Here is a 115343-nt window from a genome sequence, read left to right as displayed (position 1 = left end):
TCCCGCTCCAGCGGGCCCCACGCGGGGGCCGGGGCGGGCGGCTCGAAGCCGTGGCCGGTCAGCAGCACGGTGTCGGAGAGGAACCGGCCCAGCTGCTCCAGGTTGGCGGGCCCGCCGTGCGCGAGGTAGGCGTGCGCCTCGGCGGCTATGCCGATCGGCACGGTGGATGCGGCCATCAGCTGCGCGTCCGGAGCCTGCTCACCGGTCAGCACGACGACCGGCCGCCCGGTGGCCAGCACGGCGTCGAGGCCTTCCTGCCACGCGCGTACGCCGCCGAGGAGACGTACGACGACGAGGTCGGCGCCGTCCAGCAGCTCGGGGAGTGCGTCGAGGTCGACGCGGGAGGGGTTGGCGTACCGGTAGCTGACCGGTCCCTCGGATGCTCGGGCGCTCAGGAGGTCGGTGTCGGACGTCGACAGGAGCAGGATCATGCTGCGTCAGGCCTTCCTCGGGGTGTCCACGCCCCGGGCGGTGTCGGAGGGGTCTCCCCGCGCCTGGCTCCACGGGCCGGGCGCCGCACCCGGCTCGGAAACCGGGCGCTCGGGGAAGGGAGTTCCTGACTCGCCCGGCCGGTGGCGGCGGCCGTGCTCACAGTGGCGGGACCGCGCCGGAATCTCACCGGGCTTCCTCCCCTGTCGCCGTCTGGCGATGGCGGCCTGAACGGACCACCGCCTGCATCCTAAGCGGCGGGGGTGGGGGCGGGGCAGGGGGCGGGGGTGCGGTGGTGATCACTGTTCGCCCCCTCCGCCGCAGGCGGGACGGGGGGCTGTCGGACCGGTGTGTGGCCCGCGCGCCGGAGCCCTGTCCCGCAGGTCACAGGTGTGAGCCCACCGCCGGGCCGGACCCGGTCGGTATGCTCGCCGCCATGCCCGATTCCGCCCCCTCGCCCCTTTCCGCGGGCGGCGTCCCCGCCCGCGCCGGTGGCGACGCCTGCCCGGGAACGCTGCGGCTGCACCGGGCGGACGACGGTGCGCTGGCCCGCGTACGCATCCCCGGCGGCGTGCTGAGCGCGGACCAGGCGGAGGCGCTGCTGACGGCGGCGGCCCGGTTCGGGGACGGTGAGCTGCATCTCACCTCGCGGGGCAACGTACAGCTGCGCGGCCTCGGTACGGAGTGCGGCGGGGAGCTGGCCGCCCTGCTCACGGAGGCGGGCCTCCTGCCCTCCGCCGCCCACGAGCGGGCCCGCAACATCGTGGCCTCGCCCCTGGCCGGGCTGGACGGTTCGCCGTCGCTGGGGCGGTGGCTGGCCGGGCTGGACCGCCTGGTGTGCGGTTCCACGGCCGCCGCCTCGCTCTCCGGCCGCTTCCTCTTCGCGCTGGACGACGGCCGCGGTGACGTGGACGCGCTGGGGGCGGACGTGACGCTGATCGCGGAGGGCTCCTCGGACACCGCGCTGCTGCGGATCGGGGCGGCGGACGAGGTCTTCCGGGTGCCGGCCGCCGATGGGCCCCGCGCGGCGCTGCGGGCCGCCGAGGAGTTCCTGCGCGCGGCGGCGGACCCGGGCGCGTGGCGGGTGAAGGACCTGCCCGACGACGTACGGGCGGAGCTGGTCCGCACCATCGGTTCGGCTGCGGGCCCGGCGGTGCACCGCCCCCGCCCCCGTACGGCAACGCCTCCCACCCCCGGACCTCACGGCTTCGCGATCACCGCCGGTGTCCCCCTGGGCAGGCTCACCCCCACCCAGTGGCGGCTGCTCACCGGGACAGCGAGGCGGTACGGCGGCGAGCTGCGGCTCACCCCGTGGCGCGGGATCGTCATCCCCGGGCCGGTCCCTCGGCCTGCGGCGGCGGACGCGCTCCGCGCCCTGTCCGGGTCCGGCCTGATCACCGCCCCCGACTCCCCCTGGGCCGGCGTGGGCGCCTGCATCGGCCACCCCGGCTGCGCGAAGTCGCTCTCCGACGTCCGGGCCGAAGCGGGGGCCGCCGTCGGACCGCCCGGGCGGCTACCTGTGTACTGGTCCGGGTGCGAACGCCGCTGCGGCCACCCCCACGGGGAGTGGATCGACGTGGTCGTCACGCCGGACGGCCACCGGATCTCCCACGTACGGGGAGAGCGCCGGGACGCCCCGACGACGACCCTACGGAACGACCCGGCGGCACTGGCGGCAGCGGTGGCCGCGGCCCGCGCCTGATCCCTCTGATCCATCAGCTGAAGAAAGCGACAGCACTGTGCACCAGTACGAGAAGGACGGACCGGCGATATACCGCCAGTCCTTCGCCACCATCCGCGCGGAGGCGGATCTGGCCGGGCTGCCCGCCGACGTCAGCCAGGTCGCCGTCCGCATGATCCACGCCTGCGGCATGGTCGACCTCGTGACGGACCTCGCCTTCTCGCCGAACGCCGTGGCCGACGCCCGCGCGGCCCTGCGCTCCGGCGCCCCGATCCTCTGCGACGTGGCGATGGTGGCCAGTGGCGTCACGCGCAAGCGGCTGCCCGCGGACAACGACGTGGTGTGCACGCTCTCCGACCCGTCCGTGCCCGGGCTGGCAGCGGAGATGGGGACGACGCGCAGCGCGGCGGCCCTGGAGCTGTGGCGGGAGCGGATGGAGGGGGCGGTGGTGGCGGTGGGCAACGCCCCGACGGCCCTGTTCCGGCTGCTGGAGATGATCGAGGAGGGCGCCCCGCGCCCGGCCGCCGTCATCGGCGTCCCGGTCGGCTTCGTCGGCGCGATGGAGTCCAAGGAGGCCCTGGCCCAGCACGCGTCGGGCCTGGAGCACCTGATCGTGCGGGGCAGGCGCGGCGGTAGCGCGATAGCGGCGGCGGCCATCAACGCCATAGCCAGCGAGGAAGAGTAGTGAGCACCCCAGTGACGGACATCAGCGGTGGCGGCGGCAGGCTGTACGGCGTCGGGCTGGGCCCCGGCGACCCGAACCTGATGACGCTCCGGGCCGTCCAGGCCATCGGCGAGGCCGACGTGATCGCGTACCACAGCGCCCGCCACGGCCGGTCGATCGCCCGGTCCATCGCGGCGGCGCACCTGCGCCCGGACCACATCGAGGAGCCGCTGGTCTACCCGGTCACGACGGAGACCACGGACCACCCGGGCGGCTACCGGGGCGCGCTGGAGGAGTTCTACGAGAAGGCAGCGGCCCGTCTCGCGGCGCACCTGGACGCGGGCCGGACGGTGGCGGTCCTCGCCGAGGGCGACCCGATGTTCTACGGCTCGTACATGCACATGCACAAGCGCCTGGCCGACCGGTACGCCACCGAGGTCATCCCGGGCGTGACGTCGGTCAGCGCGGCGGCGGCCCGCCTCGGCACCCCCCTGGTCGAGGGCGAGGAGATCCTCACGATCCTCCCCGGCACGCTCCCGGAGGAGGAGCTGACGGCCCGTCTCGCGGCGACGGACACGGCGGTGGTGATGAAGCTGGGCCGTACGTTCCCGGCGGTGCGCGGCGCGTTCGAGGCGTCGGGGCGGCTGGCGGAGGCGCGGTACGTGGAGCGCGCGACGATGGCCGGGGAGCGCACGGGCGAGCTGGCGGACATCGACCCGGCGTCGGTCCCGTACTTCTCGGTGGCGGTGCTGCCGAGCCGGGTGGACGCGCCGCGCCCCGCGCCTTCCGCCTCCGGCGAGGTGGCCGTGGTCGGCACCGGCCCGGCGGGCCCGCTGTGGCTGACGCCGGAGACGCGCGGCGCGCTGACGGCGGCGGACGCGCTGGTCGGCTACACGACCTACCTGGACCGGGTCCCGGTCCGCCCCGGCCAGGCGCGGCACGGCTCGGACAACAAGGTGGAGTCGGAGCGGGCGGAGTTCGCGCTGGACCTGGCCCGGCGGGGCCACCGCGTCGCGGTGGTCTCGGGCGGCGACCCCGGGGTCTTCGCGATGGCGACGGCGGTGCTGGAGGTGGCCGCGCAGGAGGAGTACGCGGAGATTCCCGTACGGGTCCTGCCCGGGGTCACCGCGGCCAACGCGGCGGCGGCGCGCGCCGGCGCACCGCTGGGCCACGACTACGCCACGATCTCCCTCTCGGACCGCCTCAAGCCGTGGGAGGTCATCGCGGAACGGCTGACCGCGGCGGCCTCGGCGGACCTGGTGCTCGCGCTCTACAACCCGGGCTCCGCGTCCCGTACGTGGCAGGTCGCCAAGGCCCGCGACCTGCTCCTGGAGCACCGCTCCCCGGACACCCCGGTCGTCTTGGCACGGGACGTCGGCGGCCCGACGGAGGACGTACGTACGGTACGGCTGGCGGATGTCGACCCGGCGGAGGTGGACATGCGGACGCTGCTGATCGTGGGCTCGTCGCAGACGCGCTGGGTACGGAAGGGCGATGCGGGCCGGTCCATCGTGTGGACCCCACGCCGCTATCCGGAGGCGTAGAGGCCTCGTACCCACTCCCCGGCCTCGTCGGGCGTGGCGGCCACCGGCACCCCTTCCGGAACCGGCGGCCGCCGCACCACGACGACGGGAATCCCGGCCTCACGGGCGGCGGTGAGCTTGGGCGCGGTGGCATCGCCTCCGCTGTCCTTGGTGACCAGGACATCGAGGCGATGGCGGAGGATGAGCTCCCGCTCCCCTCCGAGGCTGAACGGCCCCCGGTCGAGCAGGACTTCCATCCTCCGGGGGTGGGGCGGCTCCGGCGCATCGACGGACCGTACGAGGAACCACATCGCATCGAGGCCGGCTCCGGCAAAAGCGGCGAGCCCCATCCGCCCGGTGGTGAGGAAGACCCGCTCACCGAGTGCTGGCAGCAGCTCGGCCGCCTCGGCGAGGGAGGCGACGGAGTGCCAGCGGTCACCGTCCTGGGCCACCCAGCCCGGCCGGCGGAGGGCGAGAAGAGGAACATGGGCCTGCGCGGCGGCCAGGGCCGCGTTCCGGCTCATGGTGGCGGCGAAGGGGTGGGTGGCATCGATCAGGGCGTCGACGCGGTGCTCACGTACCCACTCCGCGAGCCCGTCGGGCCCGCCGAACCCGCCGACGCGCACGTCACCGGGCGGCAGCCGGGGAGCGGCCACGCGCCCGGCGAGGGAGGTGGTGACGCGCACACGCGGTTCACCGGCGAGACGCTCGGCGAGCCGACGGGCCTCGGTGGTCCCTCCCAGAACAAGAACATGCTGCACGTGCATCATCGGAACGGACTCTTCTCATGGACGACGCTCATGACCGCTGAGGCGCGGGGCGGTCGCGGTGCCCAACTCAAACACACCGGTCTGCGCCCCGGCTGGACGACCGGTGCGTGCGCGACGGCGGCGGTGACGGCCGCGTACACGGCTCTGCTGACCGGCGACTTCCCGGACCCGGTGAGCATCACGCTGCCGAAGGGCCAGACACCGGCGTTCGCGCTGGCGGTGGAGGAGCTGGGCGGCGGGCGGGCGAGCGCCGGGGTGGTGAAGGACGCGGGGGACGACCCGGACGTGACGCACGGGGCGCTGGTGAGGGCGACGGTACGACGGCTGCCGCCGGGCTCCGGGGTGGTGTTCCGGGCGGGCTCCGGCGTCGGTACGGTCACCCTCCCGGGCCTGCCGCTGGACGTCGGGGAGCCCGCGGTGAACCCGGTGCCGCGCCGGCTGATGCGTGAGCATGTGGAGCGGGTGGCGGCGGAGTACGGGGAGCCGGGGGACGTGGAGGTGACGGTCTCGGTGGACCACGGCGAGGAGATCGCCCGCTCCACGTGGAACGGCCGGCTCGGCATCCTGGGCGGCCTGTCGATCCTGGGCACGACGGGGGTGGTCGTCCCGTACTCCTGCTCGGCCTGGATCGACTCGATCCGCCGGGGCGTGGACGTGGCGAGGGCGGCGGGCCTGGAGCACGTGGCGGGCTGCACGGGCTCAACGTCGGAGAAGACGGTCACTGCCGAGTACAACCTGCCGGACATAGCCCTCCTGGACATGGGCGACTTCGCGGGCGCGGTCCTGAAATACGTACGCCGCCATCCCATCCCCCGCCTCACGATCTGCGGCGGCTTCGCGAAGCTCTCCAAGCTGGCGGCCGGCCACCTGGACCTGCACTCGGCCCGCTCCCAGGTGGACAGGCCGTTCCTGGCGGACCTGGCCCGCCGGGGCGGCGCGACGGAGGAGCTGGCGTCCCGGATCGCCACAGCCAACACGGGCCTGGAGGCACTGCGGCTCTGCGAGGCGGCGGGGGTGCGCCTGGGCGACCTGGTGGCGGCGCGGGCCCGGGACGAGGCACTGTCGGTCCTGCGGGGCGCCCCGGTGGAGGTGGACGTGATCTGCGTCGACCGGGCGGGGGTGGTGGTGGGGCGGGGGTAGCCGCACTCCCCCTCGTACGGAGCGCGCGTGCGTCCAGGGCACCCGCACCGACCCGGACGTCACAGCCTGAGACCACCGCCGCACCCCGCGCCTACTGCCCACCGCCGCCTCCCGCTGAGGCGGCAGCGGCGGCGAGCCGTGACCGCCACCCGTCCGGGTCCCGCCCGGCCTCCACGGCCTTGGCGGCGTCCTCGGCGAGATCGACCCCCGGATCGGTGGCGCGCCGCTCGGCCCACCGCGCCCAGGCGGCGGCCTGTTGGCGGTCGGGGCACAAGGCCGCCCCGTCATAGGCCCGCAACACATGCTCGTTGCCGGGCCCCACACAGGTCACGAGAGGCGCAACGCGGGGAGGAACGGGAGGCGGCACGTCAGGCAGGGCGGGAGGCATCACCACCTCCGCCACCGCCACCCACGACCTCTGGCACGAGATCAGTAACTGGGCAAAGTGTGATGAAGCGGACATGGGCGTAGCGTTTACAGGGCGAAAAAGCGCGAACGCACCAAGCCGGGGCGCTTCGACACCACGGCCTGTCCACTTCGCCGTCCGGTCCCGTCGAGCACACCCCGCAGTTGTCGGAAGGATTCGTGATGGGCACGATCACCACCGCTGACGGCACGACCATCTTCTACAAGGACTGGGGTCCGCGTGACGGTCGTCCGATCGTCTTCCACCACGGCTGGCCGCTGAGCGCGGACGACTGGGACGCGCAGATGCTGTTCTTCCTCGCCGAGGGGTACCGCGTCATCGCGCACGACCGGCGGGGGCACGGGCGCTCCGACCAGAGCGCGGACGGCCACGAGATGGACACCTACGCGGCGGACGTCGCAGCGCTGACGGACGCCCTCGACCTCCAGGGCGCCGTCCACATCGGGCACTCCACGGGCGGCGGTGAGGTCGCCCGCTACGTGGCCCGGGCCACGCCGGGACGGGTCTCCAAGGCGGTGCTGGTCGGCGCGGTCCCGCCGGTCATGGTGAAGAAGGAATCCAACCCCGGCGGCACTCCCCTGGAGGTCTTCGACGGATTCCGCACCGCGCTGGCCGCGAATCGGGCGCAGTTCTACATCGAGGTGGCCTCCGGGCCCTTCTACGGCTTCAACCGTCCGGGAGCCGAGGTGTCCCAGGGCCTCATCGACCGGTGGTGCTGGCAGGGCATGACGGGCGCAGCGAACGCCCACTACGAGTGCATCAAGGCGTTCTCGGAAACCGACTTCACCGAGGACCTCAAGAAGATCGACATCCCCGTCCTCGTGGCTCACGGCGACGACGACCAGGTCGTCCCCTTCGACGACTCGGCGCCGCTGTCGGCGGAGCTCCTGCCGAACAGCACGCTCAAGGTCTACGAGGGGTACCCGCACGGGATGCTCTCGACGCACCCCGAGGTCCTCAACCCGGACATCCTCGCCTTCCTGAAGGCCTGACGCGGAGCTGGAAAGGCGGCCCCTGGGAGGTGCCCCTGGAGGAGGGCCCGGCCCGTCAGCACCCGCCCCGCTCCCGCCCCACCGCGTACAGATGGCTGTCCCGGAACTGCTCCGCCCCCAGCGTCCGCCCCACCATGATGACCGCCGTCCTGATCACGCCCGCCGCCTTCACCTGCTCCGCGATCGAGTCCAGGGGCCCCCGCAACACGATCTCGTCCGGGCGGGACGCCATCGCGACCACCGCCGTCGGGCAGTCCGGGCCGTAGTGCGGGAGCAGCTCCTCCACCACCCGGTCCACGTAGCGGGCCGCCAGGTGGAGGACGATCAGGGCGCCGCTACGGCCCAGGGTGGCCAGGTCCTCGCCCTCCGGCATGGCCGTGGCGCGCTGGGCGATACGGGTCAGGATCACCGTCTGGCCCACCGTCGGGACCGTCAGCTCGCGCTTCAGGGACGCGGCCGCCGCGGCGAAGGCCGGGACGCCGGGGACCACCTCGTACGGGATGTCCGCCTCGTCCAGGCGCTTCATCTGCTCGTTCACCGCGCTGAACACCGACGGGTCGCCCGAGTGCAGCCGCGCCACGTCGTGGCCGTCCGCGTGGGCCCGTACGAGCTCCGCGGTGATCTGGTCGATGTCCAGGTTCGCCGTGTCGATCAGACGGGCGTCCCGCGGGCACTCCGCCAGCAGCTCCACCGGGACCAGGCTGCCCGCGTACAGACAGACCGGGCTGGCGGCGAGCAGCCGCGCGCCGCGCACCGTGATCAGATCGGCCGCGCCCGGGCCCGCGCCGATGAAGTACACCGTCATGTTCGATCTCCTGAGACTGGGCCTGGGGCTGGGGATGGGCCTGGGGCTGGGCCTGGGGCTGGGCCTGGGGATGGGGATGGGGCTGGGACAGCGGCTGCGACTGAGGGTTTGCGTACGGACCACTGCGTCACCGGCATCGCCTGGCGCCAGCCCGTGAATCCGCCCACCGGGACCGCGTGCGCCACCGCGAGCCGGGTCAACTCACCGCCGTACGACCGGTATCGCTCACCCAGCAGCGCCTCCGACTCCAGCGTCACCGTGTTCGCCACCAGCCGGCCCCCCGGCCGCAGCGCTTCCCAGCACGCGTCCAGCAGGCCCGGTGCCGTCAGGCCGCCGCCGATGAACACCGCGTCCGGAACGTCCAGGCCGGACAGGGACGAGGGGGCCGGACCCGTGACGACCCGCAGGCCTGGGACTCCCAGGCGGGCCGCGTTCCTCGCGATCCGCTCCGCCCTCGCCGGGTCCCTCTCCACGCTCACCGCCCGGCAGGAGACGTGCGTACGCATCCACTCGATCGCGATCGAGCCCGAGCCGCCACCCACGTCCCACAGCAGCTCCCCGGGCGCGGGCGCCAGCGCCCCGAGCGTCGCCGCCCTGATGTGGCGCTTGGTGAGCTGGCCGTCGTGTTCGTACGCCTCGTCGGGCAGGCCCGGTACGGCGCCGAGCCGCAGCGCGTCCGGCGACGCCCGGCAGTCGACGGCGATGACGTTCAGGCGGTCCCCGGGCGCGTGCGCCCAGCTCTCCGCGACGCCCTCGACGTACGCCTCCGCCTCGCTGCCCAGCTGTTCCAGGACGCGCATCCGGCTCGGGCCGAAGCCGTGCGTCGTGAGCAGGGCCGCGACCGTGGCCGGTGTGCTCGCGTCCGCGCTCAGGGCCAGCAGCCTCCGGCCCTCGTGCAGGGATACCGCCAGACGGGACACCGGACGGCCCACCAGCGTCACCACCTCCGTGTCCTCCAGCGGCCAGCCGAGCCGCGCGCAGGCGTACGAGACCGAGGACGGGTGCGGGAGCACGTGCAGCGACTCCGGGCCCAGCTCCTCCGCCAGCGCGCGCCCGATCCCGTAGAACATCGGGTCCCCGCTCGCCAGCACCGCGATCCGGCGCTCCCGGTGCTCGGCCAGCAGCCGGGGTACCGCGGGGCGCAGCGGTGACGGCCAGGCGACCCGTACGCCCGCGCACTCCGGCGGGAGCAGGTCCAGCTGGCGCGCCCCGCCGATCACCACCTCAGCCTCCCGCAGCGCCTCCCGCGCCGCACCCGACAGCCCGGGCCAGCCGTCCGCGCCGATCCCCACGACCGAGACGGGAGGGGGCGGAACGACCACGGGAGGGGCGGCAGACACGGTCGGAGGACCCCGTTCGAGGGAGGTGGTGGGCAGGCAGGCGCAGCGTTGCCGAACTTTACTGAACGTCCCGTTCCGCCCCCTCCAGCGGGTGAATCCCGGAAAGAACCGCGCGTCGTGTCGAGAACCCCGGCCCGGCCCCGACGTCCCCGGTGTAAGCGGAGAAGAGGAGAACGAAGAGAACGAAGAGAACGCTCCAGGAGGCGACGGTCATGAAGTACCTGGTGATGGTCCAGGGCAGCCAGGCGGACTACGACGCACAGGCCGGCAAGGTGACGGCGGACAGCCCGGCCTGGGACGAGAAGGCCATGCGGGAGATGTTCGCCCACATGGGCAGCATCAACGACGACCTCGCCGAGTCGGGCGAGCTGGTGAGCTGGTGAGCGCGTACGGGCTCACGGAGCCAGCGCAGGGGCGGGCCGTGAGCGTCGACGCCGAGGGGCGGCCGGTGGTGTCGGACGGGCCGTACAGCGAGACGAAGGAGCTGCTCGCCGGGTTCTGGGTGCTCGAATGCGAGAGCCTGGAGCGGGTGACCGAGATCGCCGCCCGCGTGGCACGCTGTCCGCAGCCGGCCGGGGCGCCCGAGCACCCGGTGCTCATCCGGGCCATCGGTGGCGGGATCGACTGAGACACCCCCTGGGAGCGACCGCTGAAGGCGGACCGTACGGACGACGACCACATCGAGGACCTGCTGCGCCGCCACGCGCCGCAGGTCCTCGGCGCGCTCGTCCGCCGCTACGGGCACTTCGACCCGGCCGAGGACGCCGTCGCTCCTTCCGCACGAGGGGCGCGTGACCGCACGCCTGGCGCTCATGGTCCTCACCGAGGCGCGCACTTTGGCGCGCACCGGGCCCGACGGCGAGCTGATCCCCCTCGACGAGCAGGACCGGGCCCTCTGGGACCGTACGGCCATCGCCGAAGGCACCGCCCTGGCCGAGGAGGCGCTCGCCCAGGGGCCCGCCGGGGACTACCAGCTCCAGGCCGCCATCGCCGCCCTGCACGACGAGGCCGAGCGGGCCGAGGACACCGACTGGCCGCAGGTCCTCGCCCTGTACGAGCTCCTCGTGCACCGCACCCCCGGGCCGCCTATCGCGCGGCCGCCGACGGCACCCTCAGTGAGCCCGGGGCCCGCTACCTGCGCATGCGGGCGGACCGGCTGGTTCCGTAGCGCAACCCGCCCCCGACGACGTACGGGGACGTCACGAGCACGCGCGCGTACCCCCTTCAGCCGAAGCCCGCGGGGCCATCGGCGCGACTGGAGTCGCCGTCGGCGCCCGCCCTCGCGATCATCGGACGTATGACCAAGAGTGAGAGCGGCAAGGACATCACCCTGCGGATCGCCCAGCAGCCGGCGGCGGACGAGCTCCTCGCCCGCAGCCCCCTCGCCGCCCTCGTCGGCATGCTGCTGGACCAACAGGTCCCGATGGAGTGGGCGTTCACAGGCCCGTACACGCTGGCGGAGCGGATGGGCTCGGACGACCTCGACGCGGCGGAGATCGCCGCGTACGACCCCGAGGCCTTCGCCTCCCTCTTCACCACCAAACCGGCCCTCCACCGCTACCCGGGCTCCATGGCCCAGCGGGTCCAGCAGCTGTGCCAGTACCTGGTGGCGGAGTACGAGGGGGAGGCGAGCGCGGTGTGGCGGGACGCGGGCACCGGGGAGGAGCTGCTGCGGCGGCTCAAAGACCTGCCGGGGTTCGGGACCCAGAAGGCCCAGATCTTCCTGGCGCTCCTCGGCAAGCAGTTCGGCGTGCGTCCGCCGGGGTGGCGGGCGGCGGCGGGGGCGTACGGGGAGGACGGGTCGCGGCGGTCGGTGGCCGACATCACCGGGCCGGAGTCGCTGACGGAGGTACGCGCGTACAAGCAGGAGGCCAAGGCGGCGGCCAAGGCGGCGGCCAAGACGGCGAAGGCGAAGAAGCAGACGTCCAAGGCGGCGAAATCGGCCAAGGGCTCGTCCCAAGGGTGACCGGAATGCACAGTCCAGCACGCAGTCGGACAGAACACCCGGCGGAAACGATCAAAACCACCCAGAGCTGTTCCCAGGGGCCACCCCACTCGCTAGCTTTCGCAACAGCTTTCGCAGCACGTTCGTCCGTACGTCCGTCATGTCTCGACCGGAAGGACACCTGTGCACGCAACACGTCGCAGAGCCATGGCAGTTGTGGCCGCCACCGCTCTGGCCACACCGCTCCTCCTGGGCGCAGCCCCGAACCACGGGCATGGGCACGGGCCAGGCCATTCGAACGGCCCCTCGAAGGAGGCGGTCAAGCTGTCCCAGGAGCTGGTGAAGAAGGCATCCGCGCGTGACGCCTACCGCCACCTCCAGCAGTTCCAGGCGATAGCCGACTCGGCCGGCGGTCACCGCGCGGCGGGATCGCTCGGCCACGATGCCTCGGCGGCGTACGTCTACCGGCAGCTGCAGCGCGCCGGGTACCAGGTCTCCTACGAGACCTTCCGCTTCCCCTACACGCAGACGCTGGCCGAAAAGCTCGCCGTGGTGTCGCCGGCGCCCCGCGAGGTGTCGATCAAGGCGATGACGTACACCCCGTCGACCAGGGTGGGCGGTCTGACGGCCGGGCTCGTCAACGTCCCCGTCGACGACACCACCGGCTGCGAGCCATCCGACTACGCCTCCGCCGACTTCACCGGCAAGATCGCGCTGATCAAGCGGGGCGGCTGCGCCTTCGCCGAGAAGCAGGCGGCGGCAGCGGGCGCCGGAGCGGCCGGAGCGGTCATCTACAACAACACCGAGGGCCTGCTCTCCGGCACGCTCGGCGACGCCGCGGCGGGCCGCATCCCGACCGGCGGCGTCACCCAGGAGGAGGGCGAGAAGCTCGTCGCCGACCTGGCCGCCGGCGAGGTCACGGTCTCCTTCGAGGTCCGCCAGCTCCAGGAGGAGCGCACCACCCGCAACGTCATCGCGGAGACGCGCAGCGGCAGGGCCGCGAACACCGTGATGCTCGGCGCCCACCTCGACTCCGTCATCGAGGGCCCCGGCATCAACGACAACGGCTCCGGCTCCGCCGGCCTCCTCGATGTCGCCCTGAAACTGGCCCAGTCGAAGAGCAAGCCCGCCAACAAGGTCCGGTTCGCCTGGTGGTCGGCGGAGGAGAACGGCCTGCTCGGCTCGGAGGCGTACGTCGCCGGGCTCTCCGAGAAGCAGCGCCTCCAGCTCAAGCTCTACCTGAACTTCGACATGATCGCCTCGCCCAACGGCGTCCAGTTCGTCTATGACGGCGACGACTCCGACGGCGTCGGCGCGGGCCCCGGCCCGGAGGGCTCCGCCCAGCTGGAGCGGGACATCAACACGTTCCTCGACAGCAAGGGCAAGAAGCACGAGGGCACGGACTTCACCGGCCGCTCGGACTACGGGCCGTTCATCGAGGTGGGCATCCCCTCCGGCGGTACGTTCACGGGCGCCGAGGGCATCAAGACAGCGGCTCAGGCCCGTGTTTACGGCGGAGAGGCGGGCGTCGCCTACGACGCGTGCTACCACGCGGCCTGCGACAACCTCAGCAACATCGACATGCGGCACTTCGACGTCAACATCGACGTGATCGCCAACGCGGTCGGCACGTACGCCCACGACCTGCGCTCGCTGACCCGTCCGGTCACCCCGGCTCCCAGCACCGGCACGCCGGGCAGCGGCGGCGGCCTGCACGACGGCCACGGCCACGAGGTCACCGAGTAGGACCACGTTCGTTACGTCATGGGGCCCAGGTCATCGGCCCGATGAGGGCGACACAGCGCGGCCCCGCGGGAGGGATCTCCTGCGGGGCCGTCGTACGCCGGGAACGGGACCTCAGTCGGTGAGGGCGTCCTTGACCTTCTCCTTGGCCTGTCGGGCGTCGCCCTTGACCTGGTCCGCCCGGCCCTCGGCCGTCAGGCGCTCATTGCCCACGGCCCGTCCGGCAGCTTCCTTGACCTTGCCCTTGGCCTGCTCGGTCTTGGCCTTGGTCTCCTCATCAGCAGCCATGTCACTCACACCCTGACCTCTCGACAATGTCTCTCCCCCACCGACTGACCCGCTCCGCCCCGTTCAAACGCGCGGAAGCCCGCTCCTGCATCGGAGAGCGACGGACCGACAGGCCGGAGCGCCACACCGACGCGACGAACGACAGCCCGGTCGGCGCGTCCCGACGCGGGGGGACTCGGTGGACACGTCTCCCTGCCGGGGGGGCGGGCGACGCGTCCCCCGGCGCGGGGGACCCAGGCGGCGCGCCCCCCGGCGCGGGACTCACAGACCGGTGATGTCCCGCGCTCTCTTCAGCGCGGAGCCGAGCGAGTCCACAGCGGCGCTGCGCCGCTTCGCCCGCGCCGCGACGTCCGGCGGCACCAGCCGCTCGGCGGTCCGTACGGCATGGGCGTCCGGGTCTCCGTAAACGGTCTGCGGGCTCTCCCCCCGGTCCGCGCAGTGCGTCGTCACTTCCTTGACCGCCTGGAGCACCACGGCCCGGTCCACGCCCGGCTGCATGGCCAGCCGCACCTGGAACCGCGCCATCCACTTCTCGCGGGCCTTCTCGCTCGCCGTGTCCGCTGTCGGGTCCTTGCTTGCCACGCGCCCTCCCGGGTGGTCGACGGCCGTCCGATACCAGGTCAGACGCGTGAGCGACGGAAAGGGTTCACAGGCCCGGGGGAAGGAAGCTTCGGGCACGAACCTTGGGGGACGAACCTCTGGGTACGTAGGGTTCCCTGGCTGCGCCCGGCGCCCCTTGCCCGGTAGGCTTTCCGTGTGATCTTCAAGCGCATCGGAAATGGGAAGCCATACCCCGACCACGGCCGGGAAAGCACCCGACAGTGGGCGGATGTCGCGCCGCGTCCGGTTCGCCTGGACCAGCTCGTGACCACCAAGGGCCAGCTTGACCTGGAGACCCTCCTCGCCGAGGACTCCACGTTCTACGGGGACCTCTTCGCCCATGTCGTGAAGTGGCAGGGCGATCTGTACCTGGAGGACGGGCTGCACCGGGCGGTCCGCGCCGCGCTCCAGCAGCGCCAGGTGCTGCACGCCCGCGTGCTCGACCTGGGCTGACACCGCCGCGTCCCTCGCGCACCCGTGCGTATCACCCTCATAACGGCCGCTCCAGCGGTCGTACGCCAATTCGGGCCTTTCGGGTGCTTTCGCGCTCATCCGGGTGCCATACGTTGATCATTTAGTACGCGGCATCACCGGGTCGCACTACGCTGCCCCCATGAGCATGCTCACTCCCCCCGGCATGGGCGGAAAGTACCGCATCACGGGCGACACCTACCCCCGTATGCGCCGCCCCCGGAACCGCCGCAGGATCGTCCTCGCGGGCGTCTCGGCCGTGGTGGCCCTCGGCCTGGCCGGCTGGGGAACGCTGCAGCTCATCGACGTCTTCACCGGCGGCGACCAGAGCGCCAGCGCCGCCGGCCACCAGCGCGACTGCCCCACGCCGAAGCCCGTGGCCCCCGCCAAGGCGCTGCCGAAGCCGGCCGGGATCAAGGTCAACGTCTACAACGCGACGACCCGCAGCGGTCTCGCCAAGTCCGCGGCCGACGAGCTGAAGAAGCGTGGGTTCACCATCGGCGAGGTGGGAAACGCCCCGGAGGCGTACGACAAGAAGGTCCCCGGCCCCGGATTGCTGCTCGGCGCCCCGACCGCGGCGGACGGCAGCTTCACCGTGCTGGGCACGCAGCTGCCGGGCACGGTGCGGAAGACCGACAACCGCAAGACGGCGGAGGTCGACCTGATCCTCGGCGCGAAGTTCAAGGCGTTCAGCACCCCGGCCGAGGCGACCGCCGCCATGACGGCCCTCACGAAGCCGTCCCCGGCTCCGTCCGGCTCCTGCGCGGCGACTCCGACGACGAAGAGCGGCTGAGCGACCCGGCCCGGACCGACGCGCTCCGGACGCACCGGTGCCCCTCCCGCGACGTACTGACGCTGACGCGGGAGGGGCACCGTCCTGTTCTGCGGCGGTCGGACCGACCGGGCCGGCCTGCTCGGCGATCTGACGTGCGCGCCTGGCCGGCGGTCGGGCCGCCCGGCCTGTCGGCGACCAGGCGTCCGGTCGTCCGGTCGCCCGGGAGGCTACTCCGCCGTCCCGTACATCCGGTCCCCGGCGTCGCCGAGGCCCGGCACGATGTAGCCGTGCTCGTTGAGCCGCTCGTCGACGGAGGCGGTGACGACGGTGACGGGGGTGCCCGCCAGCTCGCGCTCCATCACCTCGACGCCCTCGGGCGCCGCGAGGAGAACGACCGCGGTGACGTCGTCGGCGCCGCGCTTGATCAGCTCGCGGATGGCCGCGACGAGCGTGCCGCCGGTGGCCAGCATCGGGTCGAGGACGTAGACCTGACGACCGGAGAGGTCCTCGGGCATCCGGGTCGCGTACGTCTCCGCCTGGAGCGTCTCCTCGTTGCGGATCATGCCGAGGAAGCCCACTTCGGCGGTGGGCAGCAGCCGCACCATGCCGTCCAGCATGCCGAGACCGGCGCGCAGGATCGGGACGACGAGGGGCCGGGGGTGCGAGAGCTTGACGCCCGTCGTGGGGGTCACCGGGGTCTCGATGTCGACCTGCTCGGTACGCACATCCCGGGTGGCCTCGTAGGCGAGAAGGGTGACCAGCTCGTCGGCGAGACGCCGGAAGGTCGGTGAGTCGGTGCGCTTGTCGCGCAGCGTGGTCAGTTTGTGCGCCACCAGCGGGTGGTCGACGACGTGGATCCGCATGCGTCAACAGTAACCGCGCCCTCCGGCACTCTGCGCTGGCATCAACCACCTGTTCGGGGGGAAGGTGGGGGCATACGGACCCAGCATTGGGGTGGTGTGTCGTGTCGATGGCGGACAGGGAACAGTCGCGGAACCCGGGTTCACGCGGAGTGAGCGATGTGCGCGACACGGCGGTCGGCGCGCGCGACGCGCGCGATCCGCAGGGCACGACGGGTGAGGGGACCGACGCGGAGGAGAGTGACGCGGCCCGTCGCCGGCGGCGCGCCCAGTTCCTCCGTGAGCTCCATGAGGCCAAGCAGCTACGGGACCGGGTACAGCCGCGCCGGGCCCGTGCGGCCCGCATGCGCCAACAGATGCGGATGCGCACGTTCCGCTGGTGAAGCCGTCCCGTACCACCGGCGCACTCCCCCGCTGATCGGGTCCCCCGCCGGTCGCGTCAGAGGGAGGGCCGACCAGGCACTCCTGGAACTGATGGCCGACGCAACGGCCGAAGAGGTCTCGCTCGGCGCTTGTTTCTGCCACGATGCCGATTGGGCGGGGCTCAGAGCAGACGGATTTGCCCGTCTGCCCTCCCGTCGGACCGATTCACCTATGACCAGTGGGAGAGTCACGGTGTACTTCGCCGCACTGCTCGCGCGCACCGAAGACGGGTGGGAAGCGAGCGATACAGAGCTCGACGATGTGGAGACCCTGTCCGACCTGACGGATCTGGCCCAGGAGGCCTCGGTGGACGAGGACACGGTCCTGGTCTACATCGAGCAGGAGGACGCCTGGTTCGGCATCCTCCGGGTGGACGGTGAGGAGGACCCCCGTATCTACGTCTCGGACGCGTCCGCCGCCGCCCGCTCCTCGTACGGGGAGATCCTGCTCACCGACGAACTGCTCGGCCGCGAACCAGGGGCCGAGGACGAGATCGCCGCGCTGGAAGAGCTCGTCGACCTCGACGGCACGGAGGAGGAGGACGGCGAACCGGCCCCGTCGTCCCGCCCCGCCACCGCCACCCCCCTGACCGACGACACGGGCTCCGGCCCGGCCCCCGACCCCGATTTCGATTCCGACGCGATCCCGGCGGGCCCGATCGGCGAGCTGGGCATCCTCGCCGACTTCGGAGTCTCCGAGAAGGACCTGCTGACGCTGCGAACCGACGCGCTGACGGAGATCGCCGACGCGCTGGGAGCGGCCGAGGTCCTGGAGGCGGTCCGCTAGGGGGTGTCCGGCGTCCGCCGCCGGACACCCTTCCGGGCATCCGGCCTCCCCATGGGCCGGGGGGTCCGCCCTGATCGGAGGGCACCCTCCCGGCTTCCAGGGGCCGGGGGTCAGGCCTGAACGGAAGGCACCCCTCCCGGGCTCCCGGAGGCCGGGGGTCAGGCCTGATCGAGGGAGCCCTTCCTGGCTTCCGGGACCGGGCCACGCATCCTCCGGCCCCCACCCCGGCCGTATCCGTCCCGTCCCCTCCCTACCCGTCCGTTAGGGTCCGCGGGTGACCGCAAGCCCGCCGAACCCTTCCCCTCCCTCCTCCCGGCCCGCCCCGGATCCCGTACGCGCACCTGAGCCCGACCCCGTACGCGATCCGTGGCAGGCCCCGATGCGCCGCGCCCTGGCCGAGGCCGAGCGGGCGGCGTCGGCCGGTGACGTACCGGTCGGCGCCGTCGTCCTCGGCCCCGACGGCACCGAACTGGCCGCCGCCCACAACGAACGCGAGGCCACCGGCGACCCGACCGCCCACGCCGAGATCCTGGCCCTGCGCCGGGCGGCCGAGGCGGTCGGCGAGTGGCGCCTGACCGGCTGCACGCTGGTGGTCACCCTGGAGCCCTGCACGATGTGCGCGGGCGCCTTGGTGCAGTCCCGGGTGGCCCGGGTCGTCTACGGCGCCCGCGACGAGAAGGCGGGCGCGGCCGGCTCCCTCTGGGACGTCATCCGCGACCGCCGCCTGAACCACCGCCCCGAGGTCATCACGGGCGTGCTGGAGGCCGACTGCGCGACCCGGCTGACGGCGTTCTTCCGCACGCTCTGACGGCGTCCGACCCCGCCCCCGAGAACCGATTTCTGTGCACGCCCCGGGATGGTCTAAGCTCTCTCTCGGTAGCGTGTCCGAGCGGCCGAAGGAGCTCGCCTCGAAAGCGAGTGTGGCGTAACCCGTCACCGTGGGTTCAAATCCCACCGCTACCGCTGGTGAACGAAGGGCCCGGCTCGATGAGCCGGGCCCTTCGTCGTCGCTGTAGGAGCTGGGCGGCCGGACCCTGCCGAAGGCACCGGGCCCGCTGACTCGGGGTCGGATCGGAACGCGGGTGGGGGTCTCGTGGGTGTTGCACGCAGATCGGGGTGAGCCGCTTCGGGCGCGACAGCATGTTCGTCGCTGCTGGGTTCGTGCTGGTGTGGGCTGTCGCCGACGTGACCGGCTTCTTGCATTGGCTGGGCATCGGGTGAGGCCGGGCCTCGGCGCTCAGCCGGCGGAGGCGTTGAGCCGACGGCCGGTGAGGCGATCCTCCCTCCGGTACGCGTCGATGTCGTGGTCCAACCTGCCGACTCGATATTAGGGCTGCTCGTGACCTGCGGAGTTGCTAGTCTGCGACCGGATCCGGCCCCGCTTGACGGGCCGAAAAGGGAGGGGAAACACCATGGCGCGCAAGAAGAGACTCGCTACGGCAGCGCTCGCAGCATGTGCGGTGCTTGTCGTCGCTCAGCCCGCGCAGGCGAGCGATACCGTCAATTGGAAGACAGTAAATACCAACGCGAATTGGCACTGCACCAATTACCTGTATCACCCCACCTCGGGACTCAACTTGAAGACGTGCATCGTCCTCAACCGCAACAACGATGCGCAGGGTGTCCTGGTCGCGCAGAACCCCACGTCGAGCGCGAAGACCATCAGCGGCAGGGTCGTGTTCGAATCGCAGCGCGGAGGAGACGTGTGGTGCGCCACCTCGAACTTCGCGGCCGGCGCGACCGCGGGCTGCTTCGCGCCAACGGTGCGCATACCCGCGTGCAAGAGCACGACCGATGCCAAGGGAACGTTGAACGTCGCAGGCTACGACCTCGTCTACACAGCAGTGAAGAACGGTATCTCGAGCTTCTGCTAGCGACCACGGGCCGGTCCGTGGGGAAGCGGAGCATGGTTACGCTGCTGTCGCCTTCGCTCCCGGTTCGGCTGAGCCGTCCGGCCGTCTCAGTTTCCGTCTCGTGCACGCTCGTCCACAGCCACTCATTGTGGTTCGCCCTACGGGCGCACGGACGGGGATGAGCCGCGCTGAACGGATACGGACCGCAGCCTGACCTTCGGGGACGGGACTCGAGAGCGAGTGTGGCGTAATCCGTCACCGTGGGTTCACATCCCACCGCTATCGCTCACAGCTGAAGGGGCCGGCCCAAGTGGGCCGGCCCCTTCATCGCGCTCCACCGGTATTGCGGCGCCCAACACCTTCTGAGGGCGCCGAAGCCGCCGCACGGGGTGACGCCGATGAGCACCTGCTCGACTCTCGCCAACCTCGGCTTCGGTGCCATGGTCGGGCTCCTGGGAGGCAAGGTTGTGCAGTAGAACGCGCATGAGGAAGCACGTCCCTCAGCCGGAAGGCTCCTGGCTGAGGGGGTGGGCTCCGCTTCCGGACCCGCAGCACGGGTCGCGTGGCGCCGGAGCGCGTCCCGCGCCTGGCACACGGCGGCGAACTCCACCGGGTCCCCGCTGAGGATGATGCCGAGATCAGGTCGGGGGAAGCGGCGTCGGGGGGACAGGCCGCTTCCCCCGGTGGGAACAGGGCCTTCCGGTCGGCCGCCGCGGTCAGGGGGGAAGTCGCGCGGCGGTGAACCCATGGTGAGGCCTGTTCCGGGCCCTCCGGTTTCCTGCCAGGGCCGGAGGGCCCGGGGTCCATCCTGCCGGGGCGCAGAAGCCGTAACGGCGGGCAAAAGGCCTCGATGGGCAGGGCCTAGGTCCTAAAGGGCGCATCAGTGATCGAGAGCAGCCCCTGGATACGGCCATACGTGCGGATACAATCTGCCGATCGCACGCGAGGTCCAGCGGGGTCTACGGGGAGGCAAGGGCAGTGGCGCAAGCGAGGAAGATCGCGCTCTACATAGTGGTGGTCTTCGTGCTCTACTCGATCATCACCTCACCCAAACGGTCCGCCGAGCTCGTGGGGGTGGGGTTCGAAGGCGTCTCCAGCGCTGCTCAGAGCGTCGGCGACTTCATGACCGAACTGGTGAAGTAGCGAAGCAGTAGGGGTATCGATGATCCGCCACCTTGTACTTTTCAAGCTCAACGAGGGCGTCGAGAGGGACGATCCGCGGGTCGTCGCCGGGGACCGCGCCTTCCGGGAGCTGGAGGGGCAGGTCCCGGAGCTGGAGTTCTGGGAGTGCGCCTGGAACATCACCGACCGGCCGATCGCGTACGACTACGCCATCAACTCCGCCGTCGCCGACGAGGCCGCCCTCAAGCGCTACATCGAGCACCCGGCCCACCAGGCCGCCGCGGGCCAGTGGCGTGAATTCGCCACTTGGGTGATCGCGGACTATCCCTTCTGATCCGCTCCGATCCCTTCCGCTCGCGGATGCAGGACCCGTCACGGGCGACCCCTTGCCGTTCAAGCGAGGGGTTTCTCTGTTTCTTTTAAACATTTATGACCTCAACACGGCACTTTGCGGTGCTTGCACACAGTGGACATGTCTTGTGATGCTATGACCGCTTTTGACGGATGAGTTGACCGAAGTTGACCGCGAAGGGGTGGCGTCACCGTGCCGGCCAGTACAGCGCCTCAAGTGCCTCCCCAGTCCGTCCAGCCGCCCCCGGCCGACGAGATCCAGACCGAGACCCCTGACCCCACCACCCCGCCCGCCAGAACCCGCGGGGCGGACACCAGAGCCCTCACCCAGGTCCTCTTCGGGCAGCTCAAGAACCTGGCGCCCGGCACCCCGGAACACGGCCGCGTCCGGGCCGCCCTCATCGAGGCGAACCTGCCCCTCGTCCGGTACGCCGCCGCCCGCTTCCGGAGCCGTAACGAACCGATGGAGGACGTCGTCCAGGTCGGCACCATCGGCCTGATCAACGCGATCGACCGCTTCGACCCGGAACGCGGCGTCCAGTTCCCCACCTTCGCGATGCCCACCGTCGTCGGCGAGATCAAGCGCTACTTCCGCGACAACGTCCGCACCGTCCACGTCCCCCGCCGGCTGCACGAGCTCTGGGTCCAGGTCACCGGCGCCACCGAGGACCTGACGACGGCTCACGGGCGCTCCCCCACCACCGCCGAGATCGCCGAGCGGCTGAAGATCTCCGAGGACGAGGTGCTCGCCTGCATCGAGGCGGGGCGCTCGTACCACGCCACCTCCCTGGAGGCGGCCCAGGAGGGCGACGGGCTGCCCGGCCTCCTCGACCGGCTCGGTTACGAGGACCCCGCGCTGGCCGGCGTCGAACACCGCGACCTCGTACGCCACCTCCTCGTCCAGCTCCCCGAGCGCGAGCAGCGCATCCTCCTCCTGCGCTACTACAGCAACTTGACCCAGTCTCAGATCAGCGCCGAACTGGGCGTCTCCCAGATGCATGTGTCAAGGCTTCTGGCCAGAAGTTTCGCCCGACTGAGGTCCGCAAACAGGATCGAGGCGTAACCGGAACGGGTAGACCCTTCAGGGAGCAGTTCTGACGGCATAAAAGCCCTACACCCCCTGTTTCCAGGGCGGATTCGTCGCTGACTTGTCGACATGTCACTACAGCGTGTTGCCGACATGTGACATTCTGCTCGAAGCGCGTTTGCCGCAGCCCCGCCTCCGGTATTCAGGTGGAGGCTGCGTTCCTCCGATGGTCGCGGCCACCGCGACCGTCCGCGACCTCAAGGGGGTGGCATGTCCGCAGAACAGGGCAGCTCGAAGGTGCTCACGCTCACGAAGAGCGTGCCGGCACCCGCCGTGCTCACCAGCTCGCCGGAAGCCATCGACACCCGCACTCTGTCCCGCTCCCTGTTCCTGCGGCTCGCCGCGCTCGGCCCCGCTTCGGGGCCCGAGGGAACGGACAGTCCGGAGCGGACCTATGTGCGGGACACACTCATCGAGCTCAACCTCCCGCTGGTGCGTTACGCCGCGGCGCGGTTCCGGAGCCGTAACGAACCGATGGAGGACATCGTCCAGGTCGGCACGATCGGCCTGATCAAGGCGATCGACCGGTTCGACTGCGAACGCGGCGTGGAGTTCCCCACGTTCGCGATGCCGACCGTCGTCGGGGAGATCAAACGCTTCTTCCGCGACACCTCCTGGTCCGTACGGGTGCCCCGGCGCCTCCAGGAGCTGCGGCTGGCGCTGACGAAGACCAGCGACGAGCTCGCGCAGAAGCTGGACCGCTCCCCGACCGTGCCGGAGCTCGCCAAGGCGCTGGGGGTCTCCGAGGAGGACGTGGTCGACGGCCTCGCCGTCGGCAACGCGTACACCGCCTCCTCGCTGGACTCCCCCTCGCCCGAGGACGACGGCGGCGAGGGCTCCCTCGCCGACCGCCTCGGCTACGAGGACACGGCGCTGGAGGGCGTGGAGTACCGCGAGTCGCTGAAGCCGCTGCTGGCCAAGCTCGCCCCGCGCGAGCGCCAGATCATCATGCTGCGGTTCTTCGCCAACATGACCCAGTCGCAGATCGGCGAGGAGGTCGGCATCTCCCAGATGCACGTCTCCCGGCTGCTCACCCGCACCCTCGCCCAGCTCAGGGAAGGGCTCATCTCCGACTGAGATCCGGCTCAGATCCGACTGAGCCGTCAGTCGCGGGACGTGTGGTCCACCCACGGGGGTTCTGATTTGACGGGTCGTCAGTGACACTGGCGCGATGCGACGTCAGATGCGTCAGACAGCTCAGGCCCGTCGCTCATCCGGGCCGTACGGCCGCCGCCGGGGCACCGCGATCGTCGCCTCGGCGGCCGCGCTGTGTCTGGGCGGTGGCCTCCTGACCGGGTGCGGGGGCGGCCCGGGCAACGACGGTTACGTGGCGGTGGGCGCGGCCGGCAGCGGGCCCGCGCGGTCCGGGAGCACCGGGCCCTCGGGGAAGGTGACCCTGGTCCCGCTGGACGGCGGTGGCGGTACGGAGGACGACGGGGGCGGTGGGGCCGCAGGTGACGGCCCGGGCCCCGGAAGCCCCCCGTCGTCGGCCCACGCCCCTGACACCGCTGATGGGCTCACGGGGCGCCCTGCGGCGCGGCCCGAAGGTTCCGGGCCGACGGGCGCCGGAAGCGGGAGCAGGGCGCGCACGGAGGCGCCCGGCGCGTCCGGGACAGGCATCACGCCCGGCGGCGCCCCGGCGGCCACCCGGCCCGCCGAGTCCTCCAAGCCGTCGAAGCCCGGCAGTGGGTCCACGCCCTCGACCCCGGGCAGCCCCAAGCCCGGCGGCGGAGGCGGTACGACCAGCCCTCCCCCACCCACTGAACCCGCACCGCCCCCGACCCCCGCCGCCCTCCAGCTCAGCGCTCCGCAGCGTGCACCGGCGGACAAGCGGTGGTGCGAGAAGGTGACCGTGGAGTTCCGCAACACCGGCGGCTCCCCCGCCCGTTCGGGGACCATCGCCTTCGCCACGCACATCATCGGGGCCCTGGGCGTCGACTGGGCCACCATCCGGTCCAGCCAGTCGCTGCCGACGCCCATCGCGGGCGGTGCGACGCGCTCGGAGACGTACACCGTGTGTGTCGAGTCCTGGCGCGTGCCCCTGGGGATGCGCGTCGAGACCCAGGACGTCTCCGCCGTGTGGGAGTGAGCCCTCGACGGAGTGCGCCCGCCCGTACGGACGCCGAACGCCCGTGGGGCGAGCGGCGGGCGCGCAGGTGCGGTTCCGCCGTCCGCCCCACGGGCGTTCAGGCCGTCGTACGACGGGGAGGCCGTGGTACGTCGTTCAGTGGTCGGTGCGTCAGCCCAGTGCCAGCCACGCCACCGCGCCGAGGACGACGACGACCGCGACGACCGCCGCGATCACCCCGACTCTCGGCCCGGACGAGGTCGCGGCCGGCTGCGCCCGGCGCTGCGGCTCGCCATCGTCGACGAAGGCGCGGAACATCTGCGTGCTGCCCGCCGGATCAGGGGTGCCCTCGGGCCCGGCTGAGGGGCGTGGGGTTGTGTGCCATGGGGCAGGACCCTAGCGAACTCGGGCCTTCCGCCCAACCCCGGGCCGCCCCGCACCCCGCCCGACCAGCGGCGGAGTGCGCGGAAACCGGGCTTGACCGGGACCCTACGGAGGCTTTTGCGTTCCTTTACTTCTGCAAGCCCGTTTTCGTTTGCCTGTAGCAACCAACGGCTTCTATGGTTGCCCTAAGCAACAACATAGGCATCAGTGCGTTGGGGTTCCGGTGGCCGCACGGAGTCGGTACGAGGAACTGGCCCGGCAGCTCAGCGCCGTCGGCGCCGTCAAGCGGGGACTCGCCCGCGCACTGCCCCCGAGTGTCCCGGTGGCTCCGCCGCCGTGCTGACACTCCTGGACCGGCACGGCGAGATGCGGATCAGCAGGCTCGCCGAGCTGATGGCCGTGGACCTCTCGGTGACCAGTCGCCACGTGGCCCATGTGGCCGAGCACGGCTGGATCGAACGGTCCCCCGACCCGGCGGACAAGCGGTCCCGCATCCTGCGGCTGACCCCCGGCGGCCACGCGCAACTCGACGAGCTGACGCGGCGGACCACCGAGATGTTCGCCCGCAATCTCGCCGACTGGTCCGACGAGGACGTCGGCCGGCTCAACGCGCTGCTGTCCCGGCTCCGCGACAGCTTCGCCTGTCGCGGACCCGGTGGCTGCGCCCCCGGAAGTCACTCCGGCGAGTGCCGGAACGGGCTAGGCAACGACACGCACACCCGTACACCTGTGTAACAGAAGCAAATACGCACGGATAAGGAACTCAATGGCTACGACCACACCGACCGGTGTGCGGGGCGGCCACGCCAAGCACGGAGGTCATGGAGGCCACAGCGGCTCCGGCGCCTCCGACGGCACGCCGATGACACACCGGCAGATCATGGAGGCGCTGACCGGGCTGCTGCTCGGCATGTTCGTCGCGATCCTGTCGTCGACGGTCGTCTCCAACGCCCTCCCCGAGATCATCTCCGACCTCGGTGGCGGGCAGAGCGCCTACACCTGGGTCGTCACGGCCTCGCTGCTGGCCATGACCGCCACCACCCCGCTCTGGGGCAAGCTCTCCGACCTGTTCAGCAAGAAGCTGCTGGTCCAGATAGCCCTGGTCATCTACGTCCTGGGATCGGTCGTCGCTGGTCTGTCGACCAGCAGCGGCATGCTCATCGCCTGCCGCGTCGTCCAGGGCATCGGCGTCGGCGGTCTCTCCGCTCTCGCGCAGATCGTGATGGCCGCGATGATCGCCCCGCGCGAGCGCGGCCGCTACAGCGGCTACCTGGGCGCCGTCTTCGCCGTCGCCACCGTCGGCGGCCCGCTGCTCGGCGGTGTCATCACCGACACCAGCTGGATGGGCTGGCGCTGGTGCTTCTACGTGGGTGTGCCGTTCGCGATCGTCGCCCTCATCGTGCTCCAGAAGACCCTGAAGCTCCCGGTGGTCAAGCGTGAGGGCGTCAAGGTCGACTGGTCCGGCGCGTTCTTCATCAGCGCCGCCGTCTCGCTGCTGCTGGTCTGGGTCACCTTCGCCGGTGACAAGTACGACTGGCTGTCGTGGCAGACGTACGTGATGGTCGCGGGCTCGGTCCTGCTCGGCCTGGTCTTCGTCCTGATCGAGTCGCGGGCCAAGGAACCGATCATTCCGCTGCGCCTCTTCCGCAACCGCACCATCACGCTGGCGTCGATCGCCTCGCTGTTCGTCGGTATCGCGATGTTCGCGGGCACGGTCTTCTTCAGCCAGTACTTCCAGCTGGCGCGCGGCAAGTCGCCGACGATGTCCGGCGTCATGACCATCCCGATGATCGCGGGCCTCTTCCTCTCCTCGACCATCTCCGGCCAGGTCATCACCAAGACGGGCCGCTGGAAGGCGTGGCTGGTCAGCGGCGGCTTCCTGGTCACGGCCGGGCTGGGGCTGCTGGGCACGATCCGGTACGACACCCCGTACTGGCACGTCGCGGTCTTCATGTTCGTCATGGGCCTCGGCATCGGCATGATGATGCAGAACCTGGTCCTCGCGACGCAGAACCAGGTGGCTCCCGAGGACCTCGGTTCAGCGAGCTCCGTCGTCACCTTCTTCCGGTCCCTCGGTGGCGCGATCGGCGTCTCGGCGCTCGGTGCCGTCCTGGGCAACCGCGTCACCCACTACGTGAAGGACGGCCTCACCGCGCTCGGTCCCGAGGGCGCCAAGTTCGGCCACGGCGGTACGGGCGGCGGGGCATCCCCGACCTGGACAAGCTGCCCGAGCCCTTCCGTCTGGTCATGGAGGCCGCGTACGGGCACGGCGTCGGCGACGTCTTCCTGTACGCCGCCCCGTGCGCGCTGGTCGCCTTCATCGTGACGCTCTTCATCAAGGAGGTCGCTCTGAAGACCAGCGCCGGCAACGACAGCCCCCAGAGCGACGGCTCGCAGAACGACAGCCCACAGACGGGGACCGCCTCGGTGGGGACCGCGCCGGTGGAGACCGCCTCGGTCGCAGCCGAGGTGCCCGCCGCCGTCGGTGCCGCCGGGCTCGTCTCCGAGGGGGCGGCCGGGGTCACCTCGGTCGACACGGCACAGGACGCCTACGACACCGCCGGCTCCCCGGAGTCCTTCCAGGGCACGCCCGTACAGGGTGTCGTGCGCGGCGCAGAAGGGGCTCCGGTCGCCCGTGCGGCCGTCACCCTGATCTCGCTGGGCGGCCGTCAGCTGGGGCGTTCCGTCGCCCGCGCCGACGGCGGCTACACCCTGGACGCGCCGGGCTCCGGAAGCTACGTCCTGATCGCCTCCGCCGACGGCTTCCAGCCGCAGGCGTCCACGGTGGTCGTCGGCGAGGAGCCGCTGGCCTTCGACATCCTGCTCTCCGGTACGAGCGGACTGGCCGGCACCGTCAGGGCCGCCGAGTCCGGTACGCCGGTGGACGGCGCGATGGTCATCGTGACCGACGTACGCGGCGACGTACTGGCGACCGGCGCGTCCGGCCCGGCCGGTGAGTTCGCGTTCGGCGAGCTGATCCCGGGCTCCGTGACCGTCGCGGTCAACGCGGCCGGGTTCCGCCCGCTGGCACTGCCGGTGGAGATCGGCGGCCAGGGCGTCACCCGCGTCGAGGCCGCGCTGCGGGCCGGTGCGCTGGTCCAGGGCACCGTGCGGGCCGGGTCCGCCCGGGGGCCGCTGGCCGACGCCCGGGTCACGCTGATCGACGCGGCCGGCAACGTGGTGGCCACCGCGACGACCGGCGAGGACGGCGCGTACGCCTTCACCGATCTGGACGCGGGCGAGTACACGGTCATCGCGACCGGCTACCCGCCGGTGGCGGGTGCCGTGACGGTGAGCGGTACGGGAGTCGACGGACACGACATCGAACTCGCCCACCCGGGTGAGTGATCGGTCCGCCACGCATTGATCCCTTCAGTACGTGCGCGAGTGCACCTATGGGGACACGCGCGAGCAAGTGAGTACGTGAAGGGATCGCGAAGACCCCTGGTCGGACGGCACTTCTTGCGGAGAGGCTGTCGCGACCGGGTGGAAATGGGCCCCGGCGGTGGGTACGGCAGGCAGGGGACGGCCTGCCGTGCCCGCCCCGGGGCCCGACTCATATGGCCCCGGGCCATGGAGCTAGGAGAGAGATACGGATGGGACTTCGCGCACAGGTACGGACGCGGGACGGCTGGGCGGTCCAGCACGCCGTCGTGACGGTCACCGACATGACCGGCACCCAGGTGCTGCGGGCCGCGGCCGACGAGGAAGGGGCGGTCCGCACGGACGGTTCCCTGCCGGCCGGCGCGTACACGGTGATCGTCACGGCGGTCGGGTACGCCCCCGCCGCCTCCACCGCCCTCGTCACGGCGAGCGGCCGCATCGAGGGCGGACAGATCGTGCTGGCCCGCCAGGGCGGGGTGGAGCTTCCGCCACCGGGCGCCTGGTCGCTGGACCCGGTGCACTCCTCGGTCGGCGCGGTCGCCCAGCACCTGGGGATCTCCAGCGTGCGCGGCCGGTTCACCGACTTCGGCGGCCGGATCATGATCGGTGAGGACATCTCCCGCTCCCGGGTCGACGCGGTGATCGCCGCGGCCAGCATCGACACCGGCAACGGCATGCGGGACAAGCACCTGCGCTCGCCCGACTTCCTGGACGTGGACCGCTACCCGGAGATCACCTACCGCTCCACCGGCCTCACCCCGGCCGGTCCCGACCGCTGGACCGTCCACGGCGAGCTGACCATGCACGGCGTCTCCCGCCCGGTCGACCTGGACCTGACCTACCTCGGCACCGGACCCGACCCGTGGGGCGGGGTGCGCGCCGCCTTCAACGCCACGGCCCAATTGCGCCGCGACGACTTCGCGATGAACTACAACCAGGTCATCCAGACGGGCATCTCCGCCATCGGGACCACTCTGCGGGTGGAGCTGGACATCCAGGCGGTCCAGGGCGACGCCCTGCCCGGGTAGCGGTCCCGGGGGGTGGTTCGCTGACGTGGGCGGAGGAACCACCGGTCGTAGGGTGGTCGTCATGGCTCCCAACATCGCGACCAACACCGCCGTCGACCTCGATGAGTTGCTGGCGTTCGTACGGCCCCGGCACCGGGCGATCCTGCTGACCGCCCGGGCCGACGGCCGCCCCCAGGGCTCCCCGCTGACCTGCGGGGTCGACGACGCGGGCCGGATCGTCATGTCGACGTACCCGGAGCGCGCCAAGACCCGCAACGCCAAGCGCGACGAGCGGGTCAGCGTGATCGTCCTCTCCGACGAGTGGGACGGGCCGTGGGTGCAGGTCGACGGCGTGGCGGAGGTCCTCGACGCCCCGGAGTCCGTGGAGCCGCTCGTCGAATACTTCCGGAACATCTCCGGTGAGCACCCGGACTGGGACGAGTACCGGGCCGCGATGGTGAAGCAGGGCAAGTCGATCATCCGGGTCACCCCGGAGCGCTGGGGCCCGGTCGCCACCGGCGGCTTCCCGGCCCATCTGGCGCCGGGCCGGTGACGACAGGCGCGGGGCCGGTGGCTGGGGCCGATGAGGTGCCTGGGGCTGGTGGGGTGCCTGAGATGTCCAGGTTGCCTGCGGTGCCTGGGGCTCCTGGGGTGGTGCCCGGGGCGGAGCTTCTCGTGGGGGCGCGGCTGGTCGTCGCGCCTGAGCTGAGTGCCTCTCTCGTACGGGAGTTGGAGCGGATCAGCGGGCGGGGCGCCGAGCCCTGGGGCGGCGCGGTGGCCGATGGCCGTGGTCCTCTCCTCTGCGTCGGGGCCGCGCTCCCCGAGGCCCTGCGGGCGACCGACCGGCTGCTCTGGTTCCACAGTGTCAACGCCGGTACGGACCCGCTGCTCGCCGCCGGTCCCTGGCCCGCCAACGCGCTGCTGACCCGGACCGTCGGGCGGATGGGCGAGCGGATCGCGCAGTACGTCCTGGGCTGGGTGCTCGCCGAGTGCCAGGCCGTCCCCGAGCACGCCGCCCAGCACGCCCGGGCCGAGTGGCGCCGCCTGCCCTCCGAGCTGGTCGCCGGGCAGACCGCCCTCGTCTACGGCACCGGGCGCATCGGCGGGGCCGTCGCCGGGCTGCTGCGCGCCTGTGGCGTGCGGACGGTGGGCGTGGGACGCACCGTGCGGACCGGGCCGCCCCCGCCGGGCTTCGACCGGGTGATCGGGGCGGAGAAGGACGCGGAGGAGCTGGCGGGGGCGCGGTGGGTGGTGGCCGCGCTGCCGTCGACCGGGGCGACGGAGGGGTTCTTCGGGGCGCGGCGGTTCGCGGCGGTGCGGGGCGCGACGTTCGTCAACGTGGGGCGGGGCGCGACGGTGGACCTGGGGGCGCTGGAGGGAGCACTGCGGGGCGGCGGGGTGCGGCGCGCGGTGCTGGACGTGCTGGCGGAGGAGCCGGCCGCGCCCGGCGACCCGGTCTGGCGGCTGCCCCGTACGGTGATCACCTCGCACTCCGCGGGGATCACCGCCGACGAGGACGTGGCCCAGGACTTCGCCGCCTGCTGGGAGGCCGTACAGGAGGGCCGCCGGCCGGAGCTGGCGGTGGACGTGGAGCGCGGTTACTGAGCGGCGGCCGTCGGGGAGTCCGCTCCCGCGCGCATCGCCTCGATACCCGCGATCAGCAGGTCCAGCGCGAAGACGAAGTCCCGCTCGCGCATCTCCTCGACCGTGTCGCCGCCCCTTGCCGCCATCAGGTCGTCGGAGGACTCGACGATCGCCCGCAGATGCGGCTGGGCCCGGATCGTGCCCATCACGTGCCGGTGGTACTCGTCCTGGGTGAGCCCCGTCGCGTCGCACCGCGCCTTGAAGTGGCCCTCCACGGTGCCGAATCCGTACACGAACTGGAAGACCGCCGAGAGCGCGCCCGTCTGCCGTCCCAGGGGCAGGCCGGTTGCCCGGATGACGTCCTGGACGGCGTACGAGAACAGCATCGAGTTCGGGCCGATGTTGAGGAAGGTCCCGGCGAGCGGGGAGATCCAGATGTGGCGGACGATCAGTTCGCGGTAGTTGCGGGCGAGTTCGCGCAACCGGTCCCGCCAGTCGGCGTCCTCGCGCGGCGGGGTGATCTCCGCGTAGACCGAGTCCAGCGCCAGCTCCAGGAGGTCGTCCTTGGTGTCGACGTACCAGTAGAGGGACATCGCGGTGACGTCCAGTTCGGCGGCGAGCCGGCGCATGGAGAACTTGGCGAGTCCCTCGGCGTCCAGCAGCCGCACCGACGCCTCGGTGATCCTGTTCCGGTCGAGGCCCGCCGGGGAATCGGTCCTGCGGGTGCGTGAAGGGGGCCGCTGGTCGAGCCACACGCTGGTCCGCGCGGGGCTCGCCGCACGGTCGGACGCGGACACCATGGCGCACTCTCCTCGTCTTGGGGGGACCGCCATCGCCTGTGCGGTCCTGCCCTGCCCTGTACTGCCCCGCGCCGCCGTGTCCTACCCCGCGCCACGGAAAGGTCGACGTACCGGACGCCTACGGTCCGGTACGCGCCCCCTCCGATGCTATGCCGCCGTCCCCGGCTTCCCGGCCGCCGCCTCCTCCTCCGTCTCCGTACGCTCGCCCGCCGACTCCCCACCGTCCGCCGCAGCCTCTGTACGTTCCGCCGCCGCTGCCTCCGTCCGTTCCGCCCGGCGCAGCAGCAGCGCCGCGAGCAGGCCGCCCGCCAGCACCGCGACCGCGCCGACCAGCTGGCTGGCCTCCAGGCCGGACGCGAAGGCGTCCTTGATCGCCGCGCGCTCACCCGGGCCGTCGGCGGCGGCCAGTGCGGCCGGCAGGGACGCGGCGCCCACGGCGGCCGGTACGAGGGCGGCGAACCGGATGTTCAGGACCGCGCCGAGCACCGCCACCCCGAGCCCGTTGCCGAACTCCGCGAGCGTGCCGTTGACCCCGGCGCCCACCCCGGCCTTCGCCGGCGGGATGGCGCTCATGATGGCGTTGGCCATCGCGGGCATCGCGAGCGAGATGCCCGCGCCCATCACGACCAGGCCGAGCAGCATCCCGGTGTACCCGTCGCGCCCCAGCACCGCGACGGCCGCGAGACCGGCCGCCAGCGCGCTCATCCCCGCCGCGATCGTGGCGGGCGTCCCCATCCTCCGGACGAGCCGGGCGCCCAGGCCCGTCAGATTGAGGGCGACCACGGTGAGCGCCATCGGCGCCGTACGCAGACCCGCCTCCAACGGCCCGTACCCGAGCACGAACTGAAGGTGCTGCGTGAGCAGAAAGAGGGAGCCGCCCATGCCGAAGGCAACCAGGATCGCGCCCGCCACCGCGCCGATGAACTTCTGGTTCCGGAAGAAGTGCATGTCCAGCATCGGATACGGGATGTGCAGCTCCCACAGGACGAACCCGGCGAGGACCACGACCCCGATGAGCGCCGTCGTCACCACCCGGCCCGACACCCAGCCGTGTTCGGGCCCGGAGATGATCGCGAACACGACCGCCGTCATCCCGATGGTCGAGAGCAGCGCGCCGAGCAGGTCGGGCCGCTCCCCGCTCGGGTTCTTGAACTCCGGTACCAGCCGGACGACGGCGACCAGCCCGATCAGCGCGACCGGGATGTTGATGAGGAAGATCGCGCCCCACCAGAAGTGGTTGAGCACGACCCCGCCGACGAGCGGCCCCGCGGCGAACCCGAGGGAGTTGACGGTCGCCCAGAGGCCGATCGCCCGGACCCGCTCGGAGTCGTCGAAGATCTGGACGACGACGGCGAGGGTGGTGGTGATCAGCAGCGCGCCGCCGATCCCCATCCCGGCCCGGGCCGCGATGAGCTGGCCGGAGGACTGGGCGAGCCCGGCCGCCAGCGAGCCGATGCCGAACAGGGCGAGCCCCACGACCAGCATCTTCTTCCGCCCATACCGGTCGGCGGAGCTGCCCGCGGTGAGCAGCAGGCCGGACTGGACGAGCGAGTAGGCGTTGATCATCCACTGCACGTCGGCGGTGGAGGCCTTCAGCTCGGTGGTGAGGGAGGGGATCGCGACGTTGAGGACGGTGTTGTCCAGGAGCACGGTGAGCTGGGCGAGGCAGATGACGCCGAGGATCAGCCAGCGCTGCGGGTGCGCCTGGGGGGCGAGGTCGGGTCGCGGAGCGGCGGGCGCCGTCATGCGGGCTCTCTTCTGGTCTCCGGCGGCCGATGCCTTGACGCCTTCATGGTTCGGCGCTTCGACTGACGTGACCGGTTCTACGGCGTATAGGGCCTGAGCGTTGTACACCGTAGGACACTCCTTGTACGGCGTACAACTCGAATTCTGCCCACGGCCCGCGCGCCGTCCCCGCCGATCGGAGAGCCATGTCCCCGCGTCGCCGCATCCGCCTCCCGCACCTCCTCCTCACCGCCGCCCTGCTGGGCGCGTTACCCGGATCGCCCCCGGCCGCCGCCTCGACGGCGTCCGCCCGTGCCGTGCCGCTGCGGGTCGCCACGTACAACATCCATGCCGGTGCGGGCATGGACAACGTCTTCGATCTCGACCGGCAGACCGCCGAACTCCGTTCGCTGGGCGCCGATGTGATCGGCCTCCAGGAGGTCGACCGGCACTGGGGGTCGCGCAGCGAGTGGCGCGATCTGGCGCGGGAGCTGGCCGGGCGGCTGGGCATGTACGTGTTCTTCGCCCCGATCTACAGCCTGGACCCGGCCGAACCGGGCGGGCCGCGGGCGGAGTTCGGGGTGGCGGTGCTGTCCCGGTACCGGATCGTGAGCGCCGAGAACCACGAGATCACCCGGCTCTCGACCCAGGACCCGAGCCCGGTCCCCGCCCCGACTCCGGGGTTCGGCGAGGTGGTCGTACGGGTGGAGGGGCGGCCCGTGCATGTGTACGTGACCCACCTCGACCACCGCCCGGACCCCGTCGTACGCACCGCCCAGGTCGCCGACACCCGGCGGATCATGGCCGAGGACCGGGGCCCCAAGATCCTGCTCGGCGACTTCAACGCGGAACCCGGCGCCCCGGAACTGGCCCCGCTCTGGAAGGAGCTGACGGACGCCGACCCGGGGGCGCCGACCTTCCCGGCGCAGGACCCGGTCAAGCGGATCGACTACGTGGCGGTGTCGAAGGGGGCGGCCCAGGTGCGGCGGGTGTGGGTGCCGGAGAGCGTCGCCTCGGACCACCGGGCGGTGGTGGCGGATCTGGTGCTGCGGGGGCGGTGAGGCACCTGGTGGGGGTACGGAGTCTGCTTGTTACCGTCGTGCCGCTCCCTGTTCGTCTTTGCCGTCGTGCCGCTCTCTTTCGGCGCCCGATGACGTCTTACAGTCCGAGCACCGCTCACGGACCGCTGCCCACGGGGGGACGCACCAAGGAGGGCGGACTCATGACCGAGCACGCGGGACCGGAGAGAGGCCGACCATGAGCACGCCGTACGGACTTCAGGAACTGCTGGACGCCCACATCGCCGAGGGGCCGGCGCCGGGCGCGGTGGCGCTGGTCGCCCGGGGCGACCGGGTGGAGGTGGCGGCGGCGGGCTCGGCCACGCTGGCCGGGGGCGGGGTGGGGCCGAGGGCGGGGGCTGGCGCGGAACCAAAGGCGGGACCGGGACCGGGACCGGGGGCGGGCGCGGGGGCGGGCGCGGAACCGGAGCCTCCGCCTCGCCCATGCGGCGCGACTCCCTCTTCCGCCTCGCCTCGATCACCAAACCGATCGTCGCGGCGGCCGCCATGACCCTCGTCGAGGACGGGCTGATCGCCCCCGCCGACCCGGTCGCCGCCTGGCTCCCCGAGCTGTCCTCGCCGCTCGTCGTCCGGACCCCGCAGAGCGCGGTCGACGACGTGGTGTCGGCGGTCCGCCCGATCACCCTCCTGGACCTGCTGACCTTCCGGGCCGGGTACGGCTTCCCGTCCGACTTCACGCTCCCGGCCCTCGCCCCGCTGTTCGCCGAGCTGAAACAGGGCCCGCCGCAGCCGCAGGCCGTGCCCGAGCCGGACGCCTGGATGGCCGCGCTCTCCCGGATCCCGCTGCTCCACCAGCCGGGCGAGGGCTGGCTGTACAACACGTGCTCCGACATCCTCGGGGTCCTGATCGCCCGGGTCGCCGACCGCCCGCTGCCCGTGTACCTGGCGGAGCGGCTGTTCGAGCCCCGCGGGATGACGGACACCGGGTTCGCCGTGGCGCCCGGCGCACTGGACCGGTTCACCGGCTACTACCGGGCCGGGGAGGGTGGCGGGAGCGGCCTGGAGCTGGTCGACGGACCGGACGGGCAGTGGAGCGGTCCGCCCGCCTTCCCGTCCGGGGCCGGCGGCCTGGTCTCGACCGTCGACGACTGGTACGCCTTCGGCCGGATGCTGCTCGCCGAGGGCCTGGCGGACGACGGGCGGCGAGTGCTGGCCGGCGAGTCGGTGCGGCAGATGGTCACCGACCAGCTGACCCCGGACCAGCGCGCGGCGAGCGGGCTGTTCACCGAGGGCCAGGGCTGGGGGTTCGGCGGCTCGGTGGACGTCGAGATCACGGCCCCGTGGAACGTTCTGGGCCGCTACGGCTGGATCGGCGGCACCGGCACCACCGCCCACATCATCCCGTCCACGGGCACGGTCGCCGTCCTGCTCACCCAGGTGGAGCTGGCCGGGCCGACCGCGCCCCAGGTGATGCGGGACTTCTGGACGTACGCGGCCGGGTTCTGACCCGGTCCCGGCCGCGTACGCCCGCCGTCCTCAACCGACCGGCTGCGTCAGGTCGTAGAAGGTGGCGCCGCCGACGGTGACCTCGGTGAAGTTCTCCGTCACCCAGGAGGAGATCTGGGACGAGGTCCCGTTGCCTCCGCCGCCTCCCATTCCCCCGCCGCCCGTTCCGCCCGACACGAAGTAGTGGATCCTCCCTTCCTCGACGTACTTCTTGAACTGGGCGAGCGTCGGGGAGGGGTCGCTGCCGTTGAACCCGCCGATGGCCATCACCGGGTGGCCGGTGGCGAGCTGGTAGCCGGCCGCGTTCTGCGCGCCGACGGCTGCGGCGGTCCAGGTGTAGGCGTCGGCATCCTTCTTCAGGAGCGCCTTCGCCTCGGTGGAGACGGACGCGCCGTTGAGCAGCCCGCCCATCCCTCCACCTCCGCCGCCCCTCACGCCCTCGCCGAAACCGAATCCGGTCCCGGTCCCGGTCCCAGCGCTTGTGCCGGGCGCGGTTCCGTTGCCGCCGGGGGCCGTTCCGCCGGACGCGGTCCCTCCGGGGGCCGTTCCGCCGGGCGCAGCGCCCTGCTGACCATCCTGGGCCTGCCCCGGGAACTGCCCCTGACCGGGGGCCTGCCCGCCGGGCGGCCGCGTCCCCCCGCGCTGCCCACCGCCGTCACCGCCACCAGGCCCCCCGGGACCACCCCGGCCCCCGGGCCCGCCCATACCGCCGCCACCCGACGGCCCGGCGGTCACGATCGACCCCTGGTGCCCGGAGTTCAGGGTGCTGACGGTGTACGCCGTCGGACCCGCCAGCGACGCCGCGCAGCTGAGCCCCACCACCGCGAGGACCAGCCCCCGCCCGCCGAACCGTCCCACGACCAGCAGCCCGGCCGCCCCCACGAGCCCGCCCACGAGCACCGCCCACCGCAGCCACGGCAGGTACTCCGGGGTCCGCCCCAGCAGGGCGTACGCCCAGACCACCGTCGTGGCAGCGGCCACCGCGAGCACCGCCCTCGGCCACCAGCCACCCCGCTCCTCCCACAGCACCGCCACCCCCATGGCGACGAGCGCGGCGATGTACGGGGCGAGGGCCACCGTGTAGTACTGGTGGAAGATCCCCGCCATGAAGCTGAACACCGCAGCCGTCATGACCAGCGCCCCGCCCCACGCCAGGAACGCGGCCCGCGCGGAATCGGTCCGGGCCGCCTTCCGGGTCAGCCAGAGACCGGCCACCAGCAGGATCAGCGCGGCGGGCAGCAGCCAGGCGATCTGGCCGCCCACCTCGGAGTTGAACATCCGCCCGATGCCGGTCTCACCCCAGCCACCACCACCGCCCCCACGGCCGCCGCCCCCACCACCGACGCTCCCGGTCTCCTCACCGTTGAGCCGGCCGAGCCCGTTGTAGCCGAAGGTGAGATCCAGGAACGAGTTGTTCTGCGAGCCGCCGACGTACGGCCGCGAGGACGCGGGCATCAGCTCCACGATCGCCACCCACCACCCCCCGGCGACGACCATCGTCAGGGTGGACAAGGCGAGTTGGCCGAGCCGCTTCCGTACGGGAACGGGCGCGCACACCGCGTACAGCACGGCCAGCGGCGGCAGGATCAGGAACGCCTGCAAGGTCTTCGTCAGAAACGCCAACCCGACCGCGGCCCCCGCCCAGAGCAGCCACGTCGTCCGCCCCTCCTCAAGCGCCCGCAGCACGCACCACACGGTGACGGTCATCAGCAGGGCGAGCAACGCGTCCGGGTTGTTGAAGCGGAACATCAGCGCGGCGACCGGCGTCAGCGCGAACACGCCGACCGCGATCAGTCCGGCGACCGGCCCGAAGCGACGGCGTACGGCGGTGTTCAGTACGGCGGCCGTGGCGACGCCCATCAGGACCTGAGGGGCCAGGAGCGCCCAGGAGTTGAGCCCGAAGAGCCGCACCGACAGGGCCATCGGCCAGAGGGCGGCCGGGGGCTTGTCGACGGTGATGGCGTTGGCGGCGTCCAGCGAGCCGAAGAAGAGCGCCTTCCAGCTCTGGCTGCCCGCCTGGACGGCGGCGGAGTAGAAGGAGTTGGCGTAACCGGAGGCGCTGAGGTTGGAGAAGTACGCGAGCCCGACGGCCAGGAGGAGCCCGTACAGCGCGGGGCGTGCCCAGCGGGGGCCGTCGGTGCGTTCGGGCGGCGCGGGGACCGGGATCGGAGGTGCGGCGGCGGTGGTCGCGGTCATCGGACGTCCTCGGAAGCGGAATCGGAAGCGGAATCGGAATCGGGGTCGGAATCGGGGACGGGGGCGGGGTCGGAATCGGGGACGGGGGCGAGGTCGGGGTCGGAGCAGGCGCGGGCCGGGAAGACCCAGGCGCGCAGGAGCAGGAAGCGCAGCACGGTGGCGGCGAGGTTGGCGGTGATCAGGACGGCCAGCTCCGTGCCGTGCGAGGGCGAGCCGGTGGCCGTGCCGAGCGCCGCGAGCGAGCCGCTGGTCAGGGCGAGACCGATCGCGAACACGACGAGGCCCTGGGCCTGTTGGCGTACGGCTCCGCCCCGGCCGCGTACGCCGAAGGTGAGCCTCCGGTTGGCGGCGGTGTTGGCGACGGCGGAGACGAGAAGCGCGCCGCCGTTGGCGACCTGAGGGCCGACGCCGAGCCGGAGGAGGGAGTAGAGGGCGAGGTAGAAGAGGGTGGAGAGGGCGCCCACCACACAGAACCCGACGAGTTGGCGGGCCAGTCCGCGCGGCACCCCGGTCAGCGCCCGGTCGCGCGGGTCGTCGCCGAAGGGCCGGGCCAGCCGGTCCAGCGGCAGCGCGCCCACGGCGAGCGCGCGCCCCACCCGCCACACGCCTTTCAGGTCCTCGGTGGCCGTGCGGACGATGTGGACGGTCGAGTCGGGGTCGTCGATCCAGTCGACCGGCACCTCGTGGATGCGCAGCCCGGCCCGCTCGGCGAGGACCAGCAGCTCGGTGTCGAAGAACCAGCCGCTGTCCTCCACCATCGGCAGCAGCCGCTCGGCCACCTCGCTCCGGATCGCCTTGAACCCGCACTGGGCGTCACTGAATCCGGCGGCGAGGGAGGAGCGCAGGATGAGGTTGTAGGCGCGCGAGATGAACTCCCGCTTCGACCCGCGTACCACCCGCGCACTCCGGGCGAGCCGCGAGCCGATGGCCAGGTCGGAGTGGCCGGAGATCAGCGGGGCGACCAGCGGGAGGAAGGCGTTGAGGTCGGTGGAGAGGTCGACGTCCATGTAGGCGAGGACCGGCGCGTCGGAGTCGGTCCAGGCCGTACGCAGAGCCCGCCCGCGCCCCTTCTCCTCCAGCCGTACGTACCGCACCCCCGCAGCTCCGCCGCGAGCCGGGCCGCGACGGCGGGCGTGGTGTCGGTGCTGGCGTTGTCGGCGACGGTGATGCGGAAGGCGTACGGGAAGGTGCGCGACAGATGGTCGTGGAGGCGCAGGACGCAGGGGCGGAGGTCCGTCTCCTCGTTGTGGACGGGGACGACGACGTCGAGGACGGGGGCGGGGGCGGGGAGGGGGTGGCGGCCGGCCCTGCCGGGAGGTGCTCCCTGACCGGCAGACGGCCGGCGTCCCTTCCCGTACCCCTGCCGCTGTTTCTGCCGGTCCCGCCCCTGTCCTCTCCCGAACCTCTGCCGCTGTCCCTGCCGGTCCCGCCGCTGTATCGGCCCGCCCCGCTGGTGCGAACGTCGGCGCCGGGGCCGCTCCGGAGGCTGTCGGTGGTGGTCATGGCACCGACATTCGCCAACCGCGCTGTCACACCGGTGTGGTGAGCCTGTCCCTGCCCTGTGAGTGCTCGTACGGGGCTGCTTCGGCCGGCAACTCGACCGCGAAGACCGTCCGGCCGGGCGCCGAGTCCACCCGTACGCGCCCGCCGTGCGCGGAGACGACGGCCTGCACGATGGCGAGACCGAGGCCGGTGGAGCCGCCGGAGCCGCCGCCGACGGCCCCACGGGTACGCGAGGCGTCGCCGCGCGCGAACCGCTCGAAGACATGCGGCAGCAGCTCCGCCGGGATGCCCGGCCCGTCGTCCCGCACCTCCAGCATGACCGGCTCATCGGCGCGTACGGACGGTTGTACCAACTGCCGTACGGACTCCTGTACGGACTGCTGTACGGACTGCTGCGGTGCGGCCACCTGTGCGGGTGGCCGCACGGAGAGCGTGACGGTGGTGCCCGGCGGGGTGTGGGTGCGGGCGTTGGCCAGCAGGTTGACCAGCACCTGCTGGAGCCGGGCGGGATCGGCGCGTACGGTCACGGGTTCATCGGGCAGTTCCAGCCGCCAGTGGTGAAGGGCGTCGGGCCCGGCGGTGGCGTCGGCGTCGGCGGCCCGGGCGTCGCTGACCGCGTCCACGACCAACGGCAGGAGATCGGTGCTCTCGTACGAGAGCGGGCGTCCGGCATCGAGGCGGGCGAGCAGCAGCAGGTCCTCCACCAGCCCGGTCATCCGGTCCGCCTCCGACTCGATCCGCCCCAGCGCGTGCCGGATGACGGGTTCGGACGCCGCCGCATCGCACTCCTTCGCCCGCTCCGTCTCCCGTCCCGTCGCCCGTCCCATCGCTCCCGTCGCCCGCCCCGTCGCGCGCCGGGTGAGCTCGGCGTACCCGCGGATCGAGGCCAGCGGGGTGCGCAGCTCATGGCTGGCGTCGGCGACGAACTGCCGTACCCGCGTCTCGCTCTCCTGCCGGGCCGCCAGCGCCGAACCGACGTGCCCCAGCATCCGGTTGAGCGCCGCGCCGACCTGCCCGACCTCGGTACGGGGGTCGGCCTCGGCGTCCGGGACGCGTTCGAGGGGGGCCACCTCACCGCTGTGGAGCGGGAGTTCGGCGACCCGGGTGGCGGTGGCGGCGACCCGGCGCAGCGGGCGCAGGGCGACGCCGACGAGGACGGTGCCCGCGAGGGAGGCGGCGATGAGCCCGGCGGCGGTGACGCAGACCTCGACGACGATGAGGGTGGTGAGCGCGCCGCTCACCTCGGCGGTGGGGATGCCGACGAGGACGGTGTGGCCCTCGGTGGTGGTGGCGGCCTCCACGCGATAGCCGCCGAGCCCCGGCAGATCGACGCTCCGGGCGTCCTCACCGGTGGCCGGAGCACCGGCCTCCAGGGCCCGCTGCTGGGCCTCGGTCAACGGCTTCGCGCTCTCCTGGGAGCGCAGCCCGCTGTCCTCGACGACCTTCGACGCGGCGATGTCCCCGTCGGTGTCGAGAAGGGCCCCGAACGTGCCGAGCGGCTGCCCGCCGCCGCCGACGAAGCCGAGCGGTCCGGCGTCCCGCAGGGCCTCGGGCACCGGCCCGGGACCCGGCGGCCGCTCCGCCCGTACGGCGACGGAGTGGAGCTGGTCGTCGAGTTTGCCGTACATGTAGCTGTGGAAGGCGATCGCCGTGACGGACCCGATGACGGCCGCGACGACCGCGATCAGGGAGACGGCGGACACCACGAGCCGGGTCCGCAGGGTCCATGGCCGCCGCAGCCCCCTCATACCCCGCGCCTACTCACCGGGCTTGATCAGATACCCCGCACCGCGCCGGGTGTGGATCATCGGGGTCCGCCCGGCGTCGATCTTCTTGCGGAGGTAGGAGATGTAGAGCTCCACGACGTTGGCCTGGCCGCCGAAGTCGTAGTTCCAGACCCGGTCCAGGATCTGCGCCTTGCTGAGCACCCGGCGCGGGTTGCGCATCAGGAAGCGCAGCAGCTCGAACTCCGTGGCGGTCAGGTGGATCGCGTCCCCGCCCCGGCTCACCTCATGGCTGTCCTCGTCCAGCACCAGGTCCCCGACGGTGAGCGTGGACTGGCTCCGCTCGGCCGCGAGCGCGGTCCCGGAGCGGCGGATCAGCCCGCGCAGCCGTGCCACGACCTCCTCCAGGCTGAACGGCTTGGTCACGTAGTCGTCGCCGCCCGCCGTGAGCCCGGCGATCCGGTCCTCCACGGCGTCGCGGGCGGTCAGGAAGAGGACGGGCACGTCGGAGTGGTCGCGCCGGAGCCGGCCCAGCACGGCGAGCCCGTCCATGTCCGGGAGCATCACGTCCAGGACCACCGCGTCCGGGCGGAAATCGCGGGCCGCGCGCACGGCCGCGGCCCCGTCACCGGCGCTGCGCACCTCCCAGCCCTCGTACCGCAGGGCCATCGAGAGCAGCTCGGCGAGCGGAGCCTCGTCGTCCACGACCAGGACGCGCACGGGCGTACGGTCCGGCCTGAGCAGTTCGGTACGCCCCTGGGGCGCGGTCGTCGCGGTCGTCGTCGTCATGGGCACCAGCCTGTGAGGCGCCCGTGAGAGAAGCCTGACCCGTTTCTGTGAATTGCCTGAGAAAGCGCGGACCGGCCCCTCAGGAACCGCCCCCGAACAGCGCCTCCGCGTTCCGGTGACAGACCGCCCGCAGCCAGCCGTCCCCCAGCCCGAGCCGCTCCAACGCCTCCAGCTGATGGACGTACGGGTAAGGAATGTTCGGGAAGTCCGTCCCCAGCAGGATCCGGTCCCCGAGATCGGCCAGCCGCCCCCGCTCACCGGCCGGGAACGGCGTGAACCCCTCGCTGAAGTCGGTGAAGGCCATCGTCGTGTCCAGCCGCACCTCGGGATGGGCCTGCGCCAGCGCCAGGAACTCCGCGTACTCCGGCATCCCCATGTGCGCCACGATCAGGCGCAGCCGGGGATGGCGTGCGAGGAGCCGTCCGATGGGCTCGGGCCCGGTGAACCTCCCCGGGACGGGCCCGGACCCGCAGTGCATGACGACGGGCACCCCGGCCTCGGCGAGCAGCCCCCAAGCCCCCTCCAGCAACGGGTCGTTGGCGTCGTAGCCCCCGACCTGGAGGTGCGATTTGAAGACCCGCGCCCCGTTCTCGACGGCCTCCTTCACGTACGACTCCACGCCCTCCTCCGGGAAGAGGGTCGCGGTGTGCAGGCAGTCCGGCACCCGGGCGGCGAAGCCGGCGGCCCAGTCGTTGAGCCAGCGGGCCATGCCGGGCTTGTGCGGGTAGAGCATGGAGGTGAAGCGGAGGACGCCGAACGACCTGAGTACGGAGAGCCGTCGCTCCTCCTCGTACCGGTAGGTGATGGGCCACTCCAGCCCGGTGAGCGGCCCGGCGGAGTCGAAGTAGGCCCACACCTTGCGCAGGACCTGCTCGGGCATGAAGTGGGTGTGCACGTCGATGATGCCGGGCAGTCCGAGCCGTTCCCAGAACCGCACGACGTCATAGCTCTCGGCTCTCTCGTCGCTCACGGCACTCTCAGCACTCCCCACACTCTCAGCGCTCTCGGCTTCCACGCGCGGGCTCCTCGCGGAATGGATCAGGACAGGGTCAGAACAACCCACCCTGCACGCCGCCACCCCGGATGTCGATGAGGGGGACACGTACATCGTTCGCCGCGGCCGGATCCACGGCGGAAAGCTCCCACCCGGTGATGAGCCGCGTATCCAGCACGACGACACCCCCGTCCCCACCTGCGGCCAGATGAAGATCGGGCCCGGCGACAGCCACCAACCGCCCGGCCACCACGCCCCCGTCGACCAGCTCACTCACCGACCGGGTGGCGGCAGGAGCACGGTCAAGCCCGAAGATCCTTACGTGATCGACGACTTCAAGGGGCAGCGGCTCCAACGACTCGGGCCAGCAACGCCCTTGAAGTGCGACGGCCCGCCCGTACGACTCCACCACCTCGGCCAACCGCTCCTGCTCTCCCGGCAGTCGGCTCCGCACGCCTCGCTTCTTGGCATACGGGATCCGATCCGGCACCCCGAGGGCGGCCCGCAGCACCTCCTCGGTCCGCCGGGCGGCCATCAGGGGCCCACGCCCCAGCCACGTGTACGCCACGGCCCCCTGCTCCCGCAGCCGCGCGCCGCCCCGCTCCTCCCGGGTGATCCCGACCTTGACGAGACCGGGCCCGAACCAGGCGAGATAGACGCGGTACGTCCGTGGGTCGTCCAGCAACGTATCGGCGGCCACCGAGTGGGCCCGGTCCAGCCGCGCACACTCGGGGCACCGGCCCCCGGTACTGCGCACGGACACCACGGCCCCCAGAGGGCACGCGTTGCCCCGCGCCCCCACACAGTGCCGCTCACCCAACGCGCGGAACCCGAGCCCGGTCCCGTACGAGAGAACGCTCACCCGCCGCTCGGCGCCCTTGCTCCACCCCAGCTGCGGCCCGTCCCCCGGCCACGCGAGCCCGGTACACCGCCACCCGAAGGCCACGCGAACTCCGCTCTCTCCACCGCGCCCGACGGCGCCACCCCTCACGTCTCCGCGAAGGTTAACGGGCCCCGGGAGCGACCCCCTCCGCACCACCGACGGGACCGCCAACGGGGCCGCCGACGGGGCCACCACCGGGGCCGGTGACAGGACCGGCCGGCGGCGCGATCACCGAGCCGGCGGCCGGGCCAGTGTCCGGACCGGTGGCCAGGCCGGTGTCCGGACCGGTGGTCGGGCCACCGCCGACGCCCTCGATCCGCTGCCGCATCCCGGCCATACGGCGGACGAAGCGCCGGTTGAACCACACCATCCACCCCAGGAACGCCGCACCGAACGCGAGCCCCCACAGGCCCGCCCCCACGTTCCCGGCGACGAACCAGAGCACCGGGGTCCCGAAGAAGATCAGCGCCAGCAGCGGGAAGGCCCACCAACGATTGCGCCGCAGCTTCTCCTCCCGGCGCCGGATCAGCCGAATGATGGCAGCCCGTTCGGCCGGATCATCGGGGATCTCGCCGTTCCTCGCGATACGCCGCTCCAGCTCCGGCACCCGCGCGGCATCGGTCCCCACCGCCCGGGCGTCACGGCGTCGGCGCCGCATCACGAACGCCGTCATGAACCCGGCGTACAGGAGCCCGCCGATCAGGATGCCGGGCCACCCCGACCACCCGTCGAAGGCCAGCCGGATGCCGACCCACACCACCAGCACCAGCAGCCCCACGGCCCACCACCGGTCCTGCCACCGCTGTACCTGGCCGTGCTTCTGCGACCCCATCGGTAACCTCCGAGCCGGGCGCGCCCATCACGCCCCGTACATTTCCGGCTACCCCGGCACCGGGCACTGATGCGGGGGGCGCGGCGCCTCAACGGGGGTCAGGCTCGCGGGCGACCCCGTCACCGTCCCGGTCGAGATGGTCCCCGTACCCGGGTTCGCCCGGGTGCGGAGGCGTGACTCCGGCATCCCGGGCCGCATCGCAGTTCTCGTAGGACGGGGACGGCACCACACCCGGCTCATCGCTCGGCGTGGTCCCATCCCCCGGCCCCGCGACCTCACGCACGTCAGCCGACGTGATCACACCGGAGCGAACCGTGTAGGTGCCCTCGAAGGGCCTCAGGCTGCCGTCGCTCTGGAGCGCCTCCAGCTCCGCCCGTACCGTGTCCCCTTCGACGCCGAGGCTCCGGACGGTGTCCCGCTCGGTACCGGCGAGGCTGTCGACGAAGGCGCCGTGGTCGCCGGCGAGGCTCTTGCCGCCCAGCTCCCAAGCCTCCCGGTGCTCCTGGTCGTTGACGGCATCGAAGCAGGCGGCCACGGTCGCCTCGGCGCTCAGGGGACTCGACGTGGGGGGCGCCGGAGGCGGAACGCTCCTCTCCGGCGAGGGGGCGCGCTTCTCCGGGGAGGCGATGACGGCACTGGTCACCGCGGCGGCCACTTCGGCGGGAGCCGAGGAGGTGGCCACCGAGGTGGAGGCGGCCCCTCCGTCCGCTCCACCACCCCCCGCACACGCCCCAGCACCGAAGATCCCGACGACCCCCACGACCACAGCAGAGCCCGCGCTCCGCAGACCCGACCGAAGAAGCCCGTTCCCGCCCATCACCTCGCCGAGGAACCCCGGTGAGGAGCCCCCGTCCGCAGCGCCTCTTCCGGAGCCCCGCGAGGAGGACCGTCCCTTCCAGCTTCCTCCCGGCCGGACGCCCCCGCCCCTCGATCCAGGTCGGCCGGCCCTCACGCGCGGCCGGGTGCGTCGCGCCGGCCGGGAGGCACCCGCCGGGGAACGCGACCGCTCAACCCCCGGGCGTAGGATCCGGACCATGGCTCTGACGCGGACCCAGATGGACCGGTTCGAGGCCTCCATGCCCCGTCTGGAGGCCATCGCCTACCGCCTGCTCGGCTCGGCGAGCGATGCCGAGGACGCCGTGCAGGACACGTTCCTGCGGTGGCAGGCGGCCGACATCGACCGCATCGAGGTCCCCGAGGCCTGGCTGACCAAGGTCCTCACCAACGTCTGCCTCAACCAGCTGACCTCGGCCCGCGCCCGCCGCGAGTCGTACGTGGGCCAGTGGCTGCCCGAACCGCTGCTCGCCGGGGACCCGATGCTGGGCCCCGCCGACACCGCGGAGCAGCGCGAGTCCGTCTCGTACGCCGTCCTCGTCCTCATGGAACGGCTGACGCCCAACGAGCGGGTGGTGTACGTGCTGCGGGAGGCGTTCGACTACCCGCACCGGAAGATCGCGGAGATGCTCGACATCACCGAGGCCTCCTGCCAGCAGATCTTCCACCGCGCCAGGAAGCACGTCGCGGAGGGCAGGGCCCGCACCGAGATCGACGCAGCTGCCGCCCGGCGCATCGTGGAGGAGTTCCTCACGGCCGCCACCAGCGGGCAGACCGAGCCGCTCGTACGGCTCCTCACCACGGACGTCGTCGCGGTCGGCGACGGCGGCGGGAAGGTACCGGCCCGCGCCAAGGCGCTCCAAGGGGCCGTCGCGGTCGCGCGGTTCATGCGGGGCCTGTTCAAGCCCGGCCAGGCCAAGCGCGATCTCGTCGGCGGCTCTCCCGAGGTCCACCTCACGACCGCCAACGGCGCCCCCGCCATCCTGGTCGCCCTCGACGGCCGGGTCATCGGCGTCCTGTGCGTGGAGATCACCCCGGAGGGCATCGCCGGACTCCGCAGCCAGGCCAACCCCGACAAACTCGAACGCGCGACCCGGCGGTGGGCGGCCACCGACCACGGAGAGCCGCTGTTCCACGCCTTCTGACCACTTTGTGATGCAGGTCACAACCGCCACCTGTCAGGAATCAGCGGGCTGCCCGGTTCAAGGGACGAAACCGCGCGAGACAGGAGTCAGGACATGCAAGTCACGCAGGTCAGGAAGCTCACGCAGCACCGCGTCATCGTCATAGGAGCCGGATACGCGGGAGCGATCGCCGCCGGCCGCCTCGCCAGGCGGCTGCGCAACGAGGACGTCACCATCACCCTCGTCAACCCCGAGCCGGACTTCGTCGAGCGGGTCAGGATGCACCAGCTGGCGGTCGGCCAGGAGCTCAGGCCACGCCCTTTCAGCGAGATGTTCGCCGGAACGGGAGTCCGGCTGAGGGTCGCGAGGGTCACGGCGGTCGACGCAACCGGCAGGACGGTCACCATCGAGGGCGAGACCGGGGCCGGAAACGGGACTGGGACCGGGACCGAGGCCGGGAAGAGCAACGGAACCGGGGACGGAACCGAGGCCGGGAACGGACCGGCCGGGGACGTGACCGGGACCGGACCGACCGGCAACACCACCGAACAACTCCCCTACGACACCCTCGTGTACGCCCTCGGCAGCTCCTGGAACACCCACGACATCCCCGGCACCGCCGAACACGCCCATGACATCGCCGGCCGCCCCGGGGCACTCCGGCTCCGCGAGCGCCTGACCGCCCTCGGCACCGGGCAGCCCGTGGCCGTCGTGGGCGGCGGCCTCACCGGCCTGGAGGCGGCAACCGAGATCGCCGAGGCCCGCCCGGACCTGGACGTCGCCCTCGTGGCCCGAACCGCACTGGGCGACTGGCTCTCCCCAAGGGCCGCCGCCACCTGCGGAAGGTCTGCGCCAGGCTCGGCATCACGGTCCACGAACACACGACGGTCACCGCCGTAGGCCACGACCACGTCACGACGACGCCCTCCCCCAACGGGCTTGCCCAAGCCACCACCGGGCCCGCCACCATCCCGGCCGCGGTCACCGTGTGGACAACAGGCTTCGCGGTCCACCCGATCGCGCGGGCAACCGCGCTGAAGGTCGACGCCACGGGCCGGATCGAGGTCGACGGCACCATGCGCTCGGTCTCCCACCCGGACGTGTACGCCATCGGCGACGCGGCCCTGGTGACGGGCCCGGGCGGCAAGCCGCTGCGCATGTCCTGCGCCTCGGGCATCCCCACCGCCTGGCAGGCCGCCGACTCCATCGCCTCCCGCCTCACCGGCACCAAGCCCATGACCGTCCCGCTGCGCTACTTCAACCAGTGCATCTCGCTGGGCCGCAAGGACGGCCTGATCCAGTACGTCACCGCCGACGACCAGGCCCGCCCCGCAGCCCTCACCGGCCGAACCGCCGCCCTCTACAAGGAACTGGTCTGCAAGGGCGCAGCCTGGGGCGTCGCCAACCCAACCCTGGGCAGGCCGACCCGCCGCCGCGCCGTCGTACAGGAGCCGGCCCCCCTGCCGCATGCCACCACCGCGAACGCTGGATAACGCGAGAGGCCCCCAGGATTTCTCCTGGGGGCCTCTCGCCTGCTGTGCACTCGGCAGGATTCGAACCTGCAACCTTCTGATCCGTAGTCAGATGCTCTATCCGTTAAGCTACGAGTGCTTGGCGTTCCGGGCTTTTCTGCCTGGTTGGCGTTGCGGGAACAACATTACATGACCTGCGCCGTGACGCGAAATCCATTGCCTGCACCACCCCTGACCTGCGAAAACACTCTTATGGGGGCGATCTCGGCCGCACCCTTGACCGCGGCGGACACGCGGGCCTGTGCAGGGAACGGCCGAAGCCCCGTGCCAGGGGCACGGGGCTTCGGGGTGGAGCGGAGGCGGAGGGATTTGAACCCTCGATGGGCTTTAAGACCCAAACCGCATTAGCAGTGCGGCGCCATAGACCGGACTAGGCGACGCCTCCTCCACACACCTCGCGCGGACGCGAGTGGTGCGTGCAGATGATGACACAGTCGAACGCCGTGTCACCAATCGCCGCTCACGTTACTAGCCATGCGGGGGCCAGGGCAAAGCACTTCGGCGTGGTGGCGCAACGTCCGGGCGGGAGAGGCGTTAGAGAGGCGTGGGGGCTTCGGCCTCCGCCGGTCGGGAGCGGCCGGGTGCGGCCGCGAGCGGTCGGCCCGCCGCCCAGCACCCGGCCGCCCACTCGACATCCGTCGCATCCGCGGTCGTCCGTGACGCGGAGATACAGGAGCCCGCATGTTGCGCCGTCTCGCTCTCGCCGCCGTCGTATCGCTCGCCGCGCTGTCCACCGCCGCGCCCGCCGCGACCGCCGCCGGTCAGGTGCCTTCCGCCGTGCCCACCGCCGGACCCCTCTCCTCGGCCTTCCCCGCGCTCGGGCCGCTGCCCGTGCCGCTTCCGCCGCTGCCCTCGTTCCTGGAGGGCGGCAGTGGCGTGGGCCAGGAGAAGCCCGCCGCGCGGACCCGGCTGACCGTGACCGTGGAGCGCTCCGGGGTCGCCGGGGCCGACGGGACGTTCGAGCTGACCTGCGGGCCCACCGGGGGCGACCACCCGGAGCGGCAGGGCGCCTGTGACCGGCTCGCGGAGGTCGGGGCGACCCGGGCGGGGCGGGAGCTGTTCCGGGCGGCGCCCGAGGGCACCATGTGCACCATGATCTACGGCGGCGACGCCTCCGCCCGCATCGTCGGGACCTGGGAGGGCCGGCCCGTGGACACCACCGTGACCCGGGGCGACGGCTGCGAGATCGCGCGCTGGAACAACCTGGTTCCGGTCCTCCCCGATCTCCGATAAGGCCGTCGGCGATCTTCGGCGACGTCCTCGCCGTACCGCGTCCGCGCACGTCACAGGGTGCGCGGACGCTCACGTCATAGGCCGGTGGCGTACACGCCGTGCACAGAACCTTGGTGAGAGCTCCCCCTCATCCGCCGCCCCCGAGCCCTCCCCTGGCCTTAGACTCCTTCCGTGACAGTCTGCGGCCCGAGGGGCAAGATGGGGCCCGCTGTCGGCAAGGTGCGGTAATCAGGGAGGAAGCGTCGTCGTGAGCAGCAGGCCATCCCGAGGCACTGCTCGCCTCGCAGCCATACTCGATGCCCTTCCGGACGGGCTTCTGCTCGTCAATTGCAACGGCACGGTCGTCAACGCCAACGCCATCGCCCTCGAGATGTTCGAGACCCCGGGGACCGCGCTCGTCGGTCGTGGACTGCTGGATCTGCTGCCGGAGTTCGACTCCAAGCTGATCCCGGGATCGATGCGCCGGCCCGAGGCTGCGGACGAGCAGGGCAGGACCAAGCCGACGCGCATGGTCGCGCGCCGCACCGACCGGCACGAGTACCCCGTCGAGGTCACCAGCGCCAGCCTGGACAGCGGTCAGGCCGCGTACAAGGACATCCACTCCAGCTACACCGGTGACGAGCTGCTCATGCTCGTCGTACGGGACCTCTCCGGCACCGTCGACACCGAGGCCGAGCTGGCCCGTTCGCAGCGCCAGACCGAGATGATCCTGCGCGCCGCCTCCGAGGGTGTCGTGGGCACCGACACGGACGGGCGCGTCGTCCTGGTCAACCCCGCCGCCGCCCAGATCCTCGGCTTCCGGGCCAGTGACCTCGGCGGCCAGGAGCTGCACCCGCTGATCCTGCACTCGCGGGCGGAGGGCGAGCCGTTCCCGTACGAGGAGTCGCCGCTGGCCGACACCCTCAAGTCCGGGCGCAAGCACCGCGTGCGCGGGCAGGTGCTCTGGTCCAAGAGCGGTGCTCAGGTGCCGGTGGATCTGACCACCGCGCCGGTACGGGACGGGGACCAGCTCGTCGGTGCGGTGATGACGTTCACCGACCGTCGCCCGTACGAGGAGCTGTCCACCCAGCACAAGAACGTCGTCGCCGAGCTGACGACCAGCCACTCCGACGAGGTCACCGCGCTGAAGGAGGCGCACGCGGCCGAGCTGGAGGCGCTCAAGGAGGCCCACGCCGCCGAGCTGGCCGACCGGACCGAGCGGTACGCCGCCGAGGCCGAGGCGCAGGCCGAGCTGCTCGCCTCCGTGGGCGCCCAGCACTCCCAGCTCACCGCCGTCCTCGGCGGTTCGCTGCGCGGGCCCCTGGAGGAGCTGCGCGGTGAGCTGTCCATGCTCGCCGCCGACCCGGCCGGGCAGCTGTGGCCCGAGGCCAACCAGATCCTGCACCACCTCGCCGCCGGGTACGCCCGGATGACCACCCTCGTCGACAGCGTGCTGAGCTACCAGCGCCTCGACGCGGGTGTGGAGGGGCTGCACAAGGCCCCCGCGATGATCGACGGGATCGTGACGGGCGGGATCGACGGCGCGGTCGAACTGATCGGGCCCGGGCGCGCCCAGTTCGCCGTGCACGCCCCGCCGATCGAGGCCGAGGTCGACGCGGTCCGGCTCGCGACCGCCCTCGCCCATCTCGTCGCGGACGTCTGCGGCGTCGACTCGACCGGCAAGACCCGGGCCGTCCCGGGCGGTGGATACGTCGACTCCACCGTCGTCGTGGCCGCCGCCCAGCGCGGGGACGTCGTACGGATCGAGGTGCGCGGGCCGTTCGCCGGGGGGGACCCGGTGCACGAGCCGATCGTGCGCGGCATCGTCCAGGCGCACGGCGGTGTGCTCCAGACGCACGAGATGCCGGGGATGAGCGGCAGCGCGTACGTCCTCGACATCCCGATCGGCGCCGCCTCGGGCACCATCGCGCCCCCTGAGGTGCCGGTGGAGCCCGCCCCGGCTCCGCCGCCCGCCCCCGAAGGCGTGGGGGCGCCGGGCGTCACCAGTGGCGGGCGGCGCCGGGCGCGCCGGTCGTCGACCGACGCGTTCCTGGGCAGCCCCGGTGCGCCCGAGGCCGGAGCCGAAGAGGGTGTGGTCGCGGCAGGTCCGGGGGACGGCCCTGTCGCCGAGCCGACCGGGCGGCGGCGGGCCCGTCGTGGGCCCGCGGCGGCCGAGGAGCAGGCAACACCCGAGCTGCTTCCGGCCCAGCAGGGCGAGGGGTCGGGGCGCCGGCGCGGACGGCCCAGCCCCGCGGAGAACGGAACAGCCGGGAGCGGGACGGCCGGGGACGGTGCGGCGGAGAGCGGTCCGCCCCAGCTCGGTCCGCCCCAGACCCCTGAGCAGCAGGCCCAGCAGGCTCGGCAGCAGCCGCAGCGGCAGGCCCTCGCGCTGACCTCCGCCGCGCCCTCCCCGCCCTCCGAGGGGTCCGTCGTCACCGCGGCCGAAGGTGCCCAGGGCGCCGGGCGCCCCCAGCGCGGCCAGACCGTGCCGCCGCAGGGGGTACCGACCGACTCGCAGCAGCCCGTACCGCCCGCCGGTCGACGGGCCCGGCAGGAGGGCGAACACCGCCCCGCGCTCCCCGCCCTCGCGTCCGGCAACGGCGCTTCGGGCCCGGAGCAGGGCGGCCAGCCCCAGCCACAGGAGGAGGCCCTCGCCCTCAGCCAGGCCCAGGCCCAGCAGCCCGGTGGGCGCCGGGCCCGTCGCGCGCTGGCGGCCGCCCAGGAGCGCACCGCCGCCGAGGCCGGTCCGCGTACCGCCTTCGCCCTGCCCCCCGCCGACGCGGACCGGGCACCGGCCGCACCGGGCGCGCCCGCTCCCGTGCAGGCACCGGGCACGCCCGAGCCCGCACAGGGCTCCGGCGGCGCCCCTCTGCCCGTACAGGCACCAGGAACCGCGCCCACGCCCGTACAGGCGTCAGGAACCGCCCCTGACCTTCCGGGCGCCCCCGGGGACGACAGTCACCACGGGCGCACCGCTCCGGAGGCCGGTCACACGCCCCCGCAGGCCCACCCCGTGCCCCCGCACGCCGACTGGGGTCAGGGCGCGCCCCTCGACGGCCCGGACGAGCAGCCCTGCGGCGCCGCCGTGCCGGAAGCGCCGAGCGCCCCCCGCCCCGCACCGGATGACCGGTCCTGGGGCGGCAACGGACAGACCGCCCACGCCACCGGCACCGCGGCCGCCCCGGCGGCGCACCCGGCCGACTCCGGCGCGGGCGTCCCGGACGCGCGGCAGCCGCTGCCCGCCGAGGAGCCGATGGCGGGTGTCAACCCGGACTCCACCCAGGGGCGGGCGTTCAGCGTGCGGACGCTGGGCCAGGGGGTGCCGTTCGCGCAGCACCTCACCCAGCAGCAGAACCAGCCCGCCCCGTCCACCCCGCCGAGTCAGCAGCAGAGCCTCGGCGGGGCCGGCCGGCGTCGCAAGCTCGCCGCCCCGCCGGAGGGCGAGCGCCCCACGGCCCAGCCGCCCGCCGCGGGTCCGGACCCGACCGCCCCGACAGCCACCGCCCAAGGCACGCAGGGAGAGCAGGGCGCCCAGGGACAGCAGGTCGCGCAGGGTCAGCCGCCCCAGGCACCCCAGCAGACCCAGCCCTCGCCTCAGTCCCCGTCCCCGTCCCCCGAGGCTCAGGGGTCCGATCCCACCAACCCCGGCTCCGGCCAGCTGCTGGCGCCTCCGGTGGCCGAGGGGCGCGCGTACGCCATAGGGGCGCCCGACGAGGGTGCCGAGGGTCCGGAGCCGCTGGACGGTCCCGGCGGCGCGGTCGAGGTCGCCAACCGGCCGCAGCCCCGCCCCCTCGACGACGAGCTGCCGCCCGAGCCGCTGGACAACCCGCGTCGGCTGCTCGTCTGGCCCGCCCCCGACGTACCGACGCAGCAGGCTCTCAGCGACCGCGGCTACCGTCCGGTGATCGTCAACTCCCGTGAGGAGGTCGACGCCCAGATCGCCGCGTTCCCCGCCGCGCTCTTCGTCGATCCGCTGACCGGGCCCATCACACGTACGGCGTTGCAGTCGCTGCGCCAGGCAGCCGTCGCCGCAGAGGTCCCGGTGCTGGTCACGGCCGGTCTGGGGCAGGCGACCCGGGAGGCCGCGTACGGGGCCGACCCGGCCGTCCTCCTCAAGGCGCTGGCCCCCCGCGACAGCGAGCAGCACCCGCCCCGCGTCCTCCTGATCGAGGAGCACGAGGAGATCGCCGCAGCGCTGGCACAGACCCTGGAGCGGCGCGGGATGCAGGTCGCCCGGGCGGCGACGGACAGCGAGGCCGTCGACCTGGCGGGCCGGATGCGGCCGAATCTGGTGGTCATGGATCTGATGCAGGTACGCCGTCGGCGCGCCGGGATCATCGACTGGCTGCGGGCCAACGGGCAGCTCAACCGCACCCCGCTGGTCGTCTACACCTCGGCCGGGATGGACCCTTCGGAGCTGCCGAGGCTGGCGTCCGGGGAAACCGTTCTCTTCCTCGCGGAGCGGTCCACCAGCGACGAGGTGCAGTCCCGGATCGTCGACCTGCTGGCGAAGATAGGCACCAACTGACAGCGCACAGAGGCGGGGGCGGTACGGGAACTCCCGTACCGCCCCCGCCTCTGTTTCACGTGAAACAAGCGACCGCCGGCCAGGCGCCGGCCAGACCTCAGAGCTGGGTGACGTCCAGCTCCCCGGCCGCGTACTGCTTCCGGATCACCTTCTTGTCGAACTTGCCGACGCTCGTCTTCGGTACGGCGGCGATCACCGACCACCGCTCCGGCAGCTGCCACTTGGCGATGCCCGACTCGGCGAGGAACGTCTTCAGCGCCTCGTAGTCGGTCCCGGTGGTGCCCTCCTTCAGCACGACCGTCGCGAGCGGCCGCTCGCCCCACTTCTCGTCCGGTACGGCGACGACGGCCGCCTCCGCGACGTCCGGGTGGGCCATCAGCGCGTTCTCCAGCTCCACGCTGGAGATCCACTCGCCGCCGGACTTGATGACGTCCTTGGCCCGGTCGGTGAGGGTGAGGTAGCCGTCGGTGCTGATCACGCCGACGTCGCCGGTCTTCAGCCAGCCGTCCTCGCTGAACTTGTCCTCGGGCCGCAGGTGCTCGCCGTCGGCCCCGCCGTAGTACGCGGCGGCGATCCAGGGGCCGCGTACCTCCAGCTCACCGGCCGACTCGCCGTCCCACGGCAGGTGCTCGCCGGCCGGACCGACCAGCCGCGCCTCGACACCGGTCGGGAAGCGGCCCTGGGTGATGCGGTACGGCCACTCCTCCTCGGCGGAGAGCCCGGCGGGCGGGTGGGCCATGGTGCCAAGCGGCGAGGTCTCCGTCATGCCCCAGGCGTGGCAGAGCCGGACGCCGAGCTTGTCGTACGCCTCCATCAGGGACGGCGGACAGGCCGCGCCGCCGATGGTCACGTTGGCCATGGAGGTGAGGTCGCACGGATTGGCGGTGACCTCGGCGAGGAGGCCCTGCCAGATGGTGGGGACGGCGGCGGCGTGGGTCGGGCGCTCGCGTTCGATCATCTCGGCGAGCGGGGCGGGCTGGAGGAAGCGGTCCGGCATGAGCATGTTGACGCCGCTCATGAAGGTGGCGTGCGGCAGGCCCCAGGCGTTCACGTGGAACTGCGGGACCACGACGAGCGTGGTGTCCTTGTCGGTCAGCCCCATCGACTCGGACATGTTGACCTGCATGGAGTGCAGGTAGATGGAGCGGTGGGAGTAGACGACGCCCTTGGGGTCCCCGGTGGTGCCGGAGGTGTAACACATGGCGGCGGCCTGGCGTTCGTCCAGCTCCGGCCAGTCGTACGTGGTCGGGCGGCCCGCGATCAGCTCCTCGTACTCGTGCACGCGCGGCGCGACCCCGGCCAGCGCCGAGCGGTCGCCCGGCCCCGAGACGACCACGTGCTCGATGCTCGGCAGGTGGGGCAGGAGCGGCGCGAGGAGGGGCAGCAGCGTGCCGTCCGCGATGACGACCTTGTCGTCCGCGTGGTTGACGATCCAGGCGAGCTGCTCCGGTGGCAGCCGGAGGTTGAGGGTGTGGAGCACGGCCCCCATGGAGGGAATCGCCAGGTAGGCCTCCACATGGACGGCGTTGTTCCACATGAGGGTGGCGATCCGCTGGTCGCCGTCGACGCCCAGCTCGTCGCGGAGCGCGTTGGCCAGCTGGGTCGCGCGGGTGCCGATCTCGGCGAAGGTGCGTCGGTGCGGCTCGGGTTCGCCGGTCCAGGTCGTGACCTGCGACTTCCCATGGATCGTCATCCCGTGGTGCAGGATGCGGGTGACAGTCAGCGGTACGTCCTGCATGGTGCTCAGCACGGCGTCCTCCCGGTGGGCGCTACGCGGCAGTAAGGTTGCGCTGATTCTGCGCACATACCAAGCGGTATGTCACTACTCGCGGGAGAAAATTCCTGTCCGGGGGCCGTGGGCGGACCTGTCCGGGGCCATGTGGGGGAGCGTGCGGAGCGGTGCCGGTCAGCGGACCGGCGTCAGCTCCGGGTCCTCGCGGAGCTTGCCGAGGGCCCGGGAGACGGCGCTCTTCACCGTACCGATCGACACCCCCAGCACCTCGGCCGTCTGCGCCTCACTGAGGTCCTCGTAGTACCGCAGGACGACCATCGCGCGCTGGCGGTCCGGGAGCTTGAGCACCGCGCGCCACATCGCGTCGTGCAGCGACTGCTGCTCCGCCGGGTCGGGCGCCTGGACGCCGCCCTGCTCGGGCAGCTCCTCGCAGGCGAACTCGTCGACCTTGCGCTTGCGCCACTGCGAGGTCCGGGTGTTCAGCAGGGCCCGGCGCACATACCCGTCCAGCGCCCGGTGGTCCTCGATCCGCTCCCAGGCGACATACGTCTTGGCGAGCGCGGTCTGCAGCAGGTCCTCCGCGTCGCACGGGTTCGCGGTGAGCGAGCGCGCGGTGCGCAGCAGGACCGGGCCACGGGCCCGGACGTACGAGGAGAACGAGGCGTACGGCGGGTGCGCGTGGTGGCCGGCGGCGGTGGCGGCGGCCGCCCTGGAGGCGCCCGTGCAGACTGGCGTGGTCATGTACTCAACGCTAGGAGCGGGGCCCGCCCGGGGGATCGCCCCCAGGTCCCGAAGGCCCGTCCGCCTCAGGTTGTAGGGCCGCCTCACCCTCCACCTCCTGAAGGTGGACGGGCCGTGGCCCCGCCGTAAGGGTCCGCCCCCGAATCCGTCCGGGGTGGCTCAGCCGTCCGTGCCGAGGATCAGCCCGGACGTCGGCACCCCCGTACCGGCCGTGACCAGGCACCTCGCCGCCCCTGCCACTTGGTTGACCGAGGTGGCGCGGAGCTGCCGGACGGCCTCCGCGATGCCGTTCATCCCATGGAGGTACGCCTCCCCCAGCTGACCCCCATGCGTGTTCAGGGGCAGCGCGTCCGCCGCGACGAACGCCCCGCCCTCCCCGGGGCCGCAGAAACCGAACTCCTCCAGCTGCATCAGGACGAAGGGCGTGAAGTGGTCGTAGAGGATGCCCACATCGATGTCGGCCGGGGCAAGACCCGAGCTGCGCCAGAGCTGCCGGGCGACCACGCCGGTCTCCGGCAGCCCGGTCAGCCCGTCCCGGTAGAAGCTCGTCATCTGCTCCTGCGACCGGCCCGCCCCTTGCGCCGCCGCGACGACCACGGCGGGCGGCCGGGGCAGGTCGCGGGCGCGCTCCGCGCTGGTGACGACGAGCGCCTGACCGCCGTCGGTCTCCTGGCAGCAGTCCAGCAGCCGCAGCGGCTCCACGATCCAGCGGGAGGCGGCGTGGTCGGCGAGCGTGATCGGCTTCCCGTGGAAGTACGCCGCGGGGTTGCGTGCCGCGTGGCGCCGGTCGACCACCGCCACATGCCCGAAGACCTCGGGGTCGAGGCCGTACGTGTGGAGGTAGCGCTGGGCCGCCATCGCCACCCAGGAGGCGGGGGTGAGCAGCCCGGACGGCAGGTTCCAGCCGAGCGCCGCGCCCTCGGCGGTGGGCTCGCGGCGCTGGACGCCGGAGCCGAAGCGGCGGCCGGAGCGCTCGTTGAACGCCCGGTAACAGACGACGACGTCGGCCACCCCGCTCGCCACCGCGAGGGCGGCCTGCTGGACGGTGGCGCAGGCCGCGCCGCCCCCGTAATGGATGCGGGAGAAGAACGACAGCTCCCCGATCCCGGCGGCCTGGGCGACGGTGATCTCGGGGCTGGTGTCCATGGTGAAGGTGACGAGGCCGTCGACGTCGGCGGGGGTGAGGCCCGCGTCGTCGAGGGCGGCGCCGACGGCTTCGACGGCGAGCTTCAGTTCGCTGCGGCCGGAGTCCTTGGAGAACTCGGTGGCGCCGATGCCGACGATGGCCGCTTTTCCGCCGAGGGTGTCAGGTCTGCGGATGCTCATACCCCGCCCACCTCCCCGGTGATCGCCACGGTGACCTTTCCGGTGACGTGACGCCCTGTACGGTTGTCGCCGACGATCGCGACCTCTATAAGGACGCGTTCTTCTATAAGGACGCGTCCTTCTGTGAGGGCATGGTTTCCGCCTTCCAGGGCCGGGTTTTCCAGAGGCACGTTTCTCGGAGGCACGTTTTCCAGGGCGACGATGTGGCCGGTCAGCCGGAGTGCGTCACCCGGATAGTTGGGCGCTCCGAGCCGTATGGCCACCTTCCGGAGGACGGCGGTGGGTCCGAAGTGGTCGGTGATGTAGCGGCCGACCAGCCCGTTGGTGGTGAGGATGTTCATGAAGATGTCGGGGGAGCCCTTCTCGCGGGCCAGTTCGGCGTCGTGGTGCACGTCCTGGTAGTCGCGGGAGGCGATGGCGCCCGCGACGATCAGGGTGCGGGTGACGGGGATCTCCAGGGGCGGCAGTACGTCACCGATGCGGTACGTCTCGTTCACGACGCGCCTTCCCTCGTACGGTCGCCGCCCGCGAGCAACAGCCCCAGCTCCTGCAGGAGTTCGGCGCCGCAGCCGAGGTACGCGTCCAGTTGGCGGCCCCAGAGGAAGTGCCGGTGGACCGGGTGGTCGAGGTCGGCCCCGGTGCCGCCGTGCAGGTGCTGGCCCGTGTGCACGACCCGCCGGCCCCCTTCCGAGGCCCACCAGGCGGCCGTCAACGCCTGCGCCTCGTGGCCCAGTTGCCGGTCGTACCGCCAGGCCGCCTCGTACGCCGTGACCCGGATGGCCTCGGTGTCCATATGGGCGTCGGCGGCGCGGAGCAGGACGCCCTGGTTGGTGGAGAGCGGGCGGCCGAACTGCTCACGAGTGGTCGTGTGTTGCACGGCACGCGCGAGGGAGCCCGCGCACACGCCCGCCTGGAGCCCGGCGAAGGCGGTCCGGCTCGCGGCGAGGACCGAGGCGTAGGCCCCCGGGCCCGCACCGAGGGACTCTGCCCGTACGCCGTCGAGGCCGAGCCGCCCCGCCGACCAGGGCGCGGTCGTCTCCACGGGCACGACGCTCACCCCGGGCGCCCTCGCCTCGACGATCCACGACCCCCGCTCGTTATCCGCGACCAGCACATGGGTGGCATCCCGCAGCCATGGCACCCAGGGCACGACCCCGTACAGCGCGCCGTCCACCGCCCGCACCCCGCCCCGCGCCGGGAAGGCCCCCGTCGCCACCGCCGTACCGTCGCGCAGGGCGGGCAGCAGGCGCTCCCGCTGCTCCGGCGTACCGTGCCCGGCGACCGCGAGGAGCCCGTACACACAGGTCGCCGCCAGCGGGACCTGGGCCGTGGTCCGGCCCTGTTCCTCCAGGAGCAGGACCAGGCCGAGGAGCCCGATGTCCTCCACCGCACCGGGCAGCCCGGCCGTGCACAGCTCTTTCCACAGCCCCGCGTCCGTGCCCGTGCCCGCCGCCACCAGCCGCTCGTGCGTCGACAGATCGCCGAAGATCCGCGCGGCCAGCTCCCGCGCCGCCGCCTGCTCCTCGCTCGGGGTGAAGTCCATCTCAACCGCCCTCGCCCGCCCGGAAGACCGGGAGTTCCAGATCGGGGTCCGTACGGAGGAACTCCAGCCGTACGGGCAGGCCGACGCGGACCTTGTCGTACGGCACCCCGACCACGTTGCCGACGATGCGGACGCCCTCGGCGAGTTCGATGAGCGCGACGGCGTACGGGCCGCCCTCGCCCGACGGGTCGAAGGCCGGGAAGGACGGGTGGTGCATCACGACATGGCTGAACACCGTGCCCTCGCCACTCGCCTCGACCGTGTCCCACTCCTGGCCGGCGCAGGCGTTGCAGCCGGGGAGCCAGGGGAAGCGGAGGGTGGCGCAGTCCGAGCAGCGCTGGATGAGGAGGCGGTGCTCGGCGACCCCGGCCCAGAATCCGGCGTTGTCGCGGTTGATGACGGGGCGGGGGCGGAGGGGTGCTTTCCGCTGGGTGGGGCGTCTGCCGGGCCGGTACTTGAGGATGCGGAAGCGGTGCGTCCCGGCAGGTTCGCCGTCGGCACGGACGTCCATGCGGGTGGTGACGAAGTACCCGGTGCCGAGCTTGGTGGTCTTGCGGCGGGAGACGGATTCGATGACGGCGTCGAAGGTGATCAGGTCGCCGGGGCGGAGCGGCCGCAGGTACTCCTGCTCGCAGTCGGTGGCGACGACGGCGGTGTACCCGGCGCCGTCGAGGAGCCCGAGGAGTTCGTCGTACGCCGCTGAGCGGCCGGTGCGGTGGGGGTGCCCGGTCAGTCCGCCCATGGTCCAGGCCTGGAGCATGGTGGGCGGGGCGACGGCGTCGGGGCCCTGATAGGCGGGGGAGGTGTCACCCATGGCCTCGCACCAGTGGCGGATCATGGGCGCGTTGACGGGGTCCTTGCCGGTGCCCGCGGTGGCGGCGGGGCGGCCGGCGTAGGAGGTGAGCCGGTCGTGGAGGGGGTCCGGGGCGCCGGCCCGTACCTCCTGGGCGCCCTCCGGGCCGCTCATCGCTTGCCCCGCGTCATCCCGAGGCGCATGGTCGCGACGATCTCGCGCTGCACTTCGCTGACGCCGCCGCCGAAGGTGTTGATCTGCGCGGCCCGGTTCATCCGCTCCAGCTCACCCCTGTCACCGCCCGCCCCGAAGCAGCCGGGGGATCCGCGCCGGAGGAATGCGGCCTCCCCCACCACATCCTGGCACATCCGGTAGACCTCCACGGCGCTCTCGGTCCCCGCGAACTTCACGCCGCTCGCCTCACCGGGGGCCAGCGCGCCCGCCCCCACGGCCCCGACCAGCCGCCAGTTCAGCAGCCGGGTCGCCGCGAGCCGGGCGTACGCCTCCGCGAGCCGGGCGCGTACCCACGGCTCGTCGATCCGGCGGCGCCCGGTGGCGGGGTCGGGCGTACGGGCGTGGGCGAGGGCCTCTTCGTAGAAGTCCTCGGCCTGCATGCCGATGGCGGCGAGGGCGACGCGTTCGTGGTTGAGCTGGTCGGTGATGAGCCCCCACCCTCCGTTCTCGGCACCGACGAGGTTCGCGGCGGGGACGCGTACGCCGTCGTAGTACGTGGCGGTCGTCGTCAGCCCGCCCACGGTCTCGATGGGCGTCCAGGAGAAGCCGGGATCGTCGGTGGGGACGAGGATGATCGAGATGCCGCGGTGCTTGGGGGCGTCGGGGTCGGTGCGGCAGGCGAGCCAGATCCAGTCGGCCTGCTGGGCGTTGCTGGTGAAGACCTTCTGACCGTCGATGACCCAGCCGCCGCCGTTCTCGCCTCCCTCACCACCCTCGCCACCCTCGCCGTCCTCACCTCCCTCGCCGCTCCTTACGGCGCGGGTCCGCAGGGCCGCCAGGTCCGTACCGGCTTCGGGTTCGCTGTAACCGATGGCGAAGACGAGGTCACCGCTGAGGATCCGGGGCAGGAAGTACGCCTTCTGCTGTTCGGTGCCGTACTTCATCAGGGTCGGGCCGACGGTGTTGAGGGTGACCATGGAGACGGGGGCGCCGGCCCGGTACGCCTCGTCGAAGAAGACGAACTGCTCGTCGGCTCCCCGCCCTTGGCCGCCGTACGCGACGGGCCAGCCGAGGCCGAGCATGCCGTCGGCACCGATCCTGCGCAGCAGCCGCCGCTGCTCACCCGGATCGTCGCGCCAGTCGCCGCCTTCGGGCAGCACGGCCGCGAAGTACGCGCGCAGTTCGGTACGCAGCTGCTGCTGGCGCTCCGTCGGGGCGAGGTGCACGGCGGAACCTCCAGGGGGCGAATCACGTCACCGAATCACCAGAACAATTTCTGACTGTCCGTCAGATTTGCTCTCCCTGTCAAGAGCCCAGCCAGGAGCAACGGCAGCAGCCCGCACGGAGCACCGAAGTGCCGCCGCACGGGCTGCTGTTCAGACGACCGGAACCCACCCCCCGGAAGGTCCCGGACGCCTGCTCACCGAAGAGGCATCACCCTCGGGGACGCCCCCCGGGGGACTCTCGGTGAAACCCCCGTTCCCCCCCGGGGCCCCCGGGTGCACCCCCGGGGCATCACCAGAAGAACGGGGTGAAGTTCACGGCGACGCTGTGGTCCGACTGGTCGATGGCGGTGAAGGCCGAGCCGCTCACCTGGGCCGAGGTGTTCTGGTGGGACGCACCGGACCCGACGGCCTGTTGCTGTGTCGTCGACGTGTTGCCCGTGTTGTTGCCGCCGACTCCACTGCCGCCGATCGTCGCCACGGCCGCGTTCGATCCGTCGTTCGCGAAGGAGCCGTTGTCCGCCAGGGCCACACCGCCGCAGAGGGCGACGGTCAGGGGCAGCGCGGCGACTGCGGCGAGAACACGAGCGGTACGGATGCTTGCCATGTCAATTCCTCCAGGGAACCGGAAGTACGGCTCGGTTGGTCCATGTACGGCTGTTCCCGGGGAAGTTGGCCGACCGCCCCGGTGCTGGTCACGACGTCGCGAGACCAGAGTTGCCCAGCACATCCCCGGTGAACCGTGTGATGCCTCCTGATTCCCTCGCAAGCATGAAGAAGAGGCGATAAACCTTCTATGGGCTGGTAAATGCCGTCATCGGGCCCTCATGGAGGCCGGACCAGGACGATGACGGCAGGACGATGCCGAGGTGATCGAATCGTTGCACCGCCGCATACAACTGCGTACCGCCCTCCCCGGTCCCACAGTCAGCAGTGAGGATCAGCCTCCGAAGGGGAGAGGGCGGGGTTCCAGGGGATGGGGAAGACGATGTGGAGAGCGGCGGTGGCCGGTGGAGCGGCGGTCGTGCTGACGGGGCTGGCCGCGGTGCCGGCCGGGGCGGCGGAGGGCGGGGTCTCCTTCTCCCGGGTCACGATGAACGGCGGAAAGCCGATCGTGATCGGGGTCAAGGAGGAGGTCGAGGTGTACTCGACCTTCCGGATGACGACCAAGCTGAAGCACAACTCCGCGCCGACGGTGTTCCCCTACCGGGGCAAACTCGACTCCGGGGGCGAGCTGTGGACTTCCATCATCAGCAGTGACTGCAAGGTCGTGAACAAGGCGAAGGGCATCTGCGACTACGAGAACTGGCTGCACATCGACCCCCGGCACGTCGATTTCGGGAACAAGGCCGCCGGCACCTGGAAGACCGCCGCGCGCCTCTACCTCCCCGGCGGCGCCCAGGACACCGATGACCAGAAGCTGCCGTTGCAGGTCAAGCGGGCCACACGCGTCACCGTCAACGCCTCGCCGGAGCCGGTCAGACAGGGCAAGACCATCACCGTGACCGGCCGGGTCACCCGGGCGAACTGGGACACCCACACGTACCAGGGCTACGCCGGCCGGACGGTGAGCCTCCAGTTCAAGGCGGCGGGCTCCTCCTCGTACAGCACGGTCAAGAAGGTGAAGTCGGGCAAGACGGGGGCGCTCAAGACCACGGTGAAGGCCACCGGGTCCGGTACGTGGCGGTGGACGTACTACGGGAACACCACCTCCGGAGCGACGTCGTCACCCGGGGACCACGTCGCCGTGCGATAGGCGAGACGGACAGGCACCTTTCTGCGACAGGCGCCGCGACACAAACGCTCTCCGCGACAGACGCCACGAGGCAGAAACTCCACGCGGCGAGCACCGAACAACCCTGAGCGCGCTGCTCGGCCGATCAGGCCTGCCGAGCAGCGCGCTCAGCCATACCCCCTCCTACCTCCCCGCCTTCCTCCTCCCCTCCCCACTTCCCTTATTCGAACGCGTGTACGAAACTAGAACCATGGCCACCATCGACCGGCAGACCACCACCCTGGCCCTCGCCCACGCCCTCTCCGCCGCCGAGCGCGGACTCCCCGTCTTCCCCCTGTCCGCCACCAAGCTCCCCGCGCTGCGCTCCCCCCACCACGGCGAGCGCCCGCCGGTCCACTGCCGGGGCGAGTGCGGGCTGCCCGGCCACGGGGTGCACGACGCCACCACGGACCCCGCGGCCGTCCGCGCCCTCTTCGCCGCCGCGCCCCGGGCCACCGGCTACGGCATCGCCTGCGGCCGCACCCCGCACCGGCTCATCGGCATCGACCTGGACATCGACACCGCGCACGGCAACGACTCGGTGGGGGCCCTCCAGCAGTTGGCGCTCCAGCACCTGTTCACGATCCCGCCGACGGTCACCGTGCTCACCCCGAGCGGCGGCCGCCACCTCTGGCTCACGGGCCCCGCCGACACCACGGTCCCCAACTCGGCCGGCCGCCTCGCCCCCGGCATCGACGTCCGAGGCGCCGGCGGCTACCTGGTCGGCCCCGGCTCGGTCACCACCCACGGCCGCTACCGCCTGGCCCCCGGCACCGCCCACCTCACCCCGGCCCCCTGCCCCCGCCCCCTTCTGCGCCTCCTCACCCCACCCCCACGACGCCCGACCGGCCCGGCCACCGGCAGCGCCACCACCCCGGAGGCTCCGGGCCGCCGGGGCGAGGGGCTGATCCAGTTCGTCCTGGCGGCCCACGAGGGCCAGCGCAACACCCGCCTGTTCTGGGCCGCCTGCCGCGCCTACGAACACGGCTTCGGCGACGCCCTGGCCGACGCCCTCACCACCGCAGCGATCCGCACGGGCCTCACGGAACAGGAGGCCCGCTCGGCGATCGCCTCGGCGGAACGGCTGACACGGGGGCGAGGCGACTGAGCCCCCTGCTTCTCGGTCACCGACCGACGGGGCGACGAAAGCGGAGGGCGGACCCCGGAATCCGGAGCCCGCCCTCTGACCTGCTATTTCCACTTCTCTCACCTGGCGGTGGGTGTGGGATTTGAACCCACGGTGACATCGCTACCACGACGGTTTTCAAGACCTTTCGGGGGTCGAGCGGCTTCTGTTCTCCGTCGCAGGTCAGGGGCTTGCACGCTCCAAGCTCGGACCGTCGTTCTCGACGTCGTGCCCGCTACGTGCCCCAGCATCCGACCGGATCTCCTGTCGTGCTCGGCGTACCTCTGTCAAAGCGAACGCCCCGACACGGCTGTCCCGATGATCGAAAACACCGGCATCATCACATTGACACCCCGCGAGACGAAGTCGCTGTCTACCGGCTTGTAGCCACCCCATGGTGTCCGGACAGCCAAGTGGACGGAGGTTAGTGCCGCATCAGGCAGTGGGTGCTCTTGCACGCCGTGGTGCAGAGAGCCTTTCCCTGTCAGGACTCTCCTCGCTGCCTCGGTGCCGGCGCTTCGCCTTCAGGTCGGCGCTAACGTTGGACGTGGAGCATGCCGCCGCACGTAGCTTCCGGCATATGCACTTCCAGCCAAGACGCGCCCGGCTTGGGCGTATAGCTACCGATCAACCGTAGCCATTCAAGTCATGGCTCGATATGCGCTTGATTCTCTAAATAGCGCCACGTAGCTTATCGATCACCGGTTGCAATCAACCGCCACAGGGGGGCTTCGCACCAAATGTTAAGCATGACGCATACACCAACCCTTTCCTGTTGCCCGCGAAATTAATTCCGCTATCCTGGAAAGGTTTCAATATGTTCGCTCATAAGGTAATCCGCAGTGCAGCAGTGACTGGTCTGACGTTGGCGGCAATAGCGGGAGGTGGCGTTGCTCAAGCATCAACGTCGGCTCCGAGCGGCGACGTGTCAATCCAGGAATCATGTCCGAGTAGCGGCCAGATCGGTTATGGCCGGGTATGCACGACGCTGTCCAGTGGACGCCTGTTCCACGATAAGACGCAGGGCTCCGGTCCGGTCAACGTCAGAACCTGGTACGAGAAGTCGAGCGGTGGGACGATCTCGGCGAAGCTGGGCTTCAACTACGCCGGCACCACCACGTGGGGCTCGACGTTCAGCCAGGCATCGGGCACGACCAAGAGTGCCTCATGGGATCGCAACTGGGCGTCGGACTGCTACTCCACCATCGGGATGCTTTCGGTGACCGGGCAGGGGACGTTCCAGACACCTTCTGGCACCTGCTGAGTTTTTGCCCACTGCCCCGCCCCGCAGCTCACGCGAGGCGGGGCGCTCCCGTTCGAAGGTGTTGCGCCACCATGCTGCAAGCTGTTTTCAATGGTCGCGGTGAGTTCGTTCTCATCGCATTGACCGCGGTGACTATTGCGACCTGCATCGGCTATTTTGCGGCGAAGAGGTTCTTGAGTCGCCCATGGTCACATGCTGGGCTTTCTGCTGCCCTGGTGGCAGAGTTGAGTGTTACCGTATTTTTTCCGTCCCCGGGGCACGTGTCGGGCCAGTGTGTGCTCAATCGGAATTTCAGTGAACCTTTCGCAACTGAACAGGGCCTGCTGAATGTGGCGATGTTCCTACCGATCGGGCTCTTTGGGGTTCTTGCTGTCCGGCGAGTCTTTCCCGTCTTCCTGGGTGGGACACTGCTGTCGGTGGCGACCGAGCTCACTCAGGCACTGGCCCCATGGGTAGGGCGAAGCTGTGACAGCGGAGATGTGCTCACGAATACGTTGGGCGCGGGGGTCGGGTCCCTTGCCGGTTGGGCTGTTGTCCGAGCGACGAGTGGTGAACTTTTCCCTCTACGCACCGCAACGAAGCCCACTGCCGTAATTTTCGCTACTTGCTTTGTCGCCTGTGCTGTGGTGTGGAAAGTGTGGATCACGCCCTTGGCGGTGGACTCCACGAGCTTGCAGATCGCAGGAGGCGACAAAAGATCCCAGGCAAAGCAGGTCCTTGCCGAGGCCTTCGACGACCACTTCGAGATCGCGAACGTGCAGCTCCAGTCCGGCCAGAACGGTGCCCCGGACCTACTGCTGATCACCACCCAGACAGGGTTCGCCGAACTGAGCTGGCCCGACAAGGAACAGTTGACGGTCAGCTTGGAAAACTCTAGCAAGCCGGGTCCCGGCAGTTTTCCTGTGACAGGTGTCGGAGTCGCACCCGAAACAGCCGAAGAAGCACTCCTAATCGCAACGAAGTATGCGAAAGAAAGATTTCCTTGGGGCCTTAAGGACTCATACGCGAAATCTTTCCCGGTCGGAGATGATGCGGAGTTCGGCTGGATGGTCAGCTGGCGAAGCCGTATCGACGGGGTGCTCATGCCTATGCGTCTAGATGTACAGATCAACCGGGCTGGCCGTGTCTCTGCGCTTCTGACCCGCCACACAGAGGACCCGGTCTCGCTTCCCCCACGCCGGGTGAGCGAGAAACAGGCCGCGGCCGCCGCCTCCGAGTTCGCTGGTGGAGCGAAAACAGGGGCAGGAAACTTGCTGGCCATCCGACGCGAAGGCGAATGGCGGGCCCAATGGACCATCCCGGTCTCTGCTGGCGCCGACGTCTACCCCGTCTACGTTGATGCCGAAACAGGAAAAGTAGACGAGAGGGCCTCTCCCACTCAAGGCCTACCCACCACACCTAACTGACCAGGAATTTATCCGAAGTCCTCCGCCCCAGCCCCATTGGCCGCCCCGGCTGACCTGCGGCATCAGCCGGGGACTCCACCTGCGCACTATTAAGACTGAACCAGGTTTGTCTTAGGCAACGTTGACCCTGGGCTCTGCGGGATGAGACACGTGGACGAGAAAGCCCTCCCAACTCTGGGCGTCAGGGAAGAGCGGGGCGGTCGCGCTGACCATCTTCTCGCCGACGGCCGGCGCGCATGGACCGTCGTCGACGGGCGAGCCGACAACGGCACCAGGGAGCTCCCCGGCGGCATCCTCGAGCTCAACGAGACACCGGAAGCCGGCGTCGCCCGCGAGGTCTGGGAAGAGACAGGCATGCACGTCGAGGTGGACCAGCTCACCGGCGTCTACAAGAACACGACCCGAGGCATCGTCGCCCTGGTCTTCCGCTGCAAGCCCTCCGGCGGCACCGAGCGCACATCAAGCGAGTCGACAGCCGTCTCCTGGCTCACACCCGACGAGGTCAGCGAGCGCATGGCCGAGGTCTACGCGGTCCGTCTCCTGGACGCCCTGGACGGCAACGGCCCTCATGTGCGGAGCCACGACGGCAAGCAGCTCATCACAGCGGGATAAGAGGTCCTAACAGAAGTTGTTGATCATGTGACTGTCGGCCTGGCTGCTCGTTGGTCCGTTCGTGGCGAAGAGGAACTCCCGGCCGTGGATCGTGTCGGACGAACTGTGGTCGCTGGTCGAGCCGTTGCTGCCGGTCCCGGCGCCGAAGCTGGTGGCGGGGCGGCCGCGGGTACCCGACCGGCAGGCTCTGTGCGGGATCCTGTTCGTGCTCCACACCGGGATCCAGTGGGAGTACCTGCCCCAGGAGCTCGGCTTCGGCTCGGGCATGACGTGCTGGCGACGGCTCGCCGCCTGGAACGATGCCGGCGTGTGGGACCGGCTGCACGTGGTCCTGCTCAAGAAGCTGCGCTCGGCGAAGCAGTTGGACTGGTCGCGGGCGGTGATCGACTCCAGCCATGTCCGGGCCGCCCGACGCGGCCCAAAAGCGGACCGAGCCCGGTCGACCGCGCACGGCCGGGCAGCAAGCACCACGTTCTCGTCGATGGACAGGGCATCCCGCTCGCGGTGTCTTTGACCGGCGGAAACCGCAACGACGTCACTCAGCTGATGCCCCTGCTCGCCAAGGTCCCGTCCGTGGCCGGCCTGGTCGGCCGGCCACGGCGGCGACCGGACATGCTGCTGGCCGACCGGGGCTACGACCACGACAAATACCGCCGCCTCGTCTGGGCTCAGGGCATCAGACCGGTCATCGCCCGACGCGGTGTCCCGCACGGCTCCGGCCTCGGCGTCCACCGATGGGTCGTCGAGCGGACCATCGCCTGGCTGCACGGATTCCGGCGTCTCCGTGTCCGATGGGAACGACGCGACGACATCCACGAAGCCTTCCTCGGCCTCGCCACCTGCCTCATCACTCACCGACACGTCCAACGCCTTTGTTAGGACCTCTAAGACTTTCTCTACTTCATCAAGGCCCGCGCACGGCGCGGGCGCGCGCCGCCTCTGCGGCGCGGCCTGCCTCCTGTCTGCGCCCCGGCTGGCCGCGCCCGGCGGCGCGCTACGTGCGGCGGGCGGAAGCGAGAGTTATCCGCGCGGCTTCAAGAAAAATGCCTCCGGCGGGGGCGCTCAGACTCCGGGATGGGACGGGGCGCCGTTCGCGAGTGCCGGCCGGAGCGGGGCGAGCGTCGTGGGGCTCCCATCCCGACCACCTTCGACCCAGGCAGAGCCGAGCAGTCGCGGCCCAGGGCGTCAAGGTCGTTCGTACAGTGGCGCGCTCCACCTTGACGCCCTGAACCACGACCGCTCCACGGAGTGTGGGTCGAAGGCGGACGGGATGGAAGCCGGGGCGAGTGGCCGCTTCGGCTTATATCACACGAAGCGGTCAGCCGTACCGCTTACGAAACAAAAAGGCGATCGCAATCAGAGAAAGCCTCATTCTGCACTTTCCCTTCACATCTCCTGCTAGATTCAAGCTATGAGTAGCTACGAACGAGTGGTCGGCTTCTGGAGTTACACACACAGGGACGACGAGCTCAATAGAGGGCGAATCAGAAAACTTGCCGATTTGATCTCTGGCGAGTATGAAACGATCACGGCCGAAGTCCTACGAATCTTCGTAGATAAAAATGACTTGGAATGGGGGGCCGAATGGCGGGCGAGAATCGACGCTGCCCTTACCGGCACAACTTTCTGCATTCCAATTGTGACGCCCGCCTTCTTTAAAAGCCCAGAATGTCGCCGAGAGGTGTTGACGTTCTCTGGCCACGCCAAGAGCCTAGGCCTGGAGGAACTACTCCTCCCCATCCTCTACATAAAGGTTCCAGGACTTTCAGACGATAGCCCTGATGAGGTTATGTCTCTGATTGCCAATCGCCAGTACGTCGACTGGACGACGCTCAGGACAGAGGATGAAGACTCGCCCGCACATAGGAAGGCAGTGGAAAATCTCGCCGAACGCCTTGTAGGTATCCTTGAACGTTCAGTTCAAGTAGCCTCTGAGAATGAGCGCGTTATCGAGTCTCCGACAGGCGAAGAATCTGCCCTGCTTGAGACGATGGCGGAGATGGAAGCCGCTTTCCCTCGCTGGACTGGCGTGGTAGAAGAATTCGCTTCCGTTATGGAAGTAATCGCCACGGAAACAGGAATTTCCGCAGCAGAGATGCAGCGATCTGACGCTCGGGGAGGAGGCTTCGCCGGCCGGTTGCGCGTGAGCCATCAACTTGCCGCACGTATCACTGACTCAGTGGATCGCTTTTATGAGCTAGGTAACCTTTACTCCGCCGAACTCGTAAATGTTGATCCGGGCATCCTCACGCTGATACGCGAAACCCCCCGACAAGTACTCACAGATGAAGACCGAGGCACTATCGAAGAATTCTTCTCTAGCGTAAGAGGTGCCGTATTAGCCTCCCGCACCAACATTCCAGTGTTTACAGAATTCGCTGAGACCGTTGGCGCCCTGAAAGGGCTGAGCAAAGCGATGAGACCATTGGCCGTTAAAATGGAATCCGCCGTTCGACAGGTGATGGATGGGCAGGCGATTCTTGATGAATGGGAGCGCCTTATTGATGAAAACGACAACTTCTAGGTGCCACCCGCCCACCTTAAGGGTTTCCCTTTCTAAGGGAGAGGGGTGGAACTGGGGTTCGGCCTCTCTCCAGCAACTTCCATCCAGCTATTCATTTCCCCCTGTTCAATTCGCGTCACTTCTGCCGCGAGTGCTTTATCTCGAGTCGACGGATCGCTATATGGTTCAGCGCCAGTGTAGTAACGCCGACGTTCCGCTTCGACGGCCTCACGAGCAGCGCTAAATCTCAGGTAATTGTCTTGCCAATGGAAGATAGAGCGGAGCCCGGAAAGGACTACAACCGCGACACCCAAAACTGCGGGGATAGTCGTGTTCCTGGAAAAGAAGATAACCGACAGGGGAATGGAAGAAGAGATCACGAGGACCGCCGTCTCGCAAGTCCTAAAAATGCGCCGTGTGCGTATTGCGCGACTTTTGTACCACTCGTATGAATCATTAGCCAGCGTCATGGCATAGTTAGTTTCGTCTGACTGAGTGGGTGAGATATTAGACATGCGATCCCATCGTTGTGCCAGCACTCTTACCTACGCCAGCGGGTTCCATGTAAGTATTCTCCCCTGCTGCCGACTTGAACCATGGCCTCTCCACCGGGTGAGAACGCAACCCTCAAGGGCCGGTGTGGCCAAAATCGACCATTCGGGCGTAGCTACGGATCACGTAGTCGTGCCAGAAGCGTGCCACCAGGTGCGGTGAACAGCGGTCAGCAGCGGCTAGCGTCTGGCCGTCCGGCGGGGTGCCAGACGCTGTTATCTCAGATCAGCGGCCCGTTTGAGTTGGATCGCCCGTGATTCCCAACCTCATGGCGCAGGTTCGAGCTTCCGCATGCAGCCCTCTCAACACCCCAATGTCAGAGTCAGATGGCATGCTCGGCCGACAACTGTGCGGATGGGGGAGCGGGACATGACGGTGATTCCGAGTGGGCGGCGGATGGAGCAGGCAGCGGTGAACGCTCTGCGCACCCTCTTGCAGAGCCAAGATCACGTCGTAGAGGAGATCTCCGGGCAGAACGACTACGGCGAGGACCTCTATGTCACCTTCGCTGACGCCGGGCGGGTGACTAACGACGTCATCAAGGTTCAGGTGAAGGGCGGCGTCTCATGGAGACGGTCATACGGCTACGCAGTACCAGTGCGTCAGCACTCCGAGACTTGGGCAAACGGCAACGTGCCCGTGTTCTGTGCCGTCTTTGACCCGGACACAGAGCAGTTGTACTGGGCGAACGCTACGAAGCAACTCCGTGTTGGAGGGCAGAAGGGCCGCCGGCCGCGCACCATCAGGCTGCCTGGGACGTCGGTGCTGAACGCCAACACCTTGGCGGACTTCGTGAGTGAAGCGCGTGCGTACGTCGGCGGGTACCGGGGCCGGAACGCTGTCCTGAGGCATCTCGGAGAGATGGCAGGCGTTGCATTCGATCGCTCAGACCATGTCCTGCACTGGGTCAATGAGTTCGATGAGCAGTTGATCTTCTGGCAGCGCCCCGGGGAGTTTTACGCCACGCTTCTGCACAGTGACCTCGACTGGGATCCGATCCCGATCGTGCCAAGCGGGCTGCTCCTGCCCGGTGCATGGGCTCAGGGACTCGATTTCGGCGAGGACTTCCCCGAGGAGATGCGGCGGAGCTCGCCAGTCCCGGTCATCAGTGGCGTGATCTTGAACATGCCGGAGGCCTTGTGGCTCGCCTCCTGCTTCTCTACGACGGAACGCTTCCGGCGCGGTGCAGAGGTATCGAGATGAGAGGGTTGCCGACCGTCCGCACGCTCTGCTGGCGGGCTGTCAGCGACGGTGTCACGGCTCGCGTAATCCACCCCAGAGCGATGCGGTCTAGGCACACTAAGTGTCTAACTGCGTGACAACCGCAGCGCACAACCGCGAACAACCGTGGACGTCAGCGGACCATCGGCGCAGGTGACAGGCACCGCAGTCCAAGCGCGACGACCGTCCCAAGTTGCTTCGGGACAAAGCAGTCCTCAGGCCATCCAAGGTCGACGAAAGTCAGTCGGCAAAGCCAGAAGCCCACGGCATCTGATCTGGTCAGAGCCATGGGCTTCCCTTGCTGTGCTGGTCGGGGACCGTACGTCAGCAGGTGGGCTCACGCGGATCGCTCGTTGCCCGGAGGTGGCCGCGGCTCGTTGCGACGCGGTAGACGTCCCGTAGAGCCCCGGTCAGCTCCTTGACCAGGTACCGCATGTCGTCGAGTGACGTCCCCTGGTTGTCGAGAGCCTCTGAGGCCTCTTCCAACAGTTCTGTCGCCGTGCCGAGTTGGATTGCTTCGATGCCGTCTGCGAGACGGGACACGTAGCCGTCCGGGTCGTCAGTGCTCAGGTAGCAGGGCTTGTCCCCCGGGCCAGACCACGGGAGGAGCCGAAGTTCGTTCGGTGTTGTCATCCTTGGGTTGGCCTCTCGTTGAGCACGTGGTGGGCGGTGAAGACGGCGTCGACTCGGTCTCCGGGAAAGGCCAGGAGCGCGGCCTCAACGACGCGACCGTTGGCGTCGGTGGCGATGCGCGTGATCGCGAGAACGGCCGTGCTGGTTCCGATCCGGAGGGCCGACGCTTCGTCCGGGGTGGGGGAGCGGGCGGAGACCGTCTCTCGGATGGTGGCCGGCGACGGGCCGAGGACGGCGAATCTCGTGGCTGCCTCCCGGCATACGGGGTCGTCGTCGAGGACTCCGGCCGGGGCCAGGTCGCGCGGGATGTAGATGCGGGCCAGCCCGTGCGGCGACCCTTGTTCGAGGCTGAGGCAGGTGTACTCGGCGAGAGGGCTGCCCGTTGGCACCTTCAGCAACGTCGTCAGCTGCACGGAGGCCGGAACCGTGGTGCTGCGAACCGTGATGCGCAACGTTGGCTCAGCGGCGGTCCAGGGGTCCAGCGTGCCCCAGCCCCCGACGTACATGATCTTGCGGCGGGGGTGACGGACGTAGTTACCCTTTCCGTGGATCTTCTCGACGAGTCCTTCGCCCTGGAGCACGGCGAGAGCGCGTCGCAGGGTCACCGTGCTGACCCTGTACCGGGCGGCCAGGCCGGCTTCGGACGGGAGACGTTCGCCAGGCTTGATGCTGCCCGTCGTGATCTGGTGGCGTAGGTCGTCGGCGATGTCGTGATGGCGTCGGGACACGGAGCCGGTCACCGCCTTCTCAGCAGTCGCAGGGCGATGAGCCGGGTACGGGCGTGTATAGCCAGCAGTTCGACCGACTCGAAGACCAGTTGCTTGGCTCCCTGGGGAAGCTGGAAGAGGTCGCTCACTCGGCAGGCCTGACCGCCGAGTTCGATGATGTCGCCGCGCTGCACGGTGGCCGCAGTGACCTCGACGGAAGAGACCAGTGCACCGCCGGGGGCTGGGGCCTTCATGCCATCACCTTCACGGGCACGGACGGGTCCGGGGTCGAATGGCACGGGCAGATGCACACCTCGTAGATCACCGGTACGTCGTCCGTCGTCGCAGGCGGGGACGGCTCGATGCAGGAGTGGTGCGTCCCGATCCAGCAGGCGATCGAGCGGTAGGGGACGGAAGTCGTGCCCGTCGGGTGCGGTTGTCGGCGAGGAGGCATCAGCGGGCCCCCGCGAGGGCCGACCAGGCATCGGCCGGCAGGTGCGGGGCGACGAGCACTGAGCGCGTCCGTGCACGCTGCTCTTCCCACGCCAGCAGGTACGGGCGGACAAGCACGACGTCCTCTCCCCTCAGCGGGTAACGGTGGACTGTGCCGACCGGAGTCCGTCCCAGGGCGATCGAAGCGTCAGCAGGCGCTGGGCAGGTGAGAGGGACCAGCGGACGGGCGGGCGTTAAGGGGCGGCGGTGCCGACCGTTAGGGAAGCACCGCGCTCTGGTGCGCGCGATGGCTCGGCGGATACGGTTGAGCATGCTGTTCAGCTCCTATCGCTGATAGCCCGGTCCCCCGACGTCGCCTGTCGTGGGGACCGTCTTACGTACGACCGCCCATAAGGTGCGGCCGTTCAAGCTGGTGGCCACGAGCCCGAATCGATCGGCATCGGCAACCGCGTCCAGGACCTCCCTCCATGAATCGGAGGAGAGCATGTCCGGTACCTCTGCCTCGACCGTCGTGAACTGGGTGTGCTCCTCCACGCGCAGGCGGAGGCCAGCGGCAGACAAGCGGGCGGCGATAGCCGCCGCGGTCACTTCCGAAGCGGACACAGCGCACCCTCCGTTGCCGCCGATCACTTTCAGTGAAGCTAGTTAACTAGATTAGAGCTAGTGGACTAGATTTTCCATATGTCTGAGCAACCGCCGTACCTCCGCATCGCCGACGAACTCCGGCAGCGCATCGCGGAGCACGTCTGGGAACCGGGCGACCGCCTCCCATCCCGCGCCCAGATCGGCCAGGAGTGCGGCGTGGGTGAGAACGTGGTGCGCAGGGCACAGGAGTTGCTGATCTCCCAAGGCGTGCTGGAAGGCCGGGCGGGATCGGGGACCTACGTCGCCGAGCCCCGGGAGCGCGTGAGAGTCGTCCGGTCGTCGGCACGTGAGCAGCCCAGTGGATCCCCGTTCCGCCAGGACATGAAAGCCCTTCGCCTACAGAGCGACTGGGAAAGCCGGACCGACGCGAAGGTGCCGGCCCCGGCGGAGATCGCGACGCGGCTCGGGATCGCCGAGGGCGAGCTGTGCGTCCGTACGACGTACGAGTTCCTTGCGGACGGGAAGCCGGTTCAGCTGTCGACGAGTTGGGAGCCGTACGCCGTCACTGGCGGAACCCTCGTCGTTCTCCCCGAGGGAGGGCCCCACGCGGGGGCCGGGGTCGTGAACCGCATGGCGGAGATCGGAGTCACCATCAGCCACGCGGTGGAGCAGCCCGAACCCAGGCACGCGACCGCCGAGGAAGCATCGCTACTCGGCATCCAGAAAGCCGCACTCGTGACGCACATCCGGCGGACGTACTACAGCGACGAGGGCCGTCCCGTGGAGACAGCGGACATCGTGGTGCCCGCAGCGCACTGCGAGATCGTCTACGAGATCCCGATCAACCGCTGACGAGCTACCCCGGCAGCTCCAAAGCCGTGGCCCAGCCGTGCCCCCCGCGTGCCCCTTCCGTGCCCGACAGAGCGGGAAACCAGGGGGAACAGCGGTGCCCGGCAGGGAGCTGGCATGGCAGAGGCCCCCGACCATACGTACTGGTCGGGGGCCTCTCGCCTGCGGTGGGTGTGGGATTTGAACCCACGGTGACATCGCTGCCACGACGGTTTTCAAGACCGTTCCCTTAGGCCGCTCGGGCAACCCACCTTCGCCCCGCGGCACCTGCTGCGGAGCGGGCTACAGCCTACCGGCTGGGCGCCTCGTGCAGGGCAGGCCTGTCGCGGGTCGGTCGCGGGCGGTCGGGGTGGGCCGTGGAGGCGGCTCCCGCCCGACTGCACTCCTCGGCCGCAACGCGGTAGGGAACGGCGCAAGAGGATCACCCAGAGCATCCAGAGCCATCTCTCTGAACACTGTTCAGCGTGACGGGTCTCGGCTCCCTGAACAGGAGCTCTCCCTACCCACCCAAGAAACGGGGACACTTGAACCGCATCGCCACGCGCACCGCACTGCCTCTCATAACCGCCGGCGCCGCCCTGTTCGCAGCAGCCGGCACGGGTGCCGCCGCTCCGCCGGACGAGCCGGTTCCGGCCGACGGCGCGACGATCGTTCTGGACGACGGACGTGTCGTCGGCGCCGATGTGACGCTCACCTTGACGTTCGAAGGGGAGAAGCCCACGGCGGCCCAGGGCGAATTCAGCGCTTCTCGGCCGTCGTCAGCGGCGCTGAGCGCGGTGGCTACGCCTTACGCCTACCACTCCGAGAAGAAGCAGCTTCCGTAAGCAGACCCGTCGACACGGCCGGGGGCCCCGCACTCAAGCTTGAGTGCGGGGCCCCCGGCCGTGTCCCTGGTCCGTCAGCTGTCGCCCTCGCGCTGGCCCAGCGTGACCTCCGCCGTCGCCGTCTTGCCGTCGCGCTCGTACGTCAGGGTCACCTTCTCGCCCGGCTTGCGGGTCCAGATCTCGCCGATCAGGGTCGGGCCGCTGTCGATCACGGTGTCGTTGAACTTGGTGATCACATCGCCCGCCTTGAGGCCGGCCTTGGCCGCCGGGCCGTCCGGGGTGACCGCGGGGGTACCGGCCGCGCCCTTGGCGGAGATCGCGGCGCCGCCGGTCTTCTCCTCCATCGTCACCGTCGCGCCGATCACCGGGTAGACCGGCTTGCCCGTCTTGATCAGCTGCTCGGCGACGTTCTTCGCCTGGTTGATCGGGATCGCGAAGCCGAGACCGATCGATCCGGCCTGGGACTGGCCGAGGCCGCCGCCCGTCGACTGGATCGCGGAGTTGATGCCGATGACCGCGCCCGTCGCGTCCAGCAGCGGGCCGCCGGAGTTGCCCGGGTTGATCGACGCGTCGGTCTGCAGGGCGCTCATGTACGAGTTCTTGCTGCTGGAGCCGTCCCCGGAGGCGACCGGGCGGTTCTTCGCGCTGATGATGCCCGTCGTGACCGTGTTGGAGAGGCCGAAGGGGGCACCGATCGCGATCGTCGAGTCGCCGACCGCCACGCTCTCCGAGTTGCCGAGGGGGAGGGGGGCCAGGCCTGACGGGGGGTTCTTCAGCTTCAGTACGGCCACGTCGTAGCCCTGTGCCCGGCCGACCACCTCGGCCGCGTACTTCTTGCCGTCGGAGAACGTCGCCGACAGCTCGCCGGACTCCGCCGCGGAGGCCACCACGTGGTTGTTGGTGAGGATGTGGCCCTCCTTGTCGTACACGAAGCCCGTCCCCGTGCCGCCCTCGCCGTCGCCGCCCTGCGCGTCGATCGTGACGACGCTGGGGAGCGCCTTCGCCGCGACCCCGGCCACGGTGCCCGCCGGGCGCTTGAGGTCCCTCGGGGTGTCCGAGGCGGAGACTGTGGTCGAACTGCCGGAGGAGCCGTTGTCGTTGCGGTCGGCCGCCCAGTAGCCGAGTGCGCCGCCGACACCGCCCGCCACCAGGGCCGCCACCGCGACGGCCGCGACCAGGGCGCCCGCGCCCCGGCGCTTGCCGTTGCCGTGGGAGGGGTCCTGGCCGGGCTGCGGGGCGCCCCAGACCGGGCCGTTGCCGCTCCCGTTGCCGCCGCCGGGTGTGTGGGGCGCGCCGCCACCCGCGTAGGGTCCGCCGCTCGCGTACGAGGGGACGGCGGGCGGGGGCGGGGGCCAGGAGGCCGCGCCCGCGGGGGTCTCGGGCGCAGCCCCGTACGGAGGGTGCTGCGGCTGGTGGGGCTGCTGAGGGGTGTGGGGCTCGGTCGGGCCGGAGTACGCCGGGGGGACCTGGTGCGTGCCGGAGTGCGGCGCGGGCTCCTGGTGCGCCGGGGTGCCCTGGGCCGTCGGGGTGTGACGGGGGGCGTCCGCGTGCGCCGGAGGCGTAGCCGGGGCTCCCGGGGTGTGACGCGGGGCGTCCGCCTGCGCCGGGGCAGCCGGAGCAGTCGGGGGCGCCGACGGGGCTGCCGGGAGCGCCGTCTCCGCACCGGAGGCACCGGAGCCGCCCCCGGACGTACCGAAGTCGCCTCCGTCCGTACGGGAATCGCCCCCGGCCACACCGGAGCCGCCCCTGGCCCCCTCGCGTACGCCGTCCGCCGCCGGAGAGGTCCCGGAGTCCGGGGACGTCCGGGACGCGGCTCCGTCCGCCGTCGCGTCGGGAGTGGTGGCCGGCACGGGAGGTGCGGGCGGAACGGGTGGCACGGCCGGTACCGCGTTGCCCTCGGTGCCCTCGTTCTCGGTGCTCACAGCTCTTTACTCCTCGGTTCCACTCGGCATTCAGTCGGCATTCGGCAAGAAATCCGCTGTGCACGTGTCTGCGGTCAGCTTTTCCCACAGCGCGTCGGGCCACTGTAAGCAGGAGCTGTGCATCCGCACACCAATCTTTACATCAGACAAAACGGACCCTCAGGGTGACATGTGTTCGCCTACCCCCAGGGCGGTGACACCATGACCCGGGTGACCCACGCACGGCAGCGCAGCCCGCACACCTCGATCCAGGTCGTCGCCCATCGCGGCGCGTCCGACGACGCCCCCGAACACACCCTTGCCGCCTATCGCAAGGCGATCGAGGACGGTGCCGACGCCCTGGAGTGCGATGTCCGGCTGACCGCCGACGGCCACCTGGTCTGTGTGCACGACCGCCGGGTGAACCGTACGTCGAACGGGCGCGGCGCCGTCTCCGCCCTGGAGCTCGCCGACCTCGCCGCCCTCGACTTCGGCTCCTGGAAGGACCGCGAGGAGTCGCCGGACTGGGATCCGGTGCCGGGCGAGCTCACCTCCGTACTGACTCTGGAACGGCTCCTGGAGCTCTTCACCGAGGTACGGGCCACGGGGCGGCCGCTCCAGCTGGCCATCGAGACGAAGCACCCCACCCGTTGGGCCGGACAGGTCGAGGAGCGGCTCCTCGACCTGCTGAACCGCTTCGAGCTGGCCACGCCGCCGGCCGACGGACCCTCCCCCATCCGGATCATGAGCTTCTCCGGGCGCTCCCTGCACCGCGTCCAGGCTGCGGCGCCCGCGCTGCCCACCGTCTATCTGATGCAGTTCGTCTCGCCCCGGCTGCGTGACGGACGGCTGCCGGCCGGTTCCCGGATCGCCGGACCCGGCATGCGGATCGTGCGCAGCCACCCCGGGTACATCGAGAGGCTGCACCGGGCGGGCCACCGGGTGCACGTGTGGACCGTGAACGAACCGGTGGACGTGGAGCTCTGCGCCGAACTCGGTGTCGAGGCGATCATCACCAACCGCCCGAAGCAGGTTCTGTCCCAACTGGGCCGCCTCTAGCACATATCGGCACACCTTTGGTGGGCAACAGCATCCCCGCACCACCACGACGGGGAGTACACCGGCGCATTCACCGCGCGTCCAGTTGTGTCGAGTGCGTCACCGGCGGACCCTTGGCCGGTTTCCGGTGCAGCTCAGTGGGGCATCCAACCCGTGGCGTGGGGCAAAGGAGGTCTCGGGGGTGGCGTTGGTGGTGGCACAAGAAGTGCCTGCGTCGTCGAGCATGGCCGTTCCCCATGGGCCTGCGGGCGTGGGGCAGGCACGGCACCGGATGCGTGAGCAGTTGCGCAGCAACGGGGTGTCGGACACGGTCGTGGACGACGCCGTTCTCATTCTTTCCGAACTGCTCAGCAACGCCTGCCGGCACGGCAGGCCGCTGGGGCGGCACGCGGATGTCGGTGACGGCGACATCCGGGCCGCCTGGCGCGTGGACACGGGCGGCGGGCTGACCGTGGAGGTCACGGACGGCGGCGGGCCCACCCGGCCCGTTCCGTCCACCCCTTCGGTGACGGCACGCGGCGGCCGGGGGCTCAACATCATCAGCGCCCTGGCACAGGAGTGGGGCGTACGGGACGACTCATCGGGCGAGGTCACCGTCTGGGCCCACGTGCCCTCCCCCAAGCAGCCCGAGCTCGGGGGCGCGGCCGGCGGGCTCACCGGGTTCGAGGGGCTGGACTTCTCCGATGTCCTCGACGACGTGAGCTGAGGCGGCGGCCCACCCGGCGACGGCGGCGGCAGGCGCGTGTACGGCCACGGAGTCGCGGGCGGCTAGGCTCGCGCCGAGACCGCACTGTCGCAATCGGGAGAATGCCCACCATGGCCAAGAAGCGCCCTCAGACCAAGGCCGGGAAGCAGCAGCTCAAGGACGGTGAGATCCCGGTCGTCGGGGCCCGTGAGCCCTGCCCGTGCGGTTCGGGCCGTCGCTACAAGGCGTGTCACGGACGCGCCGCCGCCCAGGCCGTCACCGAGCTCGTCCACCGCCCGTTCGAGGGACTGGCCGGCGAGTGCGACTGGGTCGCCCTGCGCGAGCTGGTGCCCGCCGCCACCGTCGAGCTGACGCTGAAGGGCGGGCTGCCCGAGGGCGTTCCGTCGGTGACGCTCGCGACCGTTCTGCCGATGGCCTGGCCGGCCCTGCGCCGCGACGACGGTACCGTCCTCCTCGCCCTCCAGAACGACACCTCCTCCGGCGACCTCAGCCGCGACCTCGCCGACACCCTCCAGCGCGCGCTGGAGGTCGAGCCCGGCACCCCGGTCGCCGCCCGCCGCGTGCCGGCCGACGGGCCGCGCCTGCAGGATCTGCTGGACCCGGACGCCGCGTTCGAGCCGGTCGTCCACACCGGGTTCGAGTTCTGGGTGCCCGACGCGGAGAACGCCACCCCCGAGGTGTCCGCCTCCCTGGAGCGCGCGAACGCCGCCGCGATCCCGACGGTGCTGCTCTCCGGCGTCGACTCCGCGTACTGGTGCGAGACCCCGGAGAAGAACCACCTGCGCTGGGTCATGCCGCACCCCGAGGAGCAGCTCCTCGACGCGCTCGCCCGGCTGCACGCAGCCGGCACCTCCTCGCTCGGCGAGGACACCCGGCTGGTCGGCTCGTTCCGGGCACACGGTCTGGTCGTCCCCGTCTGGGACCTGCCGAGCTCGATGGGCGCCGAGGCGTGCGAGAAGCCGGCCGTCGCGTTCGCCGATCGACTGGCGACGGCGCTCACCTCCGACGCCCCGCTCACCGCCGAGGAGCGCCGTGCCCGCGGCGGCCTCACCAACCGGCAGGTGACCCTCAGCTGACCACCGTGGCGGGGACCCCTTCCGCAGGCCCTACGAGCCGGTGACCCGTGTCACAACTCACCGTACTCACAAGTAAATCCCCGCCCCTGCAGGCGAGATCGAATTTGCGAACGGCAGATCTCTTGTTACCGTTCTAGAAGCCCGGTCGCTGGTGCATCCCCCGTCGCCAGCGACCGGGCGTCCTCGTTTCCGGTCGCGGTCCGCAGCTGCCCGCCGCCCGGAGCCCCCGCCCCCGACTCAGTCCGGTGCGCCCGGCGCGCGATGTGATCCGGCCCGGAGCAGCAGGGGCGCCTCCGCCACCGGCCCCGCACCGGCGTACTCCGCCACCGCTGTGTAAGCGCCGGGCCCGCCCGCCGAGCGGCTTCGCGGGGTCTCGCAGCTCGTCGGCTCGTCGTGGGCCGCCAGGACGCAGTGCAGCTCCACGGTCCGCCCGTGCGGCCCCATCAGCGTGAGTACGGCGCGGAGTTCCGTACCGGAGGTGTTGCGGTGGTAGGCGCGCGCCCAGGTCTCACCGCCCCCCGTCATGACACAGGTCTGCGCCTCGATACCCACCGGCGAGACCAGCTCGGGACCGCACCGGGCCGCGTCCCTCGAACCGTCCGCACCCTCGGCACCGATTCTCGATGGTGATTTCGGCGGTGGTGGAGAAGTCGGGGAAGAGGAATCGTTCCTATTTGCGGACAGGTCATCAGAAAGCTTTTTTCCATGGCTTTCTGATGACCTGTCCGCAGATGTGTCGCCGGTTGTTGCGACTTCCGGGGACCCCCCGGGATCTGCGGAAGCAACGATCGGAACGAGGCACGCGAAGGCGGCAGCAGCCGTGAGGCCGATCATGCGGAGATTCATATCGCCCCTTGCCGACCGCGCGGGCCGTCGCGGGCGCGCGAGTATTCGGGGCGACGATATCGACGTCGGACACGCGTCCGGGCCGTCCCGCACCCGTTCACCGCGAATACGGCCCGGCTCGCACCCGTACGAGTGAGAGCCGGGCCGTCCGACCGTCAGTACGCGAGCCTGCTGCCGCCGTCCGGGGCGCTGGTGCTCGCCACGACCAGGGCGTCCAGGACCGCCTCGACATCCGGGAGCCAGGGCGACGCCGGAGGGGCGGCCTTCGCGGCCCGGCGGAAGACCGGGACCGCCGGGGCGAGGGCCGCCGGAGGGGCGGGGGGCCGCTCCCAGCGCACCTGGCCCGCGCCGATCTCCGAGGGGGGCAGGACCAGATAGCCGCCCTCCCCGTGGAACCGGAGCGAGCTGGGCACCCAGTCCTTGCTGTACAGCAGCTCACCGAGCCGCTCCAGCGTGTACGGCGCGACCAGCAGCGACCACCGGGTGGGCGTCGCCACGACGGGGCCCAGCCGCATGCCCAGACGGTCCAGGGCGACCAGAGCCTTCGCACCGGCCAGGGCGGGCAGGCTCACCGCGCAGGGGGCCCGGCCGCCGGTCGCCAGCATCACCGGGGCGGTGGGGCGGTTGGTCCACCACCAGCGCACCATGCGCTCGTCCGTGGTGGCCGCCAGCAGTCCGGGATCGAAGGGGTGCGCGCCGGGAACGGCGCAGTCGGGGTCGGGGCAGGCGCAGCCGAGGCCACGCCCGTCGCGCAGGGCGGCCGGCGCGGTCCCGGCTCCGGGGAGCACGGGCCACTGCCATGCGGTGGCGAAGGTCAGGGCCGCGTCGAGACGGGCGGCACCCTCCTTGCGCCGGAGCCGGAGCCTGCGTCGCCTTCCGAGGATCTCGCGCATGAGCGCTCGTTCCTTTCCGTTGAACGCCGAGTCCACATGACGCCACGCGTGTGGGAAACCCGCATGTGCGTCTCTTCGCTGTGCGTACGTGCTCATCAGGTTGCTGCCGTACGGGCGTGCCGTCGGTACCGAGCGTGAGCCGAGCCGAGCCGAGTGGAACCGATCCGAGTGGAACCGAACTGGGGTGGTGCCGAGCTGCGTGGAGCCGGGGGCGCCCGCCACGGGCGCCTCGTGCCTTGTCGGCCGGGCCCGGACCCCGCCGCGTGGGGCGGGGCGTGACCGTCACTGATCGCGACCGTCACGGGTAAGGACGTCCGGACCCGCTGTCAGGTTCCTGGGCGATCACATCCGCCCGTGAGCGTCTGCCCCGGGCATCGCCGATTACGTACCCAGCCTGCCCGGAATGACGCCGCCCCTGGGATTTCCTCCCGGGGGCACCCCTTGTTGAGCCGTGTCGAGCAGCCCCAGTCGACCGCAAATGGCTGTCGAAGGGTGCATTTTTCGGCCAAGTTGACTGACACTGGAGGACAGCGAATCCGGCGAGCCTTCAGGGGACAATGCTGGACATCAGGTTACTTGTGCGTGTACATGTGGATGTATTGATAGTGGCGCAGAATCACATGGGGGTTTGCGATGCTATTCGACAAATCGCACCGGCCTGAAAGCTGGCTGCCATGAGCGCCCCACACCTGCCGAAAGTGGCTGGAATCGATCCAGAAGTTCCGGTTTCAACCCACACTGCCGCTCCCCTGAGGGAGGTTCCGGCGGCGCCCGGAGCCTTCATCCAGGACCGCCTCGCGGGCTGGGTCTCGGACCTCACCACCCTGCACGAACTCACCGAGCGGCTGGCCTCCACCGCCACCCTGGATACCGCCCTGAACGAGCTGCTGCACGCCGGAGCCGCCCTCGTCGGCGCCCGCCGCGGACTCCTCGTACTGGAACCGGCGGGCAGCACCACGATGCCGTCCACCACCCTCGGCCTCGGGCTCAGCCACCACGACCTCGGGCTCCTGGAGACCGTGGAGCGCTCCGCCACCGCCCTGGGCCGTGTCCTCGACGGCCACCCCGGCACCGCCGACGGACTCCCCACCCCCGACCTGCTGGGCGACCCCGGCCTGGACCCCCGCCACCGCGAAGTCGCCACCCGGCTCGGCTACGCCGCCAGTTACGCGCTCCCCCTCGCCTCCGAGGCGGCCGGCTGGCTCGGCGCGGCCGTCTGGCTCTACGACGAGCCCGGCGAGCCCTCGGAGAAGCAGCGCCACCTCGTCGGCCTGTACGCGCGGTACGCCACCGAGCACCTGGCCCGCCTGATCGAGCTGGAGCGCGCCCGCGCCGACATCGCGACCGTCGCCGAGGAGCTGCTGCCCAGCCGGCTGCCCCGCATCCCCGGCGTACAGCTGGCCGCCCGGCACCGGACCGGGCCCGGAGGCGGCGGCGACTGGTACGACGCGCTGCCGCTGCCCGACCACGCGCTCGGGCTCGCGGTCGGCTCGGTGGGCGGATCGGGGCCGAGCGCGATGGCCGCCATGGGACGGCTGCGCGCCAGCCTGCGGGCGTACGCCGTCATGGAGGGCGAGGACCCCGTCGCCGTACTCTCCGATCTGGAACTCCTGCTCCGGCTGACCGAGCCCGCGCGGACCGCCACCGCCCTCTTCGCCTACTGCGAGCCCGCCGCCCGCAAGGTCGTGCTAGCCGGGGCCGGGCACACCCCGCCGCTGGTGCTCGGCGAGCGGCGCTGCGAGTACGTCGAGACCACGCTCTCCGCCCCGCTGGGGATGCTCGCCTGCTGGGAGGCGCCGAGCGTGGAGTTCTCCCCCGCACCGGGAGAAACGGTGCTGCTCTATACGGACGGCCTGCTGCGCCGCACCGGCGACACGATGGACCGCGCCTTCGCCCGGCTGCACTCGGCGGCCGCTTCCGTACCGAAGGCGGGCCGTCACGACCCCGCCGCCGTCGCCGACCACGTCCTGCGCACGATGCTGCCCGACGGACTCGACCGGACCGACTCCACCGAGGACGTGGTGATCCTCGCCGCGCACTTCGACTGACCTCTCGGCAGCCTCTCCGGTAACAGGCCTTTCGACCCTGGGCCCCCTTCCGTACGCCCGTACGATGGGGGTGGTCCAGTGTCGTATCAAGGAGAATCACATCGTGTCTGAGGAGCTCATCCCGGGGACCCCGGAGCAGGAGACCGAAGAGAACGAGGCCGCGGAGCCGATCAAGCAGCGGAAGAACGGCCTGTACCCGGGCGTCTCCGAGGAGCTTGCCGAGAACATGAAGTCGGGCTGGGCCGACACCGAGCTGCACGGGCTCGACCCGATCGCCCAGGCCGAGCACACCGCCGCCCGCCGCGCCGCGCTCTCCGCGCGCTTCCCCGGTGAGCGCCTGGTCATCCCCGCGGGCAACCTGAAGACCCGCTCCAACGACACCGAGTACGCCTTCCGCGCCTCCACCGAGTACGCGTACCTCACCGGCGACCAGACCCAGGACGGCGTCCTCGTCCTGGAGCCCACCGGCGACAGCGGCCACCGGGCCACCATCTACCTGCTGCCCCGCTCCAACCGGGAGAACGGCGAGTTCTGGCTGGACGGCCAGGGCGAGCTATGGGTCGGCCGCCGCCACTCCCTCGCCGAGGCCGAGCAGCTGCTGGGCATCCCCGCGAAGGACGTCCGCGAGATCGCCGGCGCGCTGGCCGAGGCCACCGGTCCGGTACGCAACGTCCGTGGCCACGACGCGTCCATCGAGGCCGCCCTCACCGACAAGGTCACCGCCGAGCGCGACGAGGAGCTGCGCGTCCACCTCTCCGAGGCCCGCCTCGTGAAGGACGCCTTCGAGATCGCCGAGCTGCAGAAGGCCTGCGACGCCACCGCGCGCGGCTTCGAGGACGTCGTCAGGAGCCTGGACAAGGCCGAGGCGACCAGCGAGCGCTTCATCGAGGGCACGTTCTTCCTCCGCGCCCGCATCGAGGGCAACGACATCGGCTACGGCTCCATCTGCGCCGCCGGTCCGCACGCCACCACCCTGCACTGGGTCCGCAACGACGGCGCCGTCCGCTCCGGCGAGCTGCTGCTCCTGGACGCCGGTGTGGAGACCAACGAGCTCTACACCGCCGATGTGACGCGCACCCTGCCGATCAACGGGACGTTCTCGCCGCTCCAGCGCACGATCTACGACGCGGTGTACGAGGCCCAGGAGGCGGGCATCGCCGCCGTGAAGCCCGGTGCCACCTTCCGCGACTTCCACGACGCCTCGCAGCGCGTGCTCGCCGAGAAGCTCGTCGAGTGGGGGCTGCTCGGCGACCTGACCGTGGAGAAGGTCCTGGAGCTGGGCCTCCAGCGCCGCTGGACCCTGCACGGCACCGGTCACATGCTCGGCATGGACGTCCACGACTGCGCCGTCGCGCGCACCGAGGCGTACGTCGACGGCATCCTGGAGCCGGGCGTCTGCCTCACCGTGGAGCCGGGCCTCTACTTCCAGGCCGACGACCTGACCGTGCCCGAGGAGTACCGGGGCATCGGCGTCCGGATCGAGGACGACATCCTCGTCACCGAGGACGGCAACCGGAACCTCTCCGACAAGCTGCCCCGCCGGGCCGACGAGGTCGAGGCCTGGATGGCTCAGCTGAAGGGCTGATCTCCTCCGCCTGATGGCAGGGCGCGCCGCTCACACCATGAGCAGCGCGCCCTCCCGCCATTTCAGGACCTTGTCGAAACTGACCACCGCGCCCCGGCCCGGCCGGTTGCCGAACTGGACATGGTCGGCGAGCTGCTCGATGAGGTCCAGCCCGCGACCGCTCTCGGCGACGCAGGGGAGGTACGGGGCGAACGTGGGCTGGGCACCGGCGGGCTCGGAGCTCCGGGCCTTCTCGATGTGCTCCGGGCCGGCCGGCTTCTCGATATGGCCCGGGTGCCGGGCCCGTTCGATGTGCTCCGCGTGTTCGGTGTGCGCGGCTGGGCGAAGCGCGCGCCGGGCGGGGAAGCCCGGCCCCGAGTCGGCCACCTCGATACGGCATTTCTCGCCGTCCAGATAGGCCGTGACCCGGTACTGCCCGGAGTCCGCCGGGGCCTTCTCGGGTCCGCGATCCCCGTGTTCATCGAGGCCCGACCGGTCGCCGCCGTGTTCGACGGCGTTGGCGCAGGCCTCGCTGAGCGCGACCGACAGGTCGAAGGAGATGTCCGGATCCACCCCCGCGGTTTCCATGGTGCCGAGCAGGAAACGACGGGCGAGCGGAACGCTCGCAGCTTCGCGCCGCAAATGGAGTGACCACCAGATGCTCATGCTCCAGCCTCCTGGCTGCGGCTCGACGTACCGATACGTATTGCCGCACAAGGCACTTCGTAAGCACGGATCGGCTGTGAGAGCCCTCATTCGGCGGATGCGGATATTCCGCACCCCGGTGTATGGCCGCGCCGGGGAGCACCCCGGCGCAGGCGGGGGCGGGTTCCGGAAGCGGCGTGTCCACGGTCCGTACCTCCCCCGCCAACAGCCATGACAAGCACGCATTGGGGACGGAGGCCCGCGCTTGGGGACGGAGGCTGATCTTCCGGACCTGCCGTACCGGGAGAGGGTGCGCAGTGCGATGATGTCCCGGCCATGTCCACGCCTGTCGCACACGCCGGAGCCGGTCTGCGGCTCATGAGGGCCGCGGTGTTCACCGCGGTCTGCGTCGTGCTGTCCGCGGCGGGACACGCGTTCGCCGCCGGGGCGCCGGTCCCCGCGTGGACCCTGCTCGCCGGATTCCTCGGCGTCCTCGCCGTGGCCTCGGCCCTCGCCGGACGGGAACGCTCCCTGCCGTCGATCGCGGGTGCGCTGGCGGGCGGCCAGGTCGCCCTGCACGTCCTCTTCGCCTACGGCAGCCACGGCAGCGCACAGGCCGTCGCCGCCGCGCCCCGGGGCAGCGGTGAGAATCCGTTGATCCGCTTCGCCGCCGGGCTGGTGTGCGGTGGCGGGCCGGGGCAGATCGATGCCACCGACGCCCACCGCATCGTCACGACGGCGGGCATAGACCCCTCGACCGTCGCGGGCCACAGCCACCTCGCGTCGGGAGCGGCGACCACCGCGGCTCCGGACGGCGGAGCGGGTCTGGCGACGGCCTTCGCCTCGGTGACCGCGCTGCTGCCGGGCCTGCCGATGTTCCTGGCCCACCTGCTGGTCGCGCTCGCCGCCGGCTGGCTGCTGCGGCGTGGCGAGGCCGCCCTCTTCGAGCTGGCCCGGCTCTCGGCGTACGGCGCTCAGGCGCTCGCGGCCGGCGCCCGGCTGCGCTCCCTGCGCGCCGCGCTCGCGCTCGTACGCGCCCTGCGCGCCGGGGAGCGTGAGCAGCTCGCGAACGGCCCGCGCGCCCCGCGTCCGGCCGACGACGAGCCGGCCCCGTCACCGGGGACCCTCTGCAGCACCTGGTGATCAGGCGCGGGCCTCCGGCCCCGTACGCCCTCGCAGCCTGACGCGACACCTGCGCCCACCGCCGCCGTACCCGAGCACCGACCGTCCACACCGGCCGGCTCCTCGGGGGCGGCTCTCCCGGGCATGGCCGGATTCCTCCACGGACCGGACGAGGTGTCGTGCCGCCGTCGCGCACCCGCGCGCCGGACCACCGTGTTCCTCTTCCGACGTATCCCTCTTCCTCTGTGGAGTGATTCCTGCCATGAGCGCCACCAACGTCTCCCGTATCGCCATCGCCGCCGGCGTCGCCGCGTCCACCGTCCTGCTGCTCGCCGGCCCCGCCGCCGCGCACGTCAGCGTCCAGCCGCAGGGCGAGGCCGCCAAGGGCGGTTACGCCACCCTCAACTTCAAGGTCCCCAACGAGCGGGACCAGGCCTCCACGGTCAAGGTCGAGGTCAACTTCCCGGCCGACCACCCGCTCTCCTCCGTCACCCCCGAGGCCGTGCCGGGCTGGAAGATCGACATCACCAAGGGCAAGCTGGACAAGCCCCTGGAGGTGCACGGCCGGAAGATCACCGAGGCCGTCACCAAGGTGACCTGGACCGCCGACGGCTCCAAGATCGCGCCCGGCTACTTCCAGCAGTTCCCGGTCTCCGTCGGGCAGCTTCCCGAGGACGCCGACCAGCTGGTCTTCAAGGCCATCCAGACGTACGACAACAAGGAAGTCGTCCGCTGGATCGAGGAGCCCAAGGGCGGCGAGGAACCCGACAGCCCCGCCCCGGTCCTGAAGCTGTCCGCCGCGACCGAGGACCACCACGGCGGTGGCGCGGCCGCCAAGGGCGACGACGACCACCAGTCCGACGACAAGGCGGCCTCGGCGGAGGGCGACAAGAAGGAGACGCACGCCGCGTCGTCCTCCTCCAGCGACACCACGGCCCGCACGCTGGGCATCATCGGCATCCTCGTCGGCGTCGCGGGCGTCGCGTTCGGCGTGCTCGCCGGCCGCCGCCGTACGGCCTGACCCACCGGGTCGGGCCGTCCCCGTACGAACCGACCCACCGGGTCACGGCCGTCGTCGTACGGCCCGACCTGCCGGGTCCGGCCGTCCCGTACGGCCGGACCCGCCGGCTCCACCACCCGCACCACGTTCAGGACACCCCTTCATGCGCAACAGAAACGCAGTGACGGCCGTGGCGTTCGCCGCCGCGGCCGTGCTGGCCCTCTCCGCCTGCGGCACCGGCGACAGCAAGACGGACTCCTCGTCGATCGCCGACGTCAAGGCCTCCCCGAAGACCCAGGCCGCGACCGTCCTCGACCGCCCGTTCACCAAGCCGAACCTGGTCCTCACCGACACGAACGGCAAGGAGTACGACTTCCGCGAGGCGACCAAGGGCAAGCCGACGCTCATCTACTTCGGCTACACCAACTGCCCCGACGTCTGCCCGCTGACCATGAGCAACATCTCCATCGCCAAGCGGGACCTGCCCAAGGCCGACCAGGACAAGCTCCAGGTCGTCTTCGTCACCACCGACCCCGAGCGCGACACCCCCGCCTCGCTCGGCAAGTGGCTCAAGGCCCAGGACCCCACCTTCACCGGCCTCACCGGCGACTTCCCCACCATCCAGGCGGGGGCGCGCCAGATCGGCATCGGCATCGAGCCGGCCACGAAGGACGAGAACGGCAACCCCGTCTCGATGCACGGGGCGCAGGTCGTCGCCTTCTCCCCGAAGACGGACGGCGGTTATGTGCTCTACGGCGAGGACACCACCGCCGAGGAGTACGCGAAGGACCTCCCCAAGCTGATCAAGGGGGAGAACCCGTGACCCGCCGCACGGTCCTCGCCTGCGCCCTCGCCCTCACCACGGGGCTGGCGCTGGCCGGGTGCTCCACCGGGAGCGACGGACCCGAGCTGAAGGTCGTCGGCGCGTATCTGCCGCAGCCCGTCAGCGACATGGCCGCCGGCTTCCTCGTCGTACAGAACAGCGGGTCCTCCGCCGACCGGCTCACCTCGGTCACCAGCCCGCTCTCCGACGACGTCACGATCCACGAGACGAAGAACCAGCAGATGCGCGAGGTCTCGTCGTTCGAGGTACCGGCCAACGGCGAGCTGGACCTCGAACGCGGCGGCAACCACATCATGTTCATGAATCTCAAGAAGAAGCCCAAGCAGGGCGAGAAGGTCTCCGTCGAGCTGCACTTCGAGAAGGCCGGCCCCATCAAGGTCGACCTGCCGGTGAAGGAAACGACCCACAACCCGAAGAAGCAGTGAGGGACCGACCGTGACGACTGCCACCGCCCCGCACCCCGGAGCGTCCCCGATACGGCGGCCGTTCGCCGCCGCCGCGCTCGTCGCCGCCCTGGTCAGCCTGGTCCTCGGGCTGATGCTGGCCGGCGCCGGGCCCGCGTCCGCGCACGCCGCCCTCACCGGGAGCGACCCGCAGGACGGGGCGGTGGTGGCCACCGCGCCCAAGGAGGTCACCCTCACCTTCTCCGAGGCGATCGCCGTCGGCGACGGGTCGATCAGGGTCCTGGACCCCAGCAGCAAGCGCGCCGACACCGGCGCCGAGCCGAAGGACCTGTCCGACGGCTCCACCGTCCGCTACGGCGTCGAACTCCACTCCGGCCTGCCGGACGGCACCTACACCGTGGCCTGGCAGGCCATCTCCGCCGACAGCCACCCCATCTCCGGCGCCTTCACGTTCTCCATCGGCGCCCCCTCCGAGACCACCGTGGCCCTGCCCTCCGAGGAGGTGGGCGGCGGTCCGGTCGGCACGGTCTACGGCATCGCGCGGTACGCCGCGTACGCCGGGTTCACCCTGCTCGTGGGCGGCTCGGCCTTCGTCCTGGGCTGCTGGCCCCGGGGCGCGTCCGCCCGGCCCATGCAGCGGCTCGTGGTGCGCGGCTGGCTCACCCTGACCGCGGCGACCCTGGTCATGCTGCTGCTGCGCAACCCGTACACCGGCAGCGGGAAGTTCGCCGACGCCTTCGACCTGGACGGGCTCCAGGCCGTCCTGGACACCAAGCCGGGCGCCGCCCTCGTCTCGCGGCTGCTGCTGCTCGGCGCGGCCGCCCTGTTCATCGCCGTCCTGTTCGGTACGTACGCGCGGCGCGAGGACGCCGTCGAGAAGAAGGACCTCACCTTCGGCCTGGCCATCGGCGGCGGAGTCGTCGCGGCGGGCATCGCCGCCACCTGGGCCATGTCCGAGCACGCCTCGACCGGCATCCAGGCGGGGATCGCCATGCCGGTGGACGTCCTGCACCTGCTGGCCGTGGCCGCCTGGCTCGGCGGTCTGGTCGCGCTCCTGGTGGCGCTGTACCGGACGCCGGACATCGGCAGCGGTGCCGTACGACGGTTCTCCCGGGTCGCGTTCGGCAGCGTCCTCGTGCTGGCGGCGACCGGGATCTACCAGTCGTGGCGGCAGGTCGGCTCCTGGCCGGCGCTGACCGGGACGCGGTACGGGCAGCTGCTGATCGCCAAGGTCGTGCTGATCGCGGTCCTGCTCGCCGTGGCGTGGTTCTCGCGGCGGTGGACGGGACGGCTGACGGATGCCGTGGCCGGCGAGGCCGTCGAGGAGGTTGCCGGTCCGGTGGCGGCTCCGGACGGCGTCGGCCCCGAGCGCGCCGCCCAACTGGCCCGTCAGCAGGCCGTCCTGACCGCCACGAAGAAGAAGCGGATACGGGACGCCGACCCGGAGCGTTCCGGGCTGCGCCGCTCGGTCCTGGCCGAGGCGGCGATCGCCGTGGTCCTGCTGGCCGTCACCACCGTGCTGACGTCGACCGAGCCGGGCCGTACGGAGGTGGAGGCCAAGGGCGCCGCCAGCACGGCACCCGCCCCCGCGGCGGGGCCCGTCAACCTGAGCATGCCCTTCGACACCGGCGGTCAGAACGGCAAGGGGACCGTCCGGATCGACATCGACCCCGGGCGCTCCGGCTCCAACGAGATGCACGTGTGGGTCGACGGCGGTGACGGCAAGCCGATGGACGTCCCGGAGGTGAAGGTGGCCCTCACCCTGGAGGCGCAGGAGATCGGCCCGCTTCCGGTCGTACCGGACCGGCTCGCCGAGGGGCACTGGTCGGCGAGCGGCGTCCAGATCCCGATGGCGGGGGAGTGGAAGGTCGACGTGACGGTACGCACGTCCGACATCGACCAGGTCACCATCGACAAGAACGTGAAGATCGGCTGAGGTACGTGAGCACCACCAGGAAGCAGGACCAGGACCCCGCGCCCACCGCGGTCTCGCGGCGACGGCTGCTGGGCGGCATGGGCGCGGCGGGCGCCACCGGGCTGGTGCTCGGCGCGGCGGGCGGGGCGGCCGGGTACGCCGCGACCCGCCCCGATCCGCCGGCCGCCCTGACCACCGTCGGGTCCACCGAGGCGATGTTTCACGGGAAACATCAACCGGGGATCACCACTCCGCTTCAGGCCCGGGGCCATCTCGTCGCCTTCGACCTGGTGCCGGGCGCGGGCCGCAAGGAGGCCGTGGCCCTGATGCGGCGCTGGTCGGCGGTGGCGCGTGAGCTGATGGCGGGCCGTCCTGCGGGGGGCGCGGCGGACGGGCCGGGCCACGACACCGGCATCGCGCTGGACGCGGGCCCCTCCTCCCTCACGGTCACCTTCGGCTTCGGCCGTACGTTCTTCGCGCGTACGGGTCTCACCTCGCGGCTGCCCGCGGGACTCGACCCGCTGCCCGCGTTCTCCTCCGACCAGCTGGACGCCAAGCGCTCCGACGGCGACCTCTGGGTGCAGATCGGCGCCGACGACGCCCTGGTCGCCTTCCACGCTCTACGGGCCGTACAGAAGGAGAGCGCGGGAACAGCAAAGGTGCGCTGGCAGATGAACGGCTTCAACCGCACCCCTGGGGCCACCTCCCGGCCGATGACCGCCCGTAACCTGATGGGCCAGCTCGACGGGACCGGCAACCCGAAGCCGGCCGACGAGGACTTCGAGCGCCGCGTCTTCGTGCCCGCCTCCCCCGGCACCCCGCACACGTGGCTGGAGGGCGGTTCTTACGCCGTCGTCCGCCGGATCAGGATGCTGCTGGACGACTGGGAGAAGCTTCCGGTGGACCGGCAGGAGCGGGTCATCGGGCGGCGCAAGGCGGACGGGGCCCCGCTGAGCGGCGGCAGCGGGACCACGGAGATGGACCTCGACAAGGCGGGCCCTGACGGCCGGCTCCTGATCCCCGACAACGCGCACGCCCGGATCTCCTCCCCCGAGAAGAACGGCGGGGCCGCCATGCTGCGGCGCCCGTTCTCGTACCACGACGGGATCGCGGAGGACGGCACCCCGGACGCCGGGCTGCTCTTCGTCTGCTGGCAGGCGGACCCGTTCAAGGGGTTCGTGCCCGTGCAGCGCAAACTCGACCGGGGCGACGCGCTGTCCCCGTTCATCCGGCACGAGGCGAGCGGGCTGTTCGCGGTGCCGGGCGGGGCGGCGGAGGGCGAGTACGTGGGGCAGCGGCTGCTGGAGGGGTGAGGCGGGGATGGCTCGGGGGAGGTGGCCCGGGAAGGCGGGGACCTCGGGGGCCCGGGCTGCTCATGCGGGAGGGCGGCTCTCGGGCCGGGGCGCTCGGCGCTGACCGGATTCCTCGGCTCCGACCGGATTCTGAGACGGCGGGGCCCTCGTCGTACGGCGCAATAGGGTGAGCGTATGTCAGCCACGCGCTACGCCTATCTCGGTCCCGAAGGCACCTTCACCGAGGTCGCCCTCCGCACGCTCCCGGAAGCCGCCACCCGTGAGCTCGTCCCGATGGTCTCCGTACCGGCGGCCCTGGACGCCGTACGCAACGGGGAGGCGGCGGCGGCCCTCGTGCCGATCGAGAACTCCGTCGAGGGCGGCATCACGGCCACCCTCGACGAGCTGACCAGCGGCGAGCCGCTGATGATCTACCGCGAGGTGCTGCTCTCCATCACCTTCGCGCTGCTCGTACGGCCGGGCACCAAGCTGTCGGACATCAAGACGGTCACCGCGCACCCGGCCGCCCAGCCGCAGGTCCGCAACTGGATGGCCGCCCACCTCCCGCAGGCCGTGTGGGAGTCGGCGGCGTCCAACGCCGACGGCGCCCGGCTGGTCCAGGAAGGGCGCTACGACGCCGCGTTCGCCGGTGAGTTCGCCGCCGCCACCTATGGCCTCGAACCGCTGGTCACGGAGATCCACGACGCGGAGAACGCCCAGACCCGCTTCGTCCTGGTCGGCCGCCCGGCCCGGCCGTCCGCCCCGACCGGGGCCGACAAGACGTCCGTGGTGATCTGGCTGGGCGACGACCACCCCGGTGCGCTGCTGGAGCTGCTCCAGGAGTTCGCGGTACGCGGCGTCAACCTGATGCTGATCCAGTCCCGCCCCACCGGCGAGGGGATCGGCAACTACTGCTTCGCCGTGGACGCCGAGGGGCACATCGCGGACCGGCGGGTGGGGGAGGCGCTGATGGGGCTGAAGCGGATCTGCCCGAAGGTGCGGTTCCTCGGTTCGTATCCGCGGGCCGGCGTCTCGGCGGACGAGGTCCGGCCGCTGCGGGCGGGCACCTCGGACAGCGCCTTCACCGAGGCCTCGGACTGGCTGGCGCGCAGCCAGGACGGCCGGATCTGAGAGCGGAACCGACAGCGGTCGACGGCGGCTCGGCCCGGAGCGTATCTGCTCGCCCCGGAGCGTCCCGAGGCGTCCCGGCCCCTGACCGGAGCGGAATGCTCCGGTTAGGGCCGCTCCGTGTGCCGCTTCGGGTCGCCCTGCGCGCTCCGCTGTGGTCCTACCTACAGATTGTCATCCACCCGCAGAGTTATCCACAGGCGGGCTTCTCGACCTGGGGACAAGTCGACACCCCAATGCGACATCATCGACAAATCAACGCAGTGGGTCCGGATGCATCCACAGAGTGCCGACTCCACACGAGCCCTCCCGGGTCGCGCGAATTCCCTTGATCAACTCACCAGAGCGACAAATTGCCACCCGAATGAGCGTGCGGGGCAGGTTTCGGCCGCAGAGGCTGGGCCATCGACGGCCCTTCGTCCACCTCTCGGGACATTCCGTTCCGGGATCCACAGAACTTCTTCACAGCCTGTGGATAACTATTCCAGAACGGACCCCCCCTGTGGACAACACAAGGGGGAGCGACCCCAACTCCCCCTCGGTCCAAGGCTCGTACGTCAAGAAAGCCCGCACCTTCTGCCCTGATCAGGGGAGTTAACCACCGTTATTGACGCAGCCCGCCGGATCGCGCCTCGCGATTCCCCCTCAGAAATATCAATTCCGGCAATTCGGTCAAAGTGACACGCTCGGCAATATCGGTTCGAGTGCGAGATCCGCGCACCGGTAGCCTGGAGGGGTGATTGACCTTCGCCTGCTCCGTGAGGACCCCGACCGTGTTCGCGCCTCCCAGCGCGCCCGTGGAGAGGACGTCGCGCTCGTCGACGCCCTGCTCTCCGCCGACGAGCTGCGCAGGTCGTCCGGCGTCCGCTTCGACGAACTCCGCTCCGAGCAGAAGCAGCTCGGCAAGCTGATCCCCAAGGCCACCCCCGAGGAGCGCGCCGAGCTCCTCAAGAAGGCCGATCAGCTCAAGGCCGACGTCAAGGCGGCCGACGCCGCCCAGGACGAGGCCGACGCAGAGGCCAAGCGGCTGCTCCTCCAGCTCGGCAACATCGTCCACGAGGACGTGCCGGTCGGTGGCGAGGAGGACTTCGTCGTCCTGGAGACGCACGGCACCATCCGCGACTTCGGTGCCGAGGGCTTCGAGCCCAAGGACCACCTGGAGCTCGGCGAGGCGCTCGGCGCCATCGACATGGAGCGCGGGGCCAAGGTCTCCGGCTCGCGGTTCTACTACCTCACGGGCGTCGGCGCCCTGCTGGAGCTCGCCCTCGTCAACGCGGCGATCGCCCAGGCCACCGAGGCCGGCTTCATCCCGATGCTGACCCCCGCGCTGGTCCGCCCGCGCGCCATGGAGGGCACCGGCTTCCTCGGCCAGGCCGCGGAGAACGTGTACCACCTGGAGAAGGACGACTACTACCTGGTCGGCACCTCGGAGGTGCCGCTCGCGGCGTACCACATGGACGAGATCGTGGAGGCGGACAAGCTGCCCCTGCGCTACGCGGGCTTCTCCCCCTGCTTCCGCCGCGAGGCCGGGACGTACGGCAAGGACACCCGCGGCATCTTCCGCGTCCACCAGTTCGACAAGGTCGAGATGTTCTCGTACGTCGACCCGGCCGACGCCGAGGCCGAGCACCGCAGGCTCCTGGAGTGGGAGAAGCAGTGGCTCACCGGCCTGGAGCTGCCCTTCCAGGTCATCGACGTCGCCACCGGTGACCTCGGCGCCTCGGCCTCGCGCAAGTTCGACTGCGAGGCGTGGATCCCGACCCAGGGCAAATACCGCGAGCTGACCTCCGCGTCGAACTGCGACAGCTTCCAGGCCCGCCGCCTCTCCGTCCGGATGCGCGAGGGCAAGAAGGTCCAGCCGCTGGCCACGCTGAACGGCACCCTCTGCGCCGTACCGCGCACGATCGTGGCGCTCCTGGAGAACCACCAGCTGCCCGACGGTTCGGTCCGGGTCCCCGAAGTGCTCCGTCCGTACCTGGGCGGGCGCGAGGTCCTGGAACCGGTCGCCAAGTGACCTTCCCCTTCAAGCTCGTCGCGACCGACCTCGACGGCACCCTGCTGCGCGGGGACGAGACGGTCTCCGAGCGCACGCGCGAGGCACTCGCCGCCGCCACGTCGGCCGGTGCCGCGCACATCGTCGTCACCGGGCGCTCGGTCCCCTGGACCCGGCACATCCTGGACGACCTCGGCTACGACGGCCTCGCCGTCTGCGGCCAGGGCGCGCAGGTCTACCACGCGGGCGAGCACAAGCTGCTGACCTCGCTCACCTTGGACCGGCAGCTCGCCGGACTCGCGCTCTCCAAGGTCGAGGCGGAGGTCGGCCCGCTCGCACTGGCCGCCAGCCGCGACGGCCTGGAGGGCGAGGTGCTGGTCGGCCCCGGGTACAAGGTGCACGAGGGGCGGCTGCCGTACGTCTTCGTGGAGGACGCCTCCGAGATGTGGGCGGCCCCGCTGAACAAGGTCTACCTCCAGCACCCGCAGCTGGACGACGACGACCTGGCCACCGCGGCCCGCGCCGCCGTCGGCAATCTGGTCGACGTGGTCATGGCGGGCCCCGGCGTCGTGGAGATCCTCCCGCTCGGGCTGAGCAAGGCGACCGGCCTCTCGCTGGCCGCCCGCCGGCTCGGGGTGAAGGCCGCCGACACCATCGCCTTCGGTGACATGCCGAACGACATCCCGATGTTCGGCTGGGCGCGGCACGGTGTGGCCATGGCCAACGCCCACGAGACCCTGAAGGCCGTGGCGCACGAGATCACCGCCTCCAACGAGGACGACGGCATCGCGGTGGTCCTGGAGGAGCTGCTCCGCACGGGCTCTCTCGCAACGCCGCACTGACGCGAGCCGGTAGAAGACCTTCGGCCCTGCCCGCCGCCACCGCCGATCCGGTGGCGGCGGGCAGGGCCTTTTCCAGCTGACGGCTCGCAGCGGCGTCCGGTGCGGCGCCGCAGGTCCCTCAGCTGGTACGCGAAGGCCTCCATCCGCGCGTCGAACCGGGCGTCCATCCGTACGACGTCCTGCGACAGGCCGGAGAGCCGCACGCTCATCGCACCGACCAGCTGCTGCGTCACCTCCACCTTCCGGTCCAGGCTGTCCAGCCGCTCCGACATCCGGCAGAGCACCGGCCCGAGCTCCTGGAGCGCACTGCCGACATCCGCGAGGCAGCTCTCGATCCGGGTGGCCCGCACGTCGAGCGCTCCGTACTCGGCCCGGAGCGCCACCTCGGTGTCGAGGAGGTACGTACGGACGCAGCGGGCGATGTCGCTGTCGCGAAGAAGCATGGCGACGTTGAGGACGGTTCGGCGGGTGTAGAGGCGCAGCTGCGTGGCTGCCTGTGGATAACTGTCCACCCCCTCGCCTTTCCATAGCGACATCATGTCGCTATGGAAGGATTGCAGTTCAGAGCCGCGCAGAACGCGTAGCCCGTTCTCAGCGAACTCCTCCTGATGCCGATCGGTGAGCCTCCTGACCGAGGCTGTGGATACTTCGAAGTAACGCGCCACATCCTCTGTGCGAACGTGAATTCCTTCCGGGAGCATGACAAGGCTCTTCACCTTGTCGAGGATGTCGACGCGCCCCATCTGCTCGACGCGCAGTGCCCGCGACGCGAACAGGGCGGCTTCCGTGGGCATGGGCATGCCTTCCGTACGAGGGAATGACAAGGGACGGCCCCTACCCCGGGCAGCAGGGGTGGAGGACGCTCACGGTTGCCACTCACTCGATGACCGGACCGGTGGGCTTCAGCCTCAGCCGGGTCCGGCACTCCCCGATTTCACGAACGCCACGACGCCACGGATTCCAGTTGCCTCCACGCACCCTGCCCAACGACCCGACAAACGTACGGTTACGCGCACATCTGTCCCGCTCTTACGACTGTCCCGTACATACGACGACCCCCGCCCCAACAGCACGGGGGGCGGGGGTCACGGCGTACGGCGTACGGGAGGATCAGGCCGGGCTCACTCCTCCCCGGCCAGCTTCAGCGCGCGCAGCTTCTGGCCCGCGTACCAGGTGGCGGCCACGGTGACGGCGGCCAGCAGGACCGTCGCGAGCGGCAGCCCCACGTCCGAGGTGACCATGCCCTGGCCGGCCACCTTCTCGGCGACGGCGAGGGACCACTGCTGGACGCTGAGCGTCCGCGCACCCGGCACCAGGCTGCCGAAGAGGGCCTCCCAGACCAGCGCGTACACCAGACCGATGACCACCGCGTGGCGGCTGACCGTGCCCAGCAGCAGGAACAGCGCGCTGTACGCGATCGAGGCGACCAGTGCCGCGATCGTGTAGGCGATCGCGATCTGCTGCCCGTTGCCGTTCAGGATCAGCCCCGCGAGCAGGGTCGGCAGGGCGGAGAAGACCATGGTCACCGCGATGGCGACGATCAGCTTGGTGAAGATGATCGTGGGGCGCTTCACCGGCTTGGCCAGCAGGTAGACGATCGATCCGTCGTCGATCTCGGGACCGATCGCCCCGGTCCCGGCGATCACCCCGATCAGCGGCACCATCGTGGCGATGGCGAACCCGCCGAGGACGTTGGCGGCGACCTGGTCATCGGCCCCGGCGAACATGCGGACCGCCGCCGCGAGGAGCAGCAGCAGCGCGGGAAGGACGAACAGGATGGCGGCCCGGCGCCGGCCGAGCAGGGCCCGGTAGGTGAGCCGGGCGACTGTGGGGTCGTACATGACGGTGCACAGCTCCTTTCAGGCCACTACTCAGGCCGCTACGAGATAGGAAAAGACCGATTCGAGGGACTCGTCGGACGGGGAGACGGTCAGCAGCCGGATGCCCTGCTCACGGGCGACCTTCGGCAGCAGTTCGGTGAAGCGGCCGAAGTCGACGGCCTGGATGCGCAGCGCCTTCTCGGTCAGGTCGACCTCGATGCCGGCCGTCGACGGGTCGGCGATGAGCGCGGCCGCCAGTGCCCGGTCGTCGCTGGAGCGGACCAGATAGCGGTGCGGCCGGTCCGTCATCAGCCGCCGGATCTTGCGGAAGTCGCCGGAGGCGGCGTGCCGTCCCGCCACGACCACCTCAATGTGCGAGGCCAGCTGTTCGACCTCTTCGAGGATGTGGGAGGAGAACAGGACCGTACGGCCCTCGGCCCCCATCTGCCGCAGCAGCTCCATCAGCTGCATCCGCTGCCGCGGGTCCATCCCGTTGAACGGTTCGTCAAGGAGCAGCACCGAGGGCTCGTGGACCAGCGCGGACGCCATCTTCACGCGCTGGCGCATGCCCTTGCTGTACGTGGAGATCTTGCGGTCCTGCGCGTACTCCATCTGGACCGTGGCCAGCGCCCGCTGCGCCTCCGCGCCGCCCAGGCCCTGGAGTTCGGCGTTGGCGACGACGAACTCCTTGCCGGTCAGGAAGTCGTACATCCCCTCCCGCTCGGGAACGATGCCGATCTCCTTGTAGACGCTCTCGTTGCGCCAGATCGTCCGTCCGTCGAGGGTGACCTTGCCCGTCGAGGGGGCGAGGAAGCCGCCCATCATGTTGATGAGCGTGGACTTCCCCGCACCGTTGGGGCCGAGCAGTCCGGTGACGCCGGGGCCCACCGTCATGGAGACGTCGTTGACGGCGACCACATTGCCGAACCAGCGGGAGGTGTGGTCGATCTCGATGGTGGTCACAGCCCGACCTTCCGGTAGCGGCGCATCAGGACGGCGTACGAGCCGGCGACGAGCGCGAGAACAACGAACAGGTAGACCACTCCCATCCCGGCCCCCACCGCTTCCTCTCCGGGGAAGGACGAGGTGGCGCCGAGGAACGCGGTCTGTACGCCACTGATCAGGGTGATCGGCGAGAAGAGGCCGAGCCACTCCACGGCCCCGGGCGAGCCGGTCTCCCAGGCGATGACCTGAACCGTGGAGACGGCACCGTAGGAGATGGTCAGGACCGCGATCACCGCGGCGACGCCGAAGCCCCGGCGCGGGGTGAGGGCGGCCATGACCAGGCCGAGCCCGGCGAACAGTACGGACAGCAGCGCCACCGACACCAGCCCCTGGCCGAACCACTTGGTCTGGTCGACGAAGTCGAACTTCGCGAGCAGAGCACCCACATAGAGGATGAGCAGCGGCGCCCCGGTGAGGATGAAGAGCGCGGACGCCGTGGCGGCGAGCTTCGCCAGCACGTAGTCGGCGCGTTCGATCGGCCGCGAGAAGTACAGGGGGACGCTCTTGAAGCGGAGGTCCCTGGAGACCGCCTGCGGGGCCTGTGCGGCGATGAAGAGGCCGATGACGGCCTGCAGATAGATCGCGTACGACGTGTATTTGACGACGAGTCTGGTGGCGTCCGGCGCGGCCATGGAGACCGCCACCAGGATCGCCGCGACCAGGGTCATCACGCCGAACAGCAGCATGGGCAGGACCTTGGACTTGGCGGAACGGCCGAGTCCGAAGGAGCCGCGCAGGGTCTGCGAGTAGAGCGAACGGCGGGCGTAGGCCCGGCCGAGCCGCCTGCCGTCGTACGAGCGGTAGCCGATGTTGTGGATCCGGGAGGTGTCGCGCCCGGTCGCGGTACCGGTCTCAGTGCTCATCGCGACCGCTCCCCTTCTGCTGGTACGGCGCAGGCGCGGTGGCCTGCTGTACGGCCCCGGCTCCGGCCGTGACGGCCTGGGCCGGTACGGGGGTGGCGCCCGCCCCGCCCTGTTCGGTACGGAAGACCTCGGCGATGTGGTGGCGGCGCTGCTCCATGCGGACCAGGCCGAGGCCGAGCCCGGCGACGCTGTCGCGGACCAGGTCGTACGTCTCCTCGCCGGTGGCCTCCACCAGCAGGATGTGGCCCGCGCCCGGCAGCCCTTCCGCGTCGAGTCCGTCCTGGCCGACCAGCGCGACGCCGGCCTTGGCGAGGACCTGGCGCAGGGCGTCGGTGCCGTCGGGGTGGGTGTCGCTGTCGGTCACCTCCACCGCGAGCGTGGTGGTGATCTGGGTGAAGTCGCTGGTGGAGCTGGAGCGCAGGAGGGCTCCGCCGTCGATGACGACGACGTGGTCGCAGGTGCGTTCCAACTCGCCCAGGAGGTGCGAGGTGACGAGGACGGAGATGCCGAAGTCGGTGTGGATCCGGCGGATCAGGCCGAGCATCTCGTCACGGCCGACCGGGTCCAGGCCGTTGGTCGGCTCGTCGAGGAGGACCAGCTGGGGGTCGTGGACCAGGGCCTGGGCCAGCTTCACCCGCTGCTTCATACCGGTCGAGTAGCCGCCGATGGGGCGGTAGCGCTCCTCGTAGAGGCCGACGTGGCGCAGGGTGTCGGCGGTGCGCTCACGGGCCGCGGTCGGCGGCAGCCCCGACATACGGGCCATGTGCACGACGAACTCGGTGGCCGACACATCGGGCGGGAGGCAGTCGTGCTCCGGCATGTACCCCACCCGCTCCCGGATGGCGGCGCCGCTGGTAGCCACGTCCAGCCCGAGCACCGCGGCCCGGCCTTCGGTGGCGGGGGAGAGACCCAGAAGGATCTTGATCAGCGTGGACTTGCCGGCCCCGTTGGAACCCACCAGACCGGTCACACCTGGTCCGATGTCCAACGTGAGCCGGTCGAGCGCGGTCACCCGGGGGAACCGCTTGCTCAGGGCTTCGGTAGCGATAACGGCAGTCACAGGTACGACGGTAGTGGCGTGGACCACAGGGATCGTCAGCCCTGACGGCTGGATCGGCATCAGCCTCCAGGCGTACGGGCCCGTAGGGGGACCCCGCGAAGGAGGAGTTCCGGGGTCCGGGTGCGGGGCGGATCTCCGTCCGGCCGGGAGTTTTCCACAGGCCGCGCACACCCCTTGACGTAGCCGCTGGACATTGTCACATTCATCAGTGTCACGTTACGGGCACGTACCGCACACGGCAGGGAACGGACGGTGGCATGGCCTCGGCAGTGCAGGACGAAAAGGCCCCGGAAGCACGGGGGTTCAGGGCCCCGGAGCTACAGGGGTTCAGAGAGGTGCAGCGCCTCGCCTACGCCTGCGCCGAGGCTGTCGCCGGTCAGCTCAGATCGGGGGTGACCGAGCGGGAGGCGGCGCGGATGCAGCGGGTGTGGCTGCGGGAGCGGGGCGTGCGGGACTGGTTCCACCTGCCGTTCGCCTGGTTCGGGGACCGGACGGCGTTCGCCGGGCTCAAGGTGCCGCTCCAGTTCTTCCCGACCGACCGGAAGCTGGAGCCGGGCATGCCGTTCATCCTCGACATGGCCCCGGTCCACAAAGGCTTCACCGCCGACATCGGGTACTCGGGCTGTCTGGGCCTCAATCCGCTCCACGACCGGCTCCTCGCCGATCTGGAGGCGCACCGCGAGCTGATCCTGCGGGAGGTGCGCGAGCGCCGTTCGCTGCGCGAGATCTACGAGGACGTCGAACGCCTCATGACCGCCCAGGGATACGCCAACAGGCACCGGGCCTACCCCTTCGGCGTCATCGCCCACAAGGTGGACCGCGTCGCCGAACGGCGTTGGTCCCCCAGCGTGTTCGGGTTCGGCACCCAGTCCCTCAAAGGGTTGGTGAGCGACGCGGTGCACGGCCACCGGGACGGCTGGTCGCCGCTGTGGAGTCCGTACCGCTTCTCCGACCATCCCCCGCAGCCCGGGCTGTGGGCGGTCGAACCGCACCTCGGATTCAGGGGTACGGGCGCGAAGTTCGAGGAGATCCTGGTCGTCACCGACTCCAAGGACCCCGAGCAGAGCGCTTTCTGGCTGGACGACGATCTGCCGCATGTGCGGCGCTGGGCCGAGGAGAAGGTGGCGGCGTGAATCTGCCGGGAGCGCGTGAGCGCAGGGTGCGTACGGGTGGCGTGGAGCTCTGCGTCGCCGAGCTGGGGGACGGGGAACGGCCGACGGTGGTGCTGGTCCATGGGTATCCGGACAGCAAGGAGGTCTGGTCCGAGGTCGCCGCACGGCTGGCCGAACAGTGGCATGTCGTGCTGTACGACGTGCGCGGCCACGGCCGGTCGACGGCGCCCGAGCCGCTGCGCGGGGGCTTCACCCTGGAGAAGCTGACCGACGACTTCCTGGCGGTGATCGACGCGGTCAGCCCGGACCGGCCGGTCCATGTGGTGGGGCACGACTGGGGGTCGGTGCAGTCCTGGGAGTTCGTCACGGTCGGGCGGACCGAGGGCAGGATCGCCTCCTTCACCTCGATGTCCGGCCCGTCCCTGGACCACTTCGGGCACTGGATCAAGCAGCGGATGGCCAGGCCTACCCCGCGCCGGGCCGGTCAACTGCTGGGCCAGGGCGCCAAGTCCTGGTATGTGTACATGCTCCATACGCCGGTGCTGCCGGAGCTGGCCTGGCGCGGGCCCCTCGGCAAGCGGTGGCCCGGCATCCTCCAGCGGCTGGAGAAGGTGCCCGCGGGCGACTACCCGACCGCGTCCCTGCCCGACGACGCGGCGCACGGGGCCTGGCTCTACCGGGACAACGTCCGGGCCCGGCTGGGCAGGCCGCGCGCCGACGCCTACGCCCACGCACCGGTCCAGCTCATCACGCCGACCGGCGACTCCTTCCTCTCCGAGCGGCTCTACGACGACCTGGAGCAGTGGGTCCCCCGTCTGGTACGCCGGTCCCTGCCGGCCAAGCACTGGGTGCCGCGTACCCGGCCCGACCAGCTGGCCGCGTGGATCGGCGAGTTCGCCGCCGCCAGCGAGACGGGCGGCCAGGAGGGTCCGGCGGTCCAGCAGCCCGCGGCGAAGGGGCGGTACGCGGAGCGGTTCGGCGGCCAGCTGGTCCTGGTGACGGGTGCCGCCTCCGGGATCGGCCGGGCCACGGCGTTCGCGTTCGCCGAGGCCGGCGCCCGTGTGGTGGCCGTCGACCTCGACGCGGAGGGGGCCGCCAGGACGGCGGAGCTGGCCCGGCTGGTGGGAGCCCCGGCGGCCTGGGGCGAGGCGGTCGACGTGAGCGACGAGGCGGCGATGGAGAAGCTCGCCGCCAAGGTGGCCGCCGAATACGGCACCGTCGACGTCCTGGTCAACAACGCCGGGATCGGCCTCTCCGGATCCTTCCTGGAGACGACGAGCGAGGAGTGGAAGAGGGTCCTCGACGTCAATCTCTGGGGCGTCATCCACGGCTGCCGGATCTTCGGCAAGCAGATGGCCGACCGGGGCCAGGGCGGCCATATCGTCAACACCGCATCGGCCGCGGCCTTTCAGCCCTCCCGGGCGCTGCCCGCGTACAGCACGTCGAAGGCGGCCGTGCTGATGCTGAGCGAGTGCCTGCGCGCCGAGCTGGCGGAGAAGTCGATCGGGGTGAGCGCCATATGCCCCGGCATCGTCAACACCAACATCACCGCCACCACCCGGTTCGCCGGGGCCGGCGTGGAGGAGGAGCAGCGGCTGCGGAAGCGGACCACCCGGCTCTACGGGCGGCGCAACTACCCCCCGGAGAAGGTCGCCGACGCCATCCTGGAGGCGGTCGTGCGCAACCGGGCCGTGGTGCCGGTGACCCCGGAGGCGCGTGGTGCCCGGCTGCTCTCGCGGGTCAGCCCCGGGGTGCTGCGGGGGATCGCCCGGCTGAAGCCGCCGCTGTGAGCGCCGAGTACCGGATCGAGGACCTGGCCCACGCCAGCAGGGCGACGGTGCGCACGATCAGGGCGTACCAGGACCGGGGGCTGTTGCCGACGCCGGAGCGGCGCGGGCGGGCCAATGTGTACGGGGAGGCGCATCTGGCCCGGCTCCTCCAGATCGCGGACCTGCTGGAGCGGGGCTACACCCTGGCCAGCATCAAGGAGCTGCTGGAGGCGTGGGACGCGGGGCGGGGGCTGGGCGGGGTGCTGGGCCTGGTCGCCGAGGTGCACGGCCCCTGGACCGACGAGGAGGCCGACCGGATCACCCGCGAGGAACTGGACGCGAAGTTCGGCGGCTCGCAGGACGACGAGGCGATCGCGGAGGCGGTGGAGCTCGGGGTGCTGGAGCGCGTCCCGGGCAAGGACGATGAATTCCTCGTACCGAGCCCGCAAGAGCTTGCGGTAGCAGTGGAGTTGCACGCGGCGGGCGTCCCGCTGCTCGCGATCTCCGCCCACCTCAAGGAACTTCGCGGCCAGGTCGAGCACATAGCCTCCCGTTTCCTGGAGTTCACCACCGAGCACGTCTTCGCGCGCTATCTGGGCCATCGGCCGCCCACCGACTCCGATGCGGCCGAGGCGGCGTCGATGGTGCGCCGGCTGCGGCCGCTCGCGCAGCAGACGGTGGACGCCGAACTGGCGCGCGCCATGCGGACGTTCGCCACCCTGCATCTGCATCACCATCTCGGTGCGCAGGAGAGCACCATCGAGGGGAGCGAGACCCGGCCGGTGCTGCTCCCGGCCCGCACAACGCGGGCGGTGGAGGCGCTGGTTGGCGCGGATCAGGTCGCGGCCTTCGTGGCGGCGGCCGCCGAACGAGAGGTGCAGGGACGCACGTTGGACGCCCTGACCTCATCTCACTCAGAAACCAACAAAGTTGACGAAAGGGGTTAAATGCCCTGCCGGTTGTCCACAGAGTCGCCAAATAGCCTGTGGATAACCCAAGTTGGCTGTGGATCAAACATCAGCGCGGGAAAAGCAGAAAAGAAGCCTGTAAGAAATCCGGATGCACCGGTGATCTGCCCACGGGCACTCTGGCGGGATGGACGAGCGCCGCACCGTCAAGGTGTCCAAGTACCTCTCGAAACACCTCCGGCACCAGCCGGAGGACATCGGCATCACCCTCGACGTCAACGGCTGGGTGGGCGTCGAGACGCTGCTGACCGCGGCGGCCCGGCACGGGTTCGCCATCACCCGCGCCGAGCTGGACCATGTCGTCGCCGCCAACGACAAGCGGCGCTTCACAATGGACGGCGACCGCATCCGGGCCAACCAGGGCCACACCGTCACCGTGGACCTGGACCTGCCGCCCGCCGAGCCGCCGGCGTACCTCTACCACGGCACGGTCGCCCGCGTGCTGGACGCCATCCGGGCCGAGGGCCTGCGCCCCATGGCCCGCCACCACGTCCACCTCTCCCCCGACCGCGAGACGGCCACCCGGGTCGGCGCCCGGCGCGGCCGCCCCCTGGTGCTCACCGTGAACGCGGGCGCCATGCACCGCGCCGGCCACGCGTTCCGGGTCAGCGCCAACGGGGTCTGGCTCGCCGACGCCGTACCGCCTCAGTTCCTGCTGCTCCGGGAGTGAGGCTCCGGGCCGTCAGCCCAGCTGGGCCGGCGCCTCCGTCGCGATGCGCTCGTAGACGGCCGGGTCGATGGCGAAGCCGGAGTCCGGGATGGGGGCGTGGATGGCGATCTCGGTGATCCCGAGCTCGGCGTGGCGGCCCGCGAAGTCGACGAAAGCGTCCACCGACTCCAGCGGGGCGTTGCGGTCGGGGGTGAAGCCGGTGAGCAGGATCCGGTCCAGCTCGGAGGCGTCCCGGCCGACCTCCTCGCAGGCGGCGACGAGCCTCTTGTTCTGGTCCCGCAGGGCCTCCACCGACTGCTCGGGGGTGCCGGTCTCGTACAGCTTCGGGTCGCCGGTGGTCACCCACGCCTGCCCGTGGCGGGCGGCGAGCCGCAGACCGCGCGGGCCGGTCGCGGCGACCGCGAAGGGCAGCCGGGGCCGCTGGACGCAGCCCGGGATGTTGCGGGCCTCCACGGCGGAGTAGTGCGTTCCGTGATCCGTCACCGCGTCCTCGGTGAGCAGACGGTCCAGGAGCGGCACGAACTCGCCGAAGCGGTCGGCGCGCTCCCGTGGGGTCCATGCCTCCTGGCCCAGCGCGGTGGCGTCGAACCCGCTGCCCCCGGCGCCGATGCCGAGGGTGATCCGGCCGCCGGAGATGTCGTCCAGGGAGATCAGCTCCTTGGCCAGGGTCACGGGGTGGCGGAAGTTCGGCGAGGTGACCAGCGTGCCCAGACGCAGCCGGCTCGTGGCGGTCGCGGCGGCGGTGAGGGTGGGGAGCGCGCCGAACCACGTACGGTCGCGGAAGCTCCGCCAGGACAGGTGGTCGTAGGTGTAGGCGGTGTGGAAGCCCAGCTCCTCGGCTCGGGTCCACGTGTCCCGGCCGCCTTCGTGCCAGCGGTCGATCGGCAGAATCACAGTGCTCAGTCGCATGAGGGCGACCCTACGAGAGGCCGGGCGGGTGGCGCATCGACTTCGCGGGCCGGACCCCGGCACCACCGCAGCGGTTGGGCCGGCGTGCCGGAACCTCACCCTGAAACCTCTTGGCATATGCCAGAGGAATGTTCCGCAGCTCAGAGGCGCGCCCACTCAAATGTGCGCCCCTCCGCACGCACGTGCACCTCGGTGGGCGAGAATGGCGAGGTGACCTCAGTTACCGATGCGCCTCTGCCTGCCGTGACCCGGCTGATCGCGACCGACCTCGACGGCACCCTGCTGCGCGACGACAAGACGCTCTCCGCACGCACGGTCGCCGCGCTCGCCGCGGCCGAGGAGGCCGGGATCGAGGTCTTCTTCGTCACCGGCAGGCCGGCCCGCTGGATGGGCGTCGTCAGCGACCATGTGCAGGGCCACGGGCTGGCGATCTGCGCGAACGGCGCCGTGGTCACCGATCTGCGCGCGGACCGCGAGCTGCTCACCGTACGGGCGCTGGAGCGCGAGGCCGCCCTGCACGTCGTGCGGACCCTGCGCGATGCCGCCCCCGGCACCTCCTTCGCCGTCGAGATGACCACCGGCATCAACTACGAGCCGTCCTACCCGCCCTTCCACCTGGACCCGGGCGCCACGGTCGCCATCGCGGAGAAGCTGCTGCACGAGGACGTGCCGGGCGACGGCGCCCCCGTACTCAAACTCCTCGCCCACCACACCGAGATGCCCCCGGACGCCTTCCTCGCTCTGGCCCGTGCGGTGACCGGGGAGCGGGCCTCCATCACCCGCTCCAGCCCCTCCGCACTCCTGGAGGTCAGCGGGCCGGGCGTCTCCAAGGCCACTACGCTCGCCGCCTGTTGCGAGGAGCGCGGCATCTCCGCCGCCGAGGTGGTCGCCTTCGGGGACATGCCCAACGACGTCGAGATGCTCGGCTGGGCCGGTACCTCGTACGCGATGGGCAACGCCCACCCCGCAGCCCTGGCCGCCGCCTCGCGGCAGACCCTCACCAACGAGGAGGACGGCGTGGCCGTGGTCATCGAACGGATCCTCGCCAGCCGCTGACAGCCGTCAACGCTTCGGCTCACAGCGGCGACCGCTGGCCACCGGTCCGGGGAGCGGCGTCCCCGAAGCTCACAGCGGCGCCTCCCACACCACCGTCGTACCGCCGCCGTCCTCCCCGATGCCCGGGCCGAACCAGCTCGCCCCGCCCAGCGACTCCGCCCGGCGCGCCAGATTGCGCAGTCCGCTGCGGCGGCCGCCCTCCGGGATGCCCACCCCGTCGTCGGCCACCGAGAGCCGCACCGCGCCCCGCCCGTCCGGCAGGGTCGCCGTGGCGTCGACGACCACGTCGATCACCGAGGCCCCGGCGTGCCGGAAGGCGTTGGACAGGGCCTCGCGCAGTGCGGCGACGAGGTTCTTGCCGGTCAGCTCGCCGACGAGCGCGTCGACGGCGCCCAGGAAGCGGTGCGATGGCTTGAAGCCGAGCGGGACCGCCGCCATGTTGATCTCCCGCAGGACGCGGGTGCGGAGGCCCGAGGGGGCCTCGGCCGGCTCCTGCTGGAGCGCGAAGATGGCCGTACGGATCTCCTGGATGGTCACGTCCAGCTCGTCGACCGCCCGGCCCACCCCGGTCCGCACCTCGGGCACCACCGACCTGCGCTGGGCGCTCTCCAGTATCATCCCGGTGGCGAACAGCCGCTGGATGACGAGGTCGTGGAGGTCGCGGGCGATCCGGTCCCGGTCCTCGTAGACCGCGAGCCGCTCCCGGTCGCGCTGCGCCTCGGCCATCATCAGCGCGAGCGCGGCCTGCGAGGCGAACTGGGTGGCGAGCGTCCGCTCGGTCCGGCTGAACGGGCGCGCGCCCCGCGCCCGGGGCGTCGCCAAGGCGCCGAGCACCCGCCCGCCGCTCTGCAGCGGCAGCAGCATGCTGGGCCCGAACCGGCCGGCCAGCCTGGTGACCATCCGGCTGTCGGTGGCCGAGTCGTCGATGAAGACCGCCTCGCCCGCCAGCAGCTTCGCCACCACCGTGGAGCGGGCCGGGATGATCACCCCGAGCGAGTCCGAGGGGTCGTCGGCGGAGACCGCGACGATCTCCAGACCGCCGTCCTCCGTGGGCAGCAGCACGATCCCGGCGGCCGAATCGGCGAGGTGGCGGGCCTGTTCGGCGACGACGGAGAGCGCGTCGTCGGCGTCGCCGCCCGAGAGGAGGGCGGTGGTCACCGCCACCGAACCGTCGATCCAGCGCTCCCGCTGGCGCGCCGCCTCGTACAGCCGGGCGTTGCCGATGGCGATCCCGGCCTCGGTGGCGAGCACCCGCACCATGTGCAGGTCGTAGTCGCTGAACTCGCCGCCGTCCTGCTTCTCGGTCAGGTAGAGGTTGCCGAAGACCTCCCCCTGGACCCGGATCGGCACACCGAGGAAGCTCCGCATCCGGGGGTGGCCCGGCGGGAATCCGGCGTACCGCGGATCATCGGTCAGATCGCTCAGCCGTACGGGGTCGGGCTCGTGGATCAGCGCGCCCAGCAGGCCCCGGTGTCCGTCGGGCCTGCGCCCGATCGCCCGGGCGGCCTCCTCCGGGACGCCGTGCGTGACGAAGTCGGAGAGCCCGTCGCCCGTCTCGTCGACGACCCCGATGGCGGCGTACCGGGCGTGGGCGAGCTCGGCGGCCGTCGCGCAGATGCGGTCGAGGGTGGAGTGCAGCTCCAGCCCCGTGCCGACCGAACGCATCGCCTCCAGGAGCTGGGGGACCCGGGCGGTGAGCTCGGTGGAGAGACCCCGCAGGCTGCGGGTGGCCTGCGTGGCGGCATCGAGTGAGTCCTGCGGGTCCGGCTCTGCCATGACCTGAGCCTAGTTAGTGGCGATAGGAGAGGAAAGTCGGGTTTTCTCCGTACGGGGTTGTGTATGGGGTTCCGTGCGGGCGGCGGCCACGGCCCCGTACGCGGCTCATGTCTCGGCCCCCACCAGCACCGTCTCCTTCTCCCGCTCCAGCATCCGGCGCAGCGGCCCGTCCTCGGCGGCGAGCTCCGCATACGGTCCGCGCTGTGCCACCCGGCCCGCGTCCAGCACCACCACCTCGTCGACCGCCTCGACCCCGGCCAGCCGGTGGGTGATCAGGACGGTCGTCCGCCCTTCGGTCGCCGCCAGCAGGTCGGCGGTGAGCGCGTCGGCGGTCGCCAGGTCGAGGTGCTCGGCCGGCTCGTCCAGGACGAGGACCGGGAAGTCGGCCAGCAGCGCCCGGGCCAGGGCGAGGCGCTGGCGCTGGCCGCCGGAGAGCCGGGCACCGTGCTCGCCGACCAGGGTGTTTAGCCCCTCCGGCAGGGAGCGGACCCACTCCAGCAGCCGGGCCCGGGAGAGCGCGTCGTCCAGCTCGGCGTCGGTGGCGCCGGTACGGGCGAGGCGCAGGTTCTCGCGGATGGAGCTGTCGAAGACGTGGGCGTCCTGGGCGCAGAGGCCGACGGAGCGCCGTACGGTGTCGCCGTCCAGATCGGCCGCCTGCACGCCGCCGAGGCTGTACGTCCCCGATGAGGCGTCCAGAAAGCGGAGCAGGACCTGCGCGAGCGTCGTCTTGCCGGAGCCGGAGGGGCCGACGACCGCGATACGGCGGCCGGGCACCAGCGTCAGGTCGACCGACTCCAGGGCGTCGCGGCGGGCCCCCGGGTAGCGGGCCGACAGCCCCCGCACCTCCAGCGGGAACGGCGAGGCGGGCGGATCGGCCGGGCTCGCGGGCTCCTGTACGGGGACGGGGGCATCGAGTACCTCGTACACCCGCTCCGCACTCCGCAGCACCCGCTGGCGGTACTGCACCGCGAGCGGCAGTCCGGCGACGGCCTCGAAGGCGGCGAGCGGGGTGAGCACCACCACCGCGAGCGCGACCCCGGCCAGCCGGCCGCCGTTCACGGCGGGTACGGCGACGAGCGCGGCGGCCACCACCGTGAGCCCGCAGACCAGGGCGGAGAGCCCGCCGCCCAGCGCCGTCGCGGTGGCCGCGCGGGAGACGATCCTGGTCAGCAGGCCGTCGGCGGCCCGCATCTGGGCCTGCCGGGCCGGAAGCGCCCCGGCGACGGTCAGCTCTGCCGTGCCGCCGAGGAGGTCGGTGACCCGGGTGGCCAGGGCGGCGCGCGCGGGCGCCAGCTGACGTTCCGTACGGCGGGCGAAGGCACCGCTGACCAGCGGCACACCAACCCCTGCGATCAGCAGTCCGACCGCCAGGATCACGCCAGCCTCGGGCAGCAGCCAGCCGGTGAACCCGGCGGCGGCCACGGAGACCGTGAGCGCGGTCCCGGCGGGCAGCAGCCAGCGCAGCCAGTAGTCCTGGAGCGCGTCCACGTCGGCGACGAGCCGGGAGAGCAGGTCGCCCCGGCGCACCGTGCGCAGCCCGGCGGGCGCGACGCGTTCGAGGCCGCGGTAGACCGCTACCCGGAGTTCGGCGAGCAGTTTGAGCACGGCGTCGTGGGAGACCAGACGCTCCGCGTACCGGAAGACCGCCCGGCCGATACCGAAGGCACGCGTCGCGGTGACAGCCATCATCAGGTAGAGCACCGGCGGCTGTTCGGAGGCGCGGGAGATCAGCCAGCCGGAGACGGCCATGAGCCCCACGGCCGACCCCACGGCGAGGCTGCCCAGCAGCAGCGCCAGGGCCAGCTGTCCACGCTGCGCCCCTGCCGCCTCCCGGACCCGGGTGAGGACCCGCCCGGTGCGGGCTCCGGTCTCCCGCAGCGGTCCGGCTCCGTGGGCCGGGCCGCCCCCGTCCTCGCGCGGATCCGCGGGCTCCAGCAGGGTCCCGGACTCCCGTACGTCGCCGGACTCCACCAGCTCCGCCGCCTCCAGCACATCCCCGGGGCGCCGCGCGTCCAGCGGCTCACCGCCCGCGAGGGGCTGCGGCACAGACAGTCCGGGCGCGGCGACCACCGCCGCCGGCTCCTGGGCCCCCGCAGGCCTCGGCTCCAGCGTCACCACCCGGTCCGCCACCGCCAGCAGGGCCGGGCGGTGGACGACCAGCAGCACGGTCCGGCCCGCCGCCAGCCTCCGTACGGCCTCGACGATCCCCGCCTCCGTCTCCCCGTCCAGGCTCGCGGTCGGCTCGTCCAGGAGCAGCAGCGGCCGGTCGGCGAGGAACGCCCGGGCGAGGGCGAGGCGTTGGCGCTGGCCGGCGGAGAGCCCGGCACCGTCCTCGCCCAGCAGGGTCCGCTCGGCGTCGGGCAGCTCCGCGACGAAGTCGTACGCCCCCGCGTCCCGCAGCGCCGCCACCACCGCCTCGTCGTCGGCGTCGGGCCGGGCTAGGCGGACGTTCTCCGCGATCGTTCCGGCGAAGAGGTGCGGGCGCTGCGGGACCCAGGCGATCCGGCTCCGCCAGCGCTCCAGGTCCAGCTCCGCGAGGTCCCTGCCGCCGACCCGGATGCGCCCCTCGTCGGGTACGGCGAACCCCAGGACCACGTTCAGCAAAGTGGACTTGCCGACGCCGCTCGGGCCGACCAGGGCGACGGTCTCCCCCGGTTCGACGGCAAGCGAGACGGCGTCCAGCGACGGATCGGTGCGGCCCTCGTGGCGTACGGTCACGCCCTCCAGCTCCAGGCGCGTCGAGTCCGGGACACGCTCGGTGCCCGCCGCCCGGGGCTCGGTCTCCAGGACCGCGAAGATCTCTTCGGCGGCCGAGAGCCCCTCCGCCGCCGCGTGGTACTGCGCCCCGACCTGCCGGATCGGCAGATACGCCTCCGGGGCCAGGAGCAGGACCACCAGGCCGGTGTAGAGGTCGAGTTCCCCGTGTACGAGCCGCATGCCGATGGTGACGGCGACGAGCGCGACCGACAGGGTGGCCAGCAGCTCCAGGGCGAACGAGGAGAGGAAGGCGATCCGCAGGGTGCGCACGGTGGCCCGGCGGTACTGCGAGGTGATGGTGCGGATCGACTCGGCCTGGGCCTTGGCGCGGCCGAAGACCTTGAGCGTCGGCAGCCCGGCGACGACATCCAGGAAGTGGCCGGAGAGCCGGGAGAGCAGCTGCCACTGCCGGTCCATCCGCGCCTGGGTGGCCCAGCCGATCAGGATCATGAAGAGGGGGATGAGCGGCAGCGTGACCACGATGATCGCGGCCGAGACCCAGTCCTCGGTGACGATCCGGGCCAGCACCGCCACCGGCACGACGACCGCGAGTCCCAGCTGCGGCAGGTAGCGCGCGAAGTAGTCGTCGAGTGCGTCGACCCCACGGGTCGCCAGCGCCACCAGGGAACCGGTGCGCTGTCCGCTCAGCCAGCCGGGGCCCAGGTGCGCGGCCCGCTCCAGGAGCCGGCCGCGCAGCTCGGACTTGACCGCCGCACTCGCCCGGTGGGCCGCCAGCTCGGTGAGCCAGGCGACCAGGGCGCGGCCCACGGCGACCGCCGCGAGCAGCAGCAGCGGGGTACGGAGCTCGGTGACCGTGAGCCCGTCCTCGAACCCGCCCACCACGATCTCGGCGATCAGCATCGCCTGGCCGATCACCAGCGCGGCGCCGACCAGGCCGAGGGCCACCACGGCCGCCAGGAAGAAGCGGGTGGCCTGTGCGTACCGCACCAGACGCGGGTCGATCGGTTTCACGTGAAACATCCCCCAGCAGCGGGATCGTCGGGATCAGCAGGGTCGGAGCGAGCCGGGCCGTGTTTCACGTGAAACACGGCCCGGCCGGGCCGGTGCGGCTCAGTGCGCGTCCGCGATGTGCTGGGTGCCGATCCGCTTGCGGAACACCCAGTACGTCCAGCTCTGGTACAGCAGCACCATGGGTGTGGCGATGCCGGCGCACCAGGTCATGATCTTCAGCGTGTACGGCGTGGACGAGGCATTGGTGACCGTGAGGTTCCACGCATCGTTCAGCGAGGACGGCATGACGTTCGGGAAGAGCGTCAGGAACAGCATCCCCACCGCCGCCACGATCGTCAGCCCCGAGAACGCGAACGACCAGCCCTCGCGCCCCTTGGCGATGGCCCCGATCGCCGCCACCAGGGCCACCACCGCCACGATCAGCGCCGCCAGACTCCAGCGGTCACCGCTCGCGGCCTGCGTCCAGAGCAGGAATCCCAGCGCCAGCACCGCCGTGGCCAGGCCCAGCTTGAGCGCCAGCGAGCGCGCCCGGACCCGGATGTCCCCGGCCGTCTTGAGCGCGGCGAACACCGCGCCGTGGAAGGTGAAGAGGAAGAGCGTGACGAGCCCGCCGAGAATCGCGTACGGGTTCAGCAGGTCGAAGAAGTTGCCCACGTACTCCATGTCGGCGTCGATCTTCACCCCGCGCACGATGTTCCCGAACGCCACGCCCCACAGCACCGCGGGGATCAGCGAGGTCCAGAAGATCGCGTTCTCCCAGTTGGTCTGCCACCGCTCCCCGGTCCGCTTGGCCCGGTACTCGAAGGCGACCCCGCGCACGATCAGGCAGAGCAGGATGATCAGCAGCGGCAGGTAGAAGCCGGAGAACAGGGTGGCGTACCACTCGGGGAAGGCCGCGAAGGTCGCGCCGCCCGCAGTGAGCAGCCAGACCTCGTTGCCGTCCCAGACAGGCCCGATCGTGTTGATGAGGACCCGCCGCTCCTTGCGGTCGCGGGCGAGCAGCTTGGTGAGGACGCCGATGCCGAAGTCGAATCCCTCCAGGAAGAAGTAGCCGATCCAGAGGACGGCGATGAGCACGAACCAGATGTCGTGGAGTTCCATCTCTCAGCTCCTGTGCTCTCAGTACGAGAAGGCCATGGGCCGGTCGGCGTCTTCGTCGTCGTGGCCGTTGATCCGGGTGGGCGGGTTGAGGTCGGACTCGGTGAGCTCCGGCGGCCCGGCCTTGATGTACTTCACGAGGAGCTTGACCTCGATGACCGCGAGCACGGCGTAGACGAGGGTGAAGAGGATCATCGAGGTGAGGATCTCGCCCTGTGACACACCGGGGGAGACCCCGTCGCGGGTCTGGAGGACCCCGTAGACCACCCACGGCTGGCGGCCCATCTCGGTGAAGATCCATCCCCAGGAGTTGGCGATGAGCGGGAAGAGCAGGGTCCAGAGAGCGGTGAGCCAGTAGAGCTTGGTGAACTTCGGGCTGAGCGCCTTGTTCCGGAAGAGGACCAGGTGGGGGACCTCGTCCTCACCGGTCCGCAGCGCCGGTGGCAGCAGGAACTTCCGCCGGGTCAGCCAGAGCCCCAGCAGCCC

The 115343-nt window shown here is 71.2% G+C and carries 98 protein-coding genes, 4 tRNA genes, 9 pseudogenes and 1 riboswitch (2 of these 112 running past the window's edge); of the genes and pseudogenes, 62 read left to right on the top strand and 49 right to left on the bottom strand.

Annotation, left to right across the window (positions count from 1 at the left end; genetic code table 11):
* Positions 1-431, bottom strand: the 5' portion of a protein-coding gene (gene cobN / locus D6270_RS17680) for a cobaltochelatase subunit CobN (RefSeq protein ID WP_109164544.1). Its footprint begins 3175 nt before the window's first position; only the first 431 of its 3606 coding nucleotides appear in the window; the start codon lies at positions 429-431; its stop codon lies beyond the left edge, outside the window.
* A 119-nt stretch (positions 432-550) separates the two neighbouring features.
* Positions 551-630: riboswitch (cobalamin riboswitch) on the bottom strand.
* 223 nt (positions 631-853) lie between these two features.
* Here cobN and D6270_RS17675 point away from each other — a divergent pair.
* Genes D6270_RS17675 through D6270_RS17665 form a run of 3 tightly spaced genes read left to right on the top strand, consistent with a single transcriptional unit; the run spans position 854 to position 4318 of the window.
* Positions 854-2131 (top strand): ferredoxin-like domain-containing protein, encoded by a 1278-nt coding sequence (locus D6270_RS17675; protein WP_109164545.1) that lies wholly within the window; start codon positions 854-856, stop codon positions 2129-2131.
* A 37-nt stretch (positions 2132-2168) separates the two neighbouring features.
* The gene (locus tag D6270_RS17670; RefSeq protein ID WP_109164546.1) at positions 2169-2795 is read left to right on the top strand and encodes a precorrin-8X methylmutase; all 627 of its coding nucleotides are present in this window, start codon (positions 2169-2171) and stop codon (positions 2793-2795) included.
* Between the two features lie 11 nt (positions 2796-2806).
* Positions 2807-4318: a precorrin-2 C(20)-methyltransferase gene (locus tag D6270_RS17665; RefSeq protein ID WP_109164547.1), complete on the top strand. Its 1512-nt coding sequence runs from the start codon at positions 2807-2809 to the stop codon at positions 4316-4318.
* On the opposite strand, the gene D6270_RS17660 is transcribed toward D6270_RS17665, so the two are convergent.
* The gene (locus D6270_RS17660; protein WP_109164548.1) at positions 4303-5067 is read right to left on the bottom strand and encodes a cobalt-precorrin-6A reductase; all 765 of its coding nucleotides are present in this window, start codon (positions 5065-5067) and stop codon (positions 4303-4305) included. The genes D6270_RS17665 and D6270_RS17660 overlap by 16 nt on opposite strands.
* Before the next feature lie 30 nt (positions 5068-5097).
* On the opposite strand from D6270_RS17660, the gene D6270_RS17655 reads away from it, so the two are divergent.
* Positions 5098-6207: a cobalt-precorrin-5B (C(1))-methyltransferase gene (locus tag D6270_RS17655; RefSeq protein ID WP_109164549.1), complete on the top strand. Its 1110-nt coding sequence runs from the start codon at positions 5098-5100 to the stop codon at positions 6205-6207.
* A 91-nt stretch (positions 6208-6298) separates the two neighbouring features.
* On the opposite strand, the gene D6270_RS17650 is transcribed toward D6270_RS17655, so the two are convergent.
* Positions 6299-6529: a hypothetical protein gene (locus D6270_RS17650; protein WP_225976890.1), complete on the bottom strand. Its 231-nt coding sequence runs from the start codon at positions 6527-6529 to the stop codon at positions 6299-6301.
* Positions 6530-6795: 266 nt separating this feature from the next.
* On the opposite strand from D6270_RS17650, the gene D6270_RS17645 reads away from it, so the two are divergent.
* Positions 6796-7626 carry an alpha/beta fold hydrolase gene (locus tag D6270_RS17645; RefSeq protein WP_109164550.1) on the top strand — a complete coding sequence of 277 codons (831 nt, stop codon included), beginning with the start codon at positions 6796-6798 and terminating at the stop codon, positions 7624-7626.
* Between the two features lie 55 nt (positions 7627-7681).
* Here D6270_RS17645 and cobM read toward each other — a convergent pair whose 3' ends face one another.
* Both cobM and cbiE read right to left on the bottom strand, forming a co-directional pair.
* Positions 7682-8431 (bottom strand): precorrin-4 C(11)-methyltransferase, encoded by a 750-nt coding sequence (cobM, locus tag D6270_RS17640; RefSeq protein ID WP_109164551.1) that lies wholly within the window; start codon positions 8429-8431, stop codon positions 7682-7684.
* Positions 8428-9771 (bottom strand): precorrin-6y C5,15-methyltransferase (decarboxylating) subunit CbiE, encoded by a 1344-nt coding sequence (gene cbiE, locus D6270_RS17635; RefSeq protein ID WP_109164552.1) that lies wholly within the window; start codon positions 9769-9771, stop codon positions 8428-8430. Before cbiE ends, cobM begins: the two co-directional genes overlap by 4 nt.
* A gap of 212 nt (positions 9772-9983) precedes the next feature.
* Here cbiE and D6270_RS17630 point away from each other — a divergent pair.
* The 4 genes and pseudogenes from D6270_RS17630 (at position 9984) to D6270_RS17615 (ending at position 13462) form a co-directional block, all read left to right on the top strand.
* Positions 9984-10399 (top strand): annotated as a pseudogene (locus D6270_RS17630) (YciI family protein).
* 163 nt (positions 10400-10562) lie between these two features.
* The gene (locus D6270_RS17625; protein WP_391041076.1) at positions 10563-11072 is read left to right on the top strand and encodes a DUF6596 domain-containing protein; all 510 of its coding nucleotides are present in this window, start codon (positions 10563-10565) and stop codon (positions 11070-11072) included.
* A complete protein-coding gene (locus D6270_RS17620) occupies positions 11069-11737 on the top strand; it encodes an HhH-GPD-type base excision DNA repair protein (protein WP_109164553.1) in 669 nt (222 codons plus the stop codon). Before D6270_RS17625 ends, D6270_RS17620 begins: the two co-directional genes overlap by 4 nt.
* 186 nt (positions 11738-11923) lie before the next feature.
* Positions 11924-13462, top strand: a complete 1539-nt coding sequence (locus tag D6270_RS17615; RefSeq protein WP_109164554.1) for a M28 family metallopeptidase — start codon at positions 11924-11926, stop codon at positions 13460-13462.
* Positions 13463-13573: 111 nt separating this feature from the next.
* Here D6270_RS17615 and D6270_RS17610 read toward each other — a convergent pair whose 3' ends face one another.
* On the bottom strand, positions 13574-13747 hold the full coding sequence (locus D6270_RS17610) for a CsbD family protein (RefSeq protein ID WP_109164555.1): 174 nt from the start codon (positions 13745-13747) through the stop codon (positions 13574-13576).
* 261 nt (positions 13748-14008) lie between these two features.
* Entirely contained in the window at positions 14009-14329 is a 321-nt protein-coding gene (locus D6270_RS17605; protein WP_109164556.1) for a hypothetical protein, read from the bottom strand.
* A 174-nt stretch (positions 14330-14503) separates the two neighbouring features.
* On the opposite strand from D6270_RS17605, the gene D6270_RS17600 reads away from it, so the two are divergent.
* Positions 14504-14800 (top strand): type II toxin-antitoxin system VapB family antitoxin, encoded by a 297-nt coding sequence (locus tag D6270_RS17600; protein WP_003967677.1) that lies wholly within the window; start codon positions 14504-14506, stop codon positions 14798-14800.
* 184 nt (positions 14801-14984) lie between these two features.
* Positions 14985-15611, top strand: a complete 627-nt coding sequence (locus D6270_RS17595) for a LytR C-terminal domain-containing protein (protein WP_109164557.1) — start codon at positions 14985-14987, stop codon at positions 15609-15611.
* Between the two features lie 209 nt (positions 15612-15820).
* Here D6270_RS17595 and upp read toward each other — a convergent pair whose 3' ends face one another.
* Positions 15821-16456 carry a uracil phosphoribosyltransferase gene (gene upp / locus D6270_RS17585; protein ID WP_018513622.1) on the bottom strand — a complete coding sequence of 212 codons (636 nt, stop codon included), beginning with the start codon at positions 16454-16456 and terminating at the stop codon, positions 15821-15823.
* Between the two features lie 107 nt (positions 16457-16563).
* On the opposite strand from upp, the gene D6270_RS17580 reads away from it, so the two are divergent.
* The 10 genes from D6270_RS17580 to D6270_RS17540 all read left to right on the top strand — a co-directional run bounded on the left by D6270_RS17580 (position 16564) and on the right by D6270_RS17540 (position 24164).
* A complete protein-coding gene (locus D6270_RS17580; RefSeq protein ID WP_204117101.1) occupies positions 16564-16836 on the top strand; it encodes a hypothetical protein in 273 nt (90 codons plus the stop codon).
* A 232-nt stretch (positions 16837-17068) separates the two neighbouring features.
* Positions 17069-17662, top strand: a complete 594-nt coding sequence (locus D6270_RS17575) for a tRNA adenosine deaminase-associated protein (RefSeq protein WP_109164559.1) — start codon at positions 17069-17071, stop codon at positions 17660-17662.
* A gap of 379 nt (positions 17663-18041) precedes the next feature.
* On the top strand, positions 18042-18470 hold the full coding sequence (gene tadA, locus D6270_RS17570) for a tRNA adenosine(34) deaminase TadA (RefSeq protein WP_109164560.1): 429 nt from the start codon (positions 18042-18044) through the stop codon (positions 18468-18470).
* A 67-nt stretch (positions 18471-18537) separates the two neighbouring features.
* Positions 18538-18625 (top strand) — tRNA-Ser (locus D6270_RS17565).
* Between the two features lie 449 nt (positions 18626-19074).
* On the top strand, positions 19075-19536 hold the full coding sequence (locus D6270_RS32555) for a hypothetical protein (protein ID WP_158650531.1): 462 nt from the start codon (positions 19075-19077) through the stop codon (positions 19534-19536).
* Between the two features lie 957 nt (positions 19537-20493).
* Entirely contained in the window at positions 20494-20658 is a 165-nt protein-coding gene (locus D6270_RS33195; protein ID WP_204117102.1) for a hypothetical protein, read from the top strand.
* Between the two features lie 19 nt (positions 20659-20677).
* Complete coding sequence (locus D6270_RS17555) at positions 20678-20971, top strand: Dabb family protein (protein WP_030562785.1); 294 nt, start codon at positions 20678-20680, stop codon at positions 20969-20971.
* A gap of 210 nt (positions 20972-21181) precedes the next feature.
* The gene (locus D6270_RS17550; RefSeq protein WP_109164562.1) at positions 21182-22051 is read left to right on the top strand and encodes an RNA polymerase sigma factor SigF; all 870 of its coding nucleotides are present in this window, start codon (positions 21182-21184) and stop codon (positions 22049-22051) included.
* Between the two features lie 234 nt (positions 22052-22285).
* Positions 22286-23152 carry an RNA polymerase sigma factor SigF gene (locus D6270_RS17545; protein ID WP_031122636.1) on the top strand — a complete coding sequence of 289 codons (867 nt, stop codon included), beginning with the start codon at positions 22286-22288 and terminating at the stop codon, positions 23150-23152.
* 94 nt (positions 23153-23246) lie between these two features.
* Entirely contained in the window at positions 23247-24164 is a 918-nt protein-coding gene (locus D6270_RS17540) for a hypothetical protein (protein WP_225976889.1), read from the top strand.
* Positions 24165-24314: 150 nt separating this feature from the next.
* Here D6270_RS17540 and D6270_RS33190 read toward each other — a convergent pair.
* Positions 24315-24528, bottom strand: a pseudogene (locus D6270_RS33190) (hypothetical protein).
* Positions 24529-24750: 222 nt separating this feature from the next.
* Here D6270_RS33190 and D6270_RS17535 point away from each other — a divergent pair.
* The 5 genes and pseudogenes from D6270_RS17535 (at position 24751) to D6270_RS17515 (ending at position 30523) form a co-directional block, all read left to right on the top strand.
* Positions 24751-25262, top strand: a pseudogene (locus D6270_RS17535) (MarR family winged helix-turn-helix transcriptional regulator).
* A gap of 31 nt (positions 25263-25293) precedes the next feature.
* Positions 25294-27875 (top strand): annotated as a pseudogene (locus tag D6270_RS17530) (MFS transporter).
* A gap of 248 nt (positions 27876-28123) precedes the next feature.
* Complete coding sequence (locus tag D6270_RS17525; protein WP_109164567.1) at positions 28124-28939, top strand: YceI family protein; 816 nt, start codon at positions 28124-28126, stop codon at positions 28937-28939.
* Positions 28940-29000: 61 nt separating this feature from the next.
* Positions 29001-29471 (top strand): PPOX class F420-dependent oxidoreductase, encoded by a 471-nt coding sequence (locus tag D6270_RS17520; RefSeq protein ID WP_109167392.1) that lies wholly within the window; start codon positions 29001-29003, stop codon positions 29469-29471.
* A 62-nt stretch (positions 29472-29533) separates the two neighbouring features.
* Entirely contained in the window at positions 29534-30523 is a 990-nt protein-coding gene (locus D6270_RS17515) for an NAD(P)-dependent oxidoreductase (RefSeq protein WP_109164568.1), read from the top strand.
* Here the strand turns inward: D6270_RS17515 and D6270_RS17510 are convergent.
* Together D6270_RS17510 and D6270_RS17505 are read right to left on the bottom strand one after the other, a co-directional pair.
* Positions 30517-31302, bottom strand: a complete 786-nt coding sequence (locus tag D6270_RS17510) for a TetR/AcrR family transcriptional regulator (protein WP_109164569.1) — start codon at positions 31300-31302, stop codon at positions 30517-30519. The two genes, D6270_RS17515 and D6270_RS17510, sit on opposite strands and share 7 nt — an antisense overlap.
* Positions 31303-31449: 147 nt before the next feature.
* Positions 31450-33048: an MFS transporter gene (locus D6270_RS17505; RefSeq protein ID WP_109164570.1), complete on the bottom strand. Its 1599-nt coding sequence runs from the start codon at positions 33046-33048 to the stop codon at positions 31450-31452.
* A gap of 185 nt (positions 33049-33233) precedes the next feature.
* On the opposite strand from D6270_RS17505, the gene D6270_RS17500 reads away from it, so the two are divergent.
* Complete coding sequence (locus D6270_RS17500; RefSeq protein WP_109164571.1) at positions 33234-34088, top strand: endonuclease/exonuclease/phosphatase family protein; 855 nt, start codon at positions 33234-33236, stop codon at positions 34086-34088.
* 196 nt (positions 34089-34284) lie between these two features.
* A pseudogene (locus D6270_RS17495) lies at positions 34285-35552 on the top strand (serine hydrolase domain-containing protein).
* 30 nt (positions 35553-35582) lie between these two features.
* Here D6270_RS17495 and D6270_RS17490 read toward each other — a convergent pair.
* The 8 genes and pseudogenes from D6270_RS17490 to D6270_RS33185 all read right to left on the bottom strand — a co-directional run bounded on the left by D6270_RS17490 (position 35583) and on the right by D6270_RS33185 (position 45233).
* Positions 35583-37748 carry an ArnT family glycosyltransferase gene (locus D6270_RS17490; RefSeq protein WP_109164573.1) on the bottom strand — a complete coding sequence of 722 codons (2166 nt, stop codon included), beginning with the start codon at positions 37746-37748 and terminating at the stop codon, positions 35583-35585.
* A pseudogene (locus D6270_RS17480) lies at positions 37745-39251 on the bottom strand (glycosyltransferase). The gene D6270_RS17490 and the pseudogene D6270_RS17480 overlap by 4 nt, the downstream one beginning before the upstream one ends.
* Before the next feature lie 26 nt (positions 39252-39277).
* The gene (locus D6270_RS17470; protein WP_109164574.1) at positions 39278-40999 is read right to left on the bottom strand and encodes a sensor histidine kinase; all 1722 of its coding nucleotides are present in this window, start codon (positions 40997-40999) and stop codon (positions 39278-39280) included.
* Between the two features lie 9 nt (positions 41000-41008).
* Positions 41009-41764: a response regulator transcription factor gene (locus D6270_RS17465; protein WP_109164575.1), complete on the bottom strand. Its 756-nt coding sequence runs from the start codon at positions 41762-41764 to the stop codon at positions 41009-41011.
* A gap of 79 nt (positions 41765-41843) precedes the next feature.
* The gene (locus D6270_RS17460; RefSeq protein ID WP_109164576.1) at positions 41844-42734 is read right to left on the bottom strand and encodes an amidohydrolase family protein; all 891 of its coding nucleotides are present in this window, start codon (positions 42732-42734) and stop codon (positions 41844-41846) included.
* Positions 42735-42813: 79 nt separating this feature from the next.
* On the bottom strand, positions 42814-43704 hold the full coding sequence (locus tag D6270_RS17455) for a DUF2797 domain-containing protein (RefSeq protein ID WP_109164577.1): 891 nt from the start codon (positions 43702-43704) through the stop codon (positions 42814-42816).
* A gap of 58 nt (positions 43705-43762) precedes the next feature.
* Positions 43763-44473: a hypothetical protein gene (locus D6270_RS17450; protein WP_109164578.1), complete on the bottom strand. Its 711-nt coding sequence runs from the start codon at positions 44471-44473 to the stop codon at positions 43763-43765.
* A gap of 88 nt (positions 44474-44561) precedes the next feature.
* Complete coding sequence (locus tag D6270_RS33185) at positions 44562-45233, bottom strand: excalibur calcium-binding domain-containing protein (RefSeq protein WP_225976888.1); 672 nt, start codon at positions 45231-45233, stop codon at positions 44562-44564.
* A 274-nt stretch (positions 45234-45507) separates the two neighbouring features.
* Between D6270_RS33185 and D6270_RS17440 the strand changes: the two genes are divergently transcribed.
* The 3 genes from D6270_RS17440 (at position 45508) to D6270_RS33175 (ending at position 47924) form a co-directional block, all read left to right on the top strand.
* Positions 45508-46452, top strand: coding sequence for an RNA polymerase sigma-70 factor (locus D6270_RS17440; protein ID WP_109164579.1), 945 nt, complete (start codon positions 45508-45510; stop codon positions 46450-46452).
* Positions 46453-46545: 93 nt separating this feature from the next.
* Positions 46546-47331 (top strand): FAD-dependent oxidoreductase, encoded by a 786-nt coding sequence (locus tag D6270_RS33180; RefSeq protein ID WP_225976887.1) that lies wholly within the window; start codon positions 46546-46548, stop codon positions 47329-47331.
* Entirely contained in the window at positions 47241-47924 is a 684-nt protein-coding gene (locus D6270_RS33175) for an FAD-dependent oxidoreductase (RefSeq protein WP_225977066.1), read from the top strand. Before D6270_RS33180 ends, D6270_RS33175 begins: the two co-directional genes overlap by 91 nt.
* 45 nt (positions 47925-47969) lie before the next feature.
* Here D6270_RS33175 and D6270_RS17430 read toward each other — a convergent pair.
* Positions 47970-48042 (bottom strand) — tRNA-Arg (locus D6270_RS17430).
* Between the two features lie 215 nt (positions 48043-48257).
* Positions 48258-48348, bottom strand: a tRNA-Ser gene (locus D6270_RS17425).
* Positions 48349-48644: 296 nt separating this feature from the next.
* Between D6270_RS17425 and D6270_RS17420 the strand changes: the two genes are divergently transcribed.
* Positions 48645-49196 carry an SSI family serine proteinase inhibitor gene (locus D6270_RS17420; RefSeq protein ID WP_109164581.1) on the top strand — a complete coding sequence of 184 codons (552 nt, stop codon included), beginning with the start codon at positions 48645-48647 and terminating at the stop codon, positions 49194-49196.
* Positions 49197-49443: 247 nt separating this feature from the next.
* A complete protein-coding gene (locus D6270_RS33670) occupies positions 49444-53703 on the top strand; it encodes a PAS domain-containing protein (protein WP_109164582.1) in 4260 nt (1419 codons plus the stop codon).
* A gap of 97 nt (positions 53704-53800) precedes the next feature.
* Here the strand turns inward: D6270_RS33670 and D6270_RS17410 are convergent, their stop codons facing one another.
* The 8 genes from D6270_RS17410 to D6270_RS17375 form a co-directional block, all read right to left on the bottom strand.
* A complete protein-coding gene (locus D6270_RS17410) occupies positions 53801-55453 on the bottom strand; it encodes a long-chain fatty acid--CoA ligase (protein WP_109164583.1) in 1653 nt (550 codons plus the stop codon).
* Between the two features lie 156 nt (positions 55454-55609).
* Positions 55610-56176 carry a SigE family RNA polymerase sigma factor gene (locus tag D6270_RS17405; protein ID WP_109164584.1) on the bottom strand — a complete coding sequence of 189 codons (567 nt, stop codon included), beginning with the start codon at positions 56174-56176 and terminating at the stop codon, positions 55610-55612.
* Between the two features lie 159 nt (positions 56177-56335).
* On the bottom strand, positions 56336-57502 hold the full coding sequence (locus D6270_RS17400) for a lipid-transfer protein (RefSeq protein WP_109164585.1): 1167 nt from the start codon (positions 57500-57502) through the stop codon (positions 56336-56338).
* A complete protein-coding gene (locus D6270_RS17395) occupies positions 57499-57999 on the bottom strand; it encodes a MaoC/PaaZ C-terminal domain-containing protein (protein ID WP_109164586.1) in 501 nt (166 codons plus the stop codon). The genes D6270_RS17400 and D6270_RS17395 overlap by 4 nt, the downstream gene beginning before the upstream one ends.
* Positions 57996-59045 carry an acyl-CoA dehydrogenase family protein gene (locus D6270_RS17390; RefSeq protein ID WP_109164587.1) on the bottom strand — a complete coding sequence of 350 codons (1050 nt, stop codon included), beginning with the start codon at positions 59043-59045 and terminating at the stop codon, positions 57996-57998. The genes D6270_RS17395 and D6270_RS17390 overlap by 4 nt, the downstream gene beginning before the upstream one ends.
* 1 nt (position 59046) lies before the next feature.
* Positions 59047-60012, bottom strand: coding sequence for a bifunctional MaoC family dehydratase N-terminal/OB-fold nucleic acid binding domain-containing protein (locus D6270_RS17385; protein WP_109164588.1), 966 nt, complete (start codon positions 60010-60012; stop codon positions 59047-59049).
* Positions 60009-61238, bottom strand: a complete 1230-nt coding sequence (locus tag D6270_RS17380; protein ID WP_109164589.1) for an acyl-CoA dehydrogenase family protein — start codon at positions 61236-61238, stop codon at positions 60009-60011. Before D6270_RS17380 ends, D6270_RS17385 begins: the two co-directional genes overlap by 4 nt.
* Before the next feature lie 289 nt (positions 61239-61527).
* Positions 61528-61842, bottom strand: a complete 315-nt coding sequence (locus D6270_RS17375) for a hypothetical protein (protein WP_109164590.1) — start codon at positions 61840-61842, stop codon at positions 61528-61530.
* A gap of 369 nt (positions 61843-62211) precedes the next feature.
* Here D6270_RS17375 and D6270_RS17370 point away from each other — a divergent pair, with 369 nt between their 5' ends.
* The 7 genes and pseudogenes from D6270_RS17370 (at position 62212) to D6270_RS17340 (ending at position 69941) form a co-directional block, all read left to right on the top strand.
* Complete coding sequence (locus D6270_RS17370) at positions 62212-62991, top strand: hypothetical protein (protein WP_109164591.1); 780 nt, start codon at positions 62212-62214, stop codon at positions 62989-62991.
* 229 nt (positions 62992-63220) lie between these two features.
* On the top strand, positions 63221-64117 hold the full coding sequence (locus tag D6270_RS17365; protein WP_109164592.1) for a bifunctional DNA primase/polymerase: 897 nt from the start codon (positions 63221-63223) through the stop codon (positions 64115-64117).
* A gap of 835 nt (positions 64118-64952) precedes the next feature.
* Positions 64953-65399, top strand: a complete 447-nt coding sequence (locus tag D6270_RS17360) for a hypothetical protein (RefSeq protein WP_109164593.1) — start codon at positions 64953-64955, stop codon at positions 65397-65399.
* A 71-nt stretch (positions 65400-65470) separates the two neighbouring features.
* Positions 65471-66805, top strand: a complete 1335-nt coding sequence (locus tag D6270_RS17355; protein WP_109164594.1) for a VanZ family protein — start codon at positions 65471-65473, stop codon at positions 66803-66805.
* 150 nt (positions 66806-66955) lie between these two features.
* Entirely contained in the window at positions 66956-67417 is a 462-nt protein-coding gene (locus D6270_RS17350; protein ID WP_225976886.1) for an NUDIX domain-containing protein, read from the top strand.
* Between the two features lie 61 nt (positions 67418-67478).
* Positions 67479-68296: pseudogene (locus D6270_RS17345) on the top strand (IS5 family transposase).
* A 532-nt stretch (positions 68297-68828) separates the two neighbouring features.
* Positions 68829-69941 (top strand): toll/interleukin-1 receptor domain-containing protein, encoded by a 1113-nt coding sequence (locus D6270_RS17340; protein WP_109164595.1) that lies wholly within the window; start codon positions 68829-68831, stop codon positions 69939-69941.
* Between the two features lie 32 nt (positions 69942-69973).
* On the opposite strand, the gene D6270_RS17335 is transcribed toward D6270_RS17340, so the two are convergent.
* On the bottom strand, positions 69974-70390 hold the full coding sequence (locus D6270_RS17335; protein ID WP_225977064.1) for a DUF4231 domain-containing protein: 417 nt from the start codon (positions 70388-70390) through the stop codon (positions 69974-69976).
* 451 nt (positions 70391-70841) lie between these two features.
* On the opposite strand from D6270_RS17335, the gene D6270_RS17330 reads away from it, so the two are divergent.
* The gene (locus tag D6270_RS17330) at positions 70842-71675 is read left to right on the top strand and encodes a DUF4365 domain-containing protein (protein WP_158650530.1); all 834 of its coding nucleotides are present in this window, start codon (positions 70842-70844) and stop codon (positions 71673-71675) included.
* Between the two features lie 342 nt (positions 71676-72017).
* Here D6270_RS17330 and D6270_RS17325 read toward each other — a convergent pair whose 3' ends face one another.
* The 4 genes from D6270_RS17325 to D6270_RS17300 all read right to left on the bottom strand — a co-directional run bounded on the left by D6270_RS17325 (position 72018) and on the right by D6270_RS17300 (position 74089).
* Positions 72018-72326, bottom strand: a complete 309-nt coding sequence (locus D6270_RS17325; protein WP_109164598.1) for a hypothetical protein — start codon at positions 72324-72326, stop codon at positions 72018-72020.
* Entirely contained in the window at positions 72323-73066 is a 744-nt protein-coding gene (locus D6270_RS17320) for a GntR family transcriptional regulator (RefSeq protein WP_109164599.1), read from the bottom strand. The genes D6270_RS17325 and D6270_RS17320 overlap by 4 nt, the downstream gene beginning before the upstream one ends.
* Complete coding sequence (locus tag D6270_RS17315; RefSeq protein WP_109164600.1) at positions 73063-73287, bottom strand: hypothetical protein; 225 nt, start codon at positions 73285-73287, stop codon at positions 73063-73065. The genes D6270_RS17320 and D6270_RS17315 overlap by 4 nt, the downstream gene beginning before the upstream one ends.
* A gap of 523 nt (positions 73288-73810) precedes the next feature.
* The gene (locus D6270_RS17300; RefSeq protein ID WP_109164603.1) at positions 73811-74089 is read right to left on the bottom strand and encodes a hypothetical protein; all 279 of its coding nucleotides are present in this window, start codon (positions 74087-74089) and stop codon (positions 73811-73813) included.
* A gap of 78 nt (positions 74090-74167) precedes the next feature.
* Here D6270_RS17300 and D6270_RS17295 point away from each other — a divergent pair, with 78 nt between their 5' ends.
* Complete coding sequence (locus D6270_RS17295; RefSeq protein ID WP_109164604.1) at positions 74168-74923, top strand: GntR family transcriptional regulator; 756 nt, start codon at positions 74168-74170, stop codon at positions 74921-74923.
* A gap of 162 nt (positions 74924-75085) precedes the next feature.
* Here D6270_RS17295 and D6270_RS17290 read toward each other — a convergent pair.
* Positions 75086-75172: transfer RNA gene (locus D6270_RS17290), tRNA-Ser, on the bottom strand.
* Between the two features lie 272 nt (positions 75173-75444).
* On the opposite strand from D6270_RS17290, the gene D6270_RS17285 reads away from it, so the two are divergent.
* Positions 75445-75744 carry a hypothetical protein gene (locus D6270_RS17285; RefSeq protein WP_109164605.1) on the top strand — a complete coding sequence of 100 codons (300 nt, stop codon included), beginning with the start codon at positions 75445-75447 and terminating at the stop codon, positions 75742-75744.
* A 74-nt stretch (positions 75745-75818) separates the two neighbouring features.
* Here the strand turns inward: D6270_RS17285 and D6270_RS17280 are convergent, their stop codons facing one another.
* The gene (locus tag D6270_RS17280) at positions 75819-77666 is read right to left on the bottom strand and encodes a S1C family serine protease (RefSeq protein ID WP_109164606.1); all 1848 of its coding nucleotides are present in this window, start codon (positions 77664-77666) and stop codon (positions 75819-75821) included.
* A gap of 201 nt (positions 77667-77867) precedes the next feature.
* On the opposite strand from D6270_RS17280, the gene D6270_RS17275 reads away from it, so the two are divergent.
* From D6270_RS17275 to D6270_RS17265, 3 genes are all read left to right on the top strand, one after another.
* The gene (locus tag D6270_RS17275) at positions 77868-78704 is read left to right on the top strand and encodes a glycerophosphodiester phosphodiesterase (protein ID WP_204117205.1); all 837 of its coding nucleotides are present in this window, start codon (positions 77868-77870) and stop codon (positions 78702-78704) included.
* A 94-nt stretch (positions 78705-78798) separates the two neighbouring features.
* Positions 78799-79410 carry an ATP-binding protein gene (locus D6270_RS17270; RefSeq protein ID WP_109164607.1) on the top strand — a complete coding sequence of 204 codons (612 nt, stop codon included), beginning with the start codon at positions 78799-78801 and terminating at the stop codon, positions 79408-79410.
* Positions 79411-79520: 110 nt separating this feature from the next.
* A complete protein-coding gene (locus D6270_RS17265; RefSeq protein ID WP_109164608.1) occupies positions 79521-80486 on the top strand; it encodes a DUF5926 family protein in 966 nt (321 codons plus the stop codon).
* A gap of 237 nt (positions 80487-80723) precedes the next feature.
* Here the strand turns inward: D6270_RS17265 and D6270_RS33830 are convergent, their stop codons facing one another.
* Both D6270_RS33830 and D6270_RS17255 read right to left on the bottom strand, forming a co-directional pair.
* A complete protein-coding gene (locus D6270_RS33830) occupies positions 80724-81011 on the bottom strand; it encodes a hypothetical protein (RefSeq protein ID WP_318780024.1) in 288 nt (95 codons plus the stop codon).
* Positions 81012-81487: 476 nt separating this feature from the next.
* The gene (locus D6270_RS17255; protein WP_109164609.1) at positions 81488-82225 is read right to left on the bottom strand and encodes a bifunctional DNA primase/polymerase; all 738 of its coding nucleotides are present in this window, start codon (positions 82223-82225) and stop codon (positions 81488-81490) included.
* Between the two features lie 674 nt (positions 82226-82899).
* Between D6270_RS17255 and D6270_RS17250 the strand changes: the two genes are divergently transcribed.
* Positions 82900-84273, top strand: coding sequence for a PP2C family protein-serine/threonine phosphatase (locus tag D6270_RS17250; protein WP_109164610.1), 1374 nt, complete (start codon positions 82900-82902; stop codon positions 84271-84273).
* Between the two features lie 103 nt (positions 84274-84376).
* A complete protein-coding gene (locus D6270_RS17245; RefSeq protein WP_109164611.1) occupies positions 84377-85858 on the top strand; it encodes an aminopeptidase P family protein in 1482 nt (493 codons plus the stop codon).
* Between the two features lie 30 nt (positions 85859-85888).
* Here the strand turns inward: D6270_RS17245 and D6270_RS17240 are convergent, their stop codons facing one another.
* Positions 85889-86503: an ATP-binding protein gene (locus tag D6270_RS17240; RefSeq protein WP_109164612.1), complete on the bottom strand. Its 615-nt coding sequence runs from the start codon at positions 86501-86503 to the stop codon at positions 85889-85891.
* A gap of 315 nt (positions 86504-86818) precedes the next feature.
* Here D6270_RS17240 and D6270_RS17235 point away from each other — a divergent pair.
* From D6270_RS17235 to D6270_RS17195, 9 genes and pseudogenes are all read left to right on the top strand, one after another.
* Positions 86819-87666 (top strand): annotated as a pseudogene (locus D6270_RS17235) (hypothetical protein).
* Between the two features lie 200 nt (positions 87667-87866).
* The gene (locus tag D6270_RS17230; RefSeq protein ID WP_109164614.1) at positions 87867-88625 is read left to right on the top strand and encodes a YcnI family copper-binding membrane protein; all 759 of its coding nucleotides are present in this window, start codon (positions 87867-87869) and stop codon (positions 88623-88625) included.
* Positions 88626-88767: 142 nt separating this feature from the next.
* On the top strand, positions 88768-89427 hold the full coding sequence (locus D6270_RS17225; RefSeq protein WP_109164615.1) for an SCO family protein: 660 nt from the start codon (positions 88768-88770) through the stop codon (positions 89425-89427).
* Positions 89424-89873, top strand: a complete 450-nt coding sequence (locus tag D6270_RS17220; RefSeq protein ID WP_109164616.1) for a copper chaperone PCu(A)C — start codon at positions 89424-89426, stop codon at positions 89871-89873. Before D6270_RS17225 ends, D6270_RS17220 begins: the two co-directional genes overlap by 4 nt.
* 10 nt (positions 89874-89883) lie before the next feature.
* Positions 89884-91788 (top strand): copper resistance CopC/CopD family protein, encoded by a 1905-nt coding sequence (locus D6270_RS17215; protein ID WP_109164617.1) that lies wholly within the window; start codon positions 89884-89886, stop codon positions 91786-91788.
* A 77-nt stretch (positions 91789-91865) separates the two neighbouring features.
* Positions 91866-93080: an iron uptake transporter deferrochelatase/peroxidase subunit gene (efeB, locus tag D6270_RS17210; RefSeq protein ID WP_239476944.1), complete on the top strand. Its 1215-nt coding sequence runs from the start codon at positions 91866-91868 to the stop codon at positions 93078-93080.
* A gap of 174 nt (positions 93081-93254) precedes the next feature.
* Positions 93255-94190, top strand: coding sequence for a prephenate dehydratase (pheA, locus tag D6270_RS17205; RefSeq protein ID WP_093686853.1), 936 nt, complete (start codon positions 93255-93257; stop codon positions 94188-94190).
* Between the two features lie 733 nt (positions 94191-94923).
* On the top strand, positions 94924-96201 hold the full coding sequence (gene serS, locus D6270_RS17200; RefSeq protein WP_018513723.1) for a serine--tRNA ligase: 1278 nt from the start codon (positions 94924-94926) through the stop codon (positions 96199-96201).
* Positions 96198-97022, top strand: a complete 825-nt coding sequence (locus D6270_RS17195) for an HAD family hydrolase (protein WP_109164618.1) — start codon at positions 96198-96200, stop codon at positions 97020-97022. The genes serS and D6270_RS17195 overlap by 4 nt, the downstream gene beginning before the upstream one ends.
* A gap of 89 nt (positions 97023-97111) precedes the next feature.
* Here D6270_RS17195 and D6270_RS17190 read toward each other — a convergent pair.
* The 5 genes and pseudogenes from D6270_RS17190 to D6270_RS17170 form a co-directional block, all read right to left on the bottom strand.
* Positions 97112-97816 (bottom strand): annotated as a pseudogene (locus tag D6270_RS17190) (hypothetical protein); the annotation flags it as partial.
* 327 nt (positions 97817-98143) lie between these two features.
* Positions 98144-98863: an ABC transporter permease gene (locus tag D6270_RS17185; RefSeq protein WP_018513726.1), complete on the bottom strand. Its 720-nt coding sequence runs from the start codon at positions 98861-98863 to the stop codon at positions 98144-98146.
* 30 nt (positions 98864-98893) lie between these two features.
* Entirely contained in the window at positions 98894-99805 is a 912-nt protein-coding gene (locus D6270_RS17180) for an ABC transporter ATP-binding protein (protein ID WP_109164619.1), read from the bottom strand.
* The gene (locus D6270_RS17175; protein WP_109164620.1) at positions 99802-100710 is read right to left on the bottom strand and encodes an ABC transporter permease; all 909 of its coding nucleotides are present in this window, start codon (positions 100708-100710) and stop codon (positions 99802-99804) included. The genes D6270_RS17180 and D6270_RS17175 overlap by 4 nt, the downstream gene beginning before the upstream one ends.
* On the bottom strand, positions 100700-101830 hold the full coding sequence (locus tag D6270_RS17170) for an ABC transporter ATP-binding protein (RefSeq protein ID WP_202418701.1): 1131 nt from the start codon (positions 101828-101830) through the stop codon (positions 100700-100702). Before D6270_RS17170 ends, D6270_RS17175 begins: the two co-directional genes overlap by 11 nt.
* A 197-nt stretch (positions 101831-102027) precedes the next feature.
* On the opposite strand from D6270_RS17170, the gene D6270_RS17165 reads away from it, so the two are divergent.
* From D6270_RS17165 to D6270_RS17150, 4 genes are all read left to right on the top strand, one after another.
* Positions 102028-102903, top strand: a complete 876-nt coding sequence (locus D6270_RS17165) for a M24 family metallopeptidase (RefSeq protein WP_109164621.1) — start codon at positions 102028-102030, stop codon at positions 102901-102903.
* On the top strand, positions 102900-104672 hold the full coding sequence (locus tag D6270_RS17160) for an SDR family oxidoreductase (RefSeq protein WP_109164622.1): 1773 nt from the start codon (positions 102900-102902) through the stop codon (positions 104670-104672). Before D6270_RS17165 ends, D6270_RS17160 begins: the two co-directional genes overlap by 4 nt.
* The gene (locus tag D6270_RS17155) at positions 104669-105598 is read left to right on the top strand and encodes a MerR family transcriptional regulator (protein ID WP_109164623.1); all 930 of its coding nucleotides are present in this window, start codon (positions 104669-104671) and stop codon (positions 105596-105598) included. The genes D6270_RS17160 and D6270_RS17155 overlap by 4 nt, the downstream gene beginning before the upstream one ends.
* 148 nt (positions 105599-105746) lie before the next feature.
* On the top strand, positions 105747-106289 hold the full coding sequence (locus tag D6270_RS17150; RefSeq protein ID WP_109164624.1) for an RNA 2'-phosphotransferase: 543 nt from the start codon (positions 105747-105749) through the stop codon (positions 106287-106289).
* Between the two features lie 12 nt (positions 106290-106301).
* Here D6270_RS17150 and D6270_RS17145 read toward each other — a convergent pair whose 3' ends face one another.
* Positions 106302-107198, bottom strand: coding sequence for an LLM class flavin-dependent oxidoreductase (locus D6270_RS17145; protein WP_109164625.1), 897 nt, complete (start codon positions 107196-107198; stop codon positions 106302-106304).
* Positions 107199-107408: 210 nt separating this feature from the next.
* Here D6270_RS17145 and D6270_RS17140 point away from each other — a divergent pair, with 210 nt between their 5' ends.
* Positions 107409-108254 (top strand): Cof-type HAD-IIB family hydrolase, encoded by an 846-nt coding sequence (locus tag D6270_RS17140; protein ID WP_109167399.1) that lies wholly within the window; start codon positions 107409-107411, stop codon positions 108252-108254.
* 69 nt (positions 108255-108323) lie between these two features.
* Here D6270_RS17140 and D6270_RS17135 read toward each other — a convergent pair whose 3' ends face one another.
* From D6270_RS17135 to D6270_RS17120, 4 genes are all read right to left on the bottom strand, one after another.
* Positions 108324-110030: a sensor histidine kinase gene (locus D6270_RS17135; RefSeq protein ID WP_109164626.1), complete on the bottom strand. Its 1707-nt coding sequence runs from the start codon at positions 110028-110030 to the stop codon at positions 108324-108326.
* Between the two features lie 105 nt (positions 110031-110135).
* Positions 110136-113759 (bottom strand): thiol reductant ABC exporter subunit CydD, encoded by a 3624-nt coding sequence (cydD, locus tag D6270_RS17130; RefSeq protein ID WP_109164627.1) that lies wholly within the window; start codon positions 113757-113759, stop codon positions 110136-110138.
* A 99-nt stretch (positions 113760-113858) separates the two neighbouring features.
* Positions 113859-114860: a cytochrome d ubiquinol oxidase subunit II gene (gene cydB / locus D6270_RS17125; protein ID WP_109164628.1), complete on the bottom strand. Its 1002-nt coding sequence runs from the start codon at positions 114858-114860 to the stop codon at positions 113859-113861.
* A gap of 18 nt (positions 114861-114878) precedes the next feature.
* A protein-coding gene (locus D6270_RS17120) for a cytochrome ubiquinol oxidase subunit I (RefSeq protein ID WP_109164629.1) crosses the window boundary here: on the bottom strand, positions 114879-115343 show its final stretch. It continues 1047 nt past the right edge of the window; 465 of the gene's 1512 nt are visible here — the last part of the coding sequence; its start codon lies beyond the right edge, outside the window; the stop codon is at positions 114879-114881.

This window comes from Streptomyces griseus subsp. griseus (assembly GCF_003610995.1).
In the GTDB taxonomy this organism is placed as follows: Bacteria; Actinomycetota; Actinomycetes; order Streptomycetales; family Streptomycetaceae; genus Streptomyces.
This window is presented reverse-complemented; position numbering and strand designations above follow the sequence as displayed.

Coding starts and splice junctions, on each gene's coding strand:
- D6270_RS17675 (WP_109164545.1), top strand. CDS start 854: ATGCTCGCCGCCATGCCCGATTCCGCCCCCTCGCCCCTTTCCGCGGGC.
- D6270_RS17660 (WP_109164548.1), bottom strand. CDS start 5,067: ATGATGCACGTGCAGCATGTTCTTGTTCTGGGAGGGACCACCGAGGCC.
- D6270_RS17655 (WP_109164549.1), top strand. CDS start 5,098: ATGACCGCTGAGGCGCGGGGCGGTCGCGGTGCCCAACTCAAACACACC.
- D6270_RS17645 (WP_109164550.1), top strand. CDS start 6,796: ATGGGCACGATCACCACCGCTGACGGCACGACCATCTTCTACAAGGAC.
- cobM (WP_109164551.1), bottom strand. CDS start 8,431: ATGACGGTGTACTTCATCGGCGCGGGCCCGGGCGCGGCCGATCTGATC.
- D6270_RS17620 (WP_109164553.1), top strand. CDS start 11,069: ATGACCAAGAGTGAGAGCGGCAAGGACATCACCCTGCGGATCGCCCAG.
- D6270_RS17615 (WP_109164554.1), top strand. CDS start 11,924: ATGGCAGTTGTGGCCGCCACCGCTCTGGCCACACCGCTCCTCCTGGGC.
- D6270_RS17610 (WP_109164555.1), bottom strand. CDS start 13,747: ATGGCTGCTGATGAGGAGACCAAGGCCAAGACCGAGCAGGCCAAGGGC.
- D6270_RS17595 (WP_109164557.1), top strand. CDS start 14,985: ATGGGCGGAAAGTACCGCATCACGGGCGACACCTACCCCCGTATGCGC.
- upp (WP_018513622.1), bottom strand. CDS start 16,456: ATGCGGATCCACGTCGTCGACCACCCGCTGGTGGCGCACAAACTGACC.
- D6270_RS17580 (WP_204117101.1), top strand. CDS start 16,564: ATGGCGGACAGGGAACAGTCGCGGAACCCGGGTTCACGCGGAGTGAGC.
- tadA (WP_109164560.1), top strand. CDS start 18,042: ATGCGCCGCGCCCTGGCCGAGGCCGAGCGGGCGGCGTCGGCCGGTGAC.
- D6270_RS32555 (WP_158650531.1), top strand. CDS start 19,075: ATGGCGCGCAAGAAGAGACTCGCTACGGCAGCGCTCGCAGCATGTGCG.
- D6270_RS17555 (WP_030562785.1), top strand. CDS start 20,678: ATGATCCGCCACCTTGTACTTTTCAAGCTCAACGAGGGCGTCGAGAGG.
- D6270_RS17545 (WP_031122636.1), top strand. CDS start 22,286: ATGTCCGCAGAACAGGGCAGCTCGAAGGTGCTCACGCTCACGAAGAGC.
- D6270_RS17540 (WP_225976889.1), top strand. CDS start 23,247: ATGCGACGTCAGATGCGTCAGACAGCTCAGGCCCGTCGCTCATCCGGG.
- D6270_RS17525 (WP_109164567.1), top strand. CDS start 28,124: ATGGGACTTCGCGCACAGGTACGGACGCGGGACGGCTGGGCGGTCCAG.
- D6270_RS17520 (WP_109167392.1), top strand. CDS start 29,001: ATGGCTCCCAACATCGCGACCAACACCGCCGTCGACCTCGATGAGTTG.
- D6270_RS17515 (WP_109164568.1), top strand. CDS start 29,534: ATGTCCAGGTTGCCTGCGGTGCCTGGGGCTCCTGGGGTGGTGCCCGGG.
- D6270_RS17510 (WP_109164569.1), bottom strand. CDS start 31,302: ATGGTGTCCGCGTCCGACCGTGCGGCGAGCCCCGCGCGGACCAGCGTG.
- D6270_RS17505 (WP_109164570.1), bottom strand. CDS start 33,048: ATGACGGCGCCCGCCGCTCCGCGACCCGACCTCGCCCCCCAGGCGCAC.
- D6270_RS17500 (WP_109164571.1), top strand. CDS start 33,234: ATGTCCCCGCGTCGCCGCATCCGCCTCCCGCACCTCCTCCTCACCGCC.
- D6270_RS17490 (WP_109164573.1), bottom strand. CDS start 37,748: ATGACCGCGACCACCGCCGCCGCACCTCCGATCCCGGTCCCCGCGCCG.
- D6270_RS17470 (WP_109164574.1), bottom strand. CDS start 40,999: ATGAGGGGGCTGCGGCGGCCATGGACCCTGCGGACCCGGCTCGTGGTG.
- D6270_RS17465 (WP_109164575.1), bottom strand. CDS start 41,764: ATGACGACGACGACCGCGACGACCGCGCCCCAGGGGCGTACCGAACTG.
- D6270_RS17450 (WP_109164578.1), bottom strand. CDS start 44,473: ATGGGGTCGCAGAAGCACGGCCAGGTACAGCGGTGGCAGGACCGGTGG.
- D6270_RS17440 (WP_109164579.1), top strand. CDS start 45,508: ATGGCTCTGACGCGGACCCAGATGGACCGGTTCGAGGCCTCCATGCCC.
- D6270_RS33180 (WP_225976887.1), top strand. CDS start 46,546: ATGCAAGTCACGCAGGTCAGGAAGCTCACGCAGCACCGCGTCATCGTC.
- D6270_RS17420 (WP_109164581.1), top strand. CDS start 48,645: ATGTTGCGCCGTCTCGCTCTCGCCGCCGTCGTATCGCTCGCCGCGCTG.
- D6270_RS17405 (WP_109164584.1), bottom strand. CDS start 56,176: ATGACCACGCCAGTCTGCACGGGCGCCTCCAGGGCGGCCGCCGCCACC.
- D6270_RS17400 (WP_109164585.1), bottom strand. CDS start 57,502: ATGAGCATCCGCAGACCTGACACCCTCGGCGGAAAAGCGGCCATCGTC.
- D6270_RS17390 (WP_109164587.1), bottom strand. CDS start 59,045: ATGGACTTCACCCCGAGCGAGGAGCAGGCGGCGGCGCGGGAGCTGGCC.
- D6270_RS17385 (WP_109164588.1), bottom strand. CDS start 60,012: ATGAGCGGCCCGGAGGGCGCCCAGGAGGTACGGGCCGGCGCCCCGGAC.
- D6270_RS17375 (WP_109164590.1), bottom strand. CDS start 61,842: ATGGCAAGCATCCGTACCGCTCGTGTTCTCGCCGCAGTCGCCGCGCTG.
- D6270_RS17370 (WP_109164591.1), top strand. CDS start 62,212: ATGGGGAAGACGATGTGGAGAGCGGCGGTGGCCGGTGGAGCGGCGGTC.
- D6270_RS17365 (WP_109164592.1), top strand. CDS start 63,221: ATGGCCACCATCGACCGGCAGACCACCACCCTGGCCCTCGCCCACGCC.
- D6270_RS17360 (WP_109164593.1), top strand. CDS start 64,953: ATGTTCGCTCATAAGGTAATCCGCAGTGCAGCAGTGACTGGTCTGACG.
- D6270_RS17355 (WP_109164594.1), top strand. CDS start 65,471: ATGCTGCAAGCTGTTTTCAATGGTCGCGGTGAGTTCGTTCTCATCGCA.
- D6270_RS17340 (WP_109164595.1), top strand. CDS start 68,829: ATGAGTAGCTACGAACGAGTGGTCGGCTTCTGGAGTTACACACACAGG.
- D6270_RS17335 (WP_225977064.1), bottom strand. CDS start 70,390: ATGACGCTGGCTAATGATTCATACGAGTGGTACAAAAGTCGCGCAATA.
- D6270_RS17330 (WP_158650530.1), top strand. CDS start 70,842: ATGACGGTGATTCCGAGTGGGCGGCGGATGGAGCAGGCAGCGGTGAAC.
- D6270_RS17325 (WP_109164598.1), bottom strand. CDS start 72,326: ATGACAACACCGAACGAACTTCGGCTCCTCCCGTGGTCTGGCCCGGGG.
- D6270_RS17315 (WP_109164600.1), bottom strand. CDS start 73,287: ATGAAGGCCCCAGCCCCCGGCGGTGCACTGGTCTCTTCCGTCGAGGTC.
- D6270_RS17295 (WP_109164604.1), top strand. CDS start 74,168: ATGTCTGAGCAACCGCCGTACCTCCGCATCGCCGACGAACTCCGGCAG.
- D6270_RS17275 (WP_204117205.1), top strand. CDS start 77,868: ATGACCCGGGTGACCCACGCACGGCAGCGCAGCCCGCACACCTCGATC.
- D6270_RS17265 (WP_109164608.1), top strand. CDS start 79,521: ATGGCCAAGAAGCGCCCTCAGACCAAGGCCGGGAAGCAGCAGCTCAAG.
- D6270_RS33830 (WP_318780024.1), bottom strand. CDS start 81,011: ATGACGGGGGGCGGTGAGACCTGGGCGCGCGCCTACCACCGCAACACC.
- D6270_RS17255 (WP_109164609.1), bottom strand. CDS start 82,225: ATGCGCGAGATCCTCGGAAGGCGACGCAGGCTCCGGCTCCGGCGCAAG.
- D6270_RS17250 (WP_109164610.1), top strand. CDS start 82,900: ATGAGCGCCCCACACCTGCCGAAAGTGGCTGGAATCGATCCAGAAGTT.
- D6270_RS17240 (WP_109164612.1), bottom strand. CDS start 86,503: ATGAGCATCTGGTGGTCACTCCATTTGCGGCGCGAAGCTGCGAGCGTT.
- D6270_RS17230 (WP_109164614.1), top strand. CDS start 87,867: ATGAGCGCCACCAACGTCTCCCGTATCGCCATCGCCGCCGGCGTCGCC.
- D6270_RS17225 (WP_109164615.1), top strand. CDS start 88,768: ATGCGCAACAGAAACGCAGTGACGGCCGTGGCGTTCGCCGCCGCGGCC.
- efeB (WP_239476944.1), top strand. CDS start 91,866: ATGGGCGCGGCGGGCGCCACCGGGCTGGTGCTCGGCGCGGCGGGCGGG.
- pheA (WP_093686853.1), top strand. CDS start 93,255: ATGTCAGCCACGCGCTACGCCTATCTCGGTCCCGAAGGCACCTTCACC.
- D6270_RS17185 (WP_018513726.1), bottom strand. CDS start 98,863: ATGTACGACCCCACAGTCGCCCGGCTCACCTACCGGGCCCTGCTCGGC.
- D6270_RS17175 (WP_109164620.1), bottom strand. CDS start 100,710: ATGAGCACTGAGACCGGTACCGCGACCGGGCGCGACACCTCCCGGATC.
- D6270_RS17170 (WP_202418701.1), bottom strand. CDS start 101,830: ATGCCGATCCAGCCGTCAGGGCTGACGATCCCTGTGGTCCACGCCACT.
- D6270_RS17165 (WP_109164621.1), top strand. CDS start 102,028: ATGGCCTCGGCAGTGCAGGACGAAAAGGCCCCGGAAGCACGGGGGTTC.
- D6270_RS17150 (WP_109164624.1), top strand. CDS start 105,747: ATGGACGAGCGCCGCACCGTCAAGGTGTCCAAGTACCTCTCGAAACAC.
- D6270_RS17145 (WP_109164625.1), bottom strand. CDS start 107,198: ATGCGACTGAGCACTGTGATTCTGCCGATCGACCGCTGGCACGAAGGC.
- D6270_RS17135 (WP_109164626.1), bottom strand. CDS start 110,030: ATGGCAGAGCCGGACCCGCAGGACTCACTCGATGCCGCCACGCAGGCC.
- cydB (WP_109164628.1), bottom strand. CDS start 114,860: ATGGAACTCCACGACATCTGGTTCGTGCTCATCGCCGTCCTCTGGATC.